The organism is Bacteroides sp. 519 (assembly GCF_010500955.1).
Classification (GTDB): domain Bacteria; phylum Bacteroidota; class Bacteroidia; order Bacteroidales; family Bacteroidaceae; genus Bacteroides.
Map to the genome: position 1 here is coordinate 1 of NZ_QVMJ01000004.1, position 115,343 is coordinate 115,343.

The following is a 115,343-nucleotide window of genomic DNA, read 5'->3' on the forward strand; positions in this document are numbered from 1 at the left end:
CAATCCTATAATTGATTCTCAATATGTTATGATTGACATAGTGGGAAATAGAAGTGCAATTTTTATGAAAATTATTTTTAAGAGTGAAAGTTGGGTTAATATTTCTCCAATAAACTTTAATACCGCCCCCGTCGTGAATCTGAAGACAAATACGTCCTTTACCTTTAGCAAATTTCTCATCCTGCCAGTCCACCATTTCCTCTCCGTTGAGCCATGATGTAACTTTATCGCCTTGCACAAGAATGCGCATGGTATTCCATTCACCCATTTTCAGCGCTTTTTCTTTTTCGGGTGCGGGTTTGATAACCCATCCGCGGCCGTACGACTCGTAAATGCCACCTGTATGCATATTGGGAGGAGCCACTTCTACCTGCCATCCACTAATCTCTACATTGGCAGGGTTCTTCATATACGAACGGATAAATACACCTGAGTTTCCATCAGCTTCCTGTTTAAACTCTAATGTTAAATCAAAATCCTGGAAATATCTTTCGGTTCCCAAATAACCATATTTCTTTTCGGGTCCGCTTTCACAAACCAACAGATCGTTTTCAACATACCACTTTTCGGGTCCGTATTTTACCCATCCGGTAAGGTCTTTGCCATTGAACAATTCAACCTCCTGCGATTTAACAGGCAGTTCTTTAATCTTGATATTTCTGAATGATGCTGGGTATCCATGATCTTGCAAGCAAAGCACACCTGTTGGAGCCAATCCGTACTCGGGTGCATTCTCCCATTTTCCGCTGTTTTTTCTTTTAAACCAATCTTCGGTCCAGGCTTCGAATTCCAGTATCTTAACTCCATTCATCCAATGTTCAACATGGCCATTGTCGAATACTATTTTTGCTGTATTCCATTCCCCATAAGGGTTTACTTTCATCTTTGTTTGGTCGGGCAAATACATTGCATAGTCTACACCCATCTTTTGCCACTCTTCCAAATCGCCTTCAAAGTTTGGAACATCAAGCAATTGGTACTCGGGTCCGGTAACATACGGAACCTTAAACTCCGGACGCTCTACCACATGATACAACATACCGCTATTGCCCCCTTTCGAAAGTTTAAAATCCCATTGAAGTTCAAAGTTAGCGTATTCTTTATCGGTTACAATGTATCCCGTTCCGTCGCTTCCCTCGCCTTTAGCCTGTATGCAACCATCAACAACATGCCAGGGCTCGGTAAGGGCAGTACCATTATAATCGCGCCAGCCATTCATAGTACTTCCGTCGAACAGCAATTTCCATCCATCGGCAATCTCTTGTTCCGTTAACGTGTTTTGTGGTTTCTCGCTACACGAGCTAAGCATGCCAATGGCTATGCTCATTACTAAAACGTAGGGTTTTTTAAATAGTTTCATTAGATTATAGTTTTAAATTCGTGCTAAAGATACGTGTTTTCTTAGAATCGGGTAAGAATAATGTAGGTTAAATTCCGCTGATTTACAAATACTTTGTTTACCTTTGCATGAATTTTTGAAGAAAAATATAGATAAAACAATTTTTATGATTAACCCAATTGTTAAAACAATCGAGTTGGGAGATGGCAGAACCATTACACTCGAGACTGGGAAATTGGCAAAACAAGCAGATGGCGCTGTGATGTTACGTATGGGAAATACGATGTTACTTGCTACTGTGGTTGCCGCAAAAGACGCAGTTCCCGGAACAGATTTTATGCCGCTTCAGGTAGAGTATAAAGAAAAATTCGCCGCCTTTGGCCGTTTCCCAGGTGGATTTACAAAAAGAGAAGGAAGAGCATCCGATTATGAAATCCTTACCAGCCGCTTGGTCGACAGAGCTCTCCGCCCACTTTTCCCCGACAATTATCACGCAGACGTTTTTGTTAATATAATCCTTTATTCGGCCGACGGAGTTGATATGCCCGATGCATTGGCAGGATTAGCAGCATCTGCTGCTCTGGCTGTTTCAGACATTCCGTTTAACGGTCCGATTTCTGAAGTACGCGTTGCCCGTATTAACGGTCAATTCGTTATCAATCCTACATTCTCTCAACTCGAAGAGGCTGATATGGACATCATGGTAGCCGCTACTATGGACAACATCATGATGGTAGAAGGCGAAATGAAAGAAGTATCCGAAGCCGAACTTCTTGAAGCAATGAAGGTTGCACACGAAGCAATTAAAGTTCATTGCAAAGCACAGATGGAACTAACCGAAATGGTTGGTAAAACTGTAAAACGCGAATACAACCATGAAACGAACGATGAAGAGCTTCGTGAAAAAGTTCGCAAAGAGTGTTACGATAAGGTGTATGCTGTTGCAGCATCGGGTAATGCAAATAAGCACGAACGTCATGACAACTTCATGGCTATCCGCGATGAATTTAAAGCACAATACGCTGAAGAAGAATTGGCAGAAAAAGGTGCTTTGATTGACCGCTACTATCACGATGTAGAAAAAGAAGCTATGCGCCGTTGCATTCTCGACGAAGGCAAACGCCTTGACGGACGTAATACAACACAAATACGCCCAATTTGGTGCGAGGTAGATTATCTGCCGGGACCACACGGATCGGCTGTATTTACCCGTGGCGAAACTCAATCGCTTACATCGGTTACTTTAGGTACCAAGTTAGACGAGAAAATTGTAGACGATGTACTTGTACATGGTAAAGAACGTTTCTTGTTACACTATAATTTCCCTCCATTCTCAACAGGCGAAGCAAGACCACAACGTGCCGTTGGCCGTCGTGAAATTGGTCACGGTAATCTGGCACACAGAGCACTGAAAGGTGTTATTCCGGCCGATTTCCCTTATGTAGTTCGCGTGGTTTCGGATATTCTGGAATCGAACGGTTCTTCGTCTATGGCTACAGTTTGTGCAGGAACACTTGCACTTATGGATGCCGGCGTAAATATCAGCAAACCGGTTTCGGGTATTGCTATGGGACTTATCAAAAACGCAGGAGAAGCTAAATACGCAGTGCTTTCGGATATCCTTGGCGACGAAGACCACTTAGGTGATATGGACTTTAAAGTTACCGGAACCAAAGACGGTATTACTGCCACTCAAATGGATATTAAAGTAGACGGACTTTCGTTCGAGATTCTTGAAACTGCTTTGAACCAGGCTAAAGAAGGACGTATGCACATTTTGGGTAAGATTACCGAAACTATGCCTGAGCCTCGTACCGATATGAAGGATCATGCTCCACGTATTGAAACAATGATTATACCGAAAGAATTTATCGGAGCAATCATTGGCCCGGGTGGAAAAATCATTCAAGGTATGCAAGAAGATACCGGTACTACAATTACCATTGAAGAAATTAACGGTAGCGGTAGAATCGAGATCTCAGGAACAAACAAACAAAGTATTGATGATGCCACACGCATAATTAAGGGCATAGTTGCTATTCCCGAAATTGGTGAAGTATATCCGGGTAAAGTACGCTCGGTAATGCCTTATGGGGTGTTTGTTGAATTCCTACCAGGTAAAGATGGCTTGTTGCACATCTCGGAAATAGACTGGAAACGTATTGAAAAGATTGAAGATGCCGGAATTAAAGAAGGTGATACTATTGATGTGAAGTTACTCGATATTGATCCTAAAACAGGCAAGTTCAAGCTTTCAAGAAAAGTTTTGCTTCCTCGTCCGGAGAAACAATAATAAGTTAGCTTAAATATATAAAGAGCGGGAATGGTTGATAACTATTCCCGCTCTTTTTACATCCTGATATTTATTTATTTCAATTCTTTCAGATACTTCCCTACCACATGGGCTTCTTCACTATTCTCCTTCTGATATTCTTCTTTCAATTTGGGATAGTCATTAAGTAGTTCCATCATTTTATCTTTCCCCACAAACTCTACTATCCCTGTGGTACAATCAATCTCATAAAATACCCGCTGAGTTACAGCTGCCGAAGTTGCAATAGCTTCGCCCACAGCCCCCATACCAATTCCACGATCAACAACCGATACGGCAGCCGGTCCTATAGGAACCGCACAGAAATAAACTTTGTTGCCTATAGCCAAAGCAGGAGCATAGCACTTTCCAAAGCTGAATTTCTTTATCTTCAAATTCTTGCAGTTCACATATAAATTAGAGTCAACCTGAACAGCAAAATATTTCCTTCGTAGCCCTTTACGAATCATGGTTCGGTTAGAAGTGATATGATAATCGCCACCGGTTTTAAGCAATTGCCGGTTTATACTTCGCTTTTCAACAATAAGTTTGGATGGCGCATGAATTGTATCGCCGTTATGGGTAATAAAATCATTTGGGGTATGGTAAACAATGGTTTGAGCCTTCCCCGGAAGAGCCAGAGCCGATAGCAAGAGGATAATCCACAAAATTTTCATAGCGCAATATTCAACAATAGGTTTATCAAAATGGAAAGTTACATTATTTGTGTATTCCAAGCAAATAATAAATCAAAAAAGTAATATTCTTGTTGTACATTTGTGGTTCAGTTATAACTAAAAACACATGGAACAACTAAATGGCATTAAAGCAACTTACGAAAATATTGTTGGCAAAACCCGCGATAAGCTGACTAAAGTACAAAAACAGATTTATAACATCAGTTTTATCAGGATAGCCTTGTTCCTGGCAGGCATTGCAGGAATCATTTATTTTTGGTCATCAGCATGGTATCTATTGGCTGGTGTTATTCTGATTACATTTGTTCCGTTTCTTGCATTGGTTAAGTACCACAATAAACTCTTCTACAAAAAAGACTATCTGGAAAAGAAGATAGAGATTAACGAGCAGGAACTTCGCGCCTTAGAATACGATTTCTCTTCGTTCGATGGAGGGAGGGAGTTTATCGACCCATCACATTTATACACTTACGACCTCGATGTATTTGGGGATAACTCATTGTTTCAGGATATAAACAGAACATCTACCCACCTTGGGAAAAGTCAATTGGCCGAATGGTTCAATAAGCATCTACAAAAAAAAGAAGATATAGAAGAGAGACAGAAAGCGGTAAAAGAACTGTCGGAAGATTTAAAATTCCGCCAACGTTTCCGCATCCTTGGTTTGCTTTATAAAGGCGAAATAGCCGACGAAAAGGAGATAAACACCTGGGCACAAAGCCCCAGTCATTACAGCAGTAACTCTTTTTTTAAGCTATTACCTGCACTTATTCTGAGTGGTAACATTGTACTGTTTACGCTGGCCATGCTCAACATTATCCCTTTTTCGGTTGTATGGATAGTGTTGGCTATTATTTTCATGATTAGTCTGGGCTTTCAAAAAGGCATCACCAAGGTACAAAATATGTATGGGAAAAAGATGCAAATTCTGGGTACATACGCTCATCTTATTCAACTGATAGAAGAAAAAGAGGTCAGTTCTGCCCTTCTTAAAGATATCAAGGCATTGGTTGGAACCAATAAAAAAACAGCCTCACAATCGGTAAAGCGTTTATCAACATTGATGGATGCACTCGATCAGCGAAATAACATGTTTATGTTACTTATTTTAAACAGTTTGATGTTTTGGGAACTCAAACAAATTATGAAGATAGAAGCATGGAAAGAAGAGTGTGCCAACGAACTACCCAAATGGCTGAAGGCCATTGCTTTGATGGATTCCATCTGTTCATTATCGACATTTACTTATAACAATCCGGATTTTACGTTTGCAGAAATCACCAATAAATCATTCCATTTAGAGGGCAAAGCTCTGGGGCATCCGTTAATGAATCGCCGTAAATGTGTAAGAAACGACATCGACATGGAAAAACGTCCTTACTTCATTATTATTACAGGAGCTAATATGGCGGGCAAAAGTACCTACCTGCGTACTATTGGGGTAAACTACTTGCTGGCATGTATGGGAGCACCTGTTTTTGCCGATAAACTAACCCTCTACCCCACCCTACTAATTACCAGCCTGCGCACAAGCGACTCGCTGACCGATGATGAATCGTACTTCTTTGCCGAGCTGAAAAGGCTTAAACTCATTATTGACAAGTTAAATGCCGGCGAAGAGCTTTTCATTATATTAGATGAGATACTGAAAGGAACCAACTCTGTTGATAAACAAAAGGGATCGTTTGCACTGATAACACAATTCATGGAATTGAATGCGAACGGCATTATAGCTACACACGATTTACTGTTGGGCACGCTAATCAAAGACTTTCCTGATAATATAAGCAACTACCGCTTCGAAGCGGATATTACCAACAACGAATTGACATTCTCTTACCAACTACGGGAAGGGGTTGCACAAAACATGAACGCCTGCTTCTTAATGAAGAAAATGGGGATAGCGGTAGTGTAAAATCAGAGAGTCCTTAGCATTCTTCCTGAAACACCTCCTCCATCTCCACCAGCTCCCAGCCGCGAAATACCACAGTGATAAGTCGTAGCTTTGCTTCGCCAATGGTACTTGTTACTATATTGTCCGAAGCATATTTCAGCAGTTGTGCCCGGGCTTCCTCTTTCAATGTGGTAATGTGGGCATCCGAATCGGCTCGTTTCAGGTATTTTACTTCTAACAGGTAGGCATACTCCATGTCGGGTAGTTGCGTACTGGGCTGGAAATAGAAATCGGCATATCCTTTGGCCAGTTCATATTCGGGCAGTAACATATAATAGTGCGTCATTCCCAGATAGGCCAACAAGAAACCTTTTACATGTGCTTCGCCATCGATAAACTCGCGTACGCGGCTCTGCTTTTCCAGTTCGGAGGCAATGAAAGAGAATACTGGTTTCCATTCTCCCTGATAAGCCATTTCTTTTATCAGGTTCCCTAACTGATAGAAATCAATCCGGAAGATATCGCTATCGGACAGACTCTCTATTAAATAAGTATATATCTGTTCGCGAACAGTATGGTTAGGGATGATTAAAACAGCATCTCCCCGGTACCTTCCTTGTATACTCAACAGTCCGAAATAATAAAGCAGTGACTTAAAATTGTTGGGGTCTACCATCTGCTCTACCGAAAAACCACTGTTAAGAAGGGCAGTGGTTTGCCCGGTTTCTACTATCTCGCGGATAACAGAGAAGTTTTGCCCCAGTTCTTTATCAATCTTAATCAGATGCCGTAGCTTATTATAGTCGGTACGGATGTTTTTATCAATCATCTCTTCGGGAGGATAACCACTACGTAAACAATGACTAATGTAGTAAAGTGCCATATCAGAGTTGTACATACTTTCGCTTAAACTTTTTGTAGAAAAGCAATAATTGTCATACCAAGGCTTCATCTCCTTTATCATCTCATCTACATCCATTTTCAACATTCCATGTTCGTGGTAGTATTCCAGCATGGTGCGTAGCTCTGGTTCGGAGAAACCCACTATGTTATTAAACTGTGCATCGGTAGTAAAATTGGTACCAATATTAAATCCCGAAGTTACATCATCCAGTGTAATGGGGCTTACTCCGGTAATAAACATGCGTTCTAATGCCATGCCACTACCGGTAGTCATTACCTTGATTACGTTGAAGAAGAAACGGAAGAAACCATCGCCATGTGTAGCTTCTTGATAGGCTTTTTTTCCTATATTGGCAAGAATGGAATTAGTGAAGTTATCGTACTCGTCGATGATGAGGTAGATACGCAAACCCTGTTCGCTGGCACATCCATTAATATATTGCAGGCGTGCTGTGGCGCTGCCTCGTTTCATCAGTTCTTCGCGGAAATTGGCTTGAAAAAGATGCTCATAGCGGTTTGCAAATATAACAAACTGTTCGGTGCAATGCTCTTCAAACGAAGTTTCTAAACGTTCCGGATGCGAGTCGACCGCCGAAAAGTTAAAGCGTAGTATCAGGAACTTTGCCCGTAGGTTGGTAGGGTTTTGGTAAATCCAACGTTCGCCAAAAAGTTCCTCAAACCGGTCGGCATTGTTAATATCATAATAAGAGTCGAGCATGTTAAGCAGCAGGCTTTTGCCAAATCGCCGGGGACGAATCAGGAAGAAGTAGGAAGCTGCCTGCTCAATCAAAGGGATGAAGTGGGTTTTATCTACATAGTAGTAATTATCACGTGCTATGCGCTCATAATCGCTCAACCCATACGGAATATTTTTAATATTGTTTGCCATCATGATTACTCTCTTTAGTGATAACAAAGATAATGTTTATTGGTATAATATTGTTCCGTTTTTTATAAATCCGTTTATCTTTGCAGCAAAGAGGAACTAACCAATAATTAAATAATTAACAATCAACAAATTGCAGTACCACCATCTTTTTAACGCTGGCACAAAAGTACCACTATTTTTTTAGGCGTGAGAAAAAAGTACCACAGGCATGATACAAAAGTATCACTACTAAGATACTTTTGTATCACAAGCGTGGCACTTTTGTACCATAGGCGTGAGACGAAAACATCGAAAAAACATAAAATCGTAAATTTTATAAAAGTTGATGCAACGTTTCCGAACGCTTTTTCATCATATAAATAGAGAGCATATTTTATATGGACGAACAATTGTTTATCACAGGATGCAGACGGGGAGAATCATGGGCTCGTAAGAAACTATACGAGATGTATGCTCCTGCCATGATGAGTCTTTGTCTGCGTTATGTGGGCGATAAGGAAACGGCACGCGATTTATTGCAAGATGGATTCATAAAGGTTTTTACCAAAATGAACACCTATTCGGGCACCGGAGCTTTTGGTGGATGGATATATCGTATTTTTATGACTACCGCACTCGAACACCTCCGGAAAACCGAAAAAATGAACGTATTTACATCTATCGACGAATACCCGGACAAACTGGAAGATACAGAAATATCTGCTCTCGACAGTCTTTCGGCTGATGATCTGTTATCTTGTGTGGCAGAGTTACCTGTAGGGTATCGTACCGTTTTCAATCTGCATGCTATTGAAGGATATTCACATCGCGAAATCGGAGAAATGCTTGGAATCAGTGAAATAACATCACGGTCGCAATTCATCCGTTCCCGAAGTGCTTTACAAAAGAAGTTAGAACTGTTAATAAAGGAAGAAAATGTCAGACAACAAAGAGCTAAATCATCATCGTGATTATTTCAGCAGCTATATGCAGCAACAGCTGAAAGATCATCGGTTGCCTCCTGACGATGCTTGCTGGGATGAGATAGAGCAACGCCTGCAGAAAAAACGGCAGGGGCTTTTTATCAGGAAAGCGTTGTGGGTTGCAGGTGCTGTTGCTGTATTTGCTTTATTGCTATTGATTAATATCCCAACAAATAAAGAAACAACAGAAATGCCATCTACCTACACTGAGGTTGTAAATGAAGAGATAAAGACCGATGTTGTAACGGATGATATTGTGCCCCAAGCCACCCCCCTACCCCCCTCCAGAGGGAAATACCATGCGGGAAATACTCAACGTACAATGGAGACTGATATTCCTACAGTACAAGAGAAAGAACTGTTGACTGATATCCCTACGGTTGTAGATACCAAGCAAGTATCTGTAGATGATCCAAAGGAAGAACGTGTTGTGGAAGAAAAGAAAAAGAAAACGGAATTGCCTGTTTTGCCGGATAGAAACGCATCAATCAAAGCCAAACAAAAGAAGAGCTGGCAGATTGGCGCAGGTTTATTAGCGATGGGCAATATTTCGATGAGTAGTGAAGATTTTGTATATCATGCGGATTCTCCTAACGAAAACGACGGTTCCAGTTCCATACCAACCCCACCGGATTATACGCTTGAACTAACACCAGATAACTGCGACGACATCAGCTACAATACCCCATTGTCTTTTGGTATTACAGCACGAAAGAGATTAGGAAAGAACTTTTCTGTTGAAACAGGTTTGGTTTATACATACCTTTCTACCAATTTAAAGAAGAACGGTGGCGCCAACTCAATGAAAGGTAAACTGGGTTTGCACTACCTGGGCATTCCGGTTAATCTGCACATTGACTTATGGAACAACCCTAAGTGGAACATCTATGCATCTAGCGGAGTAATGGCCGAAAAGGGGCTTCGTTCAGTGTACACACAGCATACATACAGGGCAAACAAGGAAGAGAAAGCAACTGTAAAAACATCTATATCAGGGTTGCAGTGGTCAATAAACGGATCATTTGGCATTGCTTATCGCTTCTATAAAGAGTGGAGCCTGTATGCCGAGCCAAGAATATCTTATTTCTTCGACAATAACCAGCCTATTAGTACCCGTACCGATAATCCTGTTAACCTGGGTTTTGGGATGGGCATACGGTTTGATTTTTAAAACGGCAACGTGCCACAACGATATTTTAATTTAATACTAGTCAATTATGAAAAAAGTAATTTATGCAATGTGTGCAGTACTGGCGGGCCTACTCTCGGCATGTAGTGACACTGTAAAAGAGAAAGTGGTTTATTACATCAATGAACCGGTATTTGTTTCGGCCACCGAACTCCGTTCGCGATCAATTGTTACCCAAGTTCCACAGGAGATGGAAAAGCAGGGTAAACTATGCTTCTACGAAGGCTACCTGTATATTTCGGAACCTCAAAAAGGAATACACATTATCGACAATAGAAACCCTGCCGCACCTCAGAATGTGGGTTTCATTGAACTTGATGGCAATGTAGATATCGCCATCTACAATAACAAGCTATATGCCGATCATTTTATTGATCTGGTATATTTTGACATCAGCAATCCGGCCAAACCTGTATATACAGGAAGACTTGAGAATGCATTTAAATATGCACTGCCCATATACGATTTTACCGATATTTATGATTATAACGCTTGTTATTCCGAAAAAAACAGAGATAAAATAGTTGTTGGCTGGAACAGAGTAAGGCGGGAAGAAACCATTTACCATTACAAAGATGATATGATGGCTGAGTCGCCAGGTGGTTCATCAGAAAGTGCCGGAATAAATGGTTCTATGTCGCGCTTCAGCACACATAAGGGTTATCTTTATACTGTAATGAACAACATGATGAGTATTATTGATATATCGACCGACACCCCTACAAAACCTGTTGAGGATTTATATGTTGGCTTTGAAGTTGAAACTATATTCTATTACAAAGATCACATGTTCTTAGGAACGCCTACCGGCATGTCTATCTATTCTGTTGAAAATCCAATTGCACCCGAGCGCATGTCTACCACCTGGCATATAAATGGTTGCGATCCTGTTGTGGTTGAAAACGATATTGCTTATGTAACCATTCACTCGGGTAACTTCTGCGGGCAAAATAATAACGAGTTAATAATTTATGATGTGAGCGATGTAAAGGCTCCTAAGATGCTTGTATCGTACGCCATGACCAAGCCTAAAGGCATTGGCATAGATAACGGCATCTTATTTATCTGCGATGATGGTTTGAAGATTTTTGATGCCTCGGACCCACTGACATTAATGGCTCATCAACTGGCTCATTACGCAGGAATGGAGGGATACGACCTAATACCTTATAATAATGTTTTGATGATGATTGCAGATGATGGATTGTACCAATACGACTATACAGATGTGAGAAAAATCTCGCAGTTGAGTAAGATTGCCATTAGCAATTAACTATTTATTGAATATTTATTCTTATTTTTGGTCGGTTATTGAGAGACTGTATTTTTAAAAACATGTCCCGTTCAACAACGAGGACCGAAAAACCTTATTTAGTATGGCTAATTACAAAATTGAAGAAATCGAAGGCATTGGGCCTGTTATGGGGGAGAAATTCCGGGCAGAAGGAATTAACACCACCGACAAATTATTAGAAAATGTAAAAACAAAAACCCAAAGAAAGAATCTTGCAGAAAAAACTGATATCTCAGAAAAACTGATCTTGAGATTCGCTAACATGGTTGATTTGTTTCGCATTACCGGAGTAGGACAAGAGTTTTCCGAGCTTCTTGAAGCAGCAGGAGTTGATACTGTACCCGAACTGGCTCAAAGAAGACCCGACAATTTATGTGCAAAAATGGAAGAAGTTAATGAGCAAAAGAAACTTACCCGCCGCACTCCTTCATTAAAAGAAGTAGAAAAATGGGTAGAAGAAGCCAAAACACTTCCCCGCGTATTGGAATATTAAAACCAAATGATCTGGAATTGATCAATACAGAAAAAGGCTACCCGATTTACGAGTAGCCTTTTTCATATCTATAAGAATCTGATTATTCAGCTGTTGGCTCTTTTGCTTCTTCAACTGCTGGTGCTTCAACTGTTGGTGTAGTAGTTTCAGCAGCAGGAGTTTCTTTTGCACTCGCTTTTCTTGAACGACGAGTACGTGTAGCTTTCTTGGTAGTTGTTTCTTTCAACATGTTTTCGTTGTAGTCTACCAATTCAATGAAACACATTTCTGCATTGTCACCTAAACGACGACCTGTTTTGATGATACGAGTATATCCACCCGGACGATCACCAATCTTAACAGAGATTTCCTTGAACAATTCTGTTACAGCGCGTTTGTCTTGTAAATTACTGAAAACAACACGACGAGAGTTTGTTGTGTCGTCTTTTGATTTTGTAATCAAAGGCTCAACGAACTTCTTCAGTGCTTTAGCCTTTTGTACAGTCGTAGTGATTCTTTTGTGCTCAATCAAAGAACATGCCATGTTCGATAACATAGCATTTCTATGAGAAGCAGTACGACCTAAATGGTTGAACTTTTTATTGTGTCTCATTTTTAATCTTTATCTAATTTATATTTAGAAATATCGGTTCCAAACGACAGATTCAGACTTTCCAGCAAATCATCAAGCTCGGTAAGCGATTTCTTTCCGAAGTTTCTGAATTTCAGCAGATCTGTTTTGTTGAACTGTACCAAGTCGCCTAATGTTTCTACGTCAGCAGCTTTCAAGCAGTTAAGTGCACGTACTGACAAGTCCATATCAACAAGTTTGGTTTTCAACAACTGACGCATGTGAAGAACTTCTTCGTCAAACTCTTCGTTACCATCCACATCTGTTGTTTCGAGCGTGATTTTCTCGTCCGAGAACAACATGAAGTGGTAAATAAGAATTTTAGCTGCTTCTTTCAGCGCTTCTTTCGGGTGTATGGAACCATCGGTAGTAATCTCAAATACAAGTTTTTCGTAGTCAGTCTTCTGTTCTACACGGAAGTTTTCTACATTGTACAAGACATTACGTATCGGTGTGTAAATTGAATCAATTGGAATAGAATTAACATCGGTGCAATATTCGCGGTTTTCTTCAGCCGGTACATACCCACGACCTTTGTTAATAGTAATATCAATCTGCGTGGTTGCTTTTGCATCCAAACGACAAATAACTAATTCAGGATTTAACACTTCAAATCCAGTGAGATACTTACCTATGTCGCCTGCTTTGAACTCTGTTGAATTCTCAATTGTTATACTTACTTTCTCGCTCTCGAATTCCTCTACTACTTGTTTAAATCTAACCTGCTTGAGATTCAAGATTATGTTGGTAACATCCTCTCTTACTCCTGGTATGCTTGAGAATTCGTGCTCAACACCATCAATTTTAATTGTAGTGATGGCAAAACCTTCCAAAGAAGAAAGAAGAATACGGCGCAGTGCATTACCCACTGTAATACCAAAACCAGGTTCCAACGGACGGAATTCGAATTTACCGAATTTGGAATCCGCTTCCAACATCAATACTTTATCAGGTTTTTGAAATGCTAATATCGCCATGAAATAATTATTATTTAGAATATAATTCTACGATCAAATGTTCCTTAATGTTTTCAGGTATGTCTGCTCTTTCAGGAATGTGTAACATTTTACCTGTTTTAGAGTTTTCATCCCATTCTAACCATGCATATTTGCTATGATTGAAGCCAGCCAATGAGTTAGCAATCACTTCTAATGATTTTGATTTCTCACGAACTCCAATCAATTGTCCTGCTGCTACAGCGTAAGAAGGTATGTTTACCACTTTTCCATCAACAGTGATGTGTCTGTGGCTAACCAATTGACGGGCTGCAGCACGTGTAGGTGCAATACCTAAACGGAATACTACATTGTCCAGACGGCCTTCTAACATTTGAAGAAGGATTTCGCCTGTAATACCTTTCTTTGATGCAGCTTTATCAAACAAGTTACGGAATTGTTTTTCCAAAACTCCGTATGTGTATTTAGCTTTCTGTTTTTCGCGAAGCTGAATACCATATTCGGAAGTTTTTCTCTTTCTTGAGTTTCCGTGTTGTCCTGGAGGATAATTCTTCTTAGAAAGAACTTTATCTGCTCCAAAGATAGGTTCACCGAACTTACGAGCTATTTTTGATTTTGGTCCAGTATATCTAGCCATTTCTTTATCAGTTATTAAATTGTCAAATCATGGAACTTGTTTGTTGCAGCCGCGATTACAGAGAAGAATTTAAATGCAATCCAATAACAAAACCAAGTTTCATTTAATTAAAGTTATTAAACTCTACGTCTTTTCGGAGGACGACATCCATTGTGAGGAAGTGGAGTTACATCAACGATTTCAGTAACTTCAATACCAGCTCCATGTATTGTTCTGATAGCAGACTCACGTCCGTTACCTGGTCCTTTAACATAAGCCTTTACCTTTCTCAAGCCAAGATCATATGCTATTTTCGCACAATCCTGGGCAGCCATTTGTGCTGCATAAGGAGTGTTCTTTTTTGAACCTCTGAATCCCATTTTACCGGCAGATGACCAAGATATAACCTGCCCTTCACTATTCGCCAGAGAAACAATAATATTGTTGAAAGATGAATGAACATGTAACTGTCCGTTAGCATCTACTTTAACATTTCTCTTCTTTGCTGCGACTGTTTTTTTTGCCATATCAACAATTATTATTTAGTAGCTTTTTTCTTATTTGCAACTGTTTTCTTTCTACCCTTACGAGTACGTGCATTATTCTTAGTGCTTTGGCCTCTTACTGGTAAACCAATACGATGACGTATGCCACGGTAGCAACCTATATCCATTAATCGCTTAATGTTTAATTGAACTTCCGAACGAAGATCTCCTTCTACTTTGAATTCTGCGCCGATAATCTCACGAATCTTGGCAGCCTGGTCATCAGTCCAGTCTTTCACTTTAATGTCTTTGTCAATGCCGGCCTTATCAAGGATTTTACCAGCACTACTGCGTCCGATACCAAATATATAGGTCAACGCAATTTCACCTCTTTTATTTTGAGGCAAGTCTACACCAACTATTCTTATAGCCATATATTAATTTAATTTTTTTGCAAAAATAACAAATTATCCTTGACGTTGTTTATACTTAGGATTTTTCTTGTTAATCACATACAAACGGCCTTTACGTCTTACGATTTTACAATCCGCTGTACGTTTCTTTAATGATGCTCTAGTTTTCATATCTTTTTTTTATTTATATCTGAATACTATTCTCCCTTTTGACAGGTCGTAAGGTGACATTTCAACTCTTACTTTATCTCCTGGTAATATTTTGATATAGTGCATACGCATTTTACCCGAGATATGAGCAGTTATCTCATGTCCGTTTTCTAACTCTACGCGAAACATTGCGTTAGACAATGCTTCAACGATAACTCCATCTTGTTCTATTGCAGATTGTTTTGCCATACTTAAATCGCTTTATCTCCTAAAACTTCTTCTATAAATTTGAATGATGATAATATATCAGCTTTCCCCGGCTGAACCGCTACAGTATGCTCAAAATGAGCAGCATATTTGCGGTCTCTGGTTCTTACTGTCCAGTCGTCGTTTTCCATCGAAATCTGACGGGTACCCATAGTAATCATAGGCTCAATTGCTATACACAACCCTTTTTTCAGGAGGGTACCATATCCTCTTCTACCATAGTTAGGCACTTGAGGATCTTCGTGCATTTCTTTACCTATTCCATGACCAACAAACTCGCGTACTACTCCGTAACCGTTTGATTCGCAATGCTGTTGAATCGCATGACTTATGTCACCAAGTCTTTTTCCCTGAATTGCATTTTCAATACCCAGATACAAAGATTCCTTGGTTGTTTTCAATAACCTACGAACTTCTTCACTTACTTCGCCTATACAAAAAGTATAAGCCGAATCGCCACAAAAGCCATTCATATAAGTACCACAATCAACCGATACAATATCGCCCTCTTTAAGAACTATTTTATCGCTGGGGATACCATGAACAACTTGGTCGTTTACCGAAGTACACAAAGAAGCAGGAAACGGATCGCCAAATTGATTGGGAAAACCCTTGAAGGTTGGAATAGCTCCATGATCTCTAATAAACTCTTCCGCTACCCTATCAAGTTCGCCTGTAGTAACTCCTGGTTTCACTAACTTAGCCACTTCGGCCAATGTTTTTGCAACCAACAGATTACTCTGGCGAAGCAACTCTATCTCATCTTCTGTTTTAAGAAATATCATCTTCTGCTTAAAAGAATTAATATGCAGCTACGCCGCTACCAGAACGTCCTTTAATACGACCCGATTTCAATAATCCATCATAATGTCTCATCAGCAGGTGACTTTCTACTTGTTGTAAAGTATCAAGTACTACCCCTACAAGGATCAATAATGATGTACCACCAAAGAACTGTGCAAATTCAGTTTGTACACCGAACATACCAGCAAAAGCAGGTAAAATTGCAACAATTGCAAGGAAGAATGAACCTGGCAAAGTAATACGCGACATAATACCATCGATATACTCTGCTGTATTCTTACCTGGCTTGATACCAGGAATGAAACCGTTATTTCGCTTCATATCCTCTGCCATCTGGGTAGGATTAATTGTTATCGCGGTATAGAAATACGTAAAGAGTATAATCATTACTGCGAAAGTAAAATTGTACCAGAAACCTGTATGGTCAGAGAAATTGCGTACAAACCAACCTGGATTATCACCAGAGTAACCCATGAATGCAATTGGAATAAACATAATTGCCTGAGCAAAGATGATAGGCATTACACCGGCAGCATTTACCTTTAAAGGTATATACTGTCTTGCACCACCGTATTGTTTGCTTCCAACGATTTTTTTAGCATATTGAACAGGAACTTTTCTCTGGGCCTGTACCAATGCAATTGCAGCAGCAATAACCAGTAACAAGAAAACGATTTCGATAAGGAACATGATTAAACCACCGGTTTTATCTGTCATTCTTGAAACCAATTCCTGGAATAATGCCTGAGGAAAACGAGCAATGATACCCACCAAAATGATAAATGAAATACCATTTCCGATACCCTTGTCGGTGATTCTCTCACCCAGCCACAATATAAACATACTTCCCGCAGCCAAAATGATTGTGGAAGTTAGAATAAACATTGTCCAACTCAAAGAGCTATTCAATGCCGGACCGGCTTGCATTTTAAGGTTAATCAAATATGACGGTGCTTGAACGACCAAGATACCAATTGTCAACCAACGAGTATATTGATTGATTTTGCGACGGCCGCTTTCACCTTCACGTTGCATTTTCTGGAAATAAGGAATGGCCATACCTAATAGCTGAATAACGATCGACGCAGAGATATATGGCATAATCCCTAATGCGAAAATAGACGCATTAGAGAAAGCACCTCCGGAGAACATATTCAACAATGCCAGCAGACCTTCACTTGTTTGTTGATGCAATTGTGCAAGCATATTGGGGTTAATACCCGGCAATACCACATACGAACCGAAGCGGTAAATTGCAACAAACAATACAGTGATGAGGATCCGTTGTCTCAGATCCTCAATCTTCCAGATATTTTTAATAGTCTCAATAGCTTTTTTCATTGAATCAGAGTTTTACTGCACTTCCGCCTGCTGCCTCAATTGCTGAAACTGCTGATTTTGAAAATGCATGTGCTTGTACCTCTAGTTTTGCTGTCAAAGCTCCATTACCAAGAACTTTCACTAACTGGTTTGATGAAATAAAACCGGCAGCAACGAATTCGTTAATACCTATTTTTTCTAACCCTTTAGCTTCGGCCATTTTCTGGATAGTATCCAAATTGATGGCTTTATATTCTACACGGTTAATGTTCTTAAATCCAAATTTAGGAACACGACGTTGTAATGGCATCTGTCCACCTTCAAAACCGATCTTCTTAGAATAACCAGATCTTGATTTGGCACCTTTATGACCTCTAGTTGAAGTACCGCCTAAGCCGGAACCAGGTCCACGTCCAATTCTTTTTCTAGTTTTAGTAGATCCGTTTGCAGGTTTTAAATTACTTAAATTCATATTGTAATTTGTTTTTTTATTCTACAAATAATTACTCAATAATAGTAACGAGGTGTTTTACCTTATTTACCATTCCAAGAATTGCAGGATTAGCGTCATGCTCAACCACACGATTCATTTTACGAAGCCCAAGTGCATCAAGAGTTCTTTTCTGATCTTTTGGAGCACCAATTCTGCTTTTTGTTTGTTTAATCTTTATAGTTGCCATTTTAACCTCCTTATCCTCTAAATACTTTTTCCATACTAATTCCTCTGTTTTGAGCAACCATTCTTGCATCACGCATTTCTGCCAAAGCTTCGATAGTAGCTTTTACAAGGTTGTGCGGATTTGAAGAACCTTTTGATTTTGCCAAAACGTCGGTAATACCAGCGCTCTCAAGAACGGCGCGCATAGCACCACCAGCTACTACTCCGGTACCGTGTGAAGCAGGTTTAATAAACACTTCAGCACCACCAAATCTAGCTGTTTGTTCGTGAGGAACAGTACCTTTTAATACAGGAACTTTTGTAAGGTTTTTCTTTGCCGATTCAACTCCTTTTGCGATAGCAGCAGTAACTTCACCAGCTTTACCAAGTCCCCATCCTATAATTCCATCTTCGTTACCAACCACTACAATAGCAGAGAAACTAAAGGTTCTACCCCCTTTTGTAACTTTGGTAACACGATTAATAGCAACCAATCTGTCTTTTAGTTCTATGTCGTTTGAAATCTTTACTCTGTTTTTAATTGCCATAATGATTAGAATTTAAGTCCACCGTTACGAGCTGCATCAGCAACTTCTTTTACTCTCCCATGATACAAATAACCATTACGGTCGAAGATAACAGTTGTAATGCCTGCTTCCTGAGCTTTCTTAGCAATCATTTCGCCTACTTTTGCAGCTTGTTCTTTTTTAGGCATTTTGCCTTCAAGAGCAAGTGAAGAAGCGGCAGCCAGAGTTTTACCTGTAAGATCGTCGATGATCTGTACATAGATCTGTTTATTGCTTCTGAACACACTCATACGCGGACGTTCAGCAGTACCTGAAATTTTATTGCGTACTCTATATTTAATTTTAACGCGTCTTTCTACTTTTGTTGTCATAATAATACTAATTTACTTCGTGTTATTTACTTAGCACCGGCTGATTTACCAGACTTTCTGCGAATAACTTCGCCAACAAACTTAACACCTTTACCTTTATATGGCTCAGGTTTACGGAAAGAACGTATTTTAGAGCAAACTTGTCCAAGTAGTTGCTTATCGCAAGATTCCAGAATAATAAGAGGGTTCTTATTTCTTTCAGACTTTGTTTCAACCTTAATTTCAGATGGTAACTGAATAAAGATAGGGTGAGTAAAACCAAGCGAGAGTTCAATAATGTTTCCATTATTAGCGGCACGGTAACCTACACCAACCAATTCCAATTCTTTTTTATATCCTTCCGATACACCTACAACCATGTTGTTGATAAGTGAACGGTACAATCCGTGAAATGCACGTTCTTGTTTATCGTCGCTGTTACGACTTAAAGTAACCTGTCCGTTTTCAATTTCAACTTTAATCAGCGGGTTTACCTGCTGAGTCATTTCTCCTTTCGGACCTTTTACTGTTACTACATCATCTTTGAAGCTCACAGTAACACCAGCGGGTATACTAATGGGTAATTTTCCTATTCTTGACATTACAAATCCTCCTTACATTAATATACATAACACAACACTTCACCACCAATCTTCAAGTCGGCAGCTTCTTTGTCTGTCATTACACCTTTGGAAGTAGATATTATTGCAATACCTAAACCATTAATTACTCGCGGCATATCTTTATATCCGGTATACTTACGTAAACCCGGAGTAGATATTCTTTGAAGTTTTTTGATAGCATTAACTTTGTTAACTGTATCATACTTCAAAGCAATTTTGATGGTTCCTTGAGGACCATCTTCTACAAACTTATAATTCAGAATGTAGCCCTTTTCAAAAAGAATCTTAGTGATTTCTTTTTTCAAGTTCGAGGCAGGAACTTCTACCACTCTGTGCTTTGCCTGAATGGCGTTCCTCAACCTGGTCAAATAATCTGCTATTGGATCAGTCATATAATAAATAATTAAATTAATCAGGACTTCCCTGACAATATTTAAAAAAATAAACTACCAGCTTGCTTTCTTAACACCTGGAATAAGCCCGTTAGATGCCATTTCGCGGAACTGAATTCTGGAAATACCGAACTGACGGATATATCCTTTCGGACGACCAGTCAGTTTGCAACGGTTGTGCAAGCGCACAGGCGATGCATTTTTAGGTATTGCCTGTAAAGCTTCGTAATCTCCTTCAGCTTTCAGTTTAGCTCTTTTCTCGGCATATTTGGCTACTAATTTGGCTCTCTTTACTTCGCGAGCCTTCATTGATTCCTTTGCCATACTATATTAGTCTTTTTTAATATTCTTAAAAGGTAAACCAAATTCTTTCAATAAAGCATACCCTTCTTCATCTGTTTGCGCAGAAGTTACAAAGGTAATATTCATTCCTAAGATTCTTGTTATACTATCGATATTAATTTCAGGAAAAATGATTTGTTCCTGAATACCGAGTGTATAATTACCTCTTCCGTCAAATTTACTTTCGATACCTTTGAAGTCGCGGATACGAGGCAAAGCAACACGTACCAGTTTTTCCAGGAATTCGTACATTCTTTCGCGACGTAAAGTTACCATCACACCGATTGGCATTTTCTTACGAAGCTTGAAGTTTGAAATATCTTTCTTAGAAACTGTAGCAACAGCTTTCTGTCCGGTAATAGTTGTCATTTCGTTGATTGCAACTTCAATTATTTTCTTGTCGGCAGTAGCCATACCTAATCCTTGATTGATAACAATCTTTTTCAGTACAGGTACCTGCATTGCCGATGTATACTCAAACTGAGATTTTAATGCAGGAACAATACGTTCTGCATATTCTTTCTTAAGGCTTGCAGTATTACTCATTAGTTAATCTCCTTCCCTGATTTTTTAGCATAACGTACTGTTTTTCCATCAGCATCTTTTTTGCGTCCGATGCGTGTTGGCTTATCTGTATCCGGATCGATAGGATTCAGATTAGAAATATGAATAGAGGCTTCTTGCTCTATTCTACCTCCTTGCGGATGTTTTGCATTAGGTTTGGTACTTTTGGTTACCATATTAATGCCTTCAACAATAGCACGTTGTTCTTTCACGAGAACTTTTAAAACACGACCGGTTTTACCTTTGTCCTCACCAGCATTTACGTATACTGTATCGCCTTTTTTAATATGTAATTTACTCATTACTTAAATCTTTTACAAAATTAAAGTACCTCAGGCGCTAGTGACACCACTTTCATGTTAGTAGCGCGAAGTTCTCTTGCTACCGGACCGAAAATACGACTACCTCTAATCTCACCTGCGTTGTTCAACAACACACAGGCATTATCATCAAAACGAATGTAAGAACCGTCGGCACGACGAATTTCTTTCTTAGTACGTACGATCAGAGCCTTAGACACTGTACCTTTTTTAATATCACTTGAAGGGATTACACTTTTTACTGAAACGACAATAACATCCCCTACCGAAGCGTAACGACGACCTGTACCTCCTAAAACACGGATACACAATGCCTCTTTAGCTCCACTATTATCACATACTGTGAGTCTGGATTCTACTTGTATCATAATTACTTAGCTCTTTCAATTACTTCTACTAATCTCCATCTCTTAGTCTTGCTCAAAGGACGAGTTTCCATGATGCGTACAGTATCTCCTATATTGCAATCGTTCTTTTCGTCGTGAGCATGGTACTTCTTCGTTTTGCTAACGAATTTACCATACATGGGGTGTTTTTCTTTAAACTTAGCAGCAACGGTAATTGTTTTTTCCATTTTGTTGCTAACTACAACCCCTATTCTTTCTTTTCTTAAATTTCTTGCTTCCATCAAGCCAATCATTTATTGTTAAGTTCTCTTTCGCGTAATTCTGTTTTCATACGCGCGATAGTCCTGCGTAATTGTTTAATCTTGCTAGGATTATCTAAAGGAGAAATAGAATGATTTAAAATCATGTGGTCGTAATTTACCACTTCTGCTTCTATTCTTTCTGCCAAATCAGCAGTAGACATTTCTCTTATTTCTGCAATTTTCATAACACTTACGCATTTTGATTTTGCATATCATAGTCGCGACGCACAACAAACTTAGTTGTTACAGGAAGCTTTTGAGCTGCTAAGCGCAATGCTTCTTTTGCGATTTCGTATGATACACCTTCAACTTCAATAATAATTCTACCCGGAGTGATTGGAGCCACAAATCCTTCTGGCGATCCCTTACCCTTACCCATACGCACTTCGGCAGGCTTCTTGGTAATTGGTTTATCGGGAAATATACGTATCCAGATTTGTCCTTGACGTTGCATATATCTTGTTACAGCAATACGAGCTGCTTCAATTTGTCTACCGGTAATCCACTTGCTTTGCAGAGATTTTATTCCAAAAGAACCGAAAGCCAGCTGATTGCCTCTTTGGGCATTGCCTTTCATACGGCCCTTTTGTTGTCTTCTGAATTTTGTCTTTTTCGGTTGTAACATGATTCCTAAAATTCAAATTCGATTAACGATTGTTATTTTTCTTTCTTTTGAAGTTCTTTCCGCCGCCATCTCCGCGATTGTTTCCACCACGACCAGCATCTTTGCTTTGTGTAAAGTTAGGAGTTAAATCTCTCTTACCAAACACTTCACCTCTACAAATCCACACTTTGATACCAAGCAAACCAACTTTAGTCAACGCTTCGGCATGACAGTAGTCGATATCTGCTCTAAAAGTATGCAACGGAGTTCTTCCTTCTTTGTACATTTCAGAACGGGCCATTTCAGCTCCATTCAAACGTCCTGAAATTTGAATTTTAATACCTTCAGCACCCATACGCATTGTGTTTGCGATAGCCATTTTAATGGCACGGCGATAGGCAATTTTACCTTCTACCTGACGGGCGATGTTGTTTGCAACGATCACTGCATCAAGTTCTGGTCTTTTCACTTCAAAAATGTTGATTTGAATATCTTTATCGGTAATCTTCTTCAACTCTTCTTTCAACTTGTCAACTTCTTGACCACCTTTACCGATAATGATTCCGGGGCGAGAAGTACAAACAGTAATAGTGACAAGCTTCAAAGTACGTTCGATTACGATTCTTGATACACTAGCTTTAGCCAAACGCGCGTTTAAGTATTTGCGGATTTTGCTATCTTCAAGTAATGCATCACCATAATCGTTTCCACCATACCAGTTAGAATCCCAACCTCTGATGATTCCTAAACGGTTACTTATTGGATTAACTTTCTGTCCCATGCTTAATTCTGTTCTTCATTATTACTTTTAGTACCAACGAACAAAGTTACGTGATTTGAACGTTTGCGAATTCTATATCCTCTTCCTTGTGGGGCTGGTCTCATTCTTTTAAGCATAGCACCACCATCAACAAAAATTTTAGTCACAAACAACTCACCGCTTTCAGCTTTACGTTCGTTTTTCTGCTCCCAGTTAGCAATTGCCGAGCGGAGTAATTTTTCCACTCTTGCAGAAGCTTCCTTAGAAGAAAACTTCAAAACACCAAGTGCTCTGTTTACTTCCATTCCGCGGATCATGTCAGCCACGAGACGCATCTTACGGGGGGAAGTAGGCACATTTTGCAGTTTTGCAAAATACATGGTTTTAAGGGCCTCTTTTCTTTTTTCGGCCGATATTCTTTTTCTTGCTCCCATTATATTTTTTACTTTATTATTTCAGATGAATTCCCTTATCTTTTTTTGTTACCGGAGTGACCTCTGAAAGTACGTGTTGGTGCAAACTCGCCCAACTTGTGTCCTACCATATTTTCGGTAACATAAACAGGAATAAATTTATTTCCGTTGTGAACTGCAACTGTATGCCCTACAAAATCAGGGGATATCATTGAAGCTCTAGCCCAAGTCTTAACGACAGATTTCTTGCCCGATTCATTCATGGCAAGAATCTTCTTTTCAAGCTTTACATTAATGTATGGACCTTTTTTTAATGAACGACTCATAATTTACTCAATTAATCAGATTACTTTTTCCTTCTTTCAATAATGTACTTAGACGATTGCTTCTTAGGAGCTCTTGTCTTAAGACCCTTAGCGTACAATCCTTTACGTGATCTTGGATGTCCTCCTGATGCACGTCCTTCACCACCACCCATTGGGTGATCAACCGGGTTCATAACAACACCACGGTTACGTGGACGACGACCAAACCAGCGGCTACGACCAGCTTTACCTGATTTTTCCAATCCATGATCCGAGTTACCTACACTACCAATAGTAGCTTTACAAGTACTTAGAATCTGTCTTACTTCGCCCGAAGGTAATTTGATTACACAATATTTTCCTTCTCTTGAAGTTAACTGAGCAAAATTTCCTGCCGAACGTACCAGGGCAGCACCCTGACCCGGACGCAATTCAATATTATGAATCACAGTACCAACGGGAATATTTTGTAATGGAAGCGCATTACCAATCTCTGGCGCAGCTTCCGAACCAGACATCAAAGTAGTTCCTACTTTCAGTCCGTTGGGAGCAACAATATATCTTTTTTCGCCATCTGCATAAAACAACAAAGCGATACGTGCCGAACGGTTCGGATCGTATTCTATTGTTTTAACCACTGCAGGAACACCGTCCTTGTTTCTCTTGAAGTCGATAATACGGATCATCTTACGGTGACCACCACCAAGATAACGCATTGTCATCTTACCTTCGTTATTACGACCGCCGGATGTTTTTTTACCGTATACAAGAGATTTCTCTGGTACCCTTGCAGTAATATCATCCGAAGTACCAATAACCTTATGTCTTTGCCCCGGTGTTGTGGGCTTAAATTTACGTACTGCCATTTTTTTAAATATTGCTATAGAAGTCTATCGTGTCGCCTTCTTTCAATGTTACTATCGCTTTTTTGTAAGCATTCGTTCTACCATCAATGATACCACTACGAGTATAGCGACGTTTGCTCTTACCCTGGTATTTCATTGTGTTTACATCAACCACTGTAACATTATAAAGGGCTTCAATTTCTTTCTTAATTTCAAGTTTGTTAGCACCTGGACGCACGATAAAACCGAAACGATTTAACTTTTCGGTTATATTTGTCATTTTTTCAGTAACCAACGGTTTAATTATAATTCCCATTGTTTAAGCCTCCTTATTACTTAAGATATTGTCAATTGCCGAAAGAGCACTTTCGGTAAGCACTAACACTCCAGCATCCAATACTCTGTAAGTATTTAATCCTGAAACAGTTTGCACGCTGGCACTCTTTAAGTTACGAGCCGACAAATATACGTTTTTATTTGATTCTGATAAAATTACAAGTAGCTTTTTGTCAGAAACTTTAAGATTTTTTGCCATTGAGATAAACTCCTTTGTTCTAGGAGCTTCGAAGTTGAAGTCTTCAACTACTACAATTGCGTTATCTTTTGCTTTGTAAGCCAAAGCCGATTTTCTGGCAAGAGCTTTTACTTTTTTATTCAGTTTAAAAGAGTAGTCTCTTGGTTTAGGACCGAATACACGACCCCCACCTACTAATACCGGTGAGTTGATATCACCACGACGAGCACCACCGCCACCTTTCTGACGTCCGAGCTTGCGTGTTGAACCACTTATTTCACTTCTTTCTTTTGACTTATGAGTACCCTGACGCTGGTTAGCCATAAACTGTTTTACGTCTAAGTAAATAGCGTGGTCGTTAGGCTCAATTCCGAAGATTGATTCGTTTAACGTAATCTTTCTCCCAGTGTCTTCACCTTTAATGTTATATACGTTAACTTCCATTATTTCTCAATTATAACGATTGAACCTTTGCAACCCGGGATAGAACCTTTGATCAATAGAAGGTTGTGTTCCGCAATTACTTTTAATACCTTCAGGTTTTGAACAGTTACTCTGTCGCCACCCATTTGTCCGCCCATGCGCATTCCTTTGAATACTTTTGCTGGGTACGAACAAGCACCGATAGAACCCGGTTTACGAGCACGATTGTGCTGACCGTGTGTAGTTTGACCTACACCACCAAAGCCATGTCTTTTAACAACCCCTTGGAAACCCTTACCTTTCGATGTACCAACAACATCAACAAACGTTGCATCGTTGAACAACTCAACTGTAACGGTATCGCCCAAGTTAAGCTCACTCTCAAATTCTTTGAACTCGGCCAAGTGTCTCTTTGGTGTTACTCCTGCTTTCTTAAAGTGTCCAAGTAAAGGTTTAGTTGTGTGCTTTTCCTTTTTGTCTTGGAAACCTAATTGAACGGCTTCATAACCATCGTTTTCGATAGTTTTAACCTGAGTAACAACACAAGGACCTACTTCGATAACAGTGCATGGTACGTTTTTACCATCGGCACTGAATACGGATGTCATTCCGATTTTCTTTCCTAATAATCCTGGCATTTCACTTTTTTTTAGTTATGAGTTTTAAGTTATGAGTAAGTTCTCAATACTCTCCACTCTTCAAATAATTATTCTCTTTACTAGAAACAAGATTACGAATTAAATGCTACGAAGTACTCATAACTCATAACTCGTAACTCATTACTATTTAAACTTTGATTTCAACTTCTACACCGCTAGGCAATTCCAGTTTCATCAATGCATCAACAGTTTTAGCTGTTGAGCTATAGATGTCGATCAATCTTTTGTACGAAGATAGTTCGAATTGCTCACGCGATTTTTTGTTCACGAAGGTTGAACGGTTTACTGTAAAAATACGTTTGTGTGTTGGAAGTGGAATTGGACCACTAACGATAGCGCCTGTAGCTTTTACAGTTCTTACGATTTTTTCGGCCGATTTATCAACCAGGTTGTGATCGTAAGATTTCAGTTTGATTCTGATTTTCTGACTCATCTTTATTTATTTATGATTTAACAATATACGATTTAAGCCTATGGATTAAGAGTCATTCGCTAATCCATAGGCTTTATGTTTTTACAACAGATCTGTTCTGCCTTTTACTTCCTCAAGCACTGCCTTAGCAATTGACTGAGAAACTTGTGCATGATGATCGTAAGTCATTGATGATGTTGCACGACCCGAAGTAATTGTACGGAGTGCGGTTACATAACCAAACATTTCGGCCAGTGGCACCATCGCTTTCACGATTCTAGCACCCGAGCGGCTCGATTCCATACCTTCAACCTGTCCGCGACGTTTGTTCAAGTCACCAATAACATCCCCCATGCTTTCTTCAGGAGTAACTACCTCAAGTTTCATGATAGGTTCCATCAATACCGGACCTGCTTTAGCACAAGCGTTTTTGTAAGCTTGGATAGCACAGATTTCGAACGAAAGTTGGTCAGAGTCAACCGCATGGAAAGATCCATCGATCAATCTTACTTTCAACGAATCGAGAGGATATCCGGCCAACACACCGTTTTTCATTGCAGTAACAAAACCTTTTTGTACCGATGGGATAAATTCTTTAGGAATGTTACCACCTTTTACTTCGTCAACGAATTGCAATCCGCCTTGAGTAAAGTCAGCATCAACCGGTCCAACTTCAACAATGATATCGGCAAACTTACCACGACCTCCGGATTGTTTTTTGTACACTTCGCGAAGATTGATATTTTTGGTAATTGCTTCTTTGTAGTTAACCTGTGGACGACCTTGGTTACACTCAACTTTGAACTCACGTTTCAAACGGTCGATAATGATATCAAGGTGAAGCTCACCCATACCCGAAATAACTGTTTGACCCGATTGTTCGTCGGTTTTAACTGTAAATGTTGGGTCTTCTTCAGCCAGTTTAGCTAAACCGTTAGCCAGTTTATCCATATCTTTCTGAGTTTTAGGCTCAACAGCGATACCGATTACCGGATCGGGGAAGTCCATAGATTCCAGAATAATTGGAGCGTTTTCGTCGCAAAGTGTATCACCTGTACGGATATCTTTGAAACCAACACCTGCACCAATATCACCGGCACCAATTACTTCAACTGGGTTTTGTTTGTTCGAGTGCATTTGGAAGATACGCGACACACGTTCTTTTTTACCCGAGCGTGCATTGAATACGTACGAACCTGCATCTATTTTACCCGAGTATACACGGAAGAAAGTTAAACGACCAACATAAGGGTCGGTAGCAATTTTAAATGCTAAAGCTGCTGTTTTATCTTCTTCGTCGGGTTGTCTAACAACCTCTTCGCCAGTATTTGGGTTAGTACCTGTTACGCTACCTGTATCTAATGGCGATGGCAAGAATGCACAAGCATAGTCGAGCAATGTTTGTACACCTTTATTTTTGAATGAAGAACCGCACAACATTGGTACGATAGCCATCTGGATAGTTGCATTACGAAGCGCGCGCAGGATTTCTTCTTCGGTGATTGTTGAAGGATCATCGAAGTATTTTTCCATTAACGAATCGTCGTAATCAGCTACCGATTCAAGCATTTTGTCTCTCCACTCTTCGCACTCAGCAAGTAGGTTAGCTGGTATATCTTCAACAGAGTAGTCGGCCCCCATTGTTTCATCGTGCCAAAGGATAGCTTTCATTTTGATAAGGTCAACAACACCTTTGAAAGTTTCTTCTGCACCGATAGGCACAACAATAGGACATGGATTTGCACCAAGTACGTCTTTCATCTGACGAACCACTTCGAAGAAGTCAGCTCCCGAGCGGTCCATTTTGTTCACGTAGCCAATACGTGGAACATTATATTTATCAGCCTGGCGCCATACTGTTTCCGATTGTGGTTCAACACCACCTACAGCACAGTAAGTAGCAACAGCACCATCGAGTACACGTAACGAACGCTCTACTTCAACAGTAAAGTCAACGTGTCCCGGAGTGTCAATCAAGTTAATTTTGTAAGTGTTACCATCGTATTTCCAACGGGTAGTTGTAGCAGCCGATGTAATAGTGATACCACGTTCTTGTTCCTGAGCCATCCAGTCCATTGTAGCAGTACCATCGTGAGTTTCACCAATTTTGTGAGTCAACCCGGTATAGAACAGGATACGTTCGGAAGTTGTTGTTTTTCCGGCATCGATGTGAGCCATGATACCGATATTACGAGTTAAATGTAAATCTTGCTTTGCCATTTTTAAATTCTTATCTTTTTATTTGATCTGTTTTTCGGTTTGGTATTAGAATCTAAAATGTGCAAATGCTCTGTTGGCTTCGGCCATTCTATGCATATCTTCCTTACGTTTGAATGCACCGCCTTGCTCATTGAATGCGTCGATAATTTCGGCAGCAAGTTTATCGGCCATTGTTTTACCACCTCTTTTGCGAGCGTAAAGGATAAGGTTTTTCATCGAAACCGATTCTTTACGATCCGGACGGATTTCGGTTGGTACCTGAAATGTAGCACCCCCTACACGGCGTGATTTTACTTCGACCTGTGGAGTTACATTGTCGAGTGCTTTTTTCCAAATTTCGAGAGATGATTTTTCTTCGTTAGGAAGTTTTCTCTTTACCTGCTCCAAAGCAGCATAGAAGATTTCGTAAGAAAGGTTCTTTTTGCCATCATACATCAAATGGTTTACAAATTTAGAAACCTTTTGATCGTTAAATACGGGATCCGGAAGGATCACACGTTTTTTTGGTTTTGCTTTTCTCATTTGTTTGAACAATAATGTTTTTGTCTCTGGCTGTGATTTTTATGTCTTCAACTCTCCCACCGGAGGGTTTACTCAACCTTGGTAATCCAAGTCCAACAAACTAAAACGGGTTATTTTAAGTATTTGAGTTAGGTAGAGTAGTTGAGTCAGGTAGAGTTCGTGAGTACTTCTTTACCTCACTTTACCTCCTTTTACCTCACTTCTTTACTTTTCCTTACTTTTTCTTTCCTTTAGCTGCAGCTGCTGGTGCTTGTCCTGGTTTTGGACGCTTAGCTCCATATTTCGAACGTCTTTGTGTACGTCCGGCTACACCTGCTGTATCTAAAGTTCCACGTACAATGTGATAACGTACCCCTGGAAGGTCTTTCACACGACCACCACGCACCAACACAATTGAGTGCTCTTGCAAGTTGTGGCCTTCTCCCGGGATGTACGAGTTAACTTCCTTTTGGTTGGTTAAACGTACACGAGCCACTTTACGCATTGCCGAGTTAGGTTTTTTAGGTGTTGTTGTGTACACCCTTACACAAACTCCGCGTCTCTGAGGGCATGAATCCAATGCCGGAGACTTACTTTTCTCCGTCAAAACGGTACGCCCTTTTCTTACTAATTGCTGAATTGTAGGCATTTTTAATGTTTTTTTAGTTGTTATATATTTATTTACAATATTATTCGCAAGTATGCATTTCGGGCTGCAAAGTTACGAATAATATTTTAATATTCAACTAAATGCCTGTTTTTTTAAAACACGAAACGTAAAGGACGAAACAACAGCAGCAGTTTCTTTTTTATATTTTTCTTCTGTTGTTATATGTTCTGTTCTATTCTGTTATATTCTATTATATTAGTTAAACCACCGTTGGCTTTTTTTGCAGCGGTTTGTTCACTTTTTCGTATCGGCAAACAGCGCCTACATTATACCCATTGTAGCAAATGGCAGAGTTTCGTGTTGAATTATCGAACTTGTTAAAAAGTTCTAACTCCGACGCTACCAAGTTGTGTTTAACACTTTTTGAATGCAAATTGAATGTTGTTTCGATGCAAATCGAACACTGCATTGATGTAAATCGAACACAGTTTTGATGTTTTTAGTTGAGCAAAGCGATCACTTCTTTAACTTCCGAAGATGCATTTGCCCCAAAATGCTATATAGACCAAAGGGCCAGTGCTATATAGACCGGAGGGTCAGTGCTATATAGACCGAGGGGTCGATGCTATATAGACCGAAACCCCAATGCTATATAGCCCGGAACCCGAAATTATGCCTCTCCTTTCACATTAAGAATTGGAGGTATCTGTTGTTCATTGCCTAAATTAATGGGGCCAAAAGCATGTTCGTACTTATTAATATTATCCTCGAGTGCCCGCAACAAACGTTTAGCATGTTCGGGCGCCAATATAACACGCGATTGCACCCCTGCCTTAGGAACCCCGGGCATTACACGAATAAAATCAAGGATAAACTCCGAGCTGGAATGAGTAATTATAGCCAGATTTGAGTAAGTACCTTGGGCTACATCTTCTTTTAACTCGATCTGCAACTGATTGTCTTCTTTATTATTCATACGATTAAATGTTTCTGATTAATAGGGGCAAAATTAACAGAATTATTCTTATGCCAAGATCTAACCGGATTATTTTTAGACGATTTCACCACAGAGTATTTATTAGACACGGATTACGCGGATGACACAGATTTTAATACACGGATTAAGAGATTAATATCCGTGTTATTTAATCCGTGCAATCCGCGTAATCCGTGTCTAATAAATGAAATAAAAAAATTATCTTTGCTTTTTATTTCCACATTATGAAACATTACATCGTACACATTATTATATATCTCTTGCTCCCGCTACATGTATCGTGCCAGCAAGCACCCAAACACCTAAGCTACAAACAGCCATACAATTTAGAAAAAATTGATTGGCAAATGAACGTAAACAAATTCTATTGGGAATCGCCAGATGTCTTTGCTGCCGACAGCGAAGGCAAAACCAGCGGCACACCAGGAAGTGAGATTACAATATATACAGATACAGTGCAGGCCTGGTGGAGAGAGGAGAACTACCCCTATAACGAACAAAACGAAAACATTGGAATAGGATATAACATGATGGGGTGGAATGCCGAAAAAACCATAGCAACGTATATGAACATGAATTTCTCTAAAATGCACATGATAACATCGCCCGACAACAAATTAATAGCCATTGCTGCCATAAACGAGAAAACAAAAAATATGGGCACACCCCAAAACCGCACATGGAACGAAGGCGATATCATCTATAAACTAGTACTGAAAAGCTCCAAAGCATACCTTTTTATACTCAAAAAAGAATACGAAGATAAAATAACAAAAATATTTATAGGCGATTTTACAGAATATCGTTAGTAGCTAGTAGCTAGTAGTTAGTAGTTAGTAGCTAGTAGTTAGTAGTTAGTAGTTAGTAGAGCTATGCAGATATATTGTTAGTAGTTAGTAGTACGATGCCGCATGGATTCTTACTACTTACTACTGACTACTATCTACTAACTACTAGCTACTATCTACTAGCTACTAACTACTATCTAATAATATTTTATTCAAAAGTTTGGCTAATAAAGAAACAATATGTAATTTTGCCCCGCAATTTGACTGCGATTTTAGAAACAATAACATAAAACAATAAAAACAAAATGATTGTAGTACCAGTAAAAGAAGGCGAAAACATAGAAAAAGCGCTTAAAAAATTCAAGAGAAAGTTTGAGAAAACAGGAATCGTAAAAGAGTTAAGACGCAGACAACAGTTCGACAAACCATCTGTGCTTAAAAGACTTAAGAAAGAACGCGCAGTTTACGTACAGCAACTTCAGCAAGTAGAAGATTAATAAATCACAATTTCTTTTGATTTATCAATTACTTTTTATACATTAGCTGCAAGGTATAGATGTAGCAATTATGTTGATAGAAGCTTTTCTTGACTATCTCCGGTACGAGCGGAATTATTCTGATAAGACCATAAAAGAATATGGTACAGATATCGCTCAGTTCCGGATTTTTGTTCAAGGAGAGGATACTGAGTTTAAACCCAGCGAGGTTCAATCCGGGATGGTTCGCGAATGGATAATTTCATTGATGGACCAAGGATTGGCATCGAGCTCGGTAAACCGCAAGTTGAGTTCACTCCGTTCGTTCTATAAATTCCTTTTAAAGAGAGGTGAGGTTAAAGTTGATCCGTTACGAAAAATAACAGGGCCAAAGAAAAACAAACCCCTCCCCGTCTTTGTTAAAGAAGTAGACATGGACAAGTTGCTCGACGAAACGGATTTTGGCGAAGGATTTGCCGGCTGTCGCGACCGATTAATTATTGAAACGTTTTATGCCACCGGCATACGACTATCCGAATTAATTGGATTAACCGACGGCGACATTGATTTAATTGCTTCCACCATTAAGGTAACAGGAAAGCGCAACAAACAACGCATCATTCCTTTTGGTGAAGAATTAAAGAAATCGCTAACTGAGTATTTCAATATAAGAAGCGAAACAGTTCCGGTAAAGGCCAATGCATTCTTTATAAAAGAGAATGGAGAAAAACTTTCGAAAGGACTAGTCTATAACATTGTGAAAAAGAATCTTTCAAAAGTAGTTACGACTAAAAAAAGGAGTCCCCATGTGTTAAGGCACACGTTTGCAACAACAATGTTAAATAACGAAGCCGAACTGGGAGCCGTAAAAGAACTTTTGGGGCATAGCAGTTTGGCGGCTACCGAAATTTATACGCACACTACTTTCGAAGAACTTAAAAAGGTGTATAAACAAGCCCACCCAAGGGCTTAATAAAAAAAGGAGGTCTATATGGATATTAGAATTCAATCGATTCACTTTGATGCAGCAGAACAGTTGCAAGCATTCATTCAGAAGAAAGCAGCTAAACTGGAAAAACTTTACGATGATATAACCACAGTAGAGGTAACATTAAAAGTAATAAAGCCCGAAACGGCCGAAAATAAAGAAGCCGGAATCAAAGTGATAGTACCAAATGCAGAATTCTACGCTAATAAAGTATACGATACTTTTGAGCAAGCAGTCGACGAATGCCTTGAAGCATTAGGCAAACAATTGGTAAAACACAAAGAAAAAGCAAGAAGCAAATAAAAAAAAACCAAATATTTTGCTGAAAAGAAATAAATGTCTAAATTTGCAGCCGTTTCGCTCACATTACAGAACGTAACGGTTGCATTTTTTAAAACCCGCCTCTTTAGCTCAGTTGGCCAGAGCACGTGATTTGTAATCTCGGGGTCGTTGGTTCGAATCCGACAAGAGGCTCAAAAAAAGTAATGAGTGATGAGTTTAGAGTAATAAGTGCAATGCTGCACTGAAACTCAAAACCAACAATTCAAAACTTACTGAGTAATAAGTATTGATGCTGAAAAGAAAACTCAAAACTTATAATTCAAAACTCAAAACTAATTGGGGCAGTTACCAGAGTGGCCAAATGGGGCAGACTGTAAATCTGCTGTCTTTCGACTTCGGTGGTTCGAATCCATCACTGCCCACAAAAAGCAACAGCTTATGTTATTGAAAACAGAAAACCAGAGTAATTGTTTAGCGCATTACTCGATTTTCTATTTTCAATTTACTTGCGGAAGTAGCTCAGTTGATAGAGCATTAGCCTTCCAAGCTGAGGGTCGCGGGTTTGAGCCCCGTCTTCCGCTCTTTTTGCTGTTATAGCTCAGTGGTAGAGCACTTCCTTGGTAAGGAAGAGGTCCCGGGTTCAAATCCCGGTAACAGCTCATTTGAGTTTGTAAGACTTTTAGTTTTTAAGTTTGTAAGGCATGCCTAGAACTCAAAAACTCACAAACTTAAGAACTCACAAACTTAAAAGAAGCTGATTATTAATCAAATAAATAACAAGTAAAGCTATGGCTAAAGAGAAATTTAATCGTTCCAAACCGCATGTTAACATCGGTACAATTGGTCACGTTGACCATGGTAAGACTACTTTGACCGCTGCTATCACAACAGTGTTGGCAAAGAATGGTCTTTCTGAACTACGTTCATTCGACTCAATCGACAACGCTCCTGAAGAAAAAGAAAGAGGTATCACTATCAATACTTCACACGTTGAATACGAAACAGCTAACCGTCACTATGCACACGTAGACTGTCCGGGTCACGCCGACTACGTAAAGAACATGGTAACTGGTGCTGCTCAGATGGACGGTGCTATCATTGTAGTAGCTGCTACTGATGGTCCTATGCCTCAAACTCGTGAGCACATCCTTTTGGCTCGTCAGGTAAACGTACCTAAATTGGTTGTTTTCATGAACAAATGTGATATGGTTGACGACGCTGAAATGTTAGAGCTTGTTGAAATGGAAATGAGAGAACTTCTTTCATTCTACGAATTCGACGGTGATAACACTCCTGTTATTCAAGGTTCTGCTCTTGGTGGATTGAATGGCGTTGCTCAGTGGGAAGACAAAATCATGGAACTGATGGAAGCTGTAGATACATGGATTCCATTGCCTCCACGTGATGTTGATAAACCATTCCTTATGCCTGTTGAAGACGTATTCTCTATCACTGGTCGTGGTACAGTTGCTACAGGTCGTATCGAAGCTGGTATCATCAAAACAGGTGAAGAAGTTCAAATCATCGGTCTTGGTTCTGAAGCTAAGAAATCAGTTGTTACAGGTGTTGAAATGTTCCGTAAGATCCTTGACACAGGTGAAGCTGGCGATAACGTAGGTTTGTTACTTCGTGGTATCGACAAAAACGAAATCAAACGTGGTATGGTAATCTGCCACCCAGGAAAAATCACTCCTCATAGCACATTCAAAGCTGAGGTTTATATCCTGAAAAAAGAAGAAGGTGGACGTCACACTCCATTCCACAACAGATACCGTCCTCAATTCTACATCCGTACATTGGACGTTACAGGTGAAATCACTCTTCCAGAAGGAACAGAAATGGTAATGCCTGGTGATAACGTAACAATCAGCGTAGAATTAATCTACCCAGTAGCATTGAACGTAGGTCTTCGTTTCGCTATCCGCGAAGGTGGTCGTACAGTAGGTGCCGGTCAGATTACTGAAATTCTTTAAATAAGTATAGAAGTAAAGAAGTGAGGTAAAGGAGGTAAAGTAGAAATACTTTGCATAAACTTTACCTCACTTTACCTCCTTTTACCTCACTCAAATACTTAATAATTTACGGGAGTAGCTCAGTTGGTAGAGCACTGGTCTCCAAAACCAGGTGTCGGGAGTTCGAGCCTCTCCTCCCGTGCTAATATTTAGAAAATGAAAAAGATAATTAACTACATTAAGGAATCTTATAACGAACTTGCTCATAAAGTATCGTGGCCTACGTTATCTGAACTTACTAACAGTGCAGTAGTTGTTTTATATGCTTCCCTCCTCATTGCATTGGTAGTATTCGCGATGGACTTCTGTTTCCAAACTGTAATGGAAAAGTTTATCTATCCACATTAAAAAAGAATTATTAAATGTCTGAGATTGAAAAAAAATGGTATGTTCTACGTGCCATTAGCGGAAAAGAAACTAAGGTTAGAGAATATCTCGAAGCTGAAATTAAAAACGGCGACCTTGGCGAATATGTGTCTCAGGTATTGATTCCTACCGAGAAAGTATATCAGGTTCGCAATGGAAAAAAAATTGTGAAGGAAAGAAGTTATCTTCCTGGTTACGTATTGGTAGAGGCAGCTCTTGTTGGTGAGGTTTCTCATCAGTTAAGAAACACGCCTAATGTGATTGGATTTTTAGGTGGACAGGAAAAACCTGTACCATTGAGACAGTCGGAAGTGAATCGTATACTTGGAACAGTTGACGAGTTACAAGATGCGGGTGAAGAAATCAACATTCCGTATATTGTTGGCGAAACTGTAAAAGTTACTTTTGGTCCTTTTAGCGGATTCAGTGGTATCATTGAAGAAGTGAATAGCGAGAAAAAGAAACTAAAGGTGATGGTGAAAATATTTGGGCGTAAAACTCCGCTCGAATTGGGCTTTATGCAAGTAGAAAAAGAATAGTACAGGTGTTACGCTGTATATTCTTTATTAATGTTTATATATAAATCAATAGAAAATGGCTAAAGAAGTTGCTGGACAAATCAAATTACAGATTAAAGGAGGCGCAGCAAATCCATCTCCCCCAGTAGGACCTGCATTAGGTTCCAAAGGGATTAACATCATGGAGTTTTGCAAGCAATTCAACGCCAGAACCCAAGACAAAGCAGGTAAAATCCTACCTGTAATCATTACTTATTATGCAGATAAGTCTTTTGATTTTGTAATCAAGACTCCTCCTGTTGCCATCCAATTGCTGGAAGTGGCTAAGTTAAAAGGTGGTTCTGCTGAGCCTAATCGTAAAAAAGTAGCTGAACTTACATGGGATCAGATTCAAACGATTGCTCAGGACAAAATGGTCGACTTGAACTGTTTTACAATAGAGTCTGCTATGACAATGGTTGCTGGTACTGCTAGAAGTATGGGTATCGCTGTAAAAGGTGAATTCCCGGGAAATAATTAATTAAACTTCAATTTAGAATGGGTAAACTGACAAAAAAACAAAAGTTAGCTGCAGAAAAAATTGAAGCAGGGAAAGCATACTCACTGAAAGAAGCTGCATCATTAGTAAAAGAAGTTACTTTTACTAAGTTCGATGCTTCCGTAGATATAGATGTACGTTTAGGAGTTGACCCACGTAAAGCTAACCAGATGGTGAGAGGTGTTGTTTCACTTCCTCATGGAACTGGTAAGGAAATTCGTGTGTTGGTACTTTGTACACCTGATGCTGAAGCTGCTGCAAAAGAAGCCGGCGCTGACTATGTTGGTCTTGACGAATATATTGAAAAGATCAAAGGTGGATGGACTGATATTGATGTAATCATCACTATGCCATCTATCATGGGTAAAATTGGTGCCCTGGGTCGTGTACTTGGTCCTCGCGGATTAATGCCTAACCCCAAAAGTGGTACTGTAACTATGGATGTTGCAAAAGCTGTGAAAGAAGTAAAACAAGGTAAAATCGACTTCAAAGTAGATAAAACCGGTATTGTTCATACTTCAATTGGTAAAGTATCTTTCGACGCCGACAAAATCCGCGACAATGCGAAAGAGTTTATGGCTACCATAAACAAACTAAGACCAACCGCAGCAAAAGGTACATATATCAAGAGTATTTATCTTTCTAGTACAATGAGTCCGGGTATCAAAATCGACCCGAAAACAATTGAAGAAGTTTAAAATAAAAAAAGAACATGAGAAAGGAAGATAAAAATTCAATTATAGAGCAAATAGCTGCTACTGTACAGGAATATGGTCACTTCTATCTGGTTGACCTTACAGCAATGAACGCTGAAAAAACCAGTGCACTGAGAAGAGCTTGTTTCAAAGCAGACATCAATTTGATGGTTATCAAGAATACACTTCTTGAAAAAGCTTTAGACTCATTAGAAGGCGACTACTCACCTCTTTACAGCTCATTGAAAGGAGCAACAGCCATTATGTTTAGCAATGTTGCTAACGCACCGGCAAAGTTGATCAAAGATATGGCTAAAGATGGTATTCCAGGACTGAAAGCTGCTTATGCAGAAGAAAGCTTCTACATCGGAGCTAATCAGCTTGACGCTCTTGTTAGCATCAAGAGCAAAAATGAAGTTATTGCTGATATCGTGGCATTGCTGCAATCACCAGCGAAAAACGTTATTTCGGCTCTTCAATCAGGTGGTAACACCCTTCACGGAGTTCTTAAGACTCTTGGTGAAAGATAATTTAAAACCAAATTACTTAGTAAATTAAACATTAAAACTTATAAATAAAATGGCAGATTTAAAAGCTTTTGCAGAACAACTAGTTAACTTGACAGTAAAAGAAGTTAATGAACTTGCAACTATCCTTAAAGAAGAGTATGGTATTGAACCTGCTGCTGCAGCTGTAGCTGTTGCTGCTGGTCCTGCTGCTGGTGGTGGTGCTGCTGCGGAAGAAAAATCTTCTTTCGATGTAGTATTGAAAAGCGCAGGTTCAGCTAAATTACAAGTAGTAAAAGCTGTGAAAGAAGCATGCGGTCTTGGCTTGAAAGAAGCTAAAGATATGGTAGACGGTGCTCCTAGCGTAGTAAAAGAAGGTTTAGCTAAAGACGAAGCAGAATCATTGAAGAAAACATTGGAAGAAGCTGGAGCTGAAGTTGAACTTAAATAAAATTACCTGGTAAACAGGACGTTCGGTTAGGAATCCTCCGCAAGAGGGTTCTTAGCCTTTTTGTGTATATATTTATAAAAGTTCTACAAATTCACTGACAGATGTCTTCAAATACTGTAAATCAAAGAGTTAATTTTGCTTCGACTAAAAATCCACTAGAATACCCGGATTTTCTGGAAGTACAATTGAAGTCGTTCCAAGACTTCCTACAACTAGATACTCCGCCCGAAAAGCGTAAAAACGAGGGATTATATAAAGTATTTGCTGAAAATTTCCCTATTGCCGACACAAGAAATAACTTTGTTCTTGAGTTTTTGGACTATTATATTGATCCTCCGCGTTATACCATCGAAGATTGTATAGAGCGTGGGCTTACTTATAGTGTTCCATTAAAGGCAAAATTAAAATTATATTGTACAGACCCCGATCACGAAGATTTCGATACGGTTATTCAGGATGTATTTCTTGGTCCTATTCCTTATATGACGGATAAGGCAACTTTCGTTATAAACGGAGCAGAACGTGTTGTTGTGTCACAGCTTCACCGTTCGCCAGGTGTATTCTTTGGTCAAAGCGTTCATGCTAACGGAACAAAACTGTACTCGGCCCGTATCATCCCATTTAAGGGATCATGGATTGAGTTTGCTACAGACATTAACAATGTTATGTATGCATACATCGACCGTAAAAAGAAATTGCCCGTTACAACTTTATTGAGAGCAATCGGTTTTGAGAATGATAAAGACATTCTTGAAATATTCGACCTTGCCGAAGACGTAAAAGTTAACAAGACCAATCTGAAGAAGGCTGTAGGCCGAAAATTGGCGGCTCGTGTTCTGAAGACCTGGATTGAAGATTTTGTAGACGAAGATACCGGCGAAGTTGTTTCGATCGAACGTAACGAAGTTATTATCGACCGTGAAACAGTACTTGACGCCGAACATGTTGAAGAAATTCTGGATTCGGGGGTTTCGAACATTCTTCTTCATAAGGATGAACCAAACCAGTCCGACTTCTCTATTATATATAACACTCTTCAGAAAGACCCAAGTAACTCGGAAAAAGAAGCTGTTCTTTACATTTACAGACAGCTCCGTAACGCCGACCCTGCTGATGATGCCAGTGCGCGCGAGGTTATCAATAACCTGTTCTTTTCTGAAAAGAGATATGACCTTGGTAATGTGGGCCGTTACAGAATCAACAAAAAATTGAATCTGACTACCGACTCGGATGTTAAGGTTTTAACTAAAGAAGATATTATCGAAATCATCAAATATCTGATTGAGTTGATTAACTCAAAAGCAGATGTGGATGATATTGACCACTTAAGTAACCGTCGTGTGCGTACAGTAGGCGAACAATTGTCGAACCAGTTTGCTGTTGGTTTGGCTCGTATGTCTCGTACTATCCGCGAACGTATGAACGTTAGGGACAATGAGGTATTTACTCCGATTGATTTGATTAATGCGAAGACTATTTCTTCTGTAATCAATACTTTCTTCGGAACAAATGCGTTGTCGCAGTTCATGGACCAAACAAATCCGCTTGCCGAAATTACTCACAAAAGACGTATGTCGGCCTTAGGGCCTGGTGGTCTTTCGCGTGAGCGTGCCGGATTTGAGGTTCGCGACGTTCACTACACACACTATGGTCGTCTTTGTCCGATTGAAACTCCTGAAGGTCCAAACATTGGTTTGATCTCTTCATTATGTGTATATGCAAAGATCAATGAACTTGGATTTATTGAAACTCCATACCGCACAGTTAAAGACAGCAAAGTAGATATTTCCGACAACGGTATTATTTACCTCACTGCCGAAGAAGAAGAAGCTAAAATCATTGCACAGGGTAATGCTCCACTCGACGATAACGGTAAGTTTATTCGTAACCGTGTAAAAGCGCGTCAGGATGCCGATTATCCGTTAGTTGAGCCCGATCAGGTAGAATTGATGGACGTTGCTCCACAGCAGATTGCATCTATTGCAGCTTCGTTGATTCCGTTCCTTGAACATGACGATGCTAACCGTGCGTTGATGGGATCGAACATGATGCGCCAGGCAGTTCCATTGTTAAGAACAGAATCGCCTATCGTTGGTACAGGTATCGAACGTCAGCTTGTAAAAGACTCGCGTACGCAGATTGCTGCCGAAGGAGAAGGTATTGTTGAATATGTTGATGCAACTACCATCCGTATTAAATACAACAGAACAGAAGACGAAGAATTTGTAAGCTTCGAATCGGCAAGCAAAGAATACAAACTTCCTAAATTCCGCAAGACTAACCAAAACATGACTATCGACCTTCGCCCTATTTGCGAAGTTGGCGATCATGTATTGGCAGGTGATATCCTTACCGAAGGCTATTCTACCCAACAAGGCGAATTGGCTTTAGGAAAGAACCTGCTGGTTGCTTACATGCCCTGGAAAGGATACAACTATGAGGATGCTATTGTGTTGAACGAACGCGTAGTTCGCGAAGACTTGCTTACCTCGGTTCACGTTGAAGAGTACTCGCTCGAAGTACGCGAAACAAAACGTGGTATGGAAGAGCTTACCGCCGATATTCCTAACGTTAGCGAAGAAGCAACAAAAGACCTTGACGAAAACGGTATCGTAAGAGTTGGTGCACGTATTCAGCCGGGTGATATTTTGATTGGTAAAATTACTCCAAAAGGCGAATCGGATCCTTCGCCCGAAGAAAAACTGCTTCGTGCTATCTTTGGTGATAAGGCCGGTGATGTGAAAGATGCTTCGTTGAAAGCTTCACCATCTCTGTCGGGAGTTATTATAGATAAGAAACTATTTTCGCGTGTAATTAAGAGCCGCAGTTCTAAGTTAGCTGATAAAGCTCTGTTGCCGAAGATTGACGATGAATTCGAATCGAAAGTTGCTAAACTAAGAGGAATTCTGGTTCAAAAGCTGGCTAAATTAACCGAAGGAAAAGCTTCGCAAGGAGTGAAAGATTATCTCGGTGCCGAAGTTATTGCTAAGAATGCAAGATTCACTGTATCCGACTTCGACAACATGGATTTCAATGCCGTACAATTGAGCAACTGGACAGATGATGCCAGAATCAACAGCATGATCCGTGATGTGATAATGAACTTCCTGAAAAAATACAAAGAACTGGATGCCGACCTGAAGCGTAAGAAATTCAGCATTACCATTGGTGATGAACTTCCTGCAGGTATCATTCAGATGGCCAAAGTATATGTTGCCAAGAAACGTAAAATCGGTGTTGGTGATAAGATGGCAGGACGTCACGGTAACAAAGGTATTGTATCGCGTATCGTACGTCAGGAAGATATGCCATTCCTTGAAGATGGAACTCCGGTTGATATCGTATTAAATCCGTTGGGTGTGCCTTCGCGTATGAACATCGGACAGATATTTGAAGCTGTATTGGGTTCGGCCGGAAAGAGACTTGGTATCAAGTTTGCCACTCCTATCTTTGATGGTGCTACTTTGGACGATTTGTCGGAATGGACAGATAAAGCCAAATTGCCACGCTACGGTAAAACCTATCTGTATGATGGTGGAACCGGCGAACGTTTTGACCAACCTGCAACTGTAGGTGTGACTTATATGTTGAAACTGGGTCACATGGTTGAAGACAAGATGCATGCCCGTTCAATCGGTCCATACTCATTGATCACTCAGCAGCCTCTTGGTGGTAAAGCACAATTTGGTGGACAGCGTTTCGGAGAAATGGAGGTTTGGGCACTCGAAGCATTCGGTGCATCACACATCCTGCAAGAAATCCTGACTATCAAATCCGATGATGTGGTTGGACGTTCAAAAGCTTATGAAGCAATCGTTAAAGGTGAACAAATGCCTCAACCAGGTATTCCCGAATCATTGAACGTATTGTTACATGAACTTAGAGGACTTGGGCTAAGCGTCAACCTCGAATAAGTTATGAGTAGTGAGTAATGAGTAATGAGTTTACGATGCTGTATAACATCCCAAACCCATTACTCACGCTCAAAACTCAAACTCAAAACTCAAAACTCAAAACTCATAACTCTTAAAGTATGGCTTTTAGAAAAGAAAATAAATCAAAGAGTAATTTCTCAAAAATTTCAATCGGCTTGGCTTCCCCTGAAGAAATTCTGGAAAGCTCAAGTGGTGAAGTATTGAAGCCTGAAACCATTAACTATCGTACTTACAAACCCGAACGCGACGGTTTATTCTGCGAACGTATATTCGGTCCTATCAAGGATTACGAATGTCATTGCGGAAAATACAAACGTATCCGTTATAAAGGCATTGTGTGCGACCGTTGTGGTGTGGAAGTTACCGAAAAGAAAGTCAGACGTGAACGTACAGGCCATATCCAATTGGTTGTACCTGTAGCTCATATCTGGTATTTCCGTTCACTACCCAATAAAATAGGTTATCTGTTAGGATTACCTACCAAGAAACTCGATTCAATTATATATTATGAGCGTTATGTTGTTATTCAGCCGGGTGTAAAGGCTGAGGACGGCGTATCTACTTATGATTTACTCTCGGAAGAAGAATACCTGGACATTCTGGATACGCTTCCAAGAGAAAACCAATACCTGGAAGATAGCGACCCCAATAAGTTTGTTGCTAAAATGGGTGCCGAAGCAATTTACGATTTGCTTTCGCGCATTGACTTAGACACACTGTCGTACGACTTAAGAAACCGGGCTGGTAACGACTCTTCACAACAACGTAAAAACGAAGCTTTGAAACGTTTGCAGGTTGTTGAATCGTTCCGTGCATCGCGTGGACGCAACAAACCCGAATGGATGATTGTACGTATTGTTCCGGTGATTCCACCCGAACTTCGTCCTTTGGTTCCATTGGATGGTGGCCGTTTCGCTACTTCGGATTTGAACGACCTTTATCGTCGTGTTATCATTCGTAACAACCGTTTGAAGAGACTTATCGAAATCAAAGCTCCCGAAGTAATCTTACGTAACGAAAAACGTATGCTTCAGGAATCTGTTGACTCATTATTCGATAACTCACGTAAATCGAGCGCTGTTAAGACGGATGCTAACCGTCCGCTGAAATCACTGTCGGACAGCTTGAAAGGTAAACAAGGACGTTTCCGTCAGAACCTTTTGGGTAAACGTGTTGACTACTCGGCTCGTTCGGTTATCGTTGTAGGTCCTGAGTTAAAGATGCACGAATGCGGTATTCCTAAACTGATGGCTGCCGAACTTTACAAACCATTTATCATCCGTAAGTTGATTGAACGTGGTATTGTAAAAACAGTAAAATCGGCCAAGAAAATTGTTGACCGCAAAGAAGCTGTTATCTGGGATATCCTTGAACACGTAATGAAAGGTCATCCGGTACTATTGAACCGTGCTCCGACTCTTCACCGTTTAGGTATTCAGGCATTCCAGCCAAAAATGATCGAAGGTAAAGCTATCCAGCTGCACCCACTGTCGTGTACTGCGTTCAACGCCGACTTCGACGGTGACCAGATGGCGGTTCACTTGCCTTTGAGCAACGAAGCAATTCTCGAAGCACAGATGTTAATGCTGGCTTCACACAATATTCTTAACCCTGCCAATGGTGCTCCTATTACTGTTCCTTCACAGGACATGGTGCTTGGTTTGTACTACATTACCAAGATTAGAAAAGGTGCCAAAGGCGAAGGTTTGACATTCTACGGACCAGAGGAAGCTATGATTGCTTACAACGAAGGTAAAGTAGATATTCATGCTCCGGTTAAAGTAATTGTTAAAGACCTTGATGAAGAAGGAAATATCGTTGATGTTATGCGCGAAACTTCTGTTGGACGTGTAATCGTAAACGAAATCGTTCCACCCGAAGCTGGTTACATCAACACACTGATATCTAAGAAATCTCTTCGCGATATCATTAGTGATGTTATCAAAACCTGCGGGGTAGCACGTACAGCCGACTTCCTTGATGGTATTAAAGACCTTGGTTACCAAATGGCCTTCAAAGGTGGTTTGTCGTTCAACCTTGGTGACATCATTATACCGAAAGAAAAAGAAATACTTGTTCAACGTGGTTACGACGAAGTAGAACAGGTTATCAATAACTATAACATGGGTTTCATTACCAATAATGAACGTTATAATCAGGTTATTGATATCTGGACACACGTAAACTCTGAATTATCTAACATCCTGATGAATACAATTTCTACAGATGACCAGGGATTCAATTCAGTGTATATGATGCTTGACTCAGGAGCCCGTGGTTCTAAAGAACAGATTCGTCAGTTGTCTGGTATGCGTGGTTTGATGGCTAAACCTCAGAAGGCTGGTGCCGAAGGTGGTCAGATCATTGAAAACCCGATCCTTTCGAACTTTAAAGAAGGTCTTTCTGTGTTAGAGTACTTTATCTCTACCCACGGTGCCCGTAAAGGTTTGGCGGATACGGCCTTGAAAACAGCCGACGCCGGTTATCTGACTCGTCGTCTTGTTGACGTATCGCACGACGTTATTATTAACGAAGAAGACTGTGGAACACTTCGCGGACTTATTGCCACCGACCTGAAGAACAACGACGAGATTGTTGCTACTATGTACGAGCGTATCCTTGGACGTGTATCGGTACACGATATTCTCCACCCAACAACTGCCGAACTTCTGGTTGCCGGTGGTGAAGAAATCACTGAAGACATTGCCAAGAAGATTGATCAATCTCCAATAGAAAGCGTTGAAATCCGTTCGGTATTGACTTGCGAATCTAAGAAAGGAGTTTGTGCTAAATGTTACGGACGTAACCTTGCTACCAATAATATGGTTCAGAGAGGTGAAGCGGTTGGTGTAATTGCTGCACAATCTATCGGTGAGCCTGGTACACAGTTAACACTTCGTACATTCCATGCTGGGGGTACTGCTTCGAATATTGCTGCTAATGCAACTATTATAGCCAAAAACAACTCTCGTTTGGAATTCGACGAACTTCGTACAGTAGACACTATTGATAGCGAAACCGGCGAAACAGTAAAAGTAGTTGTAGGTCGTTTGGCCGAAGTACGTTTCATCGACATCAATACCGGAATTGTTCTTTCAACTCAAAATATTCCTTACGGTTCTAAACTGTATGTTTCGGACAATGAAACAGTGAAGAGTGGAACTACCATTGCAAAATGGGACCCATTTAACGCGGTTATTATCACTGAAGCAACTGGTAAGATTGAGTTCGAAGGTGTGATTGAAAACGTAACATACAAAGTAGAATCGGACGAAACTACCGGTTTACGCGAAATCATCATCATCGAATCGAAAGATAAGACCAAGCTTCCATCGGCTCACATCTTTGATGAAAACAAAGAATTGATCCGTACGTATAACTTACCTGTGGGTGGACACGTTGTAATTGAAAACGGCCAAAGAGTGAAAGCCGGTGAAGTTATTGTGAAGATACCACGTGCTGTAGGTAAAGCGGGTGATATCACAGGGGGTCTTCCACGTGTTACCGAGTTATTCGAAGCACGTAACCCATCGAACCCTGCTGTTGTATCCGAAATTGATGGTGAAGTTGCCATGGGCAAGATTAAACGCGGTAACCGCGAAATCATCGTTACATCTAAAACAGGTGAAGTGAAAAAGTACCTTGTTGCTCTTTCAAAACAGATCCTTGTTCAGGAAAACGACTATGTTCGCGCAGGTACTCCGCTATCGGATGGTGCTACAACTCCGGCCGATATCCTTGCCATTAAAGGACCTACTGCTGTACAGGAATATATCGTGAACGAAGTTCAGGACGTATACCGTTTGCAAGGGGTGAAAATCAATGATAAGCACTTCGAAATCATCGTTCGTCAGATGATGCGCAAAGTTGAAATCGACGAGCCGGGAGATACCCGTTTCCTTGAACAACAGATTGTTGACAAACTCGACTTTATGGAAGAGAATGATCGCATCTGGGGCAAGAAAGTTGTTATCGACGGTGGTGATTCGCAAACCATGATTCCCGGACAGATTGTTACTGCCCGTAAGCTGAGAGATGAAAACAGTATGCTGAAACGTCGCGACATGAAAACTGTTGAAGTACGTGATGCTGTTCCTGCAACATCAACTCAGATACTTCAAGGTATTACACGTGCTGCATTGCAAACTCAGAGCTTTATGTCGGCTGCTTCCTTCCAGGAAACAACCAAGGTACTGAACGAAGCTGCAATCAACGGTAAGGTAGACCGTCTGGAAGGTATGAAGGAAAACGTAATCTGCGGACACCTGATTCCTGCCGGTACCGGACAGCGCGAATTCGAAAAGATTATTGTTGGTTCTAAAGAAGAATATGATCGTATTCTGGCCAACAAGAAAACTGTTCTGGATTATAACGAAGTATAATTTGTTATTCAAAATATGTAAAAGGGAGGCAACTGTTAGCGGTTGCCTCCCTTTTTGTTGATATAAATAAAGCTAGACGAATACCCCTGTACTATATCGCAACAATACTAACAGCATACCCACCCCCGGGCACTGACTTTTGCTTCAGCTTTGATTTATTAGTTACCACAACTTTCCTGATTTCATACGCTTGCGGATTGGTTTTGTAATGCGCATCCTTTGCATCCGAATAGATGGTAGCCATATACTTCTTTCCGGCATCAAGGAAATCGAGTGTGATGTTAGAAGTATGTCCTTTTTCTCCTGCTACATTGCCAATAAACCAATTGTCGGTACCTTTGGCTTTACGGGCTACGGTTATATATTCTCCCGGTTCGCCCTCCAGATATTTGCTATCGTCCCAATCCAGTGCAACGTCTTTGATAAACTGGAAAGCATCACTGAATTGTTCGTAATGTTCCGGAAAGTCGGCTGCCATTTGCAATGGGCTGTACATGGTTACATATAACGCAAGTTGATTGGCCAGCGTACTGTTAACATGCGATTGATTGTTTGGATTGATTTTATTTATATCCATTTCGAATATACCGGGAGTATAATCCATTGGCCCTCCAACCAAACGGGTGAAAGGAAGAACAGTGACATGATTGGGTTTGCTACCACCAAAAGCCTGATATTCCGTACCGCGTGCCGATTCATTGCCAATCAGGTTGGGCCACGTACGACACAAACCAGTTGGACGGGTGGCTTCGTGGGCATTCACCATTATTTTATGTTCGGCAGCTTTTTCAATGGCGTATTGGTAATGGTTGTTCAGCCATTGACTGTAGTGAAACTCACCACGGGGAATCATATTGCCCACATATCCCGATTTTACAGATGTGTATCCGTTATCGTTCATAAACTGATAAGCAGCATCCAGATGGCGTTCGTAATTACGGATAGAACCGGACGTTTCGTGGTGCATCATCATTTTTACTCCTTTACTGCGGGCATAATCGCGTATCTCTGAAAGTTTGAAGTCCGGGTAAGGAGTCAGGAAATCGAATACATAATCTTTGGAGTTCCCAAACCAGTCTTCCCAACCGATGTTCCACCCTTCAACCAAAACAGCGTCGAAACCATGCTGGGCTGCAAAGTCAATGTACCGTTTTACGTTTTCGGTAGTGGCACCGTGGCGTCCATGTGGTTTTACTTTGCTATAGTCGGTTACGCCGAGTTGCACACTTGGCAGATCGTAAGTGTATGACCATTCGCTTTTTCCGGTAATCATCTCCCACCATACACCCACGTATTTTACAGGTTTAATCCATGAGGTATCTTTTATTTTGCATGGTTCGTTGAGATTCAATGTGAGGTTGGAAGCCAGTATGCTCCTTGCATCGTCACTTACAATTACTGTGCGCCAAGGTGTATTACACGGAGCTTGCATGTGGCCTTTTGTTCCGTTGGCATCGGGTGTTAACCAAGACTCGAACACAAAGTTCTTATCATCCAGATTGAGGTGCATACACGCGTAATTAATAAGAGCTGCTTCGTGCAGGTTGATATAGATGCCATCATCTGTTTTAAGTTGGAGGGCTGTTTGTACTCCGGTTGGCGAAAAGGGTGTTTGTGAAGCATTGGGAGTAATTGCTCCTTGCATCAAACCGCTGATTTCCGACAGGCGGGAAGTGGTATAGTCATATTCTTGTGTATCGTAATCGCCGGGTATCCAGTAAGCGGTATGATCTCCGGTCATGGCAAATTGTGTCCGTTCTTCTTTGATAACAAAGTAGATAAGATTCTTTTGCTGCGGGAATTCATACCTGAACCCCAAACCATCGTTAAACAAGCGGAAACGTATTATCATTTCCCGTTCTGTACCTTCCTGATGGAGATTGACTGTCAGCTCATTGTACTGGTTCCGGATGTTGCGGGTTTCTCCCCATACCGGTTGCCAGGTTTCATCGAAGCTGGTTGTATGGGTATTGGTAACTTTAAAGTTATCATACAATGATGTTTCAGGGTCTTTGGTATCGGACTTGATATTCATTTCCTCCCCAAATTCTACTTTGGTAGTATTTCCTATCAGTTCCAATCCCATTGTGCTTGGTTTAATTACGGTTTTCCCTTTGTAATCAAGCTGATAGGTAGGTGTACCGCCTTGTTGCAAAGAGAATTTCAGATTCAGGTTGCCATCGGGCGATTTTAAATCCTGTGCAAGTATAGTACCCGACAGAAAGAAACTTAGTAATAACAGTATTTTCTTCATTTCAACATTTATTTAATGGATATATTTATGGTGGTTCTGTTGTCGGGCACCTTTACCTGACATTCCTGTGTGCTTTCATTCCATGACCATTTAGCGCTCTTTCCATCTATGGTAATGGTAGTTGGCTTTTCTTCCAGATGGTATATTAAAATAAGATCTCTTTTATCGGCTTGCCTGAAACCTTTATCATTCGGAGTGATAGTTGTTGAGTAACCACCCGTCAATGTTGTACATGAGAAGCGTGTTTTTGAATATACATCTTTCAGGTAATCAAGGTTTTCGCCATCGTCTTCATACAGTTCGAAGCTTGTGCTTTCGTCCTCGTAATGCGGAAAGATATGTATGTACAACGGATATTCTTTTTTCTCATGGATATACTGCATTACAGGCATCATGGGAATTATTGAACCTTTCTTCACAAAGATGGGTATGGTATTTAATGGCGCACGGTAGGCAACTGTTTGCCCTCCCAAATAAATGGTTTTCTTATCATTAAAATCAATCCATTCGCCATCAGGAAGATATACACGCTTTACCCGTTCGCCTTTTTTCAGTACAGGCGCAACTAACAATTCCTGTCCGAAAATAAATTGGTTATCTATTTTAATTGCTTCCTCATTGTTGGGGTATTCCATAAATAAACCTCTTGTTATCGGCAATCCGGTATCGTGTGCTACACGCGAATAGGTGTACAAGTACGGAAACAATTGGTATTTCAGTTCGATGGCTGCTTTGCTGTTCTTTTCAACTACATCGCCAAACATCCATGGTTCTACGGCATTGTCTCCTTCGTGGTGGGCACGGCTTAAAGGACAAAATACTCCGAATTGCATCCAGCGGGTGTATAATTCGCCCATGGCCGGATAATCGGTAATGTCTCCACAATAGCCGGATATGTCCGTAGTCCAGAAAGGTATTCCACCCAATCCGGCAGATATGCCTACTGCTACCTGATTTTCTAATTGGCCCCAGCCTTCGAGTACATCGTTACCATTGCCACTGTCGTTTGTCCAACCAAAGGTGTAACGTTGCAGTCCGGCATAAGCAGAACGTGTCATTTGGAAGATACGACGATTGGGGTTGTGTTTGTCGAATTGTTCTTTTACCACTTTGTCCCATGTAAGGCCGTACACATTATGTATCTCATCGTGCATACCGATATGGTGTTTCATATTCAGTCGGTCTATGTCTTCTTCGTTGCTCCAGGCAGGTTCGCCCATGTCTGTCCAAAAGCCACTGATTCCGTCGTTAATGGGTTTTTGTTGATAACTCCCCCACCAGTCGGCTGCTTCGGGCAGGGTAAAATCTACCACTCCACAGTTTCCACCCCATGGCCATGGCATATCGTAAGATTTCCCGGTACGGACATCTTTTACAAAATATCCGGCTCTATCGGCTTCTTTCCACTGAGCTTTGTTTGCTTGCGAAACAACAGGATCTTGCGAAACAATCATTTTAAATCCTTGACTTTTTAATGTTTCAAGCATAGTGCGAGGATGGGTATAGTTTTCTTTCCGCCATTCAAAATCCTGCAAGTATTGTGTCCAGCCTATGTCCTGATAAATAATATCACAGGGGATTTGGCGCTTACGGAACTCGGCAGCTACTTCAAGCGCTTGGGTTTCTTTGGTATAAAGTCCACGGCATTGAGCAAATCCTAATGCCCATTTAGGGGGCATGATGGGTTTTCCGGTAAGCGCAATGTACTGCTGCTGTATATCTTTATAGTCTTTACCAAAAATGAAATAGTACACAAAGGCACCGTTGGGTGCTTCGAACGAATAATATTCGTCGGATTCGGTTCCGAACTTGAATTCTGTTTTATAGGTGTTATCCAGAAAAATTCCGTAACGGTAGCTACTCATAAAGAAAGGTATGCTTTTGGCAAGCGGGTCTTCGGTTACGCTATAACATGGGCGGTCGCTGTTCCACATTTTATACGAACGACCACGGCGGTTCAAGGGTCCGGTTTTTTCGCCCAGACCAAAGAATTGCTCATCACTGCGCAACACCTTGTATGCTTTTACTGCTGTAGAATCGGCTACATGGCCGTTACTTTTGAAGTCACTGAAAACAAGCTTTTGCCATTTATCGAATATCTGTAACTGCATGGGATTTTTATTTAATCGGATGCGCAGTTTAGATGTAAATACCTCGTAGCAAGCGGGTTCGTCATTTACACGGATATCCCCAACATCTTCCAGATTCTCGTTGATAACAGCAAACGATGGGTTGCTACGATTAAACTTACCAGCCGGATCGAACCAGACTTTTACCACCGAACTGCTGTTGATGGTAAGAGACAGACTGGAACCATCTGCACAGTTAAATATGATCTCGTTGCCTTTTTGGGTATAGGAGATGCATTGGTTAGCTATCACATTTGCCGAGGTGAGAGCTATAGTTATTAATAAACAAAGTTTCTTTATCATAATTAGTATATGTAGTTATTCATAATTGTATCTTCCCTTAGATACTTTTGTATCTTACTGGTGATACTTTTGTATCTTACCTAAGATACTTTTGTGTCTTGCCTAAGATACTTTTGTACCACCGGCGTGGTACTTTTTTCTCAAGGGCAAAAAAACGTTGGTACTGTAATGGATTGATTTTCAAGCTAAAGGGATTTTCACCACAGACACAGAGGATTAAATTGCGATGCCGCAGGGAATTCCCCGCCCTTGAGGGGCGGGGTGGCCTTTAGGCCGGGGCGGGGAGTGAAAACATACCGCATGGAAATTCGGCTGCGCAATCTTTGCGTCCCCCCTCTCCGCCCTAAAGGGCACCTCTCCCCTCTAGGGAGAGGAATTCCATGCGGCATCGCACTACTTTACTCACTTTACCTCCTCTACCTTCTACCTCACTCTACCTCACTTTACCTCCTCTACCTCACTCCTCACTTTACCTCCTTCCATTCTTGAATAGTTATTCCAGAACAATCATGCCCCAATACTTAAGCGAAGGAAGCATTATTACCACTTCGCCGGCTGTTTGATTGAATTCCAGTTTGCGAGCCACACCCCCATTTACATCAGGCGAAGCAAACCATATATTGGAAACTGTTTTATCTGTTTTTACCTTTATCTCCACATCCTGTACTTCAATTGGTTCGTTCTGTGTTCCGTTGGTATCCCTCCACTCCAAAGAGTTTGCATTTGTAAAATTAATTAAATGTATTACCTCTCTATCTGTAAACTTTTTAGCTACTACTGCTACATTTCCCTGCGAAGCAGGCCAGTTTTGAAAGGCTAACTTTCCATTAGCAGATTGTACATTGGCATTAATAAATTCTCCTCCATCGCGCAACAGATTCTGGTAAGCTACAAGGAAATCATAATAATGCATCAATGCTTTCCGGGTTTCGGTTTTCATCTGTAAGTTGGAATTAGGAAAATATTCGTTTGCCAGATAGTGTTCGCCCAACTCCAGATGAGCACCTCCAAACGAAAAAATCACAGCGTTGGCCAACAGTACACCCGGTGTATTTACAAAGCCTGTATTACCAGACCGTGCATAGTTCATGTAAGCTGCCAAAACAGTTTGCTTGGTGTTTTGGCTGTAATTCTTGTTATCTGTAATAACCTGAGCCAGTTGTTGAAATGTTTTAGATTCATCCCATACTTCGGTGTACAGGAAGTCAACATCGGCACCGGCAATATTTTTTTGCTGTCCGTATTGCGAAACAGCATTCATTACCAGCCGTTTATCCGGATTTGCCTGCTTCATTGCAGCAATGAACGAACCATATACTTCATCCAGTTTAACCGGTTCGCCATTATAATCGTAAAGCGTTCCACGATTGCCTAATTGGTCAATGTGGTATCCATCGAAATTGAATACCTTATACACATCATTGTGTCTGCCTGCCAGGTAGTTTTGCCATTCTGTATTAGCCGGGTTAGTAAGGTAGATGCTACTACGGAAAGGAGCATCGAGGTGATGGTTGTCTTTTTCGGAGTGGTTAGGATCACGGAACAAATACCATTCTTCTCTTACGCCATCGGCCGCGGCATTATTTAAAGCACCGAAAGCCAGATTGTAGAACATGGTTTTCATTCCCCGGTTATGGGCTGCATCAATATATCCTTTTATGGTAGAAAAATAGTTGGTACGACCAATTAAATCGGGCCAGGAAGCCAACGGATTATCTGCTGTTCCTGCTAGCGGACGCTGATGATCGTGCATCCAATCGTAAAACTGGATGCCATTGATATGGTAACGGTTAAGTGTTTCAATGTTCTTTTCAATCTGATTAACGGGAATATCGCCGTAGGAAGACAGGAATCCGTAACGTGGGAACTTTTTCCAGTCGGCCGAAACATCAATAGCAATGGTTTGATGTATGTTTTCTTTTCCGTCAACAACTTCATAGATATCTGCCAGATATCCTTTATAATCATCTGCCGGAGGAGTCCAACTCCATGTAGCCGAAGTAAGGATTTCTTCCGAGATAAGTTTTCCCAAATGCGAATAGCGTACTTTCCAGTTGCCTGATGGTTTTTCTTTTAGTTCGAAGTACACTGTTTCACCAGGCTTGTAACAAGCCTTATCTGTGGTAAGGTTTACGTTTAAATAGGTGTCGCCGTAAATAACGGGGTTGTTATCCGTATCGTAGTAATCTTCACAGCTTCCGGTGATTAATGCCAGACAAAGGAGGATTGGTATATAAATTTTCTTCATTTTAAGAATGCTATTAAGTTTTGTGTCCAAAAAGCTTGTCATCTCGAACGTAGTGAGAGATCTCCCGGGCTACGGTAGCCCACGAGATCCTTCGCTTCGCTCTGGATGACTTAACGGACATCTGTTACTGTTTCTTTATCTTCACTGTTTCTTTCAACTGATTCAGTTCAATGGTATACGTACCCGCTTCACTGATTCGCCATTTATAATCCACTCCGGCTCCGGGATAGTTGTAAATCATTTGCTCTGTTTCACCGGTAGGTGTTTTGTCGGCTTCGCTGGCAATGAACCATGCACCGTTCCAATCGTCTTGTTTATCCAGTGTAAATTTAAGCTCACCGCTGTTCAGGTTTCCGGTCCAGGTAAAGATGTACGGATCACTTCCGGCTTTCATGGGTGTTGCGTTACCAATATCCCAGCCACTAGGGGTAGCATCACCAACCAGATAAATCATGGTGTAAGGAGTAAAAGGAACAATATCTATCTTCTTGTCGCGGGTATCAAGTTTAATTTTATATGCACCGCCGGTAATGTTCCATTTGTAATCCGGATCGCCTGCCCATTTATCAACATCCAGTTTAGTTCCTTCTGTTTGCTGGTCATTGGTAGGACGGAAGAACACGGCATCCCAGCTTCCGGCTACCGTACCTATTTTAAATTCTCCCCCTGCTGATAAGTCATCGTTGTAGTGGAAAACAAACGGGTCAAGCGGATTCACTGTCATGGGTTGGAACGACCATCCGGTAGGATTGCCCACAAACCAAAGTTCTGTAAACTCGGGTCCTTCACCTCTGGTGATGCTGATAGCCATGGAAATCAGGTTCACACGAATAGTATAGGTTCCTCCTTCTGTGATAACAAACTTATCGTCAGGAGCATCGTCCGACTCGCGAAGAACCAACTTGGTATCATTTTCGCCTTTGTTGTACGATGGCATGAATTCTCCCAGCGTAGTAATGAATTTAAATTCTCCGGCAGAGAGCGGCCCTGTCCACGAGAAAGCTTTGGGTGTATTGGTTACAGGTTTCAACTCTGTAGCTTCGCCGGCATTCCATCCGTTGGGGGTGGCATCTCCAATAAGATACAAGTTTTTTGTAATGGGTTTATGTGTTTTTACACCTAGTGTTTGCACCGGAGAAATTTGTTGTTCGATAGCATTTGATGCTACGTTAGCAATCACCCGGTATTGAAAAGTAGCCTCGGCAGCAGCAGTAATGCCAAACTTTTCAATCAGTAAATCATTCAGTTCTTCGTTTTTGTATGACTTCTCGAAGTTGTTACGACCCATTTCTACGGTTATTCCGTTCTCGAAAGTACCGTCCTGCTTATCCAGTTGGAAAGTATAATCAATAGCAAGCCCGGTTCCATAGTTCGTTCCTGATGTCCAGGTAAATTTTACTGCTTCGGCAGAGGGGTTCAATGCATCCAGTTCAATCGTTTCTTTTGAAGCGATCACCTCCAACGGTGCTTCGCCTTTGTTATATTCGGTATTGTTTTCGTCTGTGCACGACCAACCCACAAGCAGAAGTGCTAACAGCGACAATATTTTATATGGTTTCATGAGTTTCATGTTTTAAGTATTAATATCCGGTATTTTGTTTCAGGTTTGGATTTGTATCAATCTCTTTTTGAGGGATAGGGAACAACAGGTGCTTAGACGAAGCATTGATTTTACCAATACTATGCAAAAAGTCGAGTGCATACTGCCCGTTCTCCCAGCGGATCATATCAAACCAACGGTGCCCCTCGAAGGCTAGTTCCATACGGCGTTCCTGTCTGATCTTTTCGCGCATTTCGTCTTGTGTAAGCTCTTCCACATCGTTACGATTGGTCAATCCGGCTCTGCGGCGTACCTGATAGAGTGGTTCTTCGGCATCAGTAGTGCGGTCGAGTTCGTTCAAGGCCTCGGCTTTCATAAGCAATACATCGGCATAACGCAACACGATGATGCTGGCAGAGTTAGTGTTATAATCGGGCGATACCGACAATGGAACCAGGAATTTCCGAACATTGTATCCGGTGTTAGACATGTTTGATTTATAAGTGTTTCCATCAAATGGCGGACAGCCTTCGTACAATATGGTTTTATCTTTACGTAAATCTCCCTCTTCATACTGATTTACAAACTCCTGTGTAGGTTGGTTCCATCCGTAAGCACCTCCTACCCATCCCGAGTTTCGTGGACCCATGTAAGTGCTTAACCAATTGGCCTGATTCTCATCGTCCCAGAAACCGGCTTTGGTAAGTCCGTAATATTGAACTTCGAACAAAGACTCTGCTGTATTCTTATTTCTGTCTTCTCCACCAAAACAATCGCTATAATCCGGGTTAAGGGTATAGCCAAGACTCTCTACCAGGTTACACATTTCAAGGCTTTCGGCATACATACCCAAGGTGAGATAGACTTTGGCCAACATGCCGGCAGCGGCTCCTTTAGAAGCCCGGCCAATATCACTACCTGAATATTCCTCGCGTACAGGAAGCAAATCGATCGCATCTTTCAAATCGGGTATAATTACTTCGTTGTATATTGTTGTTCTATCTGTGCGAACAGGCTTCAGGTTATCTCCCGGCTTGGGTGTAGATGTTGTCATTGGTACATCGCCAAAGAGTTGTACCAAAATAAAATAATAGTGTGCCCGAAGAAATTTAGCTTCGCCGATACAACGACTTTTCAGTTTTTCATCAATATCCATGGAAGGGATATTTTCCAATACAGTATTGCAGTAAAGGATTCCCGGGTTTGGTCCCCTCCAAATGTCAAGAGCCGAGGCATTGTCAGTAGCAGTAACAAAGTTGGCAAGGTCTACCGTTTCAATACCGTCGGTACCACCTCCGGCTCCTACTTCGCTGTTGCCTGCCACTATATCCAGTGTCCAGATACGCATATTGTATAACTTAGGTCGTTGAAGCGGCTGATAGGCTCCATTAACCAAAGCTATGGCCGATTCTTTATCGCTTAGCACTTCCGCACTGGGGTCTTCGTACGGATCTTTATCTAAAAAGTCGGAACAGGAAACAGTGAATGCCGACAGTGCAAGTAAGCTTGCATAGAATATTTTCTTCATGGTTTTGCTTTTTTTGAATTAGAATTTAACATTAACACCAAAGCTAATGGTGCGGGTTAATGGGTAAGTACTCAGGTCTACCCCGCTAGCACCTACTTCCGGATCGAACCCGGAATAGTTAGTGAATGTGTACAGATTTTGACACGACATATAAATTCGTACCATCTGTAAATAAGCTTTCGAAGCCAAAGATTGTGGCAAGGTATATCCCAAAGTCAGGTTTTTAATACGCAGATACGAACCATCTTCTATAAAACGGTTAGAGTGGCGTGCGTTCTTATTGGGGTCACTGTACACAGCCCGTGGCATTGAATTGCTTGTGCCTTCGCCCGTCCAACGATCAAGAATTTTCTTTGTCTGATTCTGGGGTACAGCCATACCTTCTTGCCAGATGCGGTTGGCATTATAAATATCGTTTCCGGCTACTCCCTGCAGGAATATCTGCAAATCGAAGTTTTTGTAATTGAAACTATTGTTCATAGAGAACGACCATTCGGGTGTTGGATTACCGATGTAGGTACGGTCGTTGTCGTTAATGATTCCGTTATTATCCAAATCCATAAACCGGATATCGCCGGGAGCCGTACCGCCGGGCACCTGTATAGAGGCATTATCTACTTCCTGCTGATTTTGGAAAATACCATTGGTTACATAACCGTAGAAAGAGTTTATAGGATTTCCTTCGGCATTTACCCGTACTTTGGTCATGTTAATATCATCACCTGTAAAGAGGGGCACACCATTATTCATGCTGATTACTTTGTTCTTGTTGAAAGAAATATTCAGATCGGTGTTCCATTCCAGTTCGCCTGTCAGGTTTTGCGAGGCGATTGTTAACTCCCAACCCTGATTGCGTACTTTCCCTGCATTTATGCTGGGTACATTGGTATCCGAATATCCGGTAGTAATAGGTACTGCCATGGGCACAAGCATATCGGTAGTATTTTTTATGTATCCATCGAGCGAAACGTTTACACGTTGGTTGAATAACGCAAGGTCGATACCCGCATTCCATTGTTTTACTGTTTCCCACTTTACATCGGGATTAGGCATTACCAGCGGATAGAGGGTTGAGACGGGTGTTCCGTTGAAAACATATTGTCCGGTTCTTAATTTGGTATAGTAAGCATAATTATCAATTCCCCATTGATTGCCTGTTACACCGTATCCGGCCCTTAATTTCACATCGTTCACCCATTTGTTTTCCTGAAAGAAAGCCTCTTCCGACAATCGCCATGCTGCCGCTACGGATGGAAATGTTCCCCATCGGTTGTGTTTCGAGAACCGGGATGAACCGTCGCGACGAACGGTAAGTGTCAACAGGTATTTATCGGCATAGTTATAATTTACCCTGCCCATCATGGATAATAAAGCCCAATCATTTTTGGTTCCTCCAACAGTGGGTTGGTTCAATCCGTTGGAAAGCTGGTTGTTCTTATCGCTTAGGAAACCCTGCACACTGGCGTTCATTTTATTATAAACATTATTCTGCGCACTGGAACCTATCATTACATTCAGATGATGCTTTTCTTTAAAGGTATCCATATAGGTCAACGTATTGTCCCACAGGTAAGTAAAACTCTTGTTCGATTCTTCGTAGCGGTAAGATTCCGGTTGCGGAATGGGTTTCCAGTCGTATTTAGGACTAAAATTGGTACCATCCCAGAATTTAAAGTCTATGCCGCCTAATGTTTTAAACGTAATCTTATCGAACATTTTTATCTCGGCATAAATATTCCCCAGCAGGTTATAGCCTTTGGTATTCTGACTGTTAACGCGGGCATTACCTACCGGATTTTTAATATCACCGTACCAGTAAGCCGGATTACCTGGACCGGTATAACTTCCATCATTGTTATAAACAGCTTGTGTGGGTTGTGCGGCCATAGCATCGCGTATGCTGTAGCTGCCTTGTTTCTTATCGTCATGACTAAGTGTTACATTATTACCAAACTTTAACCACGATTTTACATTCGACTCTCCGTTAAATTGAATGGTATAACGGCGGTAAGAAGTATTCAGTACAATTCCTTCCTGATCCAATACCCCGCCGGATACATAATAGTTACTCTTTTCATTGCCGCCCGAATATGAAACGGAATAATTCTGTATAAGCGATGTACGGAACATCTCGTCGAGCCAATCGGTACCTTTACCCAGCTGGGTAGGATCGGCAAAATCCGGCCTTTGCATCAGGGTTTCGCTACCGTTATAATTGGCAATCATATCGTTATGAAAAGAAGCAAACTGACTTGCATTCAACATTTCGGGCATGCTTGTAGCATCCTGTATTCCCCAGTTGGCAGAAAATGATACGGTTCCATCGCCCGATTTTCCTCTCTTTGTAGTAATCAATACCACACCATTTGCACCACGCGATCCGTAAATAGCGGTGGCAGAAGCATCTTTCAGTACATCAACAGTTTGTACATCGTCCATGTTAAGGGCGTTCAGTGAAAGATCGGTTGGCACACCATCAATAACCAATAAAGGTTCGCTATTATTAATGGTGCTGATACCACGAATGCGGATGGAAACGTTACTTCCCGGTGCTCCCGAATTAATAATCTGTACACCGGATGCTCTTCCCTGCAAAGCTTCGCCTATGTTTGCTACAGGTTTATCCTGCATCTTTTTGGAATCTACAGAGGATACGGCTCCGGTAAGATCTTTCTTACGTACAACCCCGTAACCAACAACCACAACCTCGTCCAGCATTTCGGCATTCTCTTTTAAGGTTATGCGTAAAACAGATTGTCCACGAACGGCAATCTCCTGAGGTATATAACCCATAAAGGATACAACAATAGTTGCATTATCGCCGGCTTCAACCGAGAAGTTACCATCGACATCGGTAATAGTACCTGTACTGGTTCCTTTTACCGAAACGGATGCACCGATGATGCTTTCACCGTTTTCGTCCCAAACACTTCCCGTAAGTTTTCTTTGATTTTGTGCAAATAAGTTACACGACAGGCTCAGGCAGAACAGCAACAACCAGAGGTTATTGAAGCAGACCCTTTTCTCTTTCTGATCTTTTTTCATGGTTTAATTAGATAAGTTAATATCCGCAAAAGTAGAGAGTAGGGATGAGTAACGAAAACTCACATGGATGGAATATAGATGGCAAAAATAGATAAGACGCTCGTTTTGAGCTGGTTAACATTATAGAGGGATGGCAAAAATATAGATGATATACTTCTTAGCTTTTCTTTATCGCCCCTATTTTCATTACCATTAACTCGAATTCTTCGCGGGGTACCGCAGCTTTATTACGCACTCTTGTACGGTAACTGTATATGGTATTGGCAGAATAGTGCAGGAAGTTAGCTATGCGCGAACTGTCGGTTATACCCAACCGGATAAGTGCATATATGCGAAGCTCCACATTCAATAACTCATTAGGCTTTAACTGGAATCTTTCGTTATCTTGTAATAACGAGTTAAATTCGTCTACGAAGTTGGGGTAAAGGTGCAAGAAGATATGGTCGAAGTTTTCATAAAGTTCTTTCAGTTCATTATCAATCATATCCCGCGATTTCAGTATCTTGTAAAGTTCTTCCAGTTTCTTTTCGCGCGCCTTTTTATTGAGGGTGCTCTGGTATTTTTCCAGTTTATTGATGTAAGTGGAACACAAATCAAGGAAATGCCCGATGTAGGCTTCTTTAATCTGGTTGGCTTCGGAAAGCTCGGTATTAACATCTGATAGTGCTTTGTTTACTGTATGGAGCTGGTTTACTGTAGCCTGTAAATCATTATTCAATTCGTTTAGTTTCAGGTTGGTTTGGTAAAGTTCTTTCCGGATGCGTGCTACCCGCTTCATCTGCCGGTAAACATAGATAACAGCCATGATGAGAAACACCGACAACAAACTTACAAGCAGCAGCAATACTTTCAACTTTGTTTTTTGCCTGGTTACATTTTCCTGATAAGCAGAATCAATGATAGGGAATATCTGCGAAACTTCATACGTTCTTAACCGTGCATTGCAATACATGGCATCTTCCATGGATGATTTAATACAATTGTAGGCCTCTTCTACATCTCCGGTTTCGTAAAGGGTAGAAGCCAGCGCATGCATAGATGCGTTTTCTTTAATAACATTTTTAATATCGCAAATGGCGGATTGGGTATAGTATTTCTTTTGGAGGTTGATGTTTCCTTCTTTTTTATAAATATTAGCCAACGCATACGATAACACTGCTTTTTCGTGTGTGTCGGCTTCGGTTTTATCAAGGATTTCCTGCAATATTTGTTTAGCCTCGCTCAATCTGTTTTCATCGTCAAGCTTTTCGGCATATACTATTTTATAATGGTTTGATTGTTTATCGAGGACTTGCAACAGCGAATCGCGATATACTTTACTGTTTTCTTTGTATATATGAGTAAAAGGATTATTGCTGGAATAATGGGTATAAAGCTCTTTGTAGCAATTATAATATTTAATGAGTAAATCATTAGAAAGGGTTTCCGGATTTATAGATTGTAGGATATTCAGAGATTCAATATACATACCCACAATAATTGCCAGAGATACAAAGTCGAGGTTAGACTCTTGTAACCATGCTGTATTATTAAGTTGCTTAGCAATGGTTATGTTTTGTTGCATATAATATATAGCAGAGTCGGATACAAACTTTTTGTATTCGTTGTATAATTGCAGATTAATATCATACCGTTGCTTAGGCGTAATGTTGGGGATTTCGAGCATTTTCCGTATCTCTGCAATTCTGTTTTCTTTCTGTTCCATGTACAGGCCTTTGTTTTGTATTAACTGGCTCAAGGTACGGAAAGAAGAATCCTGAGATGCTTTGGGAAAGAGTTCGCAAAGAAATACTGTTAAAGTAAGAAGTAAAAAAAGTCTTTTCATTCGCTGGGTAGCATATACGGTTATTCTTTAGATTGTGGTTCCAACTTTATATCTCGTGCCCGTATATGTACAATTTTTCCTTTTATGGAATAAATCAGTTCGCCATCTTCACGTTGCTTTTGCTCAATGAGGCGGCGATAGGCAAGGTTTATACCACGTTGTAGTTTATCACCTAATTTTTCTTGTTCCTTGTTATCCATTGTTGCATTGTTTTTAATATCTCTTCATTTAGTATCATTATGCCTTCTTCTTTTTTTGCCACAAGTTCAGTGGGAGTCTGAGAATTATCATAAAGAAACCACGAATCTACCACATCCATATAAAGTTCAAATAGATTATAGATTCCTTTTTCGTACCGTCGTTTTATAACATCCAGTGGTATATTATGTCCCCCGGAAGCTACTCGTTGTGCTACACGTTGAGCTGCCAGTTCGGGCGACTCAAGACGAAAATATACCAATGTTACAGTATATCCCTTTGTCTGTGCCTTGCGTACCAACGACACATACGAACGTGTTGCCAAGGTAGTTTCAATAGCAAAATCTTCGCCCATGCCCAGAAGTTCATCAATACGCAGAAGCATTAACCGTCCGGCTTCTATAGCAACACCCTCAGGATTGAATGGCGAGAGGCCTCGGGCTATTTCATCGGCATTCACAAACTCGCGACAATCCAGTATCTCGGGTAGCACAGTATATGATGCTGTGGTTTTTCCTGCACCATTGGGGCCAGCTATGATATATAAATTAGGCATAAATAAAGCGTTATCTTTGTTCGGCTTAAACAAAGATAACGCTTTATTGCTTTACCAGCAAAATACTGGAATCATTTCGCCAGTTAGCTCACAATTCAAAGCTCATTAAAACCTTTGCTAGTATTTCGTGGGGACGCAACGAATAATGCACAAAGGTTTCGGTAAAATTGCTAAGATAGGTATGTTCTAATGAGTTGTTATTGAATATATTGCGCCCATACAATTGCAACTCTATTTTTTTATAAATATACGAAACAGAGAGATCGGCAAAGTAAGTTATTTGCTTGTTACTCATCGGGTTGTGCGATATTGTATTGTCGCATTTTATTCTCCAATTGCTATTGGGGATAATATTTGCACTTAATTGATGCGAATAACGAGTAGTATTTCGGGTTGAATATCCTGGATAATCAAGTTTTGAATAAATGTTCAACATCCGAGACTCTGTTTGAAAGTTTACATATTTGTTTGGCTGCAATGAAACATCAAGCGAAAGGCTTATGTATTGAATGGCAGACGGAGTAATACTGTTATTCAGCAATTGTTTTTCAGTACGCCGGCTATAGGTTCCTGATAGTGCAGTATAGAGTTTGCACCACGACAGGGTTTTCGATATTCTACTCCCTATACCCCAATGCACATTTCTATGAGGATGATGAACTGTTTCGGTCCACGAAAGAATATCGTTATTGCGATAAACATGCATCACATCACTCCAATCCATATTATGGAAGCCATTTATGCTAATAAATAATCCCGATAAAGGATTTGTGAATCGCAAATGCAATGTATTAGACAACAATGTTTTTATATCTAATTTGGATAGATATGCCGAAGTGCTTCGGTACGATGTAAACAAATAGCCTGCATACAGTTGACGGATATCAGTATGCGAATAAGCGTAAGAAGAAAGTCCCGATATTGTCCAGAATGCATTAATGTCGTATTTGATATTTAAAGAGGGTTGCGGTAGAAATTTGTGGTTGCCAACAGATGCATTTATGGGTATTTTAGTTTCTAACTTGGTCAAGTAAGCAGATAGTGGAAGCCGAAATTGTATCCCCCACCTGTAGTTTTTATAGTTGAAGGTTGGTTCAAAATAGATTTGGGTTTGATTGAAACTCAAATTATTGCGAAACTCATTGCTGGCTGTAGTTTGAATGCCGTTGTTTTCTGTTAATTCAACACCCGAGTTCATTTTTTGATATAAATGAAGCAGTCCTACATTGTACTTCAGATAGAATCCTGCCACTTTGTGTTGAAAATAGGAATAAGTATGTGACTGGAACGAACGCAGCCGGGCAAGCTGATGAAAAGACGTGTATGGTTCGTTTCCATTCAATAGTTCGGCATACAGCCCGGGCGATACAGTCATACTTTGAGGTAAATCAAAGTACGAATTATCCGAGTAAATTGAATACGAATGCTGATACACTTTACGTATAAGCTCAAAACTGTTTCGAAAGTTTTTTCTTTCGGGCCTTATTTGTTGTTTCACCCATTCATTATTTACTTGCAGGTTGTACCATTTCTTTTCTAGCCCAATTGTGCCGCTCAATGTGTTGCGCACATACAGAGAAGTATCATTCAACTGAAACACCAATTCACCTTGAATCTTGTTGTGTTGCATGGCAGAATGCTCTTCTTCATTAACGATTATTGTATTGTCCGGATAAAAATAAGCTGTTGCAGAGTGATTATCAAATGTTGTTTCGTTGTGTAATGCACTAACCTGTGCCCGGATATCAATAGGCTTAGAGGGTTTATACAAATGGTTTAAAGTAAACAGATGTGCGTTGTTAAACAAATACCTTGATTGTTCTATATCGGGCGCTGTTTGATTGGATGAAGCAAAGAAGTCTGATTCTTCGTGCACACTTTTTACTTTAAAAAGATCGGCACCAATCAATGGATTTATTTCCTGAGCAATGTCTTCTCCTGTATTATTGTTTTTATACATAGAAAGGTTTTGCATTTTCTTGCCGAATATCATCCCCAATATTCTGTTATCCCAAAGTAAATCTTTATCTTGTCCATTCCATCCTAGTCCGGCATATACAGTACCAATCAATCTAAATTTTGCATCCTCTGTTAAAACCAGATTCAATGCAGCATTCTCACTGAATGAATTGCCACGTAAAGCAGCAATAGGTTGATGCGATTGCAATACTTGTACTTCTTTAACCATACCTAATGACATGTTTCGGCTTGCCAGCGTATATTTACCTTCAAGCAGGTCCATACCCTCAATGTAGAATTTGTTGATTGGCTTATCTTGAAATTTGATAACCCCACTTTCGGTCACTTCTATTCCAGGTATTTTCTTCAATACATCCTCAATGGTACGATCTTGTGGCATTTTAAATCCACTAACCGAATAGCTTAATGTATCATTGCTTTGTTTAATACGGTTACTTGTTATCTTTACCTCGCGTATTTGAACTGGGGCGTTTTCAAGAAAGATGGTAGTATTGTTTTTAAATCGTTGAACAGGAAGAATCAACGTTCTATAGCCCATAAATGAAAAAGACAGATATGTGGCTTCTTTTCCTATTGGAGATGAAACACCGAAGTTTCCTTTTTCGTTTGTATAGGTATAGCCAATCATTAAGCTATCGGCTCGTAGCAGTGCAACCGACACAACATCCAGCGGTTCCTTAGTTGCTTTGTCGGCCACTGTTCCCTGATAAACCGTTTGTGCAGCAATGAATGGGCTTATTACCAAACACACAAAAAGGAGAAAGGCTTTTATCATTGTTCAATAGGGTTGTACTTACGTCTGACTGGGGTTTCTGGTTTTCCATCATCGCCAATAGCTACAGGTGCAAATTTTCCTCTTTTCTTGGCAAAGGTATGCATGTCTTCAGCTAGTTCTTTTTCTTCCTCCATAAACTTTTCCTTCGTCAGTTTTATATAATTCTTTTTTGGAACCTTAATAATATAAGGTGTTTTCATGTTTTTTATTTCAATACACTTAAACGAGTAAAGGTTGTTGCTATCGTTTGCTTCAATTATCAATCCCGGAAGCCCCCATAGTTTCCATGGTCCATCAGACACCGGAATACTGGTTGTAAACCATGCTATCCATGTTCTTCCCAGATAATCTGCTTTTGCCTTTTGGCACATATATCCTGCTATTTCTTTTTTCTCCATCAATATTTCCCATTCGGGCATCACCATTTTTTCGGTATACTGATAATGGCTGGTTATTAAATTGTCAACATACAGTAGTTCGCCTTTTGTGGGATAATGCTTATAGATAGTGAAAAATTGTGTACTTTTAGGATAGCCCAATCTTTCACGCGCAGTGTATATTTCTTCTAAGGATGCGCCTTTTGCTGATAGACTATCAACAATGGCCTGCCGCCCCCGGTTCCATAAACTATAATATTCGGACGACTGTTTCCCTATTTCAAGTATCATTTCATCTGAATCAATTTTGTCGCTATCGGCATAACGTTTGTAGTTTTCCATGTAGGCGCAACGAATATTTACTTGGGCAAATGTGTTGGTACACAATAGGAGTTGTTTCATGGTGTTTTTAATAACAAAAATAAAAAGAAAAAAAACTAGAAATGCTTTTCCCATAAATACTTTAAAGGGGCAAACAATCGGCTGGTAAAACTACGTTCGTCGGTCATTATTTCTGCTATACCAGTTAATTCTCCATTGAATGTTAGATTTTTATTATATGAAGTTGTTAAGCTTTGAGGTAAAGATATTGTTGCAATATAGTTTTCTTTATCAGCAAGCATAGATACTGATAAAATTGTTCCGGTAAGGTAACCAAATTCCATGTATGGATAACCAGTGAGTTGAATGTTTACACGTTGCCCTGTTTTCACTTTCCCAAAGCCTGATGTTGGTAACATGGCTTTACCTATGATTTTGCCTGCTTGTGCAGCTACAATTGAAAAGATTTTTTCGCCCATTGCAATTTCCTGATTTTCTTGCCACACATGTTGATAAGAGAGAATACCATCGGCTGGAGCTGTAAACAAATAAGTCTGTTCCCAATTATTAATTGTTGCCACAAGTTCATTGAATGCACTATTAAGAGAGGTTAGTAAAGTATTGGCTTCGCGACTATGTTCCATTTTGAGCTCAATTATATTCTGTTCCAAATTAGCTTCCCGAATTCGTGCAGATGACAATGTTAGCATCAACTGTTCGGCAGTATGTTTGTATGAAAGGTAGGAGCGATGAGCATCTTCAAGAGCAGCATCAGATATTACATTTTGTTGATACAATTTCTTTTCACGATTATAAGTTGATTCTGTAATTTTCATCTCCTCTTCACTATAACCAACTTGTTTGTGAAGATGAGCAATATAAACGCGATATTCTTTTATTTCCTTACAAATAGCTTCTTCTTTTTGAGTATATAAATCCAGTTTAAGGAAATCACGATAAGCTGATAATGCTTTCATAAAAGCATTGTATGCAGGTTGTACTGTTCCAAGTGCCATCTTTTCTGGGAAAGATATATTACACACACAACTATCTGTTGAAGTGAAATTCTTAAGTTTTTCCTTCAATATAAACATATCAGTAGTCAAGGCAGGATTTTCCATTGCAGCAATCACTTCTCCGGTTTTTATAGAATGCCTGTCTTGCAGAAAAATTTCTTTAAGCTTTCCGGTTGTACGAGCTACCATCCAAACAGGTGGATGTTCGGTAGTAATAACAATTTCGGCTTGAACAACATCGGGATAGCGAAATAAGCAGCCTCCTATAAAAAGTAATAGAATAATTATAAAGAATACAGTTATCCCCCAACGAACAAGTGTACTGGGAGGCCGAGAGAGTATTTCCTGTACTTCCGAGCTACGCAATTCTATATCTTCCAGATGATCTGCCATTATAATTCCAACTGATTTTTTACCAGATTATAATATATACCTTTTTGTGCCACCAATTTCTCGTGTGTACCAATCTCGGCAATACGCCCGTGTTCTAAAGCCACAATTTGATCGGCACGTTTAACAGTACTCAACCGATGTGCAACAACTACCGAAGTTCTCCCTTTGAAAAAATCTTCCAGATTATTCATTATAATGCGTTCATTGTTAGCATCAAGGGCATTGGTCGCTTCGTCGAAAAAGATGAAAGTCGGATCTTTGTATACTGCACGAGCTATCAAGATGCGTTGCTTTTGCCCTTGACTGAGTCCATGCCCCTCCTGACCTATTTTTGTGTTATAACCCAATGGTAATTCTTTTATAAAAGAATGAATATTGGCAACTTCGGCAGCATGTTTCAATTGATGCTTATCTATCTTACTTACCCCTGGAGCAATATTGCCAGCAATAGTATCGGAAAATATGAAACCGTCCTGCATCACTATACCACAGCGTTTACGCCACTGACGAATGCTGTAATTATTCAAATTTACATTTCCTAACAGTATTTCTCCTTTTTCGGGAGGATAAAATCCTAGCAATAGCTTCACTAATGTTGTTTTACCGCCGCCACTCATACCTACAATAGCAGTTTGCTTGCCAGGAGGAATAATAAGAGTAATATCATCTAGTGTCGGATTTTCGTTCAATGGATCATATCTAAAAGTTAGGTTACGTACAAATATAGGTTTGCCCAATGGAACATCTTGTATTAGTTCCTTAGTTTCATCTTCTTCATTGGCTTTTTCATTTATCTCGCCTAAACGGTTCATGCTGAGGCGTGCGTCCTGAGTGTCGCGTACAAATCCAATCAACTGATCTACCGGACTGTTCAATTGTCCGATAATATATTGTACAGATAACATCATTCCCAATGTCATATCTCCTTTTATAACCAATCCGGCAACAAGAGCTGTTATCAGCAGGTTTTTGCTTTGATTTATTAGTATGGATCCCGAATCCTGATATTGTCTTAATGCTAATCCTTTAATACTGAGTTTGAATAGTTTTGCCTGAATACGTTCCCATTCCCACCGTTTTTGTTGTTCGCAAGCGGCTAGTTTAATTTCTTGCATACCACTTACTAATTGTACTATGTTGCTTTGATTGGCCGACTGCTGCGCAAAACGTTTATGGTCTATCTCGGCACGCTTCTGCATAAAAAGCCATACATAACCAACATATAATATAGTTCCAAATAAGAAGATAAGAAAAATCAGTCCATTATATATAAGAAGCACAGTTCCAAAGACCACAATATTGAAGAAAGAAAAAAGAATGCTTAAGCTTGAGCTAGTGAGAAATGTTTGTATACGTGTATGATCATTAATTCGTTGCAGAATGTCTCCAGTCATTTTCGAATCGAAATATCCCATTGGTAGTTTCATTAACTTTATCAGGAAGTCGGAGATGAGAGCTATGTTTATACGAGCACCAATGTGTAATAAAATCCACCCACGAATAAACTCTACTGTTGCACTGCTAAAAGTTAGCATTAGTTGTGCAGCAAGTACTAGATATACAAAATTGAGGTTTTGGTTACTGATACCAAAGTCTACAACCGATTGTGTAAGGAAGGGGAGTATTAGCTGCAATAGGCTTCCCAGTAGCAAACCTAAAAAAAGTTGAAGGATGAGTTGTTTATAGGGTCGGAGGTAAGAGAAAAGGAATTGAATACTTTTTTTGTTCGTTTTTTCGTCTTCTTTTGCATAGAATTCTGGGGTTGGCTCCAACAATAAGGCTATCCCAGTATCTTCGCCATCTTTTACTGTACCTAACCAATTAGAGCAGAACTCTTTCTTTGTATATTTTATTTTTCCGGATGCAGGGTCGGCCACCCAAACATATTTGTTTTTAGCTGTTGCAGGAGATATTTTATAAACTACAACAAAATGCTCCTGATTCCAATGGATGATACAAGGTAGAGGGACTTCTTCGAGGTTTTTGTAATCTATTTCAACACCAAGTGTTCGAAAGCCTAGCTTTTCGGCAGCTTCGCTGATTCCCAATAAAGAAACACCTTCACGGGTTAAAAAGGATTCTTTACGAATACCTTCCAGTGAATATGATTTACCATAATATGCAGCAATCATACGCAAACAAGTAGGACCACAGTCCATGATGTCGTGTTGGCGGAAAATGGGAAAAGGCCTGTTTTTCAATGCATTTATTTATTTCTTTAACAACTCCTTCAAGAACTCAATCAGCTTCTGTCCTCGCAAATCCTTTGCAATAATATTGCCATTTCTATCCAAGACATAATTAGCTGGAATAGCACCTATTTCTAATCGTTCAATCTCATCAAATAACTCGCCTTTCTCATTGGTTGCAATTAAATGTGTGGGGATTGCATCAAAGTGTTTTTTGATTGCATTTTTCCAATAATCATGATTGGCATCCATAGAAACCGGACATACTATTAAATCATCTTTAAATTCCTCGTGCACACGGGTTAGTATTGGAATCTCCAATAAACAAGGAATACACCAACTAGCCCAAAAATCTACCAAAACATACTTGCCTCGAAAATCAGCTAGCACAACAGTATCACCATCCAATGTGGGAAGAATAAAATTGAATAAAGCATCGCGACCACGGATTTCAGAGAGAACAGGCAAATTAGATTCGTTTACTTTGGGTTTTGTTATCTTTTCTTTCTTCTTTTTGTTTAATTGGGATATCTTAAAGGAAACTTTTTGATTTATCCATTTGAATATACGTTTAGATTCTTCGGAGGCAGGCGCAGATTCATAATCTGGTGAAAGTGCCTTAAGCCCTGAATGTTCTGGAAATCTAGCTTGTGCTGCTTTTATTAGATTATTTACTGAATCATTTCCTAAATGGGTTTTAAGTTCAGGCGTTAATAATGCGCTCCATATATTGTTAGGATTGATAGAATTTTGAATAATATTCATGCGCCATTCAATCAATTCCTGCTGCAATAGCTGCATGCTATCTTCTATATTTACAAACCATGTAGAATCTTTGTCATAATAAGCATATAACTCTCCCTGAAGTCTACGAATATTGCGACGAATACTTTGAGAATGATGCCAATTTAAAGTAGATTCATTTGTAGCTTGTGAGCCTTCAACATCTTTGAATACAATGCCTAGGCCATCTGCTTCTGTTAATTCCAATACAATTTTATCACCTGGAGATGCTACCAATATTAATTGATTGGGACCATATTTATCAAAGAAAATCACAATATCAGATTGTTCTGGTATTTGTCCATAAAGTGATACATCCATTTTATCTTTTCCAATCAACACTGAGTCTTCCATGCAATATTGATTTTCTATTTGATAATACATATACACCATTTGATCTTCTGCACAAAGAGTAGAGTCAACTTGTAATCTTACTTCAAAATTCTTTCCAACAGGAAATTGTATGATTGAATTTAAAACTAAAATAAAAAATATTGGAATAACACTTTTCATAATATAAATTTTAAAAAATCCCTGACTAATATAGTCAGGAATTTTAATAACTACTAGATTTTATCCACAATTGGCATGTGAAGCATCAAGCAAATCGCCATAAGTATCCATTAGGATTTTTCCGGCTTCTTTTCCATTGATACCTGAACCTACTGCGTTAAAGTCAAGAGTTGAGCCATCATTCAGATGTAAAACACAGCTAACACCTCCTGCAAGCGCATTCAGTTGTTTTTTTTCCAACTGAAACTTACTAAAATCATCTAAATTTTTCATATTACAAAAAACTTAAAAATAAAATATATTGCGATAAACTTTATCAAACCAATTATCGCTTTTGGCCAAGCTTTGCAAAACTTTTCAAATGAGATATCTCAAATCTTTTAATTCATAAACATTGGGCAGTGCATATCCATTTACCATTATAAATGGGGTATGCTTCAAATTTATCTGTTCACAGAACTTTTGCTGTTCAAATAGTATTTGGTTTGCTCGTTCTGTACAGTTGTTCTTTATATTGAATTTATTCTTCTCTTTAAACCACTCGTTCAATTTCTCCATAGCCTGTATCCAGCCATGCAACAAATACGTATCAATTATTTCTTTAGCTATTTTCTTGGCTATCAAATCGTTATTATTAGTAACAAAAATTAAATCAATTGGCAAATTAGAAATCATCATTAATTGCTCATGAAGTTTTGCACAATTACTACAATTAGGATTTGTTATTACTTGAATGCGATAATCGTTTGATTCAACACCATTAGAAAGAACAGTAATTTGTGTTGGAACTTTAATAAACTGACTGGCTGAAAGTAAACGAGGGAACAATTCTGGGTTCATTAGATTAGCTTGTTTTTGCTCCAAAACCAAACTGTATTGTTTTAAAGATATTTGTTGCTTAATTATATTAACTGCGATAAAACAAATGCCACCTATTGTTAAGAAATAAAACAAATCAACAAAACGAATCAAAGTATATTCTGCTTCATTTAATTGATATAATACAAATGTAGAAATCCAAATAATCCAAACATCAATCATACATAAGAAACACCATTTCCGTAAAACCGCTGCTTGATAGAACACTGAATAGAAAGTAAAAATACATCCTAAAGCAGATATAATTAATAGAATAACATGTTCACACCACCCTAAAGCAAAAAAATATAGTGTTGAGAAATAAATCATGGATAATTCTCCCAAATGAAAGCCAAATAATTGTCCACCTTTAGATTGTAATACATGGTTGCAATCAATCACATCTCCCACTTTGCAAATTCTTTGCATAAATGTGTCGTTTACAGACTCCTTATATATAATCAAAGCAGAAACTAACATACCCAAGAACAAAACCAGTAGATAAATGAGTAACATAGAAGAAATTGTATCAGTAGCAAACAACAACAAAGGCAAACATAATAAAAGCATCCCAACAATAATATATTGATATTGTTGAATATAATAGAAGAGATTTTTTATCCAATACAGATTATCATCAATAGTCTGCTCTGTCTTCTCACCCAACAATACAGTTCCTGTCCACATTTTCAGAAAAGCAATTCTATTAATTTGCTTTTTCTTCCCTGATTGTTGAACCAAAGTTAAGTTCTCTTTATCCAATTTTGACACAATACAGAATGGAACTTCTTTTGAATGAGTTACAGCAACAAAAGGCACTTCCAACTCATTTAGATAATTTAAAGGTAACTGATAAACACTGTTCTTGACCTGCATATTATCTAACGCATCACTTATTCCGCGTAAAGTATTTCCAACAGGAATATCAAGAATCTGCTTTATTTTAACCTTTGACACCTTTACTGCCAATAGGCGTAAATACCAGTAGAGTATATTGTGAGTCTTATCTGTGTTTATCATAATTCCAACCCAAACCACCCATACAAATATTTACCCTCATGCCAAACCTCAATCAAATACTCCGATTCCATCGAAGGATTAAAATTAAACGAAACAGTATTACCTGCTTCAACCCTCAAGCCATCCATATACACTATTTGCCCAGCAGAATCAGTTATTGTTACATCTAAATTCTCTAATAAATAGTTGGAATAGATAAAGATGGTACTATTTGAATGAGAGAGTATGGGGTGAGTTGAAAGGGAACGTTTGTTTTTATCCCACCTTGAAATATTAGTATTTATCTGTTTCTGGGTCTCCTCATTTACACTACCTATTTGGAAAACACTTACCAGAATCAAACATAAAATTTTAATAGTCATTGCGTGCTTTTTTTAGTTTCAATGCATCAAAAATAGCCTCAAAAGCAATACACTGCATAAAATTAAGGTCGCAAAAAAGTCGCAATTGAATTTGCGACTTTTTTGCGACCTCAAATCTGTACTTGTTTTCCCTCTAAAACCTCACAATAAACTCATCCCATTGGGCAGCCGAGCCAGGCTCACCAAATACTTTTTTAAACAATCGTTCGCGTAGTGTAGAAACCGAATTATGTTGCATATACACCATATTAGCTATTTCTTTATTCGATAAGCCAGCCTTTATTAACAAGCAAACTCTCATTTCTTTTTCCGAAATCCGTGGATAACGTATACGTAATCGTTCGGTGAAACCATCATAAAAAAAATCTATTTGCTGTTGCAACTCTTCCCAATTTTCGTCTTTAAACTTGAAGCCGGGCTTTGAAATATTATCTCGTATGAAACAACAAATTTTCGATGTTTGAAAGCATTCAGTGTTTTCTTTTTGCTTTTTAAGAAGAATATGTTCCATTTGTTGTTTCAATTTAACTATTTCCGAATCTTTATTCTTCATTTGCTGTTGTTGGAAATAGCGTGTACGCCTGGCTTGCTCCTCCCATTCTTGCTTCCTTTTGTGCGAACGGTAATATACAATGTATGCACCTGCTGCCAGTGCTGTTGCAATAAAGATACTGAACAGTGCAATAATTTGATGCTGTTGTTTTTCCAATAGCAATTGATTTTTCTCTTGCTCAATATGTTGATAGACGTATAGTGATTTCACACGTTCCATCCCTTCTCTATCTGTTATTTGTTGTATGGAGTCATTATATTTAACATATTGTTCAAGGTGATCTATTGTTTCTTTATCTAAGCCTAAGGATTTGGCTAGCTTGTATAAACTCTCGTTTGCCCCTCGTTTAACATATATGTTATCTGTTTCCAATGCTTTTAGATAGTAATAGCGAGCCGAATCCTGTTGCCCAGTATTATAATACAGCTCTCCCCAACCCAGAAAACCTGATTCATTGTTGGTATTTAGAGATTTACGGGCATTATCATATTCTTCTAATTGTATATATATACTTGCCAGTTCCGATTGGATACCATTAACCTGCTCAATATTCCCTATTCTTTGCGCCGCATCTATTGCTTCCTTATAATAATATAAGGTACTATCAACATTATTACATGCTGTTTGTATACGTGCCATCTCTGTTAGACTATATGGCAGGGTTCGCAAATCACCTGATAATGTATCATATCTATATGACTCTCTATATGCTTTAATACCATCTTCGCGCATGTTCTGATAGAAGAACAATGTACCCATTCGGCTGTATATAAGGCTTAATATGTTATATTCTGTTTTGTTTTTCGAAGCATCAATTGCTTGTTGGTACAGGCTTATTGCTCTTGGAGCATCACCCAAGTCTTGATAAATGCAACCCAGATAAAAATATGCTTCCATGCGTTGTTGCGGATTTCCCCATTGCTCATAATAGGGTACAGCTATTTTCATTAGCGAGTCCGAAGTATGAGGAATATAACATTTATCTTGTGCTTTTGTTAATAACAATATGTAGTACATACGAAGATCTCGTCGCTGGGTATGGATATGCGGACGTATCTCCTCAAGCACAGAAAATGCACTATCGGGCCGATAGCTCAGTAAGCTATCAGCCCTTACAAGTATGTGTTGCATGTCTCTGCTTCCGCAGGAAGAGAAAATCAAACAAGTGAATAGTAATAAAAAGGTTTGTTTTGTTATTGTGTGATACATTATTATGTTGATGGTTACGAATAATAATCAAATTTTACCTTGCAAAGGTAATAAAATATCATTTCGCCACCATCTCGAATTCCTCTTGCAGGCGAATATCTTCCGAGCTGCTACCTACCAACACCTGGAAAGTGCCCGGTTCTACTATCCAATGCATATCCCTATCCAGCATTTCAAGATCTTCGGGTAATAGAGTAAAAGATACTTTCTTTGTTTCGCCCGGTTGAAGATTCACACGTTGAAATCCTCTCAGTTGCGAATCGTAAGCGATGACAGAGCTCAACACGTCACGCACATATAACTGCACTACTTCATCTCCGGAACGATTGCCTGTATTGGTTACATCTAGTGTAACATCAATGTTCCCAGCCACTCCTTGTACTGTTGGGGTGATGTTGAGATTGCTATATTTAAAGGTGGTATAACTCAACCCATAGCCAAAAGGATAAAGCGATCCTATCACAGCTGTTTTACCATAACCATTAGGACCATCGCCCGGCTGACCGGCATGAGAACCGGGTTTGAAAGGAAAGTTCAACTCAATTTGTCCAAGCGATTTTGGGAAGGTTACCGGTAGCTTTCCACCCGGATTATAATCGCCGAATAACGTTTCGGCAATGGCTTTTCCACCTATGGGACTGGGGAACCATGCTTCGAGAATAGCAGGGATATAACGATTCTCCCAGTTGATAGTTAATGGCTGACCGTTGATTAACACCAATACAATCGGTTTGCCGGTTTCGTAAAGCGCCTGCAACAGTTGTAACTGCCGACCGGGAAGCCCCAATCCGGTACGAGATTTGCTCTCCCCTACCCTACGTTCGTCTTCGCCCAGTACAGCAATAACCACATCCGATTGGCGGGCTTTCTCTACTGCTTCTTCTATCTGTGCAAGTTCTTCTGCTGTTAAAGGTGTGGGTATTATTTCGCTTTCGGGCCAGGTGGCGTCTATCACTTCGCAACCTTTAGCATACTGAATCTGTGCACGGCTACCAACATAATCGGTTATACCACGAAGAACATGGGTTACCCGCATATTCCGTGGACCATAGCGACTTACGTATGCTGTTGTATCGGTAGCTAAAGGACCGGTTATTAGTATGTTTTTCAGATTACTGATATTCAGTGGTAAAAGGTTGTTCTCGTTTTTCAGCAACACTAGAGATTGACGAGTCATATCAAGTTCGAACTCTCGGGTGTCGGGTGTAGCAACAATTTGGTCGGCTGCTTTTGTATTGGTAACATAAGGAGAATCGAAAAGTCCAAGGCGGAATTTCACACGAAGCACATCGGCCACGTTGCGATCAAGGGTTTGCATAGAGATACTGCCTTCGTTCACCAATTCGCGCAGAGGTAAGATAAAATCGCTGGGTTGGGTGAAGTTGGTTTTCACGTTCAGTCCGGCCTCAACAACTTCTTTTACGGCTCCTTTCATATCAGGGGCAATGCGATGCTTGCTGTATATAAACTCTACAGCCTCACTGTCGGAAACTACATAACCATCGAATCCGTATTTCTCTCTTAAAAGCTCGGTGAGGAAATAATAACTTCCTGAAACGGGGATACCATCGTAATCGTTGTAACTACTCATTACGCCCATGGGGTGTGCTTCGCGGATAATTTTGCGATAAGGATATAGGTGCAACTGGTGCATTTCGCGAGGGGCCACATGTGGGTCGGTACGTGCAAATCCATCTCTACCTCCTTTGGGTACACTGTACACAGCAAAGTGTTTAAGTGTAGCTGCTATTCCGTTAGACTGAATACCGGCAACCATTTCACGGCCCAATGTAGCAACATGATAGGGTTCTTCGCCATAACACTCTAACACACGGCCCCAACGAGGATCGCGTGCAAGGTCAAGGATGGGTGCATATATGTTGGTATACCCCAAGGCTTTCCCCTCACGTCCTACTATCTCGCCGGCACGGCGCACAAGGTCTTGATTCCATGTAGAACCTATTGCAATGGGTGCGGGAAGCGGTGTGGCACGGTCGTGATTAAGTCCGTGAATACCTTCGTTAGAAAAATCAACAGGGATACCGAGCCGTGTTTCTTCAATAAACCAGCGTTGTACGGTGTTGATAGCTTCGGCATGTTTACTGTATGGGTAAGAGTATTGTGTACGTACAAGTCCGTTTAGATGCTCATCAATATTGGCAATACCATCTTTCCATATTTCGTTCTTCCACTGTGGGGTGGGTAGTTCGTCTTTGGCCACACGTTTGTATCCATAAAGGGTGGCCAGCTGACAGGTCTTTTCATCGACTGTCATTTGCGATAGCAAGTCGGCTATGCGGGCTTCAATGGGTTGCGTAGGGTCTTCGTAAATGTCTTTCTTTCCATTCTTGTTGAGGTCTATCCATCCTTTCTGGTAGATGGCCTTTTTTGTTTGTGCTTGTACCGTATAGCATCCTACAAGGAGGAATAAGGATATCCAGCACATTTTTCTAACGTTTGCTCTTTTCATGATTACTTAGATTTCGTTTTCGGAACAAAAATAATAAAAATGTTTCTTTATCATCCTAAAACGAACAAAATGAGCGCACTAGTGTTTATCTTAACAGAAAAATACATATATTTGCCCAGTAAACTAAAAAAATTAATTATGAAGAAAATTGTTGCAATTCTAGTAATGGCTGTATCATTTATGATGGTTATGCCTGCACAAGCCCAGATTAAGTTCGGTGTGAAAGGCGGTTTAAATCTGTCTGAATTAGATATAAAGAATGGACCGACAAGTGATAACACCACAGGATTCTATATTGGACCAATGGCAGAAGTGGGAATTCCAATTGTCGGATTAGGAGTAGATGGTGCTTTGATGTATTCACAACGTGGTGAAGATGATTGGAAACAGCAAGGTATTGAAATTCCTGTGAACTTGAAATACACATTTGGACTGGGAAGTCTGTTGGGAATTTATATAGCTGCTGGTCCGGATTTCTTTTTTAACTTTAAAGATATTAAGATTGGTGGAGATGAAGGTCTTGTAAAAACTAAGAAAACACAAGTAGGCTTAAATCTTGGTGTGGGTGTGAAATTGATTAAGCATCTACAAGTTGGGGTAAACTACCAGATACCAATGGGCGACAGCTTTTCTTGGAAGAATGCAGTGGATACGGCTGGAGAAGAAATTAAAGGTAATGGAAAGACCAAAACCTGGCAAGTATCCGTTGCTTACATTTTCTAATGATTAAACGCTATAATACAAAAAGAGGCAACCAAATGGCTGCCTCTTTTTGCTTAACTATACTTTGTTAATATTCCTCTTCGTTAAAGAAGAAATCTTCTTTGCTTGGATAGTCAGGCCAAATATCTTCGATACTTTCATAAATTTCACCTTCATCTTCCATTTCCTGAAGATTCTCAATAACTTCCAAAGGAGCTCCTGAGCGCATAGCATAATCTATAAGCTCATCCTTGGTTGCCGGCCATGGGGCGTCTTCTAATTTTGATGCTAATTCCAATGTCCAATACATAATCTTAGGTATTTTTAAATGTTACTAATAATCTTTTTTCTATTTTCCCGCAAAAGTATAACAAATAATGTCATAAGCAAGTTTTATCCCAAAATATTTCGTCTATTTTATCTTCTATATTCATTTTGCGCGACAATACGAATAAATAATCCGATAAACGGTTAATGTATGCTATCACTTCGGCAGATACAGTATGGGTTTCGGCAAGCGAAAGTATGCGTCGTTCGGTGCGGCGGCAAACGGTTCTGCAGATATGACAAACGGATGCCCCTTGACTTCCTCCTGGAATTACAAAGGCCTGCAAAGGTGGTAAACTGTGATCAATTACATCAATTTCGGTTTCTACCTCTTGTATATGTGCTTCGGTAATAATACTGGCACTTTTAAGCGAGGTCTTCTCCTGGTCTGTAGCCAGATTAGAGCCAACAACAAAAAGAAGGTTCTGAACTTTGAGCAAGAATTTACGGTCGTGCTCTTCTTTGAGATGTGTTATTAATAACCCTAAATGAGCGTTTAATTCATCTACTGTTCCATAAGCTTCTAATCGCACGTGTGTTTTTGAAACACGTGTACCTCCTATCAATGAGGTTTTTCCTTTATCACCCGATTTGGTGTAAACCTGGCTTTTCTTCATTTATCTGTATTTTTTATGGTTGTCACTTTTCACTAACAGATTTTATCCGCTAAAAGTTGACTTTATAGTGTTGTTTTATTTTCTTTTGGTCGAAAAAAACAATCCCCAGATCATAAAGATCGTAGGTAATAACTGCACGTTTATCGGCTACCACTTCATTCCAAAGTTGTTTCATGGACGAATTATAATAGATACCTTCAATTACTAAAACGCTTTGGTGGGTAACACAGTTGAATGATTCCTTTATTATTTCTCTTATTTTTTCTACATTTTCACCATAATGAATCAGCAGAAAACCCAAATTATGGGTAAAGTGAGTGATTGGAACATCAGCAGAATAACATACATAATCAGCATTTTGTTTAGCTGCTTTCAAATAAAGAGAGGTTATGGAAGATGCTGGACCAACCTCTGCAATATCAGTAGGCTGAAACCTGTTAACCATGCGAAACAGAAGCCGGTTGACTTTTCTGGAAGTGTGTTTTTTATTCTTCTTTATCTGCTGCTTGTATTTATCCGATTTTTCTATTTCGTTATAAGCATAGTAATACGTTTTTTCATAAATAACGTTGGTTATAAAATCGAATGCAGAGGGCGAATGTACTCCATATCCGCAACGTTTCCGAAATCTTCTTAACCATATAAATGGTCGTTTAAATGTCAATATCTTGCACATAAACCAATGTATCTGCGTACAAAGATAATTAGATAATGTTTATCTTTGATAAAAATACAAACGAAATGGATAAAACAATCTGGTTTTACTACTTTTGTATTATTATTGACAACAAGGATTGAATTTATGAAAGTATTTAGATTTTTTTGGGTTATGCTGGCTATAGTTGGCTTAACCGGGTGTGTAGGAGAAGATAATGACAGCGATGGAGAAGGAGCCGATATCAAAGTTGGCGATTATCTACCCGAGTTTGTAATAGACATGAACAACGGCTCAAAGCTTAATTCTTCGGACCTGAGAGGAAAAGTATCTGTTATTATACTCTTTTCGGTAGATTGCCAACATTGCCAGGAGCAGTTTAAAGTAACAGAGCAAATTTATGAGAAGTACAAGAACAATAAAAACTTTGTGATGTTTGGTATCAGCCGCGAGCAAGGTGCTGCGCAAGTAAGCAAATACTGGCATGATAATAAAATGAAGATGCCTTACTCTGCACAAAACGACCGGTATATTTATAGTTTGTTTGCCAAAAGTGTAATACCCCGTATCTATATTTCGAACGGCGAACGTATTGTTCAGGCAGTAACAACGGATAATCCTTTGGCTACTTTCGATGAACTTGTAAGCCTTATCGACCCACTTATGGGGATTCAAGGTAATGTAAAGGTAGGGGATAAACTACCCAACTTTTCGATAACAATGAACGATGGTTCGGAAATAAGTACCGACGATTTAAAAGGCAAAATATCTGTAATCATCTTCTTTGCAACCGGTTGTGAGCAATGCAGAACCCAATTGAGTGTTGCCGAAGAGGTTTATAAACGGTTTAAAGACAATGAAAAGTTTAAAGTGATTTGCATAAGCCGTGCCGAAGGAGAAAATATTGTTGCTGCTTATTGGAGAAAGGGAAACTATACAATGCCTTACTCTGCACAACCCACCCGGGATGTTTATGATCTCTTTGCGCAGATTACCGTTCCGCGTATATACATATCAGATACCGATGGTGTTGTTCAGGAAATGTACACTGATACTCCGTTAGCTAGTTATGCAACACTGTTTAGTGTGGTAAATAACATGTTGAGATAGATCTATCAATAAATCTCTTGAGCCATATAGCTCAAGAGATTTAGATCTATTTACTAATAGATGTTTTTAGTATTTTTGTCAGTTCTTTCTTTTCGCGTTTCAAAGATCTCTCCAAAACAATTTTTACCACATTATTAATTGTACTTCCGGTTTGGTTTGCAAAATATGCCAAATCTTTATGTAACTCTGGTGTTAGCCTTACATTAAAATTTCCAGAATATATTTTATCTGGTTGAATATCATTTTCTTTGCAAAAAGCTAAATAATCATCCACAGCTTCATGAAAAGCTTTCTTCAACTCTTCCACACTTGCAGCCTCATAATTAACTAAAGCATTTATTCCCTCTACTTTACCAAACAGAACACTATCCTCATCACTGTATGAAACCGAACCAATATAGCCTTTATATTCCATATTACTATTCATAATCATTCCTCCTCTTTAGTTATATCTTTCTCCTCATTCTCTGCTATAAAACCATTGTTTATCAGATGGTCAAACACTTGTTCCAAAGCGTATTTCTTAACTATATTACCAGGATGTGGTTTATGCAGTAATATAGGTTGTAGCCCCTCTTGCTTAAATGCCACTCTTGAGCCTGATGTTTTACCTTTTTTGCCTTCCTCATAACCAAAATACCATAATAAGCGTTTGAGCTCGTTATATGTAAAATCACTAGGTAAGGTTTTGAACCTTTCTATTAATTTATCAATGCTTCCCATTATATCTGTTAATAGTTACACAAAAGTAACTAAAATTCCAATCTTTCCCTACTTCAACCAACAAAAAAACGCCTGATTATCTTATAATCAAGCGTTTTTTTAATGTTGTCTCACCAGGATTCGAACCTAGACAAACAGAACCAAAAACTGTTGTGCTACCATTACACCATGAGACAAACTTGTGTGCTTTCTGTTAAAAAGCGGTGCAAAGATAAGGACAGGATATTTATTTTCCAAATAATTCGAATGTTTTTTTCACTTTCTTCTCTTTTTCTCCTGTTTTCGTTTACAAGCCAAGCAGTATTCCTTGCATATATCAAGAAAATTAGTGAATATTGCACCCGCTTATAAAAACCCGAATTTAAAATACACTAAATAGCATGAAACAGTCAAGCGTTATTTTGATATTGATATTCACATCCCTTTTTGTTGTTAACAAGGCTAGCGCCCAGTTTAATCCTATTGAAGAATATATAATAGAAGGAGAGTTCAAACAAGCACTTTCTTTGCTTAATATCAAATCCATGTTTGGCGATACAAGCGAGACTTACTCTTTCAGGGGATTAATTTTTGTCAGAACCGGAAAAACAGAAGAGGGGTTTGAACAATGGGATAAAGCTCTCGAAGAGAATCCTAACTACAAATATCTTATCAATCTATTTAAATCAGGAGCATACGAAATGCTTGGTGATGAAATAAAGGCTAAAGAATATTTGAATTTAGCCAAACAAACATGTAAGTCGAAAAACGGATTCAATGATGAGCAGCTCGTTTTATTGCACTTAATGTATGGAAAAATAGACGACGCTTTAAAACTGTATGAGAAAATTATAAGCAGCAAGCCCAAGCCGCAGTATTATAACGAAATGGCCACAGTTCTGCTTATTGCAAAAAGAAAAGAAGAGGCTTTCAATGCATACCGAAATTCGTATAAATTGGATCATTCCGAAAAATCCATTTTCAAGAATGATGAACTTATTCATGCCTTCTTTATAAATGTAGATAAATATGAGGAGTTAAACGCCAAGTATGAAGAAGAAATCCGGACCAAGCAGAAAAACAACCATCAGATTTATTTTGAGTGGGGCAATGCGCTGGCTACATTCGACTGGCTTTCTGGAAGAGATAAAAAAGAGGTGGAAGATGAACTCTTTTATGATCAATTGTCATTGTTTTCATTTCATAACCCCAAAATATTAGACTGCGCAAAGCATTGGTTGAGTCTAAAGAAAAAGGAGATTGTTTCCATATACAACAAAGCAACAGAACTGAAACCTAAAAAAGCTGAATATCATTATGCGCTGGCAAAAGCAATAAGTGCTACAAGAGAAAATGACGAGATGGTAATTGAGGAATTTGATAAAGCTTGTAACTTAGCCCCCAAGAATAAAGACTACTTCAAGGTGCAGATTCTCTATCTAGCTAGAAAATCATATTACAATCAAGCTGAGGAGAAGCTAACTGTATTGAAAAACAAATTCCCGGAAGAAGCAACATTGGTCGACAGTATGTTTGTTCAGATAAACAAATCAAAAGAGTTGGATATGAAATATTATCTTAAAGAGAAAGAAGAGCTACTCAACGACCCTTATAAGGGACTTAATCACCCATTTTTTTGGATGAAATTATTAATGCTTAAATATAGTGATAAAGAGTTCTTTGACAAAGAACTGGAAGAATACAAACAATTGTTGATTACTATCAAAAACTCAGGAAAACTAAACTCCAACAGTGATTCATTTAGTCATGCTATAGATAATATGATTAAAAAATTGATAGATAAAGAACCGGAATAAAGAATGGAAGGAGTTATCGCTTCGCTAGGAGTTAAAGGAGTTAAAGCTTTAGATGCTCTGAAGTATCTTAGAGCTATAACTCCTAAGGAGCAAAGCTCCTGATAACTCCCTTTAACTCCTTCCATTCTTGAATGTATTTACTTGGCAATCACCAAATAATAGTTCTTCTTGCCTTTTTGTACCAACAGATACTTATCATTCAGTAAATCGGCTGTAGTAATATCCTGGTCGAAAGCAGCCAGTTTTTCTTTATTCAAAGCAACACCACCGCCTTGAACCAGCTTGCGCATTTCGCCTTTTGATGGGAATACAGGTGCATTTTCTACAAACAAATCAACAGCTTTCACTCCTTCTTTCAGAATATCTTTGGAGATTTCGAACTGAGGTACACCTTCGAATACTGCAAGCAGTGTATCTTCGTCCAGCTTTTTAAGTGTTTCGGAAGTAGCGTTACCAAATAATATTCCCGAAGCCTCAACAGCAGCGTTGTAGTCTTCTTCCGAGTGAACCATTATGGTAATCTCCTTTGCCAAACGTTTTTGCAACGGACGCAAGTGTGGTGCTTCGGCTTGTTCGGCTTCTAAAGTTAATATTTCATCTTGAGATAATGCTGTGAATATACGAATGTATTTTGCAGCATCCACATCACTAACATTTACCCAGAACTGGTAGAATGTATATGGAGATGTATAACGACGGTCTAACCATACATTACCCGATTCGGTTTTACCAAACTTACCACCATCGGCTTTGGTAATCAATGGGCATACAAGTGCAAAAGCTTCGCTTTCGGGTCCCATCTTCCGACGAATCAGTTCGGTTCCGGTAGTAATGTTACCCCATTGATCCGATCCACCCATTTGCAGGCGCACACCTTCGTTTTGATATAAATATAAATAATCGTATCCTTGCAATAGTTGATAAGAAAACTCTGTGAAAGAGAGTCCTACACTTGATTCGGCATTCAAACGTTTCTTAACCGAATCTTTCGACATCATGTAGTTTACAGTGATGTGTTTTCCGATATCACGGATAAAGTTCAGGAACGAATAATCCTTCATCCAGTCATAGTTGTTCACCAACTTTGCTGCATTAGGGGCATCTGAATCGAAGTCGAGAAACTTCGCCAGCTGTTTTCTGATACTGTCCTGATTGTGACGGAGTGTGGCTTCGTCTAACAAGTTACGTTCGGCCGACTTCATTGAAGGGTCGCCAATCATGCCGGTTGCTCCACCAATCAAAGCGATAGGACGGTGTCCTGCTCTTTGAAGATGTTTCAGCATCATTACACTAACCAGATGACCGATGTGTAGTGAGTCTGCCGTAGGGTCAATGCCCACATAAGCAGAGGTCATTTCCTTTTGTAACTGCTCTTCTGTACCGGGCATCATGTCATGAATCATGCCCCTCCATCTTAATTCTTCTACAAAATTCATCGAATGATTAATAAATTAAAGTTTACGGGAACAAAAGTACGACTTTTGATTAGATAACCAAAAAATAATCCTTTTTCACTAAGGGATTATTTACTTTTGTGCGACTATATAAATAGAAATACAAAACATTGTGCAAACACCAAAGGAAAACACTCTTAAATGGATCAACGAAATTGCCGTTTCCGATTCGCAAACTGCATTTAAATCCTTGTACCTGCATTACTTTGAAAGGTTACAAAGATTTGTATTTCTTTATATATCATCTTTTGCCGAAGTCGAAGAAATTGTATCCGACGCCTTGTTATCTATCTGGGATAACCGGAAGAAACTGCCCGACATAAGTAATCCTGATGCTTACATCTACACGGTAGCGCGCTATAAAGCAATTAGCCACCTACGATCTCGCCAGGAAAACAAAATAAGTATGCACGAAATAACTGTCGACCTATTTGCCCATACCGAAACAACACCCGAGGACGATATGATAAGCAAAGAGAAAACAGACCAGTTGAATAACGCCATAAACAGTTTACCTTATAAATGCAAAATGGCATTTAAACTGGTACGCGAGGACAAAATGAAATATAAAGAAGTAGCCGCCATTCTTGAGATATCTGTGAAAACAGTAGAAGCACATATAACCACAGCAACCCGGAAACTGAGGGAAGCACTAAACCATGACTAAATAAAGAAAAAGATGGAAAAAGATATAAACTATATAATTTCGAAAGTATTGGGTAACGAGGCTTCGGCCGATGAAGTGCTTCTATTCAGCGAATGGCTTTTGGAAAGCGAAAGCAACCGCAACGAATTTAATATGCTGAAAAGTTATTGGAATGCAGAAGTATCTTCCAACGAAAAGGCAAGCCCCGAGATGTCGTTTATGAATGCAGAAGAACGAATGAGCCGGAATAATAAAAAGAAAAAGTTCATTTATGTAATGTCTATGGCCGGCATCATTACACTGCTCATAGGGATCGGTTTTCTTATCTCTTTATACCCGTCGGCCAATGCTAACCAAGGTACTTTTATGGTTACTACTGATAAGGGACAACGCTCGTCGGTAAGTTTACCCGATGGCACCAAGGTGTGGCTCAACTCTTATACCGACTTAAGTTACACCAATAACTATGGGCAAGGAAAAAGAGTTGTAACATTAAACGGTGAGGCTTATTTTGATGTAGCCTCTATGGAGAATTGCAACTTTATTGTTCAGGCAGGTGGTATGGAAATAGAAGCACTTGGCACCAGCTTTAATGTAAAGGCGTATGCCGGCGATGCTAAAATCACTACCACATTGCTAACCGGCAAGGTGCGGGTATCTGTAGGTAAAGCCACAACTACACTCGAGGCCAACCAATATGCTTCTTATATTAAAGATGATCAGAAACTGTTGGCCGGAACACTGGACGAGCCTGAATTTGCTACCATGTGGCGCAATAACGCACTGGCTTCTGATGGGCAAACATTGGGCGAAATTGCAGTAACACTTAACCGCATGTACAATGTACATATTGTGTTCGAAACAGAAAAAATACGCAACGAACGTTTCAGGGGAACCATCTTAAACAGGAGCCTTGATAATGTGATAGAGTTGATAAGCCTTACCACCCCTATTATTTATACTTCAATAGGAGATACTATATATATATCCGAGAAACCCATGAAATAATACAATCACCTTAAAAATATCTGTAATTGCCTATGAAATAAACGTATCAAATTAAAAAGGGGCAGATGCTCAGAAAGCATACTGTCCCCCTTTACAAACAAAATTCGGTTAAAGTTACTACAATACCCATTAACTGCAATCAAATAAGGTATTATAGACTTTAGCTACAAAATTACTGTTAATCCTTAAAGTTTTATTTTAAAAAGCTAAAAAATGAGTAATTTCAAGCGACTTTTAATATTTGTTGTGTTTTTGAGTAGCATCTCAATTGCATTTGCTCAAATCACACTACAGGTAAGCAACAAGCCTCTAAAGGATGTTGTGAAAGATATTGAGAAACAAACAAGCTATCGTTTTTTCTATAACAACGACCTGAAAGGGATGGAAAGCCCGGTTACTTTATCTGTTCGGAACGAAAAGATAGAACAGGTTATGGACCGCATCATAACTCAGGCACCGGTTACTTATGCTATCAAAGAGCATCAGGTTATCTTATCGGTGTCCGAACTATTACCACAAACCAAGAAAATTACCGGTAAGATTACCGATAGAACTGGCGAACCCATTATTGGCGCCAATGTAACCGTAAAAGGGAATACTGCTATTGGCACAATTACAGATATTAATGGGGCATACAACATTGAAGTACCATTAAAATGTTCATTGCTTATCTCGTATATTGGGTACAAGCCTGTAGAAATAAATGTAGCCGGTGGAAACACATTTAATGTACAAATGAACGACGACTCTGAGTTGCTTAACGAAGTTGTGGTTACTGCTCTGGGTATTAAACGCGAAGAAAAAGCCCTGGGTTATGCCGTACAGAAAGTAAATGGCGACAATCTGAATGGTTTTAAAGGCGTAAACATGGCAACTACACTTACCGGACAGGTTGCCGGATTGAATATTAAAAACAGTACCGAGTTTAACCAGGTACCTGCAATTTCACTTCGTGGTGAAACTCCTTTGCTGGTAGTTGATGGGGTGCCTTATCAAAACATGACGCTGAGAGAAATTGCTTCGGATGATATTGAATCGATTGATGTTTTGAAAGGGGCAACGGCCTCGGCACTGTATGGTGCACGCGGTGGTACAGGAGCCATAATGATTACTACCAAAAGAGCCAAAGAAGAAGGATTGCATGTTACCGTAAACAGTAGCACGCTTTTCAACGCCGGATACCTTAAGTTCCCCGATGTGCAAACAGCGTACAGCTCGGGCGGTGGCGGCCACTACGGAGTGGGCGACTATGTATGGGGCGATAAACTGGACATTGGAAGAACAGCCGAACAATACAACCCCATCACCCACGAATGGGAAGATATGCCACTGGTATCGAAAGGTAAAAACAACCTGAAGAACTTTCAGGAGTTTAGTTTTACTACAAACAACAATGTCAGCATCTCGCAGAAAGGAAAGTACGGAAGCGTGCGCGCATCATTAACCCATGTGTATAACAAAGACCAGTTTCCCAATAAAAAGCTGAATAAGTTTACCTATACCGTATCGGGCGAAATGAAATACAAGAAATTCTCTTTCGAAGGAGGAGCCTCTTACAACAAACACTTCTACCCCAACGATTTTGGTGCAGGATATGGTGGTGGCGGATTGCTGTACAATCTGGTAGTTTGGACAGGAACCGAAATTGACATCCGTGATTACAAAGACTATTGGGTGAAGGAAAACGAAGTACAAAACTGGATGGATAATAACTATTACGATAATCCTTATTTCATATTGCACGAAATTAAACGTTCCAGTCATTACGACATTATGAATGCGTACTTCAATACTTCGTACGATATAACTCCCTGGCTGAAAGCTACCATACGTTCGGGTATAGACTCGTACACTAAAAAAGAAGAATGGCGTAATCCCGTGGGAGCTTCCGGAGGCTGGAGCCGGAATGGTTATTATGGTTTCCGTCGTACATCGGGTTATAGTATTAACAATGATGCAATGCTTATTGCCGATAAAACATTCAGAGATTTTAGTGTGAATGGAATGTTTGGAGGCTCAATCTATTTCTACGAAAACGATGCCATCCTGGCCGAAACCCAGAACGGACTAACCATTCCCGGATTGTATTCGTTAAATGCTTCGGTAGATCCGGTTAAAACCGGAAAGAATTACTACCGCAAACGCATGAACAGTTTGTATGGAAAGGTATCTTTGGGATGGAAAGGTATGCTTTATCTGGACGTAACCGGACGTAACGACTGGTCGTCGACGTTAGACCGAAGTGCCCGTTCTTATTTCTATCCCTCGGTTGCAGGAAGTGTTGTTATGTCCGAAATTCTACCATTACCTCAGGTTATTGGTTTCTGGAAAATCCGTGCTTCGTGGACACAGACTAAAGAAGACAACAGTGTATATGCAAACAACAATACTTATTCTGTACATACCAATCATTGGGAAGGGATGAACTCATCGGCCTATCCAACCATTCTTCGCGAAGCAATTATACGTCCTTCGGCAACCCGTTCGTGGGAAATCGGAACCAACTTCAGCTTCTTTAATAATCGTTTAAGAACCGACATTACGTATTATAACAAGCTGTATTATAACCAAATACGAAACGCAAGTGTTAGCCAGGCATCTGGATTTAGCCAGTCGCAAATTAATATTGAAGAAGAAAGAATACGTAAAGGATGGGAAATAACCCTGTCGGGCGATATTATACGCAACGATAAATTAACCTGGAATGCAATGCTTAACTGGTCTAGAGATCGCCACTATTACAATAAAATAGATCCGGCTTATTCAACCCAAAAACCTTGGGTAAAAGAAGGAATGCGCTGGGACTGGATGGAAGCAAAAGATTATGTACGCGATGGCGAGGGCAATATTGTACACCAGGGAGGCTATCCGGTTATAAGCGATTATAACTCTTGTGCAGGCTATACCGAACCCGACTGGATGTGGGGACTAACAAACACAATCAATTATAAAGACTTCACTTTGAGTTTCACCATCGACGGAAGAGTTGGCGGAGTTATCTTCTCTACCATGGATCAGGCATTATGGAACTCGGGTGCTCATATCGACTCCGATAACCAATGGCGTTACGAAGAGGTTGTTAACGGAAATAAAACCTTTATAGGAAAAGGTGTAAAAGTAGTATCGGGCAAAGCCGAATACGATGCTTATGGAAATATAACTTACGACGACCGCGTATTTGCCCCCAACGATGAAGTAATCTCGTACGAGGCATACATGAAGTACAAAAACCCGTATATCGGTACAAAACGTTGGCAGAATATATTTGATGGTACATACTTCAAGCTGAGGAATCTTTCTGTATCTTATAATCTTCCTAAAGTATATTGTGATAAACTACGTATTAAAGGAGCATCAATAGGTGTGGTTGGTCAAAACCTGTTAATGTGGACCAAAGAACTGCGTTTCTCTGATCCGGATGTAATGACAGATAACCTCAATGCACCTTCCATGCGTTATCTTGGAGTAAACCTTAAGTTAGACTTTTAAATTCGTAATTATGAAACACATAGTTAAATTATTGATTGTTGCCGTTCTGGGGATGAATACATCTTGCGATGGTAATTTCGATTATATCAATACCAATCCCGAAACCCCAACTTCATCTACATCTTCTATGCTGGCTTTGAATTTATTGCTCAGCACTGTTGAACTTGGAGAAGGCAAATATTTTGTATACGACAATATGTTCTCTAAACAAATAGCATGGGGAGAAGATGCGCAAGCCGAACAGTATAATAAGTTTGGCCGGGCATCATTTGGGGGATATGTTACATTATTGAACACCCGGAAGATGGTAGATCTGGCTTCGGAAAAAGATAAAGAATCGTACACAGGCCTAGCCAAATTTGTTAAGGCATACAAGCTGTTCTATTTGTCGCTCAATTTAGGCGACATTCCTTACAGCGACGCCCTTAACGGTGAACAAGGAAACCTGAAACCCACTTACGACACCCAGAAAGAAGTTATGCGGCAGGTGCTCAATGACCTGGACGAGGCTTACAACCATTTCAGCGCCGGAAGCACTTTCGAGGGCGACCCCATTCACAAAGGCAACCCGGCACAATGGAAAAAAACAGTAACCGCATTTCAACTGAAAGTGCTTATGCATTTATCGAAAAAAGAAGCTGATGCCGATTTAAAGGTTAAAGAAAAGTTTGCCCAGTTGGTAGCCAACAGAGAGTTAATGGCATCGAACGCCGATAACTTTCAACTGGTTTTTGCCAATAAAGCCAATCAGGTATATCCATTTAATATAGCCTCAACAAAGCACTGGGTATATGCAATGCTATCTGCAACCATTATTGACCCCATGAAAGCAACAGAAGATTACCGGCTGTTCTACCTTGCCAGCCCTGTGCCATCTAAAGCAGAAGAACTGGGCGCCGATAGCTTCGATGCGTATGTAGGAGTTGATCCGTCGGCCCCTATCGACGAAATTAAAAACCAGTACAACACCAAGCAATATTGTGCATTGAACGAACGCTACACGCATCTCCCCGAAGGGGAACCGCTAATACATCTGGGGTATTTTGAACAAAACTTTATTCTGGCCGAAGCCGCTTTGCGTGGTTGGATACAAGGAGATGCTACAACTTACTACAATAAAGCAATAGCCGGTAGTTTTGATTTTATAAAAACATATACGCCCAATGATGTTACGTATACCCACAACCGCCCAATAACGGATGCTGCGGTAGAGGCTGTTCTCAATCATGCAGATGTTAAGCTAACGGGTAGTTTCGAGAGCGATCTTGAAAAGATTATCACCCAACGTTATCTGGCATCGTTTTTCCAACATCCGTACGAGGTGTATTACGATTACCGCCGCACAGGATATCCGGCATTGCCGATAAACCCGGAAAGCAACCTCAATATTCCGAACGACAGAATTCCGGTTCGCTGGATGTACCCACAAACAGAATACGATTATAACATGGAAAATGTTAGTGCAGCCGTGCAAAGTCAGTACGAAGGCAAAGATGATGTTAACCGTGTTATGTGGATATTGAAATAAGAATTATATTTGCTGGTATGATTAGAAAATACATATACCTCGTGGCAGTTGCACTTTGCTTGTTTTCGTGTACTTCGGGCACCAAAGGAACCGAGCTTAAAGTATTGCAACTAAATATGTGGCATGGCACCACTACTGTACCCAATGGTTTCAAGGGGCTAACCAGTATTATTCTGCAAACAGATGCAGATGTAGTTTTACTTTGCGAAATGCAAAATAACAAGGAAAATCCTCTCATCAAGCGGTTAACGGATACATTAAATACAGAGAATAAAGTGTACTATGGAGCACATCTGGGCCATAGTACAGCCATTCTTTCAAAGTATCCTTTAAAGAACGAAACCATGCCTTTTAAATTAGAGAACAACAGTTCGCCAATTACTAAAGCCATGATAGAGGTGAATGGAAAAAACATTGTTTGCTATTCTGCACACCTGGATTACACACATTACGAGTGTTATATGCCTCGTGGCTACAGCGGTACTACCTGGAAACAACTGGATGCACCGGTTACCGATGCTGAGTTTATTCTGGAATCCAACCGTATATCGTACAGAGATGAGGCTATCCGGGCATTTATTACCGATGCTGCCAAAGAACGAGAACAAGGCAACCTTGTGCTGCTGGGTGGCGATTTTAATGAACCGTCTCATCTGGACTGGCAAGCAGATACCAAAGATTTGTGGGATCATAACGGTGTGGTTATTAACTGGGATTGTTCGGTTCTGTTGCAAAATGCGGGTTACAAAGATACATTCCGCGAAAAGTATGCAAGCGCCGTAACCCATCCCGGGTTTACATTTCCATCGGCCAACCCGGCGGTTCCGGTAAGTAAACTGGCCTGGGCTCCCAAAGCCGACGAACGCGACAGAATTGACTTCATCTATTATTATCCCGATAGCAACATTTCGTTGGAAAGTATTTCGCTTGTAGGGCCATCTCAAACAATATTACGAGGTGTACAGTCAGAGAATGAAACCAAGGATAATTTTATTGAGCCGGCAAGTGTATGGCCAACAGATCACAAAGGAAATCTGGCAGTGTTCAAAGTGTTTTAATGTAAGGATAAAGCATTATTTACCCGTTCAAACCGGTTAAATAGTGTAAACGATAATTTGGAGAACCGGAAGTTATTTACTATCTTTATGTTAGAAATATACCTGAAGGAGAGAAGCGACAAACTTCTCTCCTTTTTTAATGCACATAGGTATAGCACTGAAAAACAACCAATTACAAAATTTCATCCTACCGACTTCCAACTCCAATCCCGGTAGGATTTGCGTCTTATCCCGGTAAGATAAAAGCCGCATCCCGGTAGGATAAAACCTAAAACCCGGTAGGATAAAAAAAGTAAGCCACCGGGATTAAAAGAATAGCAAAATAGCACTCTATACCAGTGTTAATACTTCATAAACGAGTAGAATTAACGAGTAAGGATTTCCAAAACAGTGAATTGCGCTTCGGAAACTTAAAAACTTAAACTACCTTTGTAAGTGAAAATAGGAAATAATGAAACACATAGTCCTTTATAAATGTCTGTTAGCTTGGGGCACTTTTTTTTTCTTATCAGGCTTTGCCCACAGCTTGTATGCTAATGGCGACCCTACCACCCGTTTGTCTGCCGTTAGCCGTTCCGCAAATCCCGTGCCGCGTACCATTACAGATATACACGTTATAAAAGAAGAACTGCGCATAACACCAGGAATATATACCAGTGTTTCAGTGCGTTATTACCTATGGAATGCATCTGATAAAGATTACAAAGATATTGATTATTCTTTCCCGGTCGATTATCAGGGTACAGGTGAGGTTAATTCGCCCTTGTACAGTGAACTCTATTCCGAAAGCCGGTATGAACTCGGTTGGCACGATGATTATATAAAGGAAGTAAATTTCCAGGCAAATGGCATTTCCCTGCCGTTTGAAATATCACCCGAAACCATTATCCGAAAGCCTGCCAAGCCACTAGTACAGGATGTACAAGAAATAGAAGAGTTTGGTGCGTGGACAGAAGAGGAAGAGGCGAAGGTTTATGCTTCCCATTGTGTAGGGCGTAAGTGGTATTATACACAATTCAGCATTCACGCCGGCGAAACAATGATTCTTGATGTGTGTTATTCTGTGCGTAATCAGGCTGTTATCGCTACCTACGAGTCTATTAGGAGGGATTGGTGGTGGTCGGCATTTAATTACGATCTATCGCCGGCGCAACATTGGGGAACTGGTGTAGTGCAAGAGTTGGACGTCGAGATAGATATATCAGGAGTGAAACTTTTACACGATGATCAGGATTATCATTATCAGGAGTTATACCCCAACGGCCCTTCCCCTGAAAAACTTACCCGTGAAGGTGATAAACTGGTATTACGTGCCCGCAATTTCGATTTCAGTAAAGCCCATCCACTGTATTTTAAGTTCCAGAATCCGTCTTTCCCACAACTGGACGACTGGTTGCCCTGTCGTATTGCCAACCACCGTTATACGGTAACAGTCTCTGCGGAGAATCCATCTTACCCTGCAAGTAACCTTACTGATATGGATTTGCAAACCACATGGGCCACTACGTGGAACCCAACAGAATTGCCATGTGTTACAATAAAGTTTAAGGAACCCGTAAAACTTGGAGCTGTATTGTTGCTGGGAGGATATCACAAAAACGAAAAGACATTCCGTGAAAATTGTCGTCCCGATGGCATAGAAGCTCTTGCAACAGTGCAGATTCCCGAATCTATAGATAATAAGGATTACTACTATCTGGTAAATATTCCGCAAGTCAGTGAATATACAGTGACTACTTTTGATAATCTTCCTGAGCAAGCCCTGTGCCTTCAACGAAACATTTTTAATAATTCACCAGTCAAAGAAATTACGATAACGATATCACAGATTATCCGTGGGAGCAAATATGATGATTTGTGCATTAGCGAAATTATTTTGCTGGATGATAATATTTATCTGTCCAACAGAATCGGGAACAAAAAGAAGTATGAATAATGCAGGTTAAGTCGCTTCGGAAACTTAAAAACTTAAACTACCTTTGTAAGTGAAAAATAGGAAATAAGATATGACTGATAAAAAAGCAAACATAAACGATTTTGAGATAATGGCACCTGTTGGCTCGCGCGAATCCCTTGCGGCTGCCATACAAGGAGGGGCCGACTCTATTTACTTTGGTATCGAAAACCTGAATATGCGGGCACGCTCATCGAACAGCTTTACCATTAACGATTTAAAGGAAATAGCTCACATTTGCGACGAAAACGGTTTAAAAAGCTATCTTACCATTAACACCATTATATACGATAACGATATAGCTTTAATGCGCACCATTGTCGATGCTGCTAAAGAAGCAGGCATCTCGGCCATCATTGCAGCCGATGTTGCCGTTATGGTATATGCCCGCAGCATTGGTCAGGAAGTACATTTGTCTACCCAATTAAATATCTCGAATGTTGAAGCATTAAAGTTTTATGCACAATTTGCCGATGTAGTTGTACTGGCACGCGAGCTTAACCTGGAACAAGTAGCCGAAATATATAAGCAAATCAAAGAACAGAATATTTGCGGTCCCGGCGGCGGGCAGATTCGTATCGAGATGTTCTGTCACGGTGCTTTGTGCATGGCCGTTTCGGGTAAATGCTATCTCTCGTTGCACGAGATGGATAACTCTGCCAACCGGGGAGCCTGCATGCAAGTGTGTCGCCGCGGATATATTGTGAAAGATAAAGAAACAGATATCGAGCTGGAAATAGACAATCAGTATATAATGTCGCCCAAAGACCTGAAAACCATTCATTTTATGAATAAGATGATTGATGCAGGAGTCAGGGTATTTAAGATTGAAGGCCGTGCCCGCGGACCAGAATATGTGCGGGTAGTTTCCGAATGTTACAAACAGGCTATACAATCTTATCTGGATGATACATTTACCGACGAAAAGATTACCGCCTGGAACGAACGCCTGAAAACAGTATTCAACCGTGGCTTCTGGAATGGCTATTACCTGGGGCAACGTTTGGGCGAATGGAGCAAAAATTATGGTTCGGAAGCTACCGAACGCAAGGTATATGTAGGTAAAGGAGTTAAGTACTTCAACAACCTGCAAGTAGCCGAATTTCTGGTCGAAGCAGCCGAGTTATCGGTAGGCGATAAGATACTTATTACCGGCCCAACAACCGGAGCCGTATTTGCAACTATAGACGAGGCGCGGGTAGAGCTTAAACCTGTAGATACAGTGAAAAAAGGACAACGATTCTCGATGAAGATAGAAGATAAGATTCGTCCAAGCGACAAACTGTTTAAACTGGTTACGGTAGCCGAACAGAAAAAATTTTAGATTATGAAATACATATACGAACTCACTTTAAAGGTACGCGATTACGAGTGCGATTTGCAAGGTATTGTAAACAACGCCAACTATCAACACTATCTGGAACATACCCGCCACGAGTTTCTGTCATCCATAGGTGTTAGTTTTGCCGAGCTGCATAAGCAAGGGGTAGATCCTGTTGTTGCCCGTATAAATATGGCTTTCAAGGTTTCGCTTACCAGTGGCGACGAATTTGTATCAAAGTTATACATAAAAAAGGAAGGCATTAAATATGTGTTTTACCAGGATATCTTCCGGAAAAGCGATAATCAGAAAGCTGTTAAAGCCACTGTTGAAACCGTATGTGTAGTGAATGGCAGATTAAGTAACAGCGAATTATTTGATAGCATATTTGCCCCCTACCTGGCCGAATGAGTATAGAAGAAAATATTTATGCAATAGCGTTAACCCAAGTACCCGGCATTGGACATGTATGGGCCAGGAATTTAATTAATGCAGTTGGAAGTGCTACCAAGGTATTTGAATCGGGGAAGCACTTGCGCGAGTTAATGCCGGGTATAACACCACGAATTATCGAGGCACTCAACTGTTCGCAAGCCATTGATAGAGCCAAACAGGAATATGAGTTTATTGAGAAGAACAAAATTACCTGCCTCCCTATTACCTGCGATAACTATCCAGAACGCCTTTGTGAGTGTAGCGATGCCCCGATTGTTCTCTTTTTCAAAGGAAATACAAACCTGAACGCCAGCAAAATTGTAAGCATAGTAGGCACACGCAACATCAGCGAATATGGAAAACAAATGTGTTCCGAACTAATTGCCGGGCTTCAAAAGCAATGTCCGGATGCTTTAATTGTAAGCGGCTTAGCGTATGGAGTAGATATTTGCATTCATCGTGCTTCGATCGAAAACAACCTTGCCACAGTAGCCGTGTTAGCTCATGGCTTAGATAGAATTTACCCCTCATCGCATCGTAAAACAGCGGTAGATATGTTATCAAACGGTGGACTGCTCACCGAATACATAACCCAAACCAATCCCGACAGATTTAACTTTGTTGGTCGCAACCGCATTGTTGCCGGCATCAGCGATGCTACCATTGTTGTTGAGTCGGCCGCCAAAGGTGGTTCTTTAATTACTGCGGATATAGCAGGAAGCTACAACCGCGATTGCTTTGCCTTCCCCGGAAGGGCTACCGACGATTCGTCGCGTGGCTGCAACCAGTTAATAAGAGACAATAAAGCTGGGCTGATTCAATCGCCCGACGATTTTATAAAGATGATGGGATGGGGCAAAACTAAAGCACAAAAGCCGGCTCCGGTTCAACGTTCTTTCTTTCCGGATTTATCGGACGATGAACAACTTGTTGTTAATGTGTTAGAGAAGGAAGGAAAGGTGCAGATTAACAGTTTAGTGGTAACAACCAACATCCCTGTGTATAAAATGAACTCACTGCTGTTTGAATTGGAAATGAAAGGGGTAATCAGGGTACTTGCGGGAGGGGTTTATCAGTTGGTATAAAACTAAAAAAGCCCCGGTAATTAGATTATCAGGGCTCTGCAAAGTAGCCTCGAGGGGAATCGAACCCCTATCTAAAGTTTAGGAAACTTCTATTCTATCCGTTGAACTACAAGGCCATAAATGCGGCACAAAGATAAAATTATTATATTGATTAAGCAAATACATCCGGGCGGATTCTAACTAATAAAAATATAAAGCCCGCCTTAACATCACGCTAAAACGGGCTTTGAAACACAACTACTTCCTAGGTTTAACTATGTATGGTATAACGCATTACTTAACCGAAGTACAATAGTTCTTACTCTTATCCCACCATATAGGAGTATTTGATTGATCGGGTCCTCCTAATAATTTAACCCCTTTATCATACTCAACTTTATTAATTTGATTTTCCTGTTCGGGATACTGTACCCTACGGATAAAGTTGCTTGGGTCTTTAATATCTTTATTGGTAGCAACATATTGTGCTTCATAACGATATGCCCCAACATCAAAGCGTGGAAGGTTTAAACGACGCTTATCGTTCCACGATTCAAACGATACATCCGGAAAAGCAGCAATGTACTTTTGGGTAATAATTTTCTCTAAGCGGGTATTGCCTGTAGCTGCTCCAAACTCTTCGAAATCATCGTAATTAGCACTTGTACCGGCAAGGTTCTTTTCATTCGACTTTAAATAATCATCAGCTGCAATTGCAGATTGTCCCCATGTTGCAAACGAAGCCTGAACTCCTTTTTCGTATTCGGCTTTAGCATCGCCAGTAACAAATCCACGCTCAATAGCCTCGGCCTTCAGGAAACAAACTTCTTCGAACAACATTACATCGTATGGGCGGCTTTTGTAAGGAGTTCCGTTGTTGTAAAGGAATCCCATTTCGGCACAACTTTTAGCCACAGTAGCATTGTATTCGGCTGTAGGTAAACCATAGGTAACACCTTTCCAGTCGCCAGTATCAAAAGCGGGATCGAACATGGCTGTTGCACGAAGGTCTACTTTTTCCGGATGTATGTTAGACAAAGGTGTCTTTTTTGCATTTCTTTTGTTGAAGATGTCTTTAGGGAAATCGGCACCACCAATGTTAGTAACCAGTTTCTCGAAAGTCTGCGTCATATTGATTGCACCACCCCATGTAATCTGGAACATGGTATAGTTATAATCTTGTCCCCAATCGCCATTAGCCTTCGGAGGCAAATAAGCGTTGCCGCTACGGTCTGCCATTACACCCGATTCTATTGCCTTTTTGGCTTCGGTTTTACATCTCTCTACATCTACTTCGGATAAACGAAGGGCATAACGCAAACGAAGCGAGTTTGCAAATGCACGCCATTTGGCTACACTGTTGCCATAAAGCAAATCGGAGTTACTGCTGATGAAAATAGGATTGGTGCTTTCCTGTCCTAGCATATTAACAGCCTCTTCCAGCTCGCGGAAAAACTCGTTGTAATTATCCTCAACCGACATGTATGGAGGATTGTCTTCGACCACTGTATATTGTGCAAATGGAATAGGACCGAAATAGTCAACTCCGCTGGCTTGTGTAAACACACGCCATATCTTAGCTACTGCAATGGTGTGTCTGTAATCTTCGATCTCGGGAAGAAGATTGCGAATAACAATATTCAACGAAGATACGTTGGACTGTACACGACGATACATCCGTCGGTTCCAGTCTTCGTTCATTACATAGTTCTTTGTGCTGAAGTTACCACCATCGGCTATTTGTGCAAAATAGTCAAGCATCAGCGATTTAATACGTTGTTCGTCATCGCCTTCCATTGGGATACCTGCACGGAGGGTAGAAGCCAAACGCGGATCGTTGAGGTTATAATTTACCGTATCATCCGGTTCATTAGGGTTGTTATTGAGATTTGTAATGTCATCGCATCCTGCCATCGCGAACACAAACGAAAAACAAGCGACATATAATTTAATATTTTTCATATCTTACTTTCTTTTTATTTATAACAAAACTACATTAGAATGCTACGTTTACATTGAAACCAATGCTTCTCATTGTAGGCATTGAAGCAAATTCAACTCCCTGCACCGAGCTTGCATTACTAAATCCAGCATCAGGATCGAATCCTTTTGTTTTATGATAAATCATGAAAAGATTACGGGCAACAAAACTAGCCTTCACGCTCGAGAAAGGAGTTTTCGACAATAATGTGCGTGGAAGCGTATAGCCAAAGCTAATTTCGCGAAGACGTGCGTTGGTTGCATCGTACACAAATGCTTCGGTAATACCGGCAATACCTTTCCAGTACTCTTCACCTCTGATTTGTACAGTGTTGGCTTCGCCCTTTTGGTTTACACCTTCTACAACCATACCATCGCGACCGTCGAGGGTCATTGCCAGGTTACCCCAACGGGTACCTTGTTGAATAGAACCCATGAATATGTTTCCACCAAAGTTCCAATCGATCAAGAAACCAAATGTGAAGTTTTTGTACGAGAAGTCGTTAGACCATCCCAACATCCATTTAGGCTGATTGTTTCCTAGTTTTACCCGTTCGGCTGTTGCAATAGGAATTCCGTTTGCACCAATAACCATCTGACCTTTTTCGTTGCGTAAGAAAGCTGTACCATACATATCACCGTACGATCCGCCAACTTCGGCAACTATATCCATAAATCCAACTCCTGCACCATCGCTCAGAATCTGACGTTCTGTACCTTCGGTAAGTTTAATAATCTTGTTTTTATTGGTAGACCAGTTTACCAATGTATTCCATGTAAAACCACTTTTTGTTTTTATCGGGGTTGCATTCAAAGCAATTTCCCAACCTTCGTTCTGAATGTTACCTGCGTTAATCATTCTGTAGCTATAGCCTGTAGCAGCTGGTACCGAAATCTTAAGAATCTGGTTCTTAGCATTTTTCTTGTAGTAAGAAACATCCAAACCAACGCGGTTGTCGAATCCTCTCAGTTCCAGACCTAACTCCCACGATTCAATTGTTTCGTTTTTCAGATTAGGATTAGCAATCCAGTTTTTGTTGCTAACACCAAACATACCTCCACGAATATCGTAATCGAGTGTGTAGTAATCGCGTAGCATATATGGATCGGTATCGTTACCTACCTGTGCCCACGATGCACGAAGTTTACCAAATGTTAAAGGACCAGCTGTTTTGCCCATGTTGTTAAGCAACTGAGTGAAAACAAAGCTACCACCTACCGATGGGTAGAAATACGAATTGTTTTCTTTGGGTAGTGTAGACGACCAGTCGTTACGGCCAGTTAAATCAAGGTACAAATAACTATCCCACGATAGTGAAGCCGTTGCATACAACGAATTGATTTGTTTGCGGCTGCGTGTAAAATCACCTCTGTGTGTTCTACCGTTGTTTATTGAATAGAAATCAGGAATTTCTAACTCGCCCGAGAAATCATTGTTCAAAGAAGTTGAACGATACATTATATTACCACCGGCTGTTCCAACAACGCTAAACTTGTTCCAGTTACCTTGTGCAGTAAACAAGAAGTCGGAGTTTAATTCTTTAAAACGTTCGGTTTGTACACGGTAGCTACCTCTTGTTTCCCAGTATGGGTTACCGGTTGCACGGGTCCAGTCGTAAAGGAATGTATAGTTATCCATACCCGAACGAAGTTTCAGGTTTAACCATTCGGTAAACTTGATGTCGAATGATGCAAAACCAATATAGCGGTCGCGCTTATCCGAGTTACCATTACGCTCGGTAGACCAGTATGGGTTGTTTGGAGCCGTGTTATGGTCTTTTTTCCACGATGCCGGTTTGCCATCGGCACGTTTCCAGTTATTATCGCGGTAAGGTGCCCAGTCCGAGTAACCAACACTACGTGGCATGGTTAGATAATCATAGAAAAGGTTATTAGGGTCTGCAGCAATAGCAATACGGTTTTTAGATTGCTGATTGATGTAATTGATCTTGAAGTCTGCCGAAAGCCAACTAGCCAGTTTCATAGTTGAGCGCAAGTTGATAGAAGTTCTTTCGATACCGCTGTTAGGCACAACTGCTTTATTGTCCATACGGGTAACGGCAGCACGAATAGTCATATCGTCGGTTGCTTTGGTAAGCTCCATGCTGTTTGTCCAGGTTGTACCTGTGCGCAAGAAGTCTTTATACAAGTCGTTATCGCGAGCCGAATATGCATATTTACCCAATGCCATATCTTGTGTTGATCCGTCCATCTTTGGTCCCCAGCTACCAACAACGTTATTGTTGAACTTATGTACCAATGGCGAATTCTTATCATCTGGATTCGACAGTTCCCATCCTCCTTGTCCATATACATTCTGGAAGTCGGGGGTCATCATCGGATTTTCGAAAGTAATGTTGCTGTTAACCGAAATACCTAAGCCTTTTCTGCCTGCACCGGTTTTTGTAGTAATCATCACAACACCATTACCTGCACGGCTACCGTAAAGTGCTGCCGCAGCAGGACCTTTCAATACCGACATGCTTTCAATATCATCGGGAGAGATATCGGAGATACCCGAACCTTTATCAATAGCACCATTTCCCCAATACTCGTCGGTGTCACTGCTAAAGTTATCAATGGGCACACCATCTACCACCACCAAAGGTTGGTTATTACCAGCAATAGAGTTGTTACCACGAATAAGGATACGGGTTGAACCGCCTACCCCTGTACTGCTTTGGTTAATTTGTACACCAGCAATTCTACCTGCCAAAGAGTTGGCAATATTGGCATCGCGTGTTTCGGTTAGTTGGTCGCCTTTTACTTCTTGCATGGCGTATCCCAGTGCTTTTCTTTCGCGCTTGATACCCAGAGCGGTTACAACAACCTCGTCAATAATCTGCGAATCTTCGGTTAGTGCAACAGTAAAAGGACTTTGTCCGCTATAAGTAACTTCTTTGGCAGTATAGCCAATGTAGCTTACCTGAATAATATCGCCATTGTTAACGCCATCGATGGTAAACTCGCCATTAACATTTGTAATTGTACCATTGGAGGTTCCTTTTACAACAACATTGGCACCAATAATTTCTATACCATCGTTATCGGTTACTGTACCCTTTATGGTTACACCATTTTGAGCATAAACTTGGAGGGGAGCTAATAAAAGAAGAAAAAGAACAGTAAGCAGCGTTTGCTTCAAAGTAAAACTTCCTGGACTAGAGTTAGCCCTGTTAAAAGAAATTTTTCTCATGTTTCTGTAGAGTGTTAAGTTAATAAATTATTAAATAAGTTGTGATCGTTTCGAACCGGCAAGCTTGGGGGAAGTTGCGATTCCTTGATTAGTAAGGTTGCTATTTTACCATATATTGTAATTTAAGGGTTAGTACTAAATTAAAGGTTTGCAGAGAGAGGCTGTTTTGCCCCCTTCTGCATATATAACAGGTGAGATTGAAAGAACCCTAAAAGAAAATGCAACTTTTTTTTGGAAAAGAGAATTTTTGAACACAGAGGCACAGAGAAACAGAGTTCTTTTCTTTGTGCTGAACACTGAGTTTGAGCTAAAAGTGGGTCTTTTTTAACCGTACGACAAAAGCGAAGCCTCCGTGTTCAGCACAAGGAAAAGCTCAGTGTTTCTGTGTCTCTGTGTTTAAATGATTTAATGAACAATACAGGATTAATCCGCGTTTCAAAATAAAAGTTAGTCAGTTAAAAGGAGCCCAATGCCTTTTACTGTTTTTAATTTTACGTTTGGGTCCGAGGCTAGTGCCTTACGCAGATTATTGACAACTACATCTAAGCTGCGCGACAGGAAATGATCGTATTCTTGTCCCCAAACTTGTTCGAGAATAGCATCTCGCTTTACAACTTCTCCTTTATTTAAAATGAGGATTCGGATAACACCTGCTTCTTTTGCAGTAAGCGATACCACATTGTCGTTGGCATCTTTTAATACATTCTTAACGCCATCAAAAGTAAACGAACCCAGGTTGCGGGTCTGGCTTTTGTCGCGGGTTGGGGCACCCGACTTTAATGTTATTAATGTTTTAAGGTATGCATCCAGTTCTTCGGGAGTATACGGTTTCTTTATAAAATTATTTCCACCTATGCTAAGCGCATCGGTTATACTTTTGGTTTCGCCCGATGCAAAAAGAATAAGAGTATCGCCATCTACTTCTCTTATTTTTTTCACCATATCCTTACCATTCATTTCGGGCATATCTATATCGGCTACAATAACATCCGGTTTATATTCTTTCCACAATATTAGTCCTTCTTTACCATTGAGTGCGGTTTTAACTTCGTAACCACCAATTACATCTTCCAGGCTGGTCTGAATAATGTAGTTAAGACTTTCATTGTCTTCTACCAACAATAGTTTGATCATATATTTCTTCTGTTAGTTTGGGTAATCTTATTGTAAATTCGCTGTATTCTCCTTTCATACTTTCAATCGCTACCATTCCTCCATGCATTCTAACAACTTGTTGTACATAGTTGAGCCCAATGCCAAATCCGGCAGCTCCACCTTTTGCCGATCGTTTACTTGCTGCTCCACGCTCAAACTTCTCGAATATCTTTAATTGGTCTTTGGCCGATATTCCAAATCCGTTATCTTTTACTTTTATAAGCGTGTAATCATTGTTCTCGTCAACTGTAATAGTTATAGTAACCTTGTCGCCCGAATATTTTATGGCATTCTCTATCAGATTGCTGATTACTTGCTTCAGGTAGCTGGCGTCGGCATAAACATCCTTAATGTTATATGTGGCAACAAAGTTAATTTCTTTTTTCGTTTTTGCAAGGAATTTTTCCATCAAATCATCCACAATAGCTTTAACTGGTATTGTTTCCTTGTTTAAGGTTAGCCCATCTTGCTCTATTTGGGCCAGAGTAAGTATTTTTTCGGTAAGCGTTAAAATATTCTCAGCCTCTTCGTTTATTATTTCATGATTCCGCTTTGTTTTCTCCGGACTTAGCTTCCCACTTTCTATTGCTTTGTTTCCAATTTTGATTGATGTTAATGGTGTTTTCATATTGTGCACCATGGCATGAGTAAAATCGTTGCGCAATTGCGCTATTTTGTTTTGCCGGTTAATAATTTTAATTTGATAGGTAATGCAATATACAATAAGGAGTACGAATACAATGGTACCAATTAATAATAGGCCCATTTGGGTGAAGATGTCTTTAAAGGGATTTAAAATGGAAACTTGAAGATATTCGGATCCATTTTCTTTTGTATACACTTTTTTAGGGCAGGTTAAATGCCAGAATCCTTTTTCTTTTTGAGTCGACTGGATTACGCCTAAACTATCAGATATATGTTCAATAACAATATTAGTACTTAATCCTTCTTCAGCGGCTAAAGATTTGTAGGTTGAGTCAATGTAATGAAGGGATAAAGGGGCACTTAGGCTTTCATATGCTTCGTTTAAAAAGCCAATACTTACCCTAGTCCCATCTTCGAAATCATTAAACATTCCCCCCTCTGGTATTGGTACTATTTTAATCCGTCGAGTTACATCTTCGTGTAGTGCTTCGCCTAATATTTTTCCATTTTTTCTTTGTATTTCCTCTTTTGAGGAACTATATGCATTATAAGCCCATATTAGCTGTAACGCTAATACAGCCAAAAGGCCAGTATAGGTAATTGTTTTAATATATCTGTTTTTCATATTTGCAAATGTAATAATATAATTGCAACAGATACTAATATTTACCTGACATATTGCTAAAAAAACGCACAAGTATTCGTAATTAGTTCGTTATTATTTATCAATTGCCTTCCTCATTCGCAAGAAATGTCTTAGATGCTTGCGCAGTTCATCAATTCCTAGTGAGGATGACAACCAGGTAACTCTTCGATCAACTGGATCTTTCTCTTTTATTATTTGTATCAGTTTCTCATTGGTGGATATATCAACAAGATAGGGAGCCACACTCCACAATTCTTCACCCGTAGAGCCTCTGAACAATGATCTGTATACTATAGTAGGATCAAGAAGCAAAATATCGACATCTGTACCCCATAGAGCAGCATCAATAAGTACATAGTTAGGAGATAGACTATTACTTAGGAAAGCTTCGCTTTCAGTATTTTGCTTTTGAGTGAGTTCTTCTTGACGTAAAATGTCTACGTCTTTTTGAGTTTCTGGCAATATCCAATTATTATTCATTTGTTAGTATTATTTTACCAAATATTCCTTCTGATACATTAAGACTAATTTATTTTTTTACAGTTTTTACTATAACCATAGTGATACTGTCAAGCGACCATTCCTGCCAAGGATGTGCTTCCAAGACTGTAAGTTCTTTTAATGGACAATATGCTACATCTAATTCTTTCATATTAGGACAACCTGTTATGTCTAATTTTTCAATAGGATTCTGAGACAACCTAATTTCCTCAAGCTTCGGACACCCCTCAATTATTACATAATTTATATTATTATGCAACGCTTTAATTTTTTCTAATTTTGGGCAATTCTTCACTATGAGATTGTTTATCCAATTACGTCCAATATTAATACTTTCGAGATGATTGAAGTTCTTTACACTAAAAGTCCCTTTTAGAGTAACACTCCTGTTTTTATTGAAAAATCGAAGATGCTCTATATTCCTATGCCCATTTTCATCCTTTATAGTTTGTATTTCCCACCATAAAAAGGGACAATTCTTAAAATATCCCAGTACCTGACCATTGGTTTTTAAATCTTCAGTAGACGGTTGCAATAAAAACTCACTTATTTGTTTTATCTCCTCCTGGTCATAAGTTTTATTGATACTGCCTATTATTATGTGTAGTATTCCCAATACAAACGGAATAGATACAATTACCACAAGAGCTGTTTTGTATTTCTTTTTCATATAATTTCTATTTTTTACATTTTACAACAAGATACTGATACCAATTACGACGAATTCTTTCGTATGAATCATTTACTTTGTATTTTGTAATTCCCCCCATGAATAAACATCAAACTTGGCACGACTATCAGATTTCACGAACTTCCCTTCATAAACTACCCAATGATAGTCAAATAGAAAATTTTCTTCGGCGGCTAAAGATTTGTAGGTTGAATCAATGTAATGAAGGGATAAAGGGGCACTTAGGCTTTCATAAACTTCATTTAAAAGAGCAAAGCTTATACTTGAGCCATCTTTGTGATCGTCAAGTACTCCTTCTTTTGGTAGTGGAACTGTTTTAATCCGTCGAGTTACATCTTCTCGCATTGCTGTATCTAGCAATTCTCCTCCTTTTCTTTGTATTTCCTCTTTTGAGGAACTATATGCATTATAAGCCCATATTAGCTGTAATGCTAATACAGCCAAAAGCCCAGTATAGGTAATTGTTTTAATATATCTGTTTTTCATATTTTGCAAATGTAATAACATAATTTCAACAGATACTAATATTTACCTGACATATTGCTAAAAAAACGCACAAGTATTCATAATTAGTTCGTTATTATTTATCAATTGCCGTCTGCTTTAGAGACTGTGTGAAAAGTCCAATCGCTCTTTGATTTTATTGCAAATTGTAAGCAATTACCCCGGTAGGGGTAATATGTGCATAACCCCGGGTGAGCAAAGCGTAACCCGGGGTATAACTCCCCTTGATTTTCTGAGCTCCGAAGGAGTTCAACCCTTTCAGGGCNAAGGAGTTCAACCCTTTCAGGGCTGTTTTGAGTGGGTTAGCCTACCCCGGGTTACGCTTCGCTCACCCGGGGTTATGCATAGTTAAAGCCCTTCGGGCTACTTACAATTTGTAACTTAAAAAAATGAATGGTCACACTTTTTACACAACCTCTAAAGCAGACGGCAATTGATAGTTGAACTAATTATGAACATCTACCTCAATAGTTTGATTATATTTCTTCTATTAGTTTGGGTAACTTTATTGTAAATTCGCTATACTCTCCTTTTACACTTTCAATGGCCACCATTCCTCCATGCATTCTAACAACTTGTTGTACATAGTTGAGCCCAATGCCAAATCCGGCAGCTCCACCTTTTGCCGATCGTTTACTTGCTGCTCCACGCTCAAACTTCTCGAATATCTTTAATTGATCTTTGGCTGATATTCCAAATCCGTTATCTTTTACTTTTATAAGTGTGTAATCATTGTTTCTGTCAACTGTAACAGTTATAGTAACCTTGTCGCCCGAATATTTAATAGCATTCTCTATCAGATTGCTGATTACTTGCTTCAGGTAGCCGGCATCAGCATAAACTTCTTCAATATTATATGTGGCGACAAAGTTGATTTCTTTTTTGGCTTTTGCAAGGAATTTCTCCATTAAATCATCCACAATAGCTTTTACCGATACTATTTCTTTGTTTAAGGTTAATTCGTCTTGCTCTATTTGGGCCAGAGTGAGTATCTTTTCGGTAAGCATTAAAATGTTCTCAGCCTCTTCGTTTATTATTTCATGATTCCGTTTTGTTTTCTCCGGACTTAGCTTCCCGCTTTCTATCGCTTTATTTCCAATCTTGATTGATGTTAATGGTGTTTTCATATTGTGCACCATGGCATGAGTAAAATCGTTGCGCAATTGCGCTATTTTGTTTTGCCGGTTAATAATTTTAATTTGATAGGTAATGCAATATATAATAAGGAATACAAATATAATGGTACCGATTAATAGTAGGCCCATTTGAGTGAAGATGTCTTTAAAGGGATTTGAGATTGCTTGAATATACTGCGATTCATCTATTTTTGTATATGTTACTTTATTGCGATAGGTGGTATGCCATATGCCTTTCCTCTTTTTAGCTGTTGATTGAATAACTCCTAGATCACTAGATACAAGTTCAATAAAAACGTCAGTAGTTAGTCCTGATTCGTTTGCTAACGATTTGTATATGGAGTCAATGTATTCTAAAGACAGTGGTGCTCCTAATTTCTCTAAGTTTTCATTAAGGAAACTCATAGCGATTTCAGAACCATTTCCCTTTATCAAATCAGAAGGCATGGTTGTGGTTTCTAGTCTTCTATCTATGTCAGCCATAAATGCATTTCCTAAGAGAAGGGAGTTTTCTTTTACCAATTCTTCTTTATATAAACGATATGCATTTACAACCCATATTAGTTGTAGTGATAATACAGCCAAAAGGCCTATATAGGTAATTGTTTTAATATATCTGTTTTTCATATTTTGCAAATGTAATAACATAATTGCAACAGATACTAATATTTACCTAACATATTGCTTTAAAAACGCCCAAGTATTCATAATTAGTTCGTTATTATTTATCAATTGCCGTCTGCTTTAGCTGACGGTTTAAAGATCAAACTCGACTCTGGGCTTTAGCCAAAGTGTTTGGCTAAAGCCTGAATACAAGGAATCCTGTTAACCGTCAGCTAAAGCAGACGGCAATTGATAACTGAACTAATTATGAACATCTGCCACAATAATTTGATTATATTTCTTCTATTAGTTTGGGTAACTTTATTGTAAATTCGCTATACTCTCCTTTTACACTTTCAATGGCGACCATTCCTCCATGCATTCTAACAACTTGTTGTACATAGTTGAGCCCAATGCCAAATCCGGCAGCTCCACCTTTTGCCGATCGTTTACTTGCTGCTCCACGCTCAAACTTTTCGAATATCTTTAATTGATCTTTGGCCGATATTCCAAATCCGTTATCTTTTACTTTTATAAGTGTGTAATCATTGTTTCTGTCAACTGTAACAGTTATAGTAACCTTGTCGCCCGAATATTTAATGGCATTCTCTATCAGATTGCTGATTACTTGTTTCAGGTAGCCGGCATCGGCATAAACTTCTTCAATATTATATGTGGCAACAAAGTTGATTTCTTTTTTGGCTTTTGCAAGGAATTTCTCCATTAAATCATCCACAATAGCTTTTACCGATACTATTTCTTTGTTTAAGGTTAATTCGTCTTGCTCTATTTGGGCCAGAGTAAGTATTTTTTCGGTAAGCATTAAAATGTTCTCAACCTCTTCGTTTATTATTTCATGATTCCGCTTTGTTTTCTCCGGACTTAGCTTCCCACTTTCTATTGCTTTGTTTCCAATCTTGATTGATGTTAATGGCGTTTTCATATTGTGCACCATAGCATGAGTAAAATCATTGCGCAATTGCGCTATTTTGTTTTGCCGGTTAATAATTTTAATTTGATAGGTAATGCAATATATAATAAGGAATACAAATATAATGGTACCTATTAATAATAGGCCCATTTGAGTGAAGATGTCTTTGTGGGGATTTAAAATGGAAACTTGAAGATATTCGGATTCATTTTCTTTTGTATATACTTTCTCGGGGCAGGTTAAATGCCAAAATCCTTTTTCTTTTTGGGTCGACTGGATTATTCCTAAACTATCGGATATATGTTCAATAACAATATTAGTACTTAATCCTTCTTCGGCGGCTAAAGATTTGTAGGTTGAATCAATGTAATGAAGGGATAAAGGGGCACTTAGGCTTTCATAAACTTCATTTAAAATAGCATAGCCCACACTTGAGCCGTCTTCGAGATCATCAAATGCTCCTTCTTTTGGTAGTGGTACTGTTCTAATCCGTTGGGTTACATCTTCTCCCAATGCTGTATCTAATAAGTCGGCTCCTTTTCTTTGTGTTTCTTCTTTGATGAAATTATATGTATTAAAGGTCCAAATCAACTGTAAGGCCAGTACAGCCAATAGTCCAATGCTAGTAATTGTTTTAATATATTTATTTACTGCTTCTTTGTTTAATGTTGGCTCATCTTGTTCTTTTTGAGCTAGTGTAAGTGTGCTTTCAGCAAACTTTAAAATGCTCTCTGTCTCTCTGTTCACTATCTCATGATTCTGCTTTGTCTTTTCTGGACTTAGCTTCCCACTTTCTATCGCTTTGTTTCCAATTTTGATTGATGTTAATGGTATTTTCATATTGTGCACCATAGCATGAGTAAAATTATTACGTAGTTGGGCTATTTTGCTTTGCCGGTTAATAATTTTAATTTGATAGGTAATGCAGTATATAATAAGAAACACAAATATAATGGTGCCCATTAATAATAGGCTCATTGGGGTAAAGATGTCTTTAAAGGGACTTAAAATGAAAACTTGAAGATATTCGGATTCATCTTCTTTTGTATATTTCTTAGAACAAGTTAAATACCAAAAACCTTTTTCTTTTTGGGTCGACTGGATCACACCTAAACTATCGGATATATGTTCTATAACGATATTGGTATTCAAATTTTCTTTAGCAGCTAAAGATTTATAAGTGGAATCAACGAATTCGATGGATAAAGGGGCACCCACACTTTCAAAAACCTCATTAAAGAAAGCATAAGTCACACTTGAGCCATCTTCGAGATCACCAAATGCTCCCTTTGGTATTGTTACAGTTTGAAATCTGTGGTCTAACTCACTACTTACTGCTGTTCTAAATATTTCTCCTCCTTTTCTTTGTAATTCTTCTTTTGAGAAGCTATATACATTATAAGCCCATATTAGCTGTAATGCTAATACAGCCAAAAGGCCAGTATAGGTAATTGTTTTAATGTATCTGTTTTTCATATTTTGCAAATGTAATAACATAATTGCAACAGATCCTAATATTTACCTAACATATTGCTTAAAAAATGCGTTATTATTTATCAATTGCCGTCTGCTTTAGCTGACGGTTTAAAGATAAAACTCGACTCTGGACTTTAGCCAAACACTTTGGCTAAAGCCTGAATACAAGGAGTCCTGTTAACCGTCTCTAAAGCAGACGGCAATTGATAACTGAACTAATTATGAACATCTACCTCAATATATTTCTTCTATTATGGTATGTAAATGGTAAATGGATCAAAGATTTAACCTAAACCTAACGTTCGCATAACATAGTATTCAAAAAACACCATTTATCTTTGCAATATCAAAACAAAACAATTTAAAAACAAATTATCATGAAAACAACAGGTTTAATCATTGAACTAACATAAAATGGAAAAATATAAAAGAAATATTTATGTGGGGTTTTTTATTCTTATCATGACAATAGCACTTATTTTTTTCTTAGAAAAACCTATAACACAAATAGTCATGGCAGTTGGTGGAATAACATCTTTAATGTTCTGGATTGCTGCTAACAAAGAATATAATAAAAGAAAAAAATAACAACGAAAGTAATAATATAAAAATCAAAAACGATATGTCCGAGTTGACGTTAAACGAAAAGGAGAGGCCATAACCAAGCAATTTGCAAAAGAATCTAACAAACAAATTAAAAAACAATGAAAAAGCAATTCAATCAAAAAATATTCTTTATAGCAGCACTTATCGGTGCCACAATAGGATGTGCTATATATATCTATTTGAAAATCAATTAAAAAACATAAGCCATGGAAGAATTTAACAGAATAACACAACCCATAAGAGCCAGAATGAAGTCTGATTCTGGCTTTAGAATTATAGTATATATGTTTGCTGCATTTATATTATTTAGTGTAGGCAAATGTATAGGAGAATTTGTATATTATCTTATAAACTAATTTTCATGAAAACCGTCAAACTACTCATCGCCATCTTTTCGCTACTAATTATACTATTAGTACGATACGTTTTCAGCGAGACTCTCAGTTCATTTCATAATATAAATGTATGGGGAGTTTATCTTTTTTGCGTCCCCATTGTATACTGTTTAATGTCTCTTTTTTCTGATCAAGACAGAGCTACTTTATTAAAAGGAATTATGTATACTACTATAGGTGTGATATTAACAATTTTGTTGAGTACAGATATTGCAAATAGTTTCTGGTTAGAGAAAGTTGTTGTGACACTAATAGGGGCTGGTGCATCATGGGCTTATTGTAAAAACACATAAATATTCATTCTTAATACTAACACTATGATTTTTAAAATTTTAAATGATGGCTTTATTAATAAATCTCCATTTCTTAGTATGTTTTGTAAGATTGGAATAGTTATAGCTTGCGCATTAGTGATATTTATTGCAGGCAAATATGTAGGCACTTTAATTTATGCACTATTGCATTAATTCAATGTCAAATTTCATCCATTCATAAATCTCTACTATTTTTTATGCAGCAAATCGTTGTTTCAAAATGCAGCATTTCACACTTTCGAAATGCAGCATTTTGAATGAACGAAATGCAGCATTTCATCAATACAAAATGCAGCATTTTGAAAATGCGCACTAAAATCGGCCTCACAGTGCGTATAACAAGGGTTGGGAAGTACAATTTTCCATTTTCAGTGTTTTTAGCGGATGTAAAACAACTAAACAGAAGAATGGGTTTCGGAAAGATTTTTCGTTTTTTAAATAAGTATTCAACAGAATATTAATAGCCTAGTGATAGAAAAACTAAAGCGAAGCCTCCGTGTTCAACACAAGGATATTAAAACACAGAGGCACAGAGAAACAGAGTTCTTTTCTGTGCTGAACACAGAGTTTTGTACGACAAAAGCGAAGTTTGTTTTCTCTTTGCCGCATAGCGGCTTCCTATGAACAGATAGCCACTATGTGGCTCTCAAACTCCGCGTAACTTAGCGTTTCAAGTCCAATCTGATTTGAACTAAAACTCCTCCCAGAAGTTTAAAATGCAAAATTTGTCGTCATTCAACACGCAAAGCATTTATCTCATTGATTAGCAATACGTTAAATGCGTGTTGAATGGCGTGTTGAGAAACGTTGTTACAAATATTTCGTCACGCTTTGATGAGGGTAAAAGGTTGTTCGTAGAACGCTGACAGTTTCACGGTAGAAAACCAACAGTTTCACAGTAGGAAACCAACGGTTTCACGGTAGGAAACCAACAGTTTCCTATGGATGAAACTACTTGTTTTCTACATAGAAAACAATTGGTTTTCTATATAGGAAACTACTTGTTTCACTGCACAAAACAAGAATGAAACTAGTTGTCTCATGCGCATCTCGCGTGCTGACAATGCTGTAATAATATTTGCCAGCACACTTTGCCAGCACGCCTTAACGAGCTGTTAATCAAATATATAAACGGCCGTGTGTTGGCAGTGCTGGCAAATTTTCATTTTTAACTTCTGGGAGGGGATAAATTTTAGTGTTTGGTGTTTGGTTCAGTTCGAACTAAAATAAAAACACAGAGCCACAGAAGCACAGAGCTTTTCCTTGTGCTGAACACGGAGGCTTCGCTTTTGTCGTACAATAACTCAAAAATAGGCCAACGGCCTTATTCCATGTGGTATCCTTCATCGTAGTCCGTTGGCCTACGCTAGAGGCTATTAGGCCGTTGGCCTATTGTACGACAAAAGCGAAGCCTCCGTGTTCAGCACAAGGAAAAGCTCAGTGTTTCTGTGTCTCCGTGTTTTTATTCAATTTGAACCAATTGATGAATAATGCAGGCTAAAGATTTAACCTAAACCTAACGTTCGCTTAACATAGTTCTATTTTTATGCTCCTTACCTTTACAGCTCAAAGACTGTTGTTCGATCTTCATCAGAAAATGGACAACTGGACATCCGTGTCTCTATGTTCCCAAAAACTTAAAAACAATGAAAAGAGGAATAAAAATAAAACAACATGATATAACCGATTGTGGTGCAGCTTGTCTGGCCTCTGTATGTGCATATTACGGACTTCGGTTTCCAGTTTCCCGAATCCGCCAGTATGCCTTTACCGACCAGAAAGGGACAAACATTTTAGGTTTGGTCGAGGCCGCCAACAAACTAGGACTGTCGGCCAAGGGAGTACGTGCCAAGTTCGAGGCTCTGAGTGTATGCCCCAAACCCATGATTGCCCATATTATTGTAAAAGAGCAATTGCAGCACTTTGTTGTAGTATATAAAGTTACTAAAACACATATTACTTATATGGATCCGGGAGACGGACGGATGCACAAAGTAACAAACGAAGAGTTTGAGAAGATATGGACAGGCGTGCTGTTATTAATGGAGCCCGAAAGCAAATTCAGGAAAGGCAATATGAAGAAAAGCACATTGGGAAAATTCATTTCGCTACTGGCGCCGCATAAAAGCACAATGTTTCAGGCCCTCTTTGGCGCTCTTATATTCAGTATATTAGGATTATCAACTTCGGTATATGTAGGCAAGATAACCGATTATGTTTTGGTTGATAAGAACATAAATTTACTAAACCTGATGGGTATTATTATGGTACTTATCCTGATACTGCGCACTTTTATAGGTTCAATGAAAAGTATTCTTGCCCTTAAAACCGGTCAACGCATTGATGCAGCACTGATTTTGGGATACTACAAACATCTGCTTAAGCTACCACAACAGTTTTTCGATACGATGCGTGTTGGTGAAATTATTTCGCGCGTTAACGATGCTGTTAAGATACGGAACTTTATCAACAATGTATCGCTCGATTTAGTTGTTAACGTAATGATTCTTGTATTTACCTTTTGCCTGATGTTTGCCTATTCCTGGATTCTGGCATTGGTAACTATTGCAGCAATACCTCTATTTATAGGGATTTACTGGTTGTTTAATAAGCTGAACCGTAAGTACCAACGTTTAATTATGGAAAGCAGTGCCGATCTGGAATCGCAACTGGTAGAGTCTATCAACTCCATTTCAACAATCAAACGTTTTGGTGTTGAAGATTTTTCGAACCTCAAAACAGAAACCCGGTTTGTACATCTGCTTAAAAATACATACCATAGTATTTATGGTGCAATCATGGCACAGGGAGGTATACAGTTTATTTCTACTGGTATTACAATAGCAGTGCTGTGGGCAGGTAGTATTTTGGTTATAGATCAAGAACTTACACCGGGTACCTTGATGGTATTTTATTCGTTGGTAGGCTATGTGTTATCGCCCATTGGGTCGTTAATAACCTCCAATCAAACCATACAAGATGCACTGATTGCTGCCGACCGTTTGTTTCAGATT

104 protein-coding genes and 7 tRNA genes (1 of these 111 running past the window's edge) are annotated in these 115,343 nt (G+C 39.6%); 38 read left to right on the top strand and 73 right to left on the bottom strand.

What is annotated here, in order from left to right; genetic code table 11:
* Positions 1-1,327, bottom strand: a 1,327-nt coding sequence (locus D0T85_RS04785; RefSeq protein ID WP_370459933.1) for a DUF1080 domain-containing protein, incomplete at its 3' end; no start/stop codon positions are given.
* A 178-nt stretch (positions 1,328-1,505) separates the two neighbouring features.
* Between D0T85_RS04785 and pnp the strand changes: the two genes are divergently transcribed.
* The gene (gene pnp / locus D0T85_RS04790) at positions 1,506-3,632 is read left to right on the top strand and encodes a polyribonucleotide nucleotidyltransferase (protein ID WP_163210790.1); all 2,127 of its coding nucleotides are present in this window, start codon (positions 1,506-1,508) and stop codon (positions 3,630-3,632) included.
* Between the two features lie 74 nt (positions 3,633-3,706).
* On the opposite strand, the gene D0T85_RS04795 is transcribed toward pnp, so the two are convergent.
* Positions 3,707-4,327 carry a DUF6563 family protein gene (locus D0T85_RS04795; RefSeq protein ID WP_163210792.1) on the bottom strand — a complete coding sequence of 207 codons (621 nt, stop codon included), beginning with the start codon at positions 4,325-4,327 and terminating at the stop codon, positions 3,707-3,709.
* A 127-nt stretch (positions 4,328-4,454) separates the two neighbouring features.
* On the opposite strand from D0T85_RS04795, the gene D0T85_RS04800 reads away from it, so the two are divergent.
* Positions 4,455-6,263 (top strand): MutS family DNA mismatch repair protein, encoded by a 1,809-nt coding sequence (locus D0T85_RS04800; protein ID WP_163210794.1) that lies wholly within the window; start codon positions 4,455-4,457, stop codon positions 6,261-6,263.
* A 13-nt stretch (positions 6,264-6,276) separates the two neighbouring features.
* Here the strand turns inward: D0T85_RS04800 and D0T85_RS04805 are convergent, their stop codons facing one another.
* Positions 6,277-8,037 (bottom strand): AAA family ATPase, encoded by a 1,761-nt coding sequence (locus D0T85_RS04805; RefSeq protein WP_370459930.1) that lies wholly within the window; start codon positions 8,035-8,037, stop codon positions 6,277-6,279.
* A gap of 374 nt (positions 8,038-8,411) precedes the next feature.
* On the opposite strand from D0T85_RS04805, the gene D0T85_RS04810 reads away from it, so the two are divergent.
* The 4 genes from D0T85_RS04810 (at position 8,412) to D0T85_RS04825 (ending at position 11,972) form a co-directional block, all read left to right on the top strand.
* Positions 8,412-8,984, top strand: coding sequence for an RNA polymerase sigma factor (locus tag D0T85_RS04810; protein WP_163210797.1), 573 nt, complete (start codon positions 8,412-8,414; stop codon positions 8,982-8,984).
* Positions 8,950-10,167, top strand: a complete 1,218-nt coding sequence (locus D0T85_RS04815; RefSeq protein ID WP_163210799.1) for an outer membrane beta-barrel protein — start codon at positions 8,950-8,952, stop codon at positions 10,165-10,167. Before D0T85_RS04810 ends, D0T85_RS04815 begins: the two co-directional genes overlap by 35 nt.
* Before the next feature lie 46 nt (positions 10,168-10,213).
* The gene (locus D0T85_RS04820; protein ID WP_163210801.1) at positions 10,214-11,458 is read left to right on the top strand and encodes an LVIVD repeat-containing protein; all 1,245 of its coding nucleotides are present in this window, start codon (positions 10,214-10,216) and stop codon (positions 11,456-11,458) included.
* Between the two features lie 103 nt (positions 11,459-11,561).
* Positions 11,562-11,972, top strand: coding sequence for a DUF4332 domain-containing protein (locus D0T85_RS04825; protein WP_163210802.1), 411 nt, complete (start codon positions 11,562-11,564; stop codon positions 11,970-11,972).
* Between the two features lie 82 nt (positions 11,973-12,054).
* Here D0T85_RS04825 and rplQ read toward each other — a convergent pair whose 3' ends face one another.
* The 34 genes from rplQ to D0T85_RS04995 all read right to left on the bottom strand — a co-directional run bounded on the left by rplQ (position 12,055) and on the right by D0T85_RS04995 (position 31,260).
* Positions 12,055-12,564 carry a 50S ribosomal protein L17 gene (gene rplQ, locus D0T85_RS04830; protein ID WP_163210804.1) on the bottom strand — a complete coding sequence of 170 codons (510 nt, stop codon included), beginning with the start codon at positions 12,562-12,564 and terminating at the stop codon, positions 12,055-12,057.
* Between the two features lie 2 nt (positions 12,565-12,566).
* A complete protein-coding gene (locus tag D0T85_RS04835) occupies positions 12,567-13,559 on the bottom strand; it encodes a DNA-directed RNA polymerase subunit alpha (protein ID WP_163210806.1) in 993 nt (330 codons plus the stop codon).
* Between the two features lie 10 nt (positions 13,560-13,569).
* On the bottom strand, positions 13,570-14,175 hold the full coding sequence (gene rpsD, locus D0T85_RS04840; RefSeq protein WP_163210808.1) for a 30S ribosomal protein S4: 606 nt from the start codon (positions 14,173-14,175) through the stop codon (positions 13,570-13,572).
* A gap of 116 nt (positions 14,176-14,291) precedes the next feature.
* Positions 14,292-14,681, bottom strand: coding sequence for a 30S ribosomal protein S11 (gene rpsK / locus D0T85_RS04845; RefSeq protein WP_163210810.1), 390 nt, complete (start codon positions 14,679-14,681; stop codon positions 14,292-14,294).
* 11 nt (positions 14,682-14,692) lie between these two features.
* Positions 14,693-15,073 (bottom strand): 30S ribosomal protein S13, encoded by a 381-nt coding sequence (gene rpsM / locus D0T85_RS04850; RefSeq protein WP_163210812.1) that lies wholly within the window; start codon positions 15,071-15,073, stop codon positions 14,693-14,695.
* Positions 15,074-15,106: 33 nt separating this feature from the next.
* Positions 15,107-15,223 (bottom strand): type B 50S ribosomal protein L36, encoded by a 117-nt coding sequence (ykgO, locus tag D0T85_RS04855; RefSeq protein ID WP_163210814.1) that lies wholly within the window; start codon positions 15,221-15,223, stop codon positions 15,107-15,109.
* Between the two features lie 9 nt (positions 15,224-15,232).
* Positions 15,233-15,451 carry a translation initiation factor IF-1 gene (gene infA, locus D0T85_RS04860; protein WP_002558052.1) on the bottom strand — a complete coding sequence of 73 codons (219 nt, stop codon included), beginning with the start codon at positions 15,449-15,451 and terminating at the stop codon, positions 15,233-15,235.
* A gap of 2 nt (positions 15,452-15,453) precedes the next feature.
* On the bottom strand, positions 15,454-16,254 hold the full coding sequence (gene map, locus D0T85_RS04865) for a type I methionyl aminopeptidase (RefSeq protein WP_163210816.1): 801 nt from the start codon (positions 16,252-16,254) through the stop codon (positions 15,454-15,456).
* A 16-nt stretch (positions 16,255-16,270) separates the two neighbouring features.
* Entirely contained in the window at positions 16,271-17,614 is a 1,344-nt protein-coding gene (gene secY / locus D0T85_RS04870) for a preprotein translocase subunit SecY (RefSeq protein WP_163210819.1), read from the bottom strand.
* Positions 17,615-17,618: 4 nt separating this feature from the next.
* On the bottom strand, positions 17,619-18,065 hold the full coding sequence (gene rplO, locus D0T85_RS04875; RefSeq protein WP_163210821.1) for a 50S ribosomal protein L15: 447 nt from the start codon (positions 18,063-18,065) through the stop codon (positions 17,619-17,621).
* A gap of 31 nt (positions 18,066-18,096) precedes the next feature.
* On the bottom strand, positions 18,097-18,273 hold the full coding sequence (gene rpmD, locus D0T85_RS04880) for a 50S ribosomal protein L30 (protein WP_163210823.1): 177 nt from the start codon (positions 18,271-18,273) through the stop codon (positions 18,097-18,099).
* Positions 18,274-18,283: 10 nt separating this feature from the next.
* The gene (gene rpsE / locus D0T85_RS04885) at positions 18,284-18,799 is read right to left on the bottom strand and encodes a 30S ribosomal protein S5 (RefSeq protein WP_163210825.1); all 516 of its coding nucleotides are present in this window, start codon (positions 18,797-18,799) and stop codon (positions 18,284-18,286) included.
* Positions 18,800-18,804: 5 nt separating this feature from the next.
* Positions 18,805-19,149: a 50S ribosomal protein L18 gene (gene rplR, locus D0T85_RS04890; RefSeq protein WP_163210827.1), complete on the bottom strand. Its 345-nt coding sequence runs from the start codon at positions 19,147-19,149 to the stop codon at positions 18,805-18,807.
* 26 nt (positions 19,150-19,175) lie between these two features.
* On the bottom strand, positions 19,176-19,730 hold the full coding sequence (gene rplF, locus D0T85_RS04895; RefSeq protein WP_163210829.1) for a 50S ribosomal protein L6: 555 nt from the start codon (positions 19,728-19,730) through the stop codon (positions 19,176-19,178).
* Between the two features lie 17 nt (positions 19,731-19,747).
* Entirely contained in the window at positions 19,748-20,143 is a 396-nt protein-coding gene (rpsH, locus tag D0T85_RS04900; RefSeq protein WP_163210831.1) for a 30S ribosomal protein S8, read from the bottom strand.
* Positions 20,144-20,197: 54 nt separating this feature from the next.
* A complete protein-coding gene (gene rpsN, locus D0T85_RS04905) occupies positions 20,198-20,467 on the bottom strand; it encodes a 30S ribosomal protein S14 (RefSeq protein ID WP_163210834.1) in 270 nt (89 codons plus the stop codon).
* A 6-nt stretch (positions 20,468-20,473) separates the two neighbouring features.
* Positions 20,474-21,031: a 50S ribosomal protein L5 gene (gene rplE / locus D0T85_RS04910; RefSeq protein ID WP_163210836.1), complete on the bottom strand. Its 558-nt coding sequence runs from the start codon at positions 21,029-21,031 to the stop codon at positions 20,474-20,476.
* Positions 21,031-21,351, bottom strand: a complete 321-nt coding sequence (gene rplX / locus D0T85_RS04915; protein ID WP_163210838.1) for a 50S ribosomal protein L24 — start codon at positions 21,349-21,351, stop codon at positions 21,031-21,033. Before rplX ends, rplE begins: the two co-directional genes overlap by 1 nt.
* 20 nt (positions 21,352-21,371) lie before the next feature.
* Positions 21,372-21,737: a 50S ribosomal protein L14 gene (rplN, locus tag D0T85_RS04920; RefSeq protein ID WP_163210840.1), complete on the bottom strand. Its 366-nt coding sequence runs from the start codon at positions 21,735-21,737 to the stop codon at positions 21,372-21,374.
* Between the two features lie 2 nt (positions 21,738-21,739).
* On the bottom strand, positions 21,740-22,009 hold the full coding sequence (gene rpsQ / locus D0T85_RS04925) for a 30S ribosomal protein S17 (RefSeq protein ID WP_203558417.1): 270 nt from the start codon (positions 22,007-22,009) through the stop codon (positions 21,740-21,742).
* The gene (gene rpmC, locus D0T85_RS04930; protein ID WP_163210844.1) at positions 22,006-22,203 is read right to left on the bottom strand and encodes a 50S ribosomal protein L29; all 198 of its coding nucleotides are present in this window, start codon (positions 22,201-22,203) and stop codon (positions 22,006-22,008) included. Before rpmC ends, rpsQ begins: the two co-directional genes overlap by 4 nt.
* A 5-nt stretch (positions 22,204-22,208) precedes the next feature.
* Positions 22,209-22,643: a 50S ribosomal protein L16 gene (gene rplP, locus D0T85_RS04935; RefSeq protein ID WP_163210846.1), complete on the bottom strand. Its 435-nt coding sequence runs from the start codon at positions 22,641-22,643 to the stop codon at positions 22,209-22,211.
* A gap of 22 nt (positions 22,644-22,665) precedes the next feature.
* Entirely contained in the window at positions 22,666-23,403 is a 738-nt protein-coding gene (gene rpsC / locus D0T85_RS04940; protein WP_163210848.1) for a 30S ribosomal protein S3, read from the bottom strand.
* Between the two features lie 2 nt (positions 23,404-23,405).
* Positions 23,406-23,816 carry a 50S ribosomal protein L22 gene (gene rplV / locus D0T85_RS04945; RefSeq protein ID WP_163210850.1) on the bottom strand — a complete coding sequence of 137 codons (411 nt, stop codon included), beginning with the start codon at positions 23,814-23,816 and terminating at the stop codon, positions 23,406-23,408.
* Between the two features lie 35 nt (positions 23,817-23,851).
* The gene (gene rpsS / locus D0T85_RS04950; RefSeq protein ID WP_163210852.1) at positions 23,852-24,121 is read right to left on the bottom strand and encodes a 30S ribosomal protein S19; all 270 of its coding nucleotides are present in this window, start codon (positions 24,119-24,121) and stop codon (positions 23,852-23,854) included.
* A gap of 20 nt (positions 24,122-24,141) precedes the next feature.
* Positions 24,142-24,966, bottom strand: coding sequence for a 50S ribosomal protein L2 (gene rplB / locus D0T85_RS04955; RefSeq protein ID WP_163210854.1), 825 nt, complete (start codon positions 24,964-24,966; stop codon positions 24,142-24,144).
* A gap of 4 nt (positions 24,967-24,970) precedes the next feature.
* A complete protein-coding gene (gene rplW, locus D0T85_RS04960) occupies positions 24,971-25,261 on the bottom strand; it encodes a 50S ribosomal protein L23 (RefSeq protein ID WP_163210856.1) in 291 nt (96 codons plus the stop codon).
* A gap of 3 nt (positions 25,262-25,264) precedes the next feature.
* Positions 25,265-25,903 (bottom strand): 50S ribosomal protein L4, encoded by a 639-nt coding sequence (gene rplD, locus D0T85_RS04965; RefSeq protein ID WP_163210858.1) that lies wholly within the window; start codon positions 25,901-25,903, stop codon positions 25,265-25,267.
* Positions 25,903-26,520, bottom strand: a complete 618-nt coding sequence (rplC, locus tag D0T85_RS04970; RefSeq protein ID WP_163210860.1) for a 50S ribosomal protein L3 — start codon at positions 26,518-26,520, stop codon at positions 25,903-25,905. Before rplC ends, rplD begins: the two co-directional genes overlap by 1 nt.
* Positions 26,521-26,668: 148 nt before the next feature.
* The gene (rpsJ, locus tag D0T85_RS04975; RefSeq protein ID WP_002558075.1) at positions 26,669-26,974 is read right to left on the bottom strand and encodes a 30S ribosomal protein S10; all 306 of its coding nucleotides are present in this window, start codon (positions 26,972-26,974) and stop codon (positions 26,669-26,671) included.
* A gap of 81 nt (positions 26,975-27,055) precedes the next feature.
* Positions 27,056-29,173: an elongation factor G gene (gene fusA / locus D0T85_RS04980; RefSeq protein ID WP_163210862.1), complete on the bottom strand. Its 2,118-nt coding sequence runs from the start codon at positions 29,171-29,173 to the stop codon at positions 27,056-27,058.
* A gap of 45 nt (positions 29,174-29,218) precedes the next feature.
* Complete coding sequence (rpsG, locus tag D0T85_RS04985) at positions 29,219-29,695, bottom strand: 30S ribosomal protein S7 (protein ID WP_163210864.1); 477 nt, start codon at positions 29,693-29,695, stop codon at positions 29,219-29,221.
* 214 nt (positions 29,696-29,909) lie between these two features.
* A complete protein-coding gene (gene rpsL / locus D0T85_RS04990; protein ID WP_163210865.1) occupies positions 29,910-30,323 on the bottom strand; it encodes a 30S ribosomal protein S12 in 414 nt (137 codons plus the stop codon).
* Positions 30,324-30,954: 631 nt separating this feature from the next.
* The gene (locus tag D0T85_RS04995; protein ID WP_163210867.1) at positions 30,955-31,260 is read right to left on the bottom strand and encodes a DUF3467 domain-containing protein; all 306 of its coding nucleotides are present in this window, start codon (positions 31,258-31,260) and stop codon (positions 30,955-30,957) included.
* 245 nt (positions 31,261-31,505) lie between these two features.
* Here D0T85_RS04995 and D0T85_RS05000 point away from each other — a divergent pair, with 245 nt between their 5' ends.
* From D0T85_RS05000 to rpoC, 18 genes are all read left to right on the top strand, one after another.
* Complete coding sequence (locus D0T85_RS05000) at positions 31,506-32,090, top strand: hypothetical protein (RefSeq protein WP_163210869.1); 585 nt, start codon at positions 31,506-31,508, stop codon at positions 32,088-32,090.
* Between the two features lie 284 nt (positions 32,091-32,374).
* The gene (rpsU, locus tag D0T85_RS05005; RefSeq protein WP_163210871.1) at positions 32,375-32,566 is read left to right on the top strand and encodes a 30S ribosomal protein S21; all 192 of its coding nucleotides are present in this window, start codon (positions 32,375-32,377) and stop codon (positions 32,564-32,566) included.
* A 70-nt stretch (positions 32,567-32,636) separates the two neighbouring features.
* Entirely contained in the window at positions 32,637-33,518 is an 882-nt protein-coding gene (gene xerC, locus D0T85_RS05010; protein WP_163210873.1) for a tyrosine recombinase XerC, read from the top strand.
* Positions 33,519-33,536: 18 nt separating this feature from the next.
* On the top strand, positions 33,537-33,836 hold the full coding sequence (gene hpf / locus D0T85_RS05015; RefSeq protein WP_163210875.1) for a ribosome hibernation-promoting factor, HPF/YfiA family: 300 nt from the start codon (positions 33,537-33,539) through the stop codon (positions 33,834-33,836).
* Positions 33,837-33,933: 97 nt separating this feature from the next.
* Positions 33,934-34,007 (top strand) — tRNA-Thr (locus tag D0T85_RS05020).
* A gap of 147 nt (positions 34,008-34,154) precedes the next feature.
* A tRNA-Tyr gene (locus D0T85_RS05025) sits at positions 34,155-34,237 on the top strand.
* Positions 34,238-34,323: 86 nt separating this feature from the next.
* Positions 34,324-34,396, top strand: a tRNA-Gly gene (locus D0T85_RS05030).
* 6 nt (positions 34,397-34,402) lie between these two features.
* Positions 34,403-34,474, top strand: a tRNA-Thr gene (locus tag D0T85_RS05035).
* 129 nt (positions 34,475-34,603) lie between these two features.
* Entirely contained in the window at positions 34,604-35,788 is a 1,185-nt protein-coding gene (gene tuf, locus D0T85_RS05040; RefSeq protein WP_163210877.1) for an elongation factor Tu, read from the top strand.
* Positions 35,789-35,896: 108 nt separating this feature from the next.
* Positions 35,897-35,969 (top strand) — tRNA-Trp (locus D0T85_RS05045).
* A gap of 14 nt (positions 35,970-35,983) precedes the next feature.
* Positions 35,984-36,175: a preprotein translocase subunit SecE gene (secE, locus tag D0T85_RS05050; protein ID WP_163210879.1), complete on the top strand. Its 192-nt coding sequence runs from the start codon at positions 35,984-35,986 to the stop codon at positions 36,173-36,175.
* 14 nt (positions 36,176-36,189) lie between these two features.
* A complete protein-coding gene (gene nusG / locus D0T85_RS05055; RefSeq protein WP_163210882.1) occupies positions 36,190-36,732 on the top strand; it encodes a transcription termination/antitermination protein NusG in 543 nt (180 codons plus the stop codon).
* Between the two features lie 55 nt (positions 36,733-36,787).
* Entirely contained in the window at positions 36,788-37,231 is a 444-nt protein-coding gene (rplK, locus tag D0T85_RS05060) for a 50S ribosomal protein L11 (RefSeq protein WP_163210884.1), read from the top strand.
* Positions 37,232-37,248: 17 nt separating this feature from the next.
* Positions 37,249-37,947: a 50S ribosomal protein L1 gene (rplA, locus tag D0T85_RS05065; RefSeq protein WP_163210886.1), complete on the top strand. Its 699-nt coding sequence runs from the start codon at positions 37,249-37,251 to the stop codon at positions 37,945-37,947.
* 14 nt (positions 37,948-37,961) lie between these two features.
* Positions 37,962-38,474 (top strand): 50S ribosomal protein L10, encoded by a 513-nt coding sequence (gene rplJ, locus D0T85_RS05070; RefSeq protein ID WP_163210888.1) that lies wholly within the window; start codon positions 37,962-37,964, stop codon positions 38,472-38,474.
* Between the two features lie 49 nt (positions 38,475-38,523).
* Entirely contained in the window at positions 38,524-38,901 is a 378-nt protein-coding gene (gene rplL / locus D0T85_RS05075) for a 50S ribosomal protein L7/L12 (RefSeq protein ID WP_163210890.1), read from the top strand.
* Between the two features lie 101 nt (positions 38,902-39,002).
* On the top strand, positions 39,003-42,815 hold the full coding sequence (rpoB, locus tag D0T85_RS05080) for a DNA-directed RNA polymerase subunit beta (RefSeq protein WP_163210891.1): 3,813 nt from the start codon (positions 39,003-39,005) through the stop codon (positions 42,813-42,815).
* Between the two features lie 119 nt (positions 42,816-42,934).
* The gene (rpoC, locus tag D0T85_RS05085; protein ID WP_163210893.1) at positions 42,935-47,218 is read left to right on the top strand and encodes a DNA-directed RNA polymerase subunit beta'; all 4,284 of its coding nucleotides are present in this window, start codon (positions 42,935-42,937) and stop codon (positions 47,216-47,218) included.
* A 91-nt stretch (positions 47,219-47,309) separates the two neighbouring features.
* Here rpoC and D0T85_RS05090 read toward each other — a convergent pair whose 3' ends face one another.
* The 19 genes from D0T85_RS05090 to D0T85_RS05180 form a co-directional block, all read right to left on the bottom strand.
* Positions 47,310-49,472, bottom strand: a complete 2,163-nt coding sequence (locus tag D0T85_RS05090; RefSeq protein ID WP_163210895.1) for a glycoside hydrolase family 97 protein — start codon at positions 49,470-49,472, stop codon at positions 47,310-47,312.
* Between the two features lie 8 nt (positions 49,473-49,480).
* A complete protein-coding gene (locus D0T85_RS05095; protein WP_163210897.1) occupies positions 49,481-51,904 on the bottom strand; it encodes a glycoside hydrolase family 31 protein in 2,424 nt (807 codons plus the stop codon).
* A gap of 493 nt (positions 51,905-52,397) precedes the next feature.
* On the bottom strand, positions 52,398-54,152 hold the full coding sequence (locus tag D0T85_RS05100; RefSeq protein WP_163210899.1) for a glycoside hydrolase family 66 protein: 1,755 nt from the start codon (positions 54,150-54,152) through the stop codon (positions 52,398-52,400).
* A gap of 124 nt (positions 54,153-54,276) precedes the next feature.
* A complete protein-coding gene (locus tag D0T85_RS05105) occupies positions 54,277-55,713 on the bottom strand; it encodes a SusF/SusE family outer membrane protein (protein WP_163210901.1) in 1,437 nt (478 codons plus the stop codon).
* Positions 55,714-55,732: 19 nt separating this feature from the next.
* Complete coding sequence (locus D0T85_RS05110; RefSeq protein WP_163210903.1) at positions 55,733-57,220, bottom strand: RagB/SusD family nutrient uptake outer membrane protein; 1,488 nt, start codon at positions 57,218-57,220, stop codon at positions 55,733-55,735.
* 18 nt (positions 57,221-57,238) lie between these two features.
* Positions 57,239-60,265 (bottom strand): TonB-dependent receptor, encoded by a 3,027-nt coding sequence (locus tag D0T85_RS05115; protein WP_163210905.1) that lies wholly within the window; start codon positions 60,263-60,265, stop codon positions 57,239-57,241.
* A gap of 157 nt (positions 60,266-60,422) precedes the next feature.
* Complete coding sequence (locus tag D0T85_RS05120; RefSeq protein WP_163210907.1) at positions 60,423-62,090, bottom strand: DUF6377 domain-containing protein; 1,668 nt, start codon at positions 62,088-62,090, stop codon at positions 60,423-60,425.
* A gap of 20 nt (positions 62,091-62,110) precedes the next feature.
* On the bottom strand, positions 62,111-62,290 hold the full coding sequence (locus D0T85_RS05125) for a hypothetical protein (RefSeq protein ID WP_163210909.1): 180 nt from the start codon (positions 62,288-62,290) through the stop codon (positions 62,111-62,113).
* The gene (locus D0T85_RS05130; RefSeq protein ID WP_163210911.1) at positions 62,263-62,844 is read right to left on the bottom strand and encodes a zeta toxin family protein; all 582 of its coding nucleotides are present in this window, start codon (positions 62,842-62,844) and stop codon (positions 62,263-62,265) included. The genes D0T85_RS05125 and D0T85_RS05130 overlap by 28 nt, the downstream gene beginning before the upstream one ends.
* Before the next feature lie 88 nt (positions 62,845-62,932).
* Positions 62,933-65,599 (bottom strand): carboxypeptidase-like regulatory domain-containing protein, encoded by a 2,667-nt coding sequence (locus D0T85_RS05135; protein ID WP_163210913.1) that lies wholly within the window; start codon positions 65,597-65,599, stop codon positions 62,933-62,935.
* Positions 65,596-66,378 carry a GLPGLI family protein gene (locus tag D0T85_RS05140; RefSeq protein ID WP_239060644.1) on the bottom strand — a complete coding sequence of 261 codons (783 nt, stop codon included), beginning with the start codon at positions 66,376-66,378 and terminating at the stop codon, positions 65,596-65,598. Before D0T85_RS05140 ends, D0T85_RS05135 begins: the two co-directional genes overlap by 4 nt.
* Positions 66,379-66,413: 35 nt before the next feature.
* Complete coding sequence (locus tag D0T85_RS05145) at positions 66,414-67,706, bottom strand: HlyD family secretion protein (protein WP_163210917.1); 1,293 nt, start codon at positions 67,704-67,706, stop codon at positions 66,414-66,416.
* Positions 67,706-69,907: a peptidase domain-containing ABC transporter gene (locus D0T85_RS05150; protein WP_255495685.1), complete on the bottom strand. Its 2,202-nt coding sequence runs from the start codon at positions 69,905-69,907 to the stop codon at positions 67,706-67,708. Before D0T85_RS05150 ends, D0T85_RS05145 begins: the two co-directional genes overlap by 1 nt.
* A gap of 9 nt (positions 69,908-69,916) precedes the next feature.
* Positions 69,917-71,191 (bottom strand): TlpA disulfide reductase family protein, encoded by a 1,275-nt coding sequence (locus D0T85_RS05155; protein ID WP_163210919.1) that lies wholly within the window; start codon positions 71,189-71,191, stop codon positions 69,917-69,919.
* A 60-nt stretch (positions 71,192-71,251) separates the two neighbouring features.
* Positions 71,252-71,464 carry a hypothetical protein gene (locus D0T85_RS05160; RefSeq protein WP_163210921.1) on the bottom strand — a complete coding sequence of 71 codons (213 nt, stop codon included), beginning with the start codon at positions 71,462-71,464 and terminating at the stop codon, positions 71,252-71,254.
* Positions 71,465-71,548: 84 nt separating this feature from the next.
* Positions 71,549-73,069 carry a vitamin K epoxide reductase family protein gene (locus D0T85_RS05165; RefSeq protein WP_163210923.1) on the bottom strand — a complete coding sequence of 507 codons (1,521 nt, stop codon included), beginning with the start codon at positions 73,067-73,069 and terminating at the stop codon, positions 71,549-71,551.
* A complete protein-coding gene (locus D0T85_RS05170; protein WP_163210925.1) occupies positions 73,066-73,431 on the bottom strand; it encodes a DUF3244 domain-containing protein in 366 nt (121 codons plus the stop codon). The genes D0T85_RS05165 and D0T85_RS05170 overlap by 4 nt, the downstream gene beginning before the upstream one ends.
* A gap of 133 nt (positions 73,432-73,564) precedes the next feature.
* The gene (locus D0T85_RS05175) at positions 73,565-75,115 is read right to left on the bottom strand and encodes a tetratricopeptide repeat protein (protein ID WP_163210927.1); all 1,551 of its coding nucleotides are present in this window, start codon (positions 75,113-75,115) and stop codon (positions 73,565-73,567) included.
* Positions 75,116-75,251: 136 nt separating this feature from the next.
* The gene (locus D0T85_RS05180; RefSeq protein ID WP_163210929.1) at positions 75,252-77,663 is read right to left on the bottom strand and encodes a glycoside hydrolase family 3 N-terminal domain-containing protein; all 2,412 of its coding nucleotides are present in this window, start codon (positions 77,661-77,663) and stop codon (positions 75,252-75,254) included.
* A gap of 138 nt (positions 77,664-77,801) precedes the next feature.
* On the opposite strand from D0T85_RS05180, the gene D0T85_RS05185 reads away from it, so the two are divergent.
* Positions 77,802-78,386, top strand: a complete 585-nt coding sequence (locus D0T85_RS05185) for a porin family protein (RefSeq protein ID WP_163210931.1) — start codon at positions 77,802-77,804, stop codon at positions 78,384-78,386.
* Positions 78,387-78,453: 67 nt separating this feature from the next.
* On the opposite strand, the gene D0T85_RS05190 is transcribed toward D0T85_RS05185, so the two are convergent.
* The 3 genes from D0T85_RS05190 to D0T85_RS05200 all read right to left on the bottom strand — a co-directional run bounded on the left by D0T85_RS05190 (position 78,454) and on the right by D0T85_RS05200 (position 79,985).
* Positions 78,454-78,675 (bottom strand): DUF2795 domain-containing protein, encoded by a 222-nt coding sequence (locus D0T85_RS05190; protein WP_002558131.1) that lies wholly within the window; start codon positions 78,673-78,675, stop codon positions 78,454-78,456.
* Positions 78,676-78,745: 70 nt separating this feature from the next.
* Positions 78,746-79,309 (bottom strand): cob(I)yrinic acid a,c-diamide adenosyltransferase, encoded by a 564-nt coding sequence (locus tag D0T85_RS05195; RefSeq protein ID WP_163210933.1) that lies wholly within the window; start codon positions 79,307-79,309, stop codon positions 78,746-78,748.
* A 49-nt stretch (positions 79,310-79,358) separates the two neighbouring features.
* Positions 79,359-79,985 carry a hypothetical protein gene (locus tag D0T85_RS05200; protein ID WP_163210935.1) on the bottom strand — a complete coding sequence of 209 codons (627 nt, stop codon included), beginning with the start codon at positions 79,983-79,985 and terminating at the stop codon, positions 79,359-79,361.
* Positions 79,986-80,111: 126 nt separating this feature from the next.
* Here D0T85_RS05200 and D0T85_RS05205 point away from each other — a divergent pair, with 126 nt between their 5' ends.
* Positions 80,112-81,074 carry a redoxin domain-containing protein gene (locus D0T85_RS05205; RefSeq protein ID WP_163210937.1) on the top strand — a complete coding sequence of 321 codons (963 nt, stop codon included), beginning with the start codon at positions 80,112-80,114 and terminating at the stop codon, positions 81,072-81,074.
* A gap of 46 nt (positions 81,075-81,120) precedes the next feature.
* On the opposite strand, the gene D0T85_RS05210 is transcribed toward D0T85_RS05205, so the two are convergent.
* From D0T85_RS05210 to D0T85_RS05220, 3 genes are all read right to left on the bottom strand, one after another.
* Positions 81,121-81,507 (bottom strand): type II toxin-antitoxin system HicB family antitoxin, encoded by a 387-nt coding sequence (locus tag D0T85_RS05210; RefSeq protein WP_239060645.1) that lies wholly within the window; start codon positions 81,505-81,507, stop codon positions 81,121-81,123.
* Entirely contained in the window at positions 81,504-81,797 is a 294-nt protein-coding gene (locus D0T85_RS05215; RefSeq protein ID WP_163210939.1) for a type II toxin-antitoxin system HicA family toxin, read from the bottom strand. The genes D0T85_RS05210 and D0T85_RS05215 overlap by 4 nt, the downstream gene beginning before the upstream one ends.
* A 105-nt stretch (positions 81,798-81,902) precedes the next feature.
* Positions 81,903-81,973: transfer RNA gene (locus tag D0T85_RS05220), tRNA-Gln, on the bottom strand.
* 204 nt (positions 81,974-82,177) lie between these two features.
* Here D0T85_RS05220 and D0T85_RS05225 point away from each other — a divergent pair.
* On the top strand, positions 82,178-83,593 hold the full coding sequence (locus D0T85_RS05225; protein WP_163210941.1) for a hypothetical protein: 1,416 nt from the start codon (positions 82,178-82,180) through the stop codon (positions 83,591-83,593).
* A 137-nt stretch (positions 83,594-83,730) separates the two neighbouring features.
* On the opposite strand, the gene tyrS is transcribed toward D0T85_RS05225, so the two are convergent.
* A complete protein-coding gene (gene tyrS, locus D0T85_RS05230) occupies positions 83,731-85,029 on the bottom strand; it encodes a tyrosine--tRNA ligase (RefSeq protein WP_163210943.1) in 1,299 nt (432 codons plus the stop codon).
* 130 nt (positions 85,030-85,159) lie between these two features.
* On the opposite strand from tyrS, the gene D0T85_RS05235 reads away from it, so the two are divergent.
* The 9 genes from D0T85_RS05235 to dprA all read left to right on the top strand — a co-directional run bounded on the left by D0T85_RS05235 (position 85,160) and on the right by dprA (position 97,571).
* Positions 85,160-85,714, top strand: a complete 555-nt coding sequence (locus D0T85_RS05235) for an RNA polymerase sigma-70 factor (protein ID WP_163210945.1) — start codon at positions 85,160-85,162, stop codon at positions 85,712-85,714.
* 12 nt (positions 85,715-85,726) lie between these two features.
* Complete coding sequence (locus tag D0T85_RS05240) at positions 85,727-86,701, top strand: FecR family protein (RefSeq protein WP_163210947.1); 975 nt, start codon at positions 85,727-85,729, stop codon at positions 86,699-86,701.
* Positions 86,702-86,914: 213 nt separating this feature from the next.
* Positions 86,915-90,190, top strand: a complete 3,276-nt coding sequence (locus D0T85_RS05245) for a SusC/RagA family TonB-linked outer membrane protein (protein WP_163210949.1) — start codon at positions 86,915-86,917, stop codon at positions 90,188-90,190.
* A gap of 10 nt (positions 90,191-90,200) precedes the next feature.
* Positions 90,201-91,718, top strand: coding sequence for a SusD/RagB family nutrient-binding outer membrane lipoprotein (locus D0T85_RS05250; RefSeq protein ID WP_163210951.1), 1,518 nt, complete (start codon positions 90,201-90,203; stop codon positions 91,716-91,718).
* Positions 91,719-91,735: 17 nt separating this feature from the next.
* Positions 91,736-92,776, top strand: a complete 1,041-nt coding sequence (locus D0T85_RS05255; RefSeq protein WP_163210953.1) for an endonuclease/exonuclease/phosphatase family protein — start codon at positions 91,736-91,738, stop codon at positions 92,774-92,776.
* Between the two features lie 451 nt (positions 92,777-93,227).
* On the top strand, positions 93,228-94,712 hold the full coding sequence (locus D0T85_RS05260; protein ID WP_163210955.1) for a hypothetical protein: 1,485 nt from the start codon (positions 93,228-93,230) through the stop codon (positions 94,710-94,712).
* A gap of 70 nt (positions 94,713-94,782) precedes the next feature.
* Positions 94,783-96,054 (top strand): peptidase U32 family protein, encoded by a 1,272-nt coding sequence (locus D0T85_RS05265; protein ID WP_163210957.1) that lies wholly within the window; start codon positions 94,783-94,785, stop codon positions 96,052-96,054.
* A 3-nt stretch (positions 96,055-96,057) separates the two neighbouring features.
* On the top strand, positions 96,058-96,462 hold the full coding sequence (locus D0T85_RS05270; protein WP_163210959.1) for a thioesterase family protein: 405 nt from the start codon (positions 96,058-96,060) through the stop codon (positions 96,460-96,462).
* On the top strand, positions 96,459-97,571 hold the full coding sequence (gene dprA / locus D0T85_RS05275; protein ID WP_163210961.1) for a DNA-processing protein DprA: 1,113 nt from the start codon (positions 96,459-96,461) through the stop codon (positions 97,569-97,571). Before D0T85_RS05270 ends, dprA begins: the two co-directional genes overlap by 4 nt.
* Before the next feature lie 44 nt (positions 97,572-97,615).
* Here dprA and D0T85_RS05280 read toward each other — a convergent pair.
* The 10 genes from D0T85_RS05280 to D0T85_RS05325 all read right to left on the bottom strand — a co-directional run bounded on the left by D0T85_RS05280 (position 97,616) and on the right by D0T85_RS05325 (position 111,014).
* Positions 97,616-97,687, bottom strand: a tRNA-Arg gene (locus tag D0T85_RS05280).
* Between the two features lie 157 nt (positions 97,688-97,844).
* The gene (locus D0T85_RS05285; protein ID WP_163210963.1) at positions 97,845-99,512 is read right to left on the bottom strand and encodes a SusD/RagB family nutrient-binding outer membrane lipoprotein; all 1,668 of its coding nucleotides are present in this window, start codon (positions 99,510-99,512) and stop codon (positions 97,845-97,847) included.
* Positions 99,513-99,546: 34 nt separating this feature from the next.
* A complete protein-coding gene (locus tag D0T85_RS05290; RefSeq protein WP_163210965.1) occupies positions 99,547-102,726 on the bottom strand; it encodes a SusC/RagA family TonB-linked outer membrane protein in 3,180 nt (1,059 codons plus the stop codon).
* 447 nt (positions 102,727-103,173) lie between these two features.
* Positions 103,174-103,860, bottom strand: coding sequence for a response regulator transcription factor (locus tag D0T85_RS05295; protein WP_163210967.1), 687 nt, complete (start codon positions 103,858-103,860; stop codon positions 103,174-103,176).
* Complete coding sequence (locus tag D0T85_RS05300) at positions 103,829-105,151, bottom strand: sensor histidine kinase KdpD (RefSeq protein ID WP_163210969.1); 1,323 nt, start codon at positions 105,149-105,151, stop codon at positions 103,829-103,831. The genes D0T85_RS05295 and D0T85_RS05300 overlap by 32 nt, the downstream gene beginning before the upstream one ends.
* 93 nt (positions 105,152-105,244) lie before the next feature.
* Entirely contained in the window at positions 105,245-105,652 is a 408-nt protein-coding gene (locus D0T85_RS05305) for a DUF4123 domain-containing protein (protein WP_163210971.1), read from the bottom strand.
* A 49-nt stretch (positions 105,653-105,701) separates the two neighbouring features.
* The gene (locus tag D0T85_RS05310; RefSeq protein WP_163210973.1) at positions 105,702-106,343 is read right to left on the bottom strand and encodes a hypothetical protein; all 642 of its coding nucleotides are present in this window, start codon (positions 106,341-106,343) and stop codon (positions 105,702-105,704) included.
* A 72-nt stretch (positions 106,344-106,415) separates the two neighbouring features.
* The gene (locus D0T85_RS05315) at positions 106,416-106,850 is read right to left on the bottom strand and encodes a hypothetical protein (protein WP_163210975.1); all 435 of its coding nucleotides are present in this window, start codon (positions 106,848-106,850) and stop codon (positions 106,416-106,418) included.
* A gap of 494 nt (positions 106,851-107,344) precedes the next feature.
* Positions 107,345-108,631 carry a sensor histidine kinase KdpD gene (locus tag D0T85_RS05320; RefSeq protein WP_163210977.1) on the bottom strand — a complete coding sequence of 429 codons (1,287 nt, stop codon included), beginning with the start codon at positions 108,629-108,631 and terminating at the stop codon, positions 107,345-107,347.
* A 268-nt stretch (positions 108,632-108,899) separates the two neighbouring features.
* A complete protein-coding gene (locus tag D0T85_RS05325) occupies positions 108,900-111,014 on the bottom strand; it encodes an ATP-binding protein (RefSeq protein ID WP_163210979.1) in 2,115 nt (704 codons plus the stop codon).
* 414 nt (positions 111,015-111,428) lie between these two features.
* On the opposite strand from D0T85_RS05325, the gene D0T85_RS05330 reads away from it, so the two are divergent.
* Complete coding sequence (locus D0T85_RS05330) at positions 111,429-111,602, top strand: hypothetical protein (RefSeq protein WP_163210981.1); 174 nt, start codon at positions 111,429-111,431, stop codon at positions 111,600-111,602.
* Between the two features lie 2,373 nt (positions 111,603-113,975).
* Positions 113,976-115,343: the 5' portion of a peptidase domain-containing ABC transporter gene (locus tag D0T85_RS05335; protein WP_163210983.1), read on the top strand. Its footprint extends 798 nt past the window's final position; the window shows 1,368 of its 2,166 coding nt (coding positions 1-1,368); the start codon lies at positions 113,976-113,978; its stop codon lies off the right edge, out of view.

Coding starts and splice junctions, on each gene's coding strand:
- D0T85_RS04995 (WP_163210867.1), bottom strand. CDS start 31,260: ATGAATAATAAAGAAGACAATCAGTTGCAGATCGAGTTAAAAGAAGAT.
- D0T85_RS05290 (WP_163210965.1), bottom strand. CDS start 102,726: ATGAGAAAAATTTCTTTTAACAGGGCTAACTCTAGTCCAGGAAGTTTT.
- ykgO (WP_163210814.1), bottom strand. CDS start 15,223: ATGAAAACTAGAGCATCATTAAAGAAACGTACAGCGGATTGTAAAATC.
- D0T85_RS05225 (WP_163210941.1), top strand. CDS start 82,178: ATGAAACAGTCAAGCGTTATTTTGATATTGATATTCACATCCCTTTTT.
- xerC (WP_163210873.1), top strand. CDS start 32,637: ATGTTGATAGAAGCTTTTCTTGACTATCTCCGGTACGAGCGGAATTAT.
- D0T85_RS05305 (WP_163210971.1), bottom strand. CDS start 105,652: ATGAATAATAATTGGATATTGCCAGAAACTCAAAAAGACGTAGACATT.
- D0T85_RS05140 (WP_239060644.1), bottom strand. CDS start 66,378: ATGAAACAACTCCTATTGTGTACCAACACATTTGCCCAAGTAAATATT.
- D0T85_RS05115 (WP_163210905.1), bottom strand. CDS start 60,265: ATGAAAAAAGATCAGAAAGAGAAAAGGGTCTGCTTCAATAACCTCTGG.
- D0T85_RS04810 (WP_163210797.1), top strand. CDS start 8,412: ATGGACGAACAATTGTTTATCACAGGATGCAGACGGGGAGAATCATGG.
- D0T85_RS05330 (WP_163210981.1), top strand. CDS start 111,429: ATGGAAAAATATAAAAGAAATATTTATGTGGGGTTTTTTATTCTTATC.
- rplK (WP_163210884.1), top strand. CDS start 36,788: ATGGCTAAAGAAGTTGCTGGACAAATCAAATTACAGATTAAAGGAGGC.
- rpsK (WP_163210810.1), bottom strand. CDS start 14,681: ATGGCAAAAAAAACAGTCGCAGCAAAGAAGAGAAATGTTAAAGTAGAT.
- rplE (WP_163210836.1), bottom strand. CDS start 21,031: ATGAGTAATACTGCAAGCCTTAAGAAAGAATATGCAGAACGTATTGTT.
- rpmD (WP_163210823.1), bottom strand. CDS start 18,273: ATGGCAACTATAAAGATTAAACAAACAAAAAGCAGAATTGGTGCTCCA.
- D0T85_RS05190 (WP_002558131.1), bottom strand. CDS start 78,675: ATGTATTGGACATTGGAATTAGCATCAAAATTAGAAGACGCCCCATGG.
- D0T85_RS05315 (WP_163210975.1), bottom strand. CDS start 106,850: ATGAAAAACAGATATATTAAAACAATTACCTATACTGGGCTTTTGGCT.
- D0T85_RS05185 (WP_163210931.1), top strand. CDS start 77,802: ATGAAGAAAATTGTTGCAATTCTAGTAATGGCTGTATCATTTATGATG.
- D0T85_RS05090 (WP_163210895.1), bottom strand. CDS start 49,472: ATGAAGAAAATACTGTTATTACTAAGTTTCTTTCTGTCGGGTACTATA.
- D0T85_RS05120 (WP_163210907.1), bottom strand. CDS start 62,090: ATGAAAAGACTTTTTTTACTTCTTACTTTAACAGTATTTCTTTGCGAA.
- D0T85_RS05155 (WP_163210919.1), bottom strand. CDS start 71,191: ATGAAAAGTGTTATTCCAATATTTTTTATTTTAGTTTTAAATTCAATC.
- D0T85_RS05270 (WP_163210959.1), top strand. CDS start 96,058: ATGAAATACATATACGAACTCACTTTAAAGGTACGCGATTACGAGTGC.
- secY (WP_163210819.1), bottom strand. CDS start 17,614: ATGAAAAAAGCTATTGAGACTATTAAAAATATCTGGAAGATTGAGGAT.
- D0T85_RS05310 (WP_163210973.1), bottom strand. CDS start 106,343: ATGAAAAAGAAATACAAAACAGCTCTTGTGGTAATTGTATCTATTCCG.
- rpsS (WP_163210852.1), bottom strand. CDS start 24,121: ATGAGTCGTTCATTAAAAAAAGGTCCATACATTAATGTAAAGCTTGAA.
- rpsU (WP_163210871.1), top strand. CDS start 32,375: ATGATTGTAGTACCAGTAAAAGAAGGCGAAAACATAGAAAAAGCGCTT.
- rplB (WP_163210854.1), bottom strand. CDS start 24,966: ATGGCAGTACGTAAATTTAAGCCCACAACACCGGGGCAAAGACATAAG.
- rplJ (WP_163210888.1), top strand. CDS start 37,962: ATGAGAAAGGAAGATAAAAATTCAATTATAGAGCAAATAGCTGCTACT.
- rpsN (WP_163210834.1), bottom strand. CDS start 20,467: ATGGCAAAGGAATCAATGAAGGCTCGCGAAGTAAAGAGAGCCAAATTA.
- rpsE (WP_163210825.1), bottom strand. CDS start 18,799: ATGGCAATTAAAAACAGAGTAAAGATTTCAAACGACATAGAACTAAAA.
- D0T85_RS05195 (WP_163210933.1), bottom strand. CDS start 79,309: ATGAAGAAAAGCCAGGTTTACACCAAATCGGGTGATAAAGGAAAAACC.
- rpsC (WP_163210848.1), bottom strand. CDS start 23,403: ATGGGACAGAAAGTTAATCCAATAAGTAACCGTTTAGGAATCATCAGA.
- tuf (WP_163210877.1), top strand. CDS start 34,604: ATGGCTAAAGAGAAATTTAATCGTTCCAAACCGCATGTTAACATCGGT.
- D0T85_RS05165 (WP_163210923.1), bottom strand. CDS start 73,069: ATGATAAACACAGATAAGACTCACAATATACTCTACTGGTATTTACGC.
- D0T85_RS04805 (WP_370459930.1), bottom strand. CDS start 8,037: ATGATGGCAAACAATATTAAAAATATTCCGTATGGGTTGAGCGATTAT.
- pnp (WP_163210790.1), top strand. CDS start 1,506: ATGATTAACCCAATTGTTAAAACAATCGAGTTGGGAGATGGCAGAACC.
- D0T85_RS04835 (WP_163210806.1), bottom strand. CDS start 13,559: ATGGCGATATTAGCATTTCAAAAACCTGATAAAGTATTGATGTTGGAA.
- D0T85_RS05320 (WP_163210977.1), bottom strand. CDS start 108,631: ATGAAAAACAGATATATTAAAACAATTACCTATATAGGCCTTTTGGCT.
- D0T85_RS05130 (WP_163210911.1), bottom strand. CDS start 62,844: ATGCCTAATTTATATATCATAGCTGGCCCCAATGGTGCAGGAAAAACC.
- map (WP_163210816.1), bottom strand. CDS start 16,254: ATGATATTTCTTAAAACAGAAGATGAGATAGAGTTGCTTCGCCAGAGT.
- D0T85_RS05240 (WP_163210947.1), top strand. CDS start 85,727: ATGGAAAAAGATATAAACTATATAATTTCGAAAGTATTGGGTAACGAG.
- rpoC (WP_163210893.1), top strand. CDS start 42,935: ATGGCTTTTAGAAAAGAAAATAAATCAAAGAGTAATTTCTCAAAAATT.
- D0T85_RS04825 (WP_163210802.1), top strand. CDS start 11,562: ATGGCTAATTACAAAATTGAAGAAATCGAAGGCATTGGGCCTGTTATG.
- D0T85_RS05125 (WP_163210909.1), bottom strand. CDS start 62,290: ATGGATAACAAGGAACAAGAAAAATTAGGTGATAAACTACAACGTGGT.
- D0T85_RS05200 (WP_163210935.1), bottom strand. CDS start 79,985: ATGTGCAAGATATTGACATTTAAACGACCATTTATATGGTTAAGAAGA.
- rplW (WP_163210856.1), bottom strand. CDS start 25,261: ATGGGAATTATAATTAAACCGTTGGTTACTGAAAAAATGACAAATATA.
- rpsG (WP_163210864.1), bottom strand. CDS start 29,695: ATGAGAAAAGCAAAACCAAAAAAACGTGTGATCCTTCCGGATCCCGTA.
- rplO (WP_163210821.1), bottom strand. CDS start 18,065: ATGAATTTAAGTAATTTAAAACCTGCAAACGGATCTACTAAAACTAGA.
- D0T85_RS05245 (WP_163210949.1), top strand. CDS start 86,915: ATGAGTAATTTCAAGCGACTTTTAATATTTGTTGTGTTTTTGAGTAGC.
- rpsL (WP_163210865.1), bottom strand. CDS start 30,323: ATGCCTACAATTCAGCAATTAGTAAGAAAAGGGCGTACCGTTTTGACG.
- D0T85_RS05160 (WP_163210921.1), bottom strand. CDS start 71,464: ATGAAAAATTTAGATGATTTTAGTAAGTTTCAGTTGGAAAAAAAACAA.
- D0T85_RS05260 (WP_163210955.1), top strand. CDS start 93,228: ATGAAACACATAGTCCTTTATAAATGTCTGTTAGCTTGGGGCACTTTT.
- rpsM (WP_163210812.1), bottom strand. CDS start 15,073: ATGGCTATAAGAATAGTTGGTGTAGACTTGCCTCAAAATAAAAGAGGT.
- rplP (WP_163210846.1), bottom strand. CDS start 22,643: ATGTTACAACCGAAAAAGACAAAATTCAGAAGACAACAAAAGGGCCGT.
- D0T85_RS04815 (WP_163210799.1), top strand. CDS start 8,950: ATGTCAGACAACAAAGAGCTAAATCATCATCGTGATTATTTCAGCAGC.
- fusA (WP_163210862.1), bottom strand. CDS start 29,173: ATGGCAAAGCAAGATTTACATTTAACTCGTAATATCGGTATCATGGCT.
- D0T85_RS05145 (WP_163210917.1), bottom strand. CDS start 67,706: ATGGCAGATCATCTGGAAGATATAGAATTGCGTAGCTCGGAAGTACAG.
- rplV (WP_163210850.1), bottom strand. CDS start 23,816: ATGGGAGCAAGAAAAAGAATATCGGCCGAAAAAAGAAAAGAGGCCCTT.
- D0T85_RS05295 (WP_163210967.1), bottom strand. CDS start 103,860: ATGATCAAACTATTGTTGGTAGAAGACAATGAAAGTCTTAACTACATT.
- D0T85_RS05100 (WP_163210899.1), bottom strand. CDS start 54,152: ATGAAGAAAATTTATATACCAATCCTCCTTTGTCTGGCATTAATCACC.
- D0T85_RS05175 (WP_163210927.1), bottom strand. CDS start 75,115: ATGCAACACATACTTGTAAGGGCTGATAGCTTACTGAGCTATCGGCCC.
- nusG (WP_163210882.1), top strand. CDS start 36,190: ATGTCTGAGATTGAAAAAAAATGGTATGTTCTACGTGCCATTAGCGGA.
- rpmC (WP_163210844.1), bottom strand. CDS start 22,203: ATGAAAATTGCAGAAATAAGAGAAATGTCTACTGCTGATTTGGCAGAA.
- rplR (WP_163210827.1), bottom strand. CDS start 19,149: ATGACAACAAAAGTAGAAAGACGCGTTAAAATTAAATATAGAGTACGC.
- D0T85_RS05105 (WP_163210901.1), bottom strand. CDS start 55,713: ATGAAACCATATAAAATATTGTCGCTGTTAGCACTTCTGCTTGTGGGT.
- D0T85_RS05205 (WP_163210937.1), top strand. CDS start 80,112: ATGAAAGTATTTAGATTTTTTTGGGTTATGCTGGCTATAGTTGGCTTA.
- D0T85_RS05255 (WP_163210953.1), top strand. CDS start 91,736: ATGATTAGAAAATACATATACCTCGTGGCAGTTGCACTTTGCTTGTTT.
- tyrS (WP_163210943.1), bottom strand. CDS start 85,029: ATGAATTTTGTAGAAGAATTAAGATGGAGGGGCATGATTCATGACATG.
- D0T85_RS05285 (WP_163210963.1), bottom strand. CDS start 99,512: ATGAAAAATATTAAATTATATGTCGCTTGTTTTTCGTTTGTGTTCGCG.
- rpsQ (WP_203558417.1), bottom strand. CDS start 22,009: ATGATTGGCTTGATGGAAGCAAGAAATTTAAGAAAAGAAAGAATAGGG.
- D0T85_RS05180 (WP_163210929.1), bottom strand. CDS start 77,663: ATGAAAAGAGCAAACGTTAGAAAAATGTGCTGGATATCCTTATTCCTC.
- rplD (WP_163210858.1), bottom strand. CDS start 25,903: ATGGAAGTTAACGTATATAACATTAAAGGTGAAGACACTGGGAGAAAG.
- D0T85_RS05325 (WP_163210979.1), bottom strand. CDS start 111,014: ATGAAAAACAGATACATTAAAACAATTACCTATACTGGCCTTTTGGCT.
- infA (WP_002558052.1), bottom strand. CDS start 15,451: ATGGCAAAACAATCTGCAATAGAACAAGATGGAGTTATCGTTGAAGCA.
- D0T85_RS05250 (WP_163210951.1), top strand. CDS start 90,201: ATGAAACACATAGTTAAATTATTGATTGTTGCCGTTCTGGGGATGAAT.
- D0T85_RS05095 (WP_163210897.1), bottom strand. CDS start 51,904: ATGATAAAGAAACTTTGTTTATTAATAACTATAGCTCTCACCTCGGCA.
- rpsJ (WP_002558075.1), bottom strand. CDS start 26,974: ATGAGTCAGAAAATCAGAATCAAACTGAAATCTTACGATCACAACCTG.
- rplQ (WP_163210804.1), bottom strand. CDS start 12,564: ATGAGACACAATAAAAAGTTCAACCATTTAGGTCGTACTGCTTCTCAT.
- D0T85_RS05135 (WP_163210913.1), bottom strand. CDS start 65,599: ATGATAAAAGCCTTTCTCCTTTTTGTGTGTTTGGTAATAAGCCCATTC.
- rplF (WP_163210829.1), bottom strand. CDS start 19,730: ATGTCAAGAATAGGAAAATTACCCATTAGTATACCCGCTGGTGTTACT.
- rpsD (WP_163210808.1), bottom strand. CDS start 14,175: ATGGCTAGATATACTGGACCAAAATCAAAAATAGCTCGTAAGTTCGGT.
- D0T85_RS05265 (WP_163210957.1), top strand. CDS start 94,783: ATGACTGATAAAAAAGCAAACATAAACGATTTTGAGATAATGGCACCT.
- rplL (WP_163210890.1), top strand. CDS start 38,524: ATGGCAGATTTAAAAGCTTTTGCAGAACAACTAGTTAACTTGACAGTA.
- rpsH (WP_163210831.1), bottom strand. CDS start 20,143: ATGACTGATCCAATAGCAGATTATTTGACCAGGTTGAGGAACGCCATT.
- rpoB (WP_163210891.1), top strand. CDS start 39,003: ATGTCTTCAAATACTGTAAATCAAAGAGTTAATTTTGCTTCGACTAAA.
- D0T85_RS04820 (WP_163210801.1), top strand. CDS start 10,214: ATGAAAAAAGTAATTTATGCAATGTGTGCAGTACTGGCGGGCCTACTC.
- rplC (WP_163210860.1), bottom strand. CDS start 26,520: ATGCCAGGATTATTAGGAAAGAAAATCGGAATGACATCCGTATTCAGT.
- rplX (WP_163210838.1), bottom strand. CDS start 21,351: ATGAGTAAATTACATATTAAAAAAGGCGATACAGTATACGTAAATGCT.
- dprA (WP_163210961.1), top strand. CDS start 96,459: ATGAGTATAGAAGAAAATATTTATGCAATAGCGTTAACCCAAGTACCC.
- D0T85_RS05300 (WP_163210969.1), bottom strand. CDS start 105,151: ATGAAAAACAGATATATTAAAACAATTACCTATACTGGCCTTTTGGCT.
- D0T85_RS05110 (WP_163210903.1), bottom strand. CDS start 57,220: ATGAAGAAAATATTCTATGCAAGCTTACTTGCACTGTCGGCATTCACT.
- rplN (WP_163210840.1), bottom strand. CDS start 21,737: ATGATACAAGTAGAATCCAGACTCACAGTATGTGATAATAGTGGAGCT.
- D0T85_RS05170 (WP_163210925.1), bottom strand. CDS start 73,431: ATGACTATTAAAATTTTATGTTTGATTCTGGTAAGTGTTTTCCAAATA.
- D0T85_RS05210 (WP_239060645.1), bottom strand. CDS start 81,507: ATGATTATGAATAGTAATATGGAATATAAAGGCTATATTGGTTCGGTT.
- D0T85_RS04795 (WP_163210792.1), bottom strand. CDS start 4,327: ATGAAAATTTTGTGGATTATCCTCTTGCTATCGGCTCTGGCTCTTCCG.
- D0T85_RS05000 (WP_163210869.1), top strand. CDS start 31,506: ATGAAACATTACATCGTACACATTATTATATATCTCTTGCTCCCGCTA.
- secE (WP_163210879.1), top strand. CDS start 35,984: ATGAAAAAGATAATTAACTACATTAAGGAATCTTATAACGAACTTGCT.
- rplA (WP_163210886.1), top strand. CDS start 37,249: ATGGGTAAACTGACAAAAAAACAAAAGTTAGCTGCAGAAAAAATTGAA.
- D0T85_RS04800 (WP_163210794.1), top strand. CDS start 4,455: ATGGAACAACTAAATGGCATTAAAGCAACTTACGAAAATATTGTTGGC.
- hpf (WP_163210875.1), top strand. CDS start 33,537: ATGGATATTAGAATTCAATCGATTCACTTTGATGCAGCAGAACAGTTG.
- D0T85_RS05215 (WP_163210939.1), bottom strand. CDS start 81,797: ATGGGAAGCATTGATAAATTAATAGAAAGGTTCAAAACCTTACCTAGT.